This is a genomic window from Paenibacillus sp. NMA1017 (assembly GCF_058895805.1).
Genome location: NZ_JBZXYR010000012.1, coordinates 1 through 115,343 on the forward strand (window position 1 = coordinate 1; position 115,343 = coordinate 115,343).

Below are 115,343 nucleotides of genomic sequence, written 5' to 3' on the forward strand. Positions count from 1 at the left end.
ATAGTTACCTATATTATACAACATTAACGCGCTGTCGTCTTAAACAAAATCAACATAAAAATAGCTGTCGAGACTTTCTCGACAGCCTGAGAGATCATTCGTGATCTCTTTTTTTGGTTCACACATGTAGTTTGGATGCATGGAGCTCGATTAATAAAGCGAGCTGACCCAACGAAAATTTATGATTAACCATATCTACAGTAAAGTCTTCGGCTGCTTTCTGATCCATTTTAAATTGAAAGCCATTGTAGCGCAAAAAAATGAGTAATGCAGTAAAAGCTGTTCGCTTGTTTGCATTATGAAAAGGATGGTTTTGTCCCAGGGATTCGAATAATGCAGCGGCTTTGCTGAATATTGTGGGGTACGCATCTTCACTAAAAGCTGATGATTGAGGACGTAGAACAGCAGACTCAAGTAGACTGGTATCTTTGACGCCGATTTGTTCGCCTTTACTGTATCTTTTAATCATAGCGACATTAATAGCTATAACCTCTTGAATGGTTAAGAAACGAATGCTGCTCATCTATCCTTAAGTCCTTTAAGGGTTTCGTCATATGCATCCATTACTTGAGAAAGATTTTCAAGAAAATCATCACTTAACCCTGAAGGCAGAGTTATTTTGTTCGATTTTTGTATAATGATTTGTCCGCTCTGGTGATCTACTTCAACCTGAACTGTATCTCCTTGGCCCAGTCCGAGCTGCTTAATGGCTTCTGTCATAGTAATCCCTAAGCTATTTCCGAATTTAGTAATTTTACGTTCCATTCCAATCACCTTACCCATCTCTTTATCCTCCTTATTATACTATTCAACTGTTATAACAATTATACATGGTTTCAGGGTATATAAACATATACTTTTTAATTCAACTTATATCTGCTAGAGAAATAGCTTGTCAGACTGTAATTTGGTAATCTGAGGTAAGGTTTTAATTGTTGTAGGCTATTTTATTACTTCAGCATTTTGCATAATTCGATTCCCAACGCTCGTAAGTACAATATATAGACGAAATAAAGCGTTTCGATCTATATATTGCTGATTTGAAAACGCTCTTGAGATTTATGCAAAATGCTCACTTCATTAAAAAGGGGCGAGTGGTATGCTACAACCACCATTAAAGGATGAACTGACTCGAATACTGGAAGGGCATTCACTGGATGAAGAATTAAAAGAAGAGATTCATCAGGAAGCTCAAGCTGCTATACAATTCCATGTGGAGCATGAGGAAAATTACGAACACATTGGAAATAGTCGGATCGCCGGCTACCCGGATCTGCCACCCACGATAGAGTGGCCGTGTGATTCAGACGGAGAATATTATACGTTTATTGCTCAAATCAATTTGGGTGAAATGCCTTTTTCCCCATACGAGGGGTTGCCTCATCAGGGCATACTTTACTTTTTTCTTGGGCTGGATGAGCCCGCCTATGATATTGACCATAAAATCTTTTACTATAACGGTGACAGCAGCACTTTGAAGAAAACCTTGCCACCGACCGGGAAGGTTGAAGTATGTGCTGAGAACAGGGGTTTCACATCTTATGCAATTTCTTTTCAGCCGATTGTTACCCTGCGGTCGGAGGGTGAGCTAGGAGATGTTCTTGTAGATCAGTATGAAGAGCTGTATGAGCTTGTTTGTGAACAAAGTGACACGGTGTGGGGTCAGCATCAATCTTTTGCCGGGAACACCCTGCGGGATGCTTATCTACGCCGAAACGGGCTAGAGGGTCTTCTGTTTAACTGGCATAAGAGTGAGAGTCAGATTCATAAGGAAATCGAGCAAGCTATGCATAGGGGAAGTACGGATTATGCGGAGCATTTACGATCCGAAGTGCTGCCTCAGCTGCAAGAATATCAGACGAATCGGGAAAAGCACGATCAAGCTTCGGAAAATTGGCATGTTCTGCTCTCTGTATCATCCTTGAATGAGGTCGGTATGTGCTGGTGGGACGCGGGGTATTTGGAGTTTTTTATAGATCAAAGAGACTTGAAGAACATTGATTTCTCGAACACATATGTCAATCTTGCTACGAGCTAGCCCGGTGCGGCAGACTCATGCTGATTTAGGGCAAATGATGGCGGTTAGAGCAGGGCGGTTTTTTGATTGATAAAAGCAGTGAATTGAGCATGTGGCACAGTAGGTTTGTTTTGCCCGAGTGTCGGGAATCGAACGATCAATAATAGGTGGTCCTATATAGGGCCGCCTTTTTTCGATGTAAATGAACGATTGTACTCCGTTATTAGTCTTAATAGATGAGAACACAACAAGGGAGGTGCACACGTATATGACTGATCGGGAGCTGTTTGAGCTATATAAGGAGCAGATATATTATTTTTGTTATTATTTGATGCAAAATCAAGCAGATGCAGAAGATGTTTGCCAGGAAGTGTTTGTCAAAGCACTTTTGGCCGACAGGTCCAAAGTACAAGATCTCAAATCATGGATTTTACGAATTGCTTCTAATGAGTGCAGCAATGTGCTTAGAAGGCGGAAAACTGGACTGATGAAGGAAATACGAACTTTTTTATTGTCACGCCCTCATTCATTTAATCCGGTGGAAGAGAGCTTATATCATCAAGAAACTAAGACAGAGCTACAGAAGCTTTATAACAAGCTTCCAGATAAAATTCGAATGGTCGTGGTCCTTCGTTATGTAAACGAATTGACTGTGCCGGAGATCTCTAGAGTTATAAATATACCCGAAGGAACAGCTAAATCTAGATTAAATCGGGGGCTTAAACTGCTAAAAAAAATGGTGATATCCCAAGTAAAGGAGATGAGTAGCAGTGAGTCGGTATTTTGAAAAAGAACAGAACATTCCTCAACCTGAATATGATGCAATGTGGGTAAATATAGAACAGGAAGCAACCAAACGAAAAGCAACTCTGCAACAGTCACAGGAAGCACCTATGCATAGAGCAAAAATTGTTCCAGCAAGTGTCGTATTCTCATGTTTTCTGCTCGTTGCCATCCCTGTATTCGCTAGTGTGACCATCAATTGGGATAGAATAGGCGGACGTAGTGTAACCAATGCGCTAAATAATGGTATTGGACAACGGTATGATCTAAAAGCATCCAATGCAGGCATTACGATGAATTTGAATGGTGTTGTAACGGATGGCGAAAAAATGAAAATGCTTATCTCTCTGGGTCCAGGAACCGATCCAACCAGTTATATTGGGTTTGCTATAGAGAAAACGATGGTAACTAGCAATTCTGATACCAAGGAACAAGCACACGGTTATTTAAATTACGATCCTAAAAGTCAGAAACTCCTTGGCATTTATGAAACTATTGATACTTTAAAGGATCGTAAAAAAGATTACACACTTGAGGCACAGAATCTAATTTTTTATCGTAAGCAGGATATTCCTTTAAAGACGGATCATCAAGCCGGGGATACCCTCGTTACCGGGACCAAGCAGTATCCTAACATTTATATAGAATCCGTTCGACAAACCAACAATAAGACTGTTGTCCGCTTTAGAGTTGCTGCAGCTCCATCCGATTTAGGACGTGGGAACCCGCATTTGGTAATGAAAGTGGGCGACAAAGAGATAGACGCAATCCCAACCATTCTACCTAGCGATAGCCCTGACTTGCATATTGAGCAGGTATTCAACATGACTACACAAGATTGGAAAAAGGCAAACCTTCATTTTTGTTACATTGAGGAAGCAAAAAGAATTGAAGGTACTTGGAAATTCGAATTTGAAGCGGATGGAAAAAAAGCAAGTGAAGCGATTTATTCCAAGAAGCTGCATAGCAGCACTGAATTCCAAGAAAATACGGGTACTACCTTAGACCAACTGGTTGTTACCCCCTTGGATATTGAAATTCTAGTAACAGAGCGTGATTCACTTAAAAAAGGAAATGTTCATTATAAAACAGCTCAGCTGGTTATAGGTGATAAAAAAATTAACGGAGGGTGGAATATTAAAGGAGCTGGTCCTGAAAATTATCAACACTTATATCAATTTGAATCTCCAGAGTGGTATAAGGACTGGTCTGATGTTCCAATGAAACTTATATTGAAAGATGCTGTCATCGAGAAACGTGATACGTCTAAGAATTGGATCACTCTTCATAAACCTAAAGAAGAAAAACAGTTCGCTGAGCTTAATGCGGACGGTTATCAAATTGATTTCACATACTATAGAGAGGGAAAAGATTTGATTGTCGAATCGAAATCCGGTTCCCCTGGCTTCAAAGGCGTCAACCAAACAACGATGCGAATTAACGGAAAAGAAGTAGTGCCTGAGATCATTGCGAAGGGTATGGTATCCACAGGAGTTAATGTTGACCGTTACAAAAACATTGAATTAGATGGAAAATTGGAACTAAATCCTGGCATCTACAAGTACAGCGATCCTGGACGTGATATTGAAGTTATATTGAAATAGATATGGCCATCGCTGCCTATTCTGCAGATACGTAAATACAAAAGCACTTCCGGCTTTCCATCAGGGAAGCAGCGGAAGTGCTTTTGTTATATATACTTGCCTATACGGAGAACATATTTATATCCGCTGCACGGTAAATTCGAATTCCAGCTTTTGATCGGCTGCGATTTGGTATTCTTCATGTACGGGAGCTCCCCAGCTGTCGTCGCCGCCTACACCCATTTGCTTGCCAGCTACGGTGACAACGGTGTAATACACGTTCGGCAGCTCATACAGATGGTAGGCACTTTCCAGCTCAAACGCTGTATACGGTGAAATATTGCATTCCACCGGTGCGGTGACAGGTGCGGTAATGCGAATGCCCCGCTGGGAATCATCAGTAATATCGACACGGCGCACGCCTGTACGGTTGCCGGATTCCTGCGGTACAACATACCCGGACACGTTATCCGCAGCTTCGTTGCGGAATACGCCTAGTCTCGCACCAAAGGCACGGTCGATGTAATTCTCCTCCGGTCCCATCGCATACCAGTCCAGATGGCGATAGTCCGCCGGAACCTTGAACGAAAGGGCAAAGATTGGCAGGTTAGGCAGTCCTGAGACGCCTTCATAAGTCGATTTTACGTTCAGGCTACCGTCGGCGAAGACGGTGTAGACTACCGTTACCTGTACGTCTGCATGGATGCTCAGCGTGTAGCTGAACGTAACGGTTACACGGTCTGTCTGCTCTTCCGTGACCTCGATGCCCACACATTTACGTGTCAGACTTGCAGCGAACCAGCCACCGGCTTCAAAGCCCAGTGCGGTTCCCCGATCATTGTCTGTAGTCGCCCGCCAGAACAATGGGGCAGGAGGGATGGCGATCATCTCACGTCCCGCGTAGCGAAGTGAAGTCAGGCTACCTGCTCCTTTGGAGAACATCATACTGAAATCTGCACCGTGAACGCCAATGTTAACATCGCCATGCACCACTCGTAAGGCGCCGCCCGAAGGGATTTTCAGTGGATTTGGATCCTCCACGATGAAAATATGCTGTCCGAAGGCCACTTCGTGTCCAGCCTCAGCCCAGAGCGTGGCTTCTTTCAAAACCAGAGCGATGTGAATGACGTACTCACCGGGCTTTCCGTCCGTATTAGGGAACGTCAGAGGAATATACGCCTCGGTCTGAGCTGCCACATCTACATGAATGGCATTACGTGCGATTTCTTGGCCTTCATGCAGTAGGCTGTATACTAGCTCATAGTCGCCTGTTCCCTCGAACAGGTTTTCATTGCGCAGGGTTACACCGCTGCGATCCGGGGTGAGCTTCAGATTTTGATACAGGAATTTGACCTCCTGCATCTTGGGTGAAACTTTCCGGTCCGCATAGACAATTCCGTCCGTACAGAAACCATAGTCTGTAGCACGGTCGTCAAAGTCGCCGCCGATCGCGAGGTACTCGCGCCCGTAGCGATCTTTTTTCATAACCGCCTGATCGATATAATCCCAAATAAAACCGCCCTGATACAGCTCGTATTTGTTCTCCAGCTCGGTATACTTGTGCATGCCGCCTACGGAATTGCCCATCGCATGCATGTATTCGCAACTGATATACGGCTTTTGCGGATTGTCGTTCAAGTATTGCTCGATATCTGCGGGTTTGGCGTACATCCGGCTTTCCATATCGCTGGTATCATCGTACGTACGGTTGTGAAACACGCCTTCGTAGTGCACCAAACGGCTCGGGTCGGTGGACCGGAAATAGTTGGCTACATTGCGCAGGACTTCGCCTGCATACGACTCATTGCCGCAGGACCAGATCAGAATGGACGCATGGTTTTTGTCCCGTTCCAGCATCGAAATGGCGCGATCCATGACGATATCCTGCCACTCAGGCAGATTGGCGGGAATATTCCACGATGGCTCGACGGCGCCGAGTTTTTGCCAGGAACCGTGTGTTTCCAAGTTCATTTCATCAATTACATAGACCCCGTACTCATCGCATAGCTCATACCACAGAGTCTGGTTTGGATAATGGGAGGTGCGAACAGCGTTCATATTGTTCTGCTTGAGCGTCCGAATATCCCACAGCATATCTTCACGGGAAATCGCACGTCCGGTGCGAGCGTTAAATTCATGGCGGTTCACACCTTTAAAGACGATACGTTTGCCGTTCAAATGCATGACCTTGTTTATCAGCTCAAATTTACGGAAGCCGATTTTTTGTGGAATGACTTCCACGAGCGATCCACTGGCATCATAAATTTGTATGAACAACGTGTACAAATAAGGTTTCTCCGCGCTCCAGCGCTGCACTTGCTCCAAGGTGGCTGACAGCGAAGCTGAGCCATCAGTAAAGTCAGCTTTCAAAGAAGCTATAACATGACCGCTAGCATCTTTCACATCGACAGTTGCATAGGCCGTTGCCGGCTTTTCCAAGGTCAATTTCAGTTCCAGAAGGCCCTGCGTGTAGGAAGCATCCAGATCCGCCTTGGCATGCAGGTCACGAACGTGAACCGTAGGGATGGTATAGAGGTACACATCTCTGAAAATACCGGAAAAACGCCAAAAGTCCTGATCCTCCAGCCACGCCCCCGTACTTCTTTGATATACCTCTACCGCCAGTTTGTTTTCGCCTGCTTGCAGGAACGGTGTCAGTTCAAAATCAGACGGTGTAAAGCTGTCCTCGCTATAACCGACAAATTGTCCGTTCAGCCATACATAGAAAGCCGACTCGACGCCTTGGAAAGAAATGAATACAGGCTGCGCGTCGGAAGCCATATTTTCCGGCAAAACAAAGCTTTTGATATAGCTTCCGACCGGGTTGTGATCCTCCGGAATATGGGGTGGGCGAACGTCCGAATGTCCGTCCCACGGATACATCGTATTCACGTACTGCATTTGGCCAAAGCCTTGCGTCTGAATGTGACCCGGCACCTGAATATCGCTCCAGCCGCCATACTCAAAGCCAGGGGCATAGAACTCTACCGGACGGCTGGCTGGATTCGTTGCATAGTTAAACTTCCAGCTCCCATTCAGGCTATGACGCCAAGCCATATCAGCTTGCTGCTCCGCTTCCTGAAGCGTAGCGTAATATTTGTGATCGGAATAGGCGGGCAGCCGATGTACAGCAAATTTGGTTACGTCGGTCAGCCAGTCCAGACTAGGGGTATGGATGGTCAAGGCGAACACTCCTTATTTTTAAAATGAAATGAAGAACGTACACAGAAATCTGTTATTTTACCGAACCCACCATGCCCGCTACAAAGTGTTTCTGCATCAGGAAGAATACCAGTGCAGTCGGCAGTGTGGACAGGACAATGGCGATCATGATGACACCGTAATCCGGTGCATAGCTGGAGCCGAGGTTCGAGATCAACAGCGGAATCGTTTGATTCTCCGGCGTTTGCAGCACAATCAGAGGCCAGAGGTAGTTGTTCCAGCTGGACATGAACGTAATAATCGCGGCAGCAGCATAGGTTGTTTTCATCGTAGGCATGTATACCCGGAAGAACAGACCCAGCTCGGATAATCCATCCATACGACCCGCTTCAAGCAGATCCTTGGGAAACATCTTGGTGCTTTGACGGAAAAAGAAGATCAGGAACGCCGTAGTTACGGTCGGAATGACAACGGAAGAGAGCGTATCAATACCGATCCACGGTATGACATTAGAAATGCTGCCGAACATCCGGTAAAGCGGGATCATGATCGCCGCAAACGGAATCATCATAGACATCAGCAGGATATTGAAGACAACGTCTTTCGCTTTACTTCTGTAAATTTCAAAGCCATAACCGGCCAGTGATGCGATTAGCATAGCCAGCAGCGTAGTTGAGATGGAGACTTTTGCAGAGTTACTTAGTGCGGTAACGATGTCTACTTTTTCGAGCAGATTGTGCATGTTATCCATCAGATGGGAGCCAGGCAGAAGCTTGCCTTTGGTCACATCGACTGATAGGTTCGTAGAGCTGGATAGCATCCAGAGGAACGGAAAAATCGAGACGAACGACACAAGGATCAGAAAGGCGTACGTAAATGCTCTTTTTGTTTTCATCATTTTTTCTCACCTGCCACTTTGAACTGGATAATCGACAAGATAATGATCATAATGACGATGGAATAAGATACGGTCGCCGCATAACCAAAGTCGGATGAATACTTGAAGGACAGATTGTAAATATATTGCGAAATTGAAGATGTCGCGTTCCCTGGCCCACCTTTGGTAATATTCATAATTTCATCGAAGAGTTGGAGTGTACCAATCGTTGATGTAATCGAAGTGAACAGGATAATCGGCTTAAGCAGTGGAACTGTAATGCTGAAAAACTGTCGGATCGGGGAAGCTCCGTCAATACGGGCCGCTTCGTAGATGGAACTGTCAATGTTCTGAAGACCGGACAGGTAAAAGATCATATTATAACCAGTCCAGCGCCATGTGATCGCGATAATAATCGTAACCTTGGCCCAGAAAGGATCTGTAATCCATTGGATGGGCGTGCCAATCACGTGCAGATTCAGCAATAAGGAGTTTACCAGACCGTCGGACGAGAACAGGTACTTGAAGACAACCGAGTATGCTACAAGGGATGTGATACACGGCAAGAAGATGGCTGTGCGGAAAAAGCCCTTGAATTTCAGGTTTTTATCATTCAACAATACCGAAATGAACAGAGCCAGAATGACCATCAAAGGTACCTGGAAAATCAAATAGATAAACGTATTCTTCACGGCGGTTATAAACATTTTATCAGTGAACAGTCGCTTGTAGTTATCAATGCCGTTAAAGCTCAGATTAGACCCTGTACCTGTCTTAAAGGACAAGATAAGCGCCTGAATCATCGGATAGAAATAAAAAGCGGCAATCATGATCACTGCGATGGATATGAACAACCATCCTGTCATACCTGCTTTGAGACGTGTTGTAGTTATTTTGGGCGCGGCTGTCTTCATACCATGTCAACTCCCTATGCAGCAATAAAACCTTGAACTCGCAAGCCCAAGGTTTTAAGTGCTTATCGTTTTATTGTTTAGCCTTGGCTAGATGGACTGTCTTATTTAAGCTGTGCTTCCGCCTGTCCTTGAGCATCTTTCAGAACTGCGTCTACATCTTTTCCGTTCAGATAGTTTTGAATTTCAACGGTCATGATATCCTCAATGGCATACGTGTGCAGGCCATAATTGACTTTTGGAACTTGTTTAGTCCATTCTGCAAATTTCTTGTATACTTTGTCGCCTCCGAAGTACGGATCTTCCACGTCATAAGCTTTACCGCTGGAAGCTGCATTCAATGAACCGACAATTCCGATTTTGCTCAGCATATCTTGATACAGTTCTGTATCTGTTCCGAATGTTTCTTTCAGGAAATCAGCAGCGGTATCTTGACCGTCCGAGTTAAGGACATACCAGGAGCTGCCGCCGAGGCTGGAAGCATTCACGGATTCAGGTATATTTTTCAGCTTAGGGAAAGGAACAACAGCCCATTTACCGGATTGCGAAGCTTCTGCTTTGATCGAAGGCGTAATCCAGTTACCTGTAGGTACGGAAGCAACTGCACCGCTGTTGAATGCGGCCAAGAACTGACTCCAGTCGGCATTCATTTTAACAATATTTGCGTCGAACAAGGATTTGTACGTCAAGAGCGCTTCTTTCAGAGCTGGATTGCCAGCCAGGTTTGGTGTTTTACCGTCTTCTTTCAGGTACCATGAACCTGCAGTTTGGATCATACCACGGATCAGACCGAGGTCATTCGGATCTTGAGTCAGCATTTCTTTGCCTGTTTTTTGTTTTACGGCTTTACCAATTTCAATAAATTTGTCCCAATCAATATTAGTCAGGTCCGCTACTTTGTAGCCGGCTTGTTCCAGATAATCCGTTCTTACATACAGTCCCATAACACCGGAGTCGAATGGAACACCGTACTGCTTGCCGTTGTAGCTAGTCGGTCCGATTTTATAATCAGCGAAGTCGGATGCTTTGATCGTGCTGCTCATATCATGGAAAGAATCGGGATAGGCTTGCAGGAAGTTTTGTGCCCGATAATCCTCGATCAGAACCACGTTTGGCAATCCTTTGGTAGAACCGGAGTTAAGACCGGCATTCATTTTTTGTACGATATCGTTTTGAGCATATTCAACAATGTTTACGGTTACATCTGGATGTTTGGCAACATAGCGATCTTTTGCCAGCTTCAGGGCTGCGATATTAAAGTTCGGGTCCCAAGCCCAGACTGTAATTTCTTTTTTGCCTGACTCTGTTGTAGTAGCTGCTTTCTCGGAATTGCTGGAGCATGCGGATAGCAAGATCAAGCTTGCAATCAGCAGAAGGAAAGTCATTTTTTTCATTTTGTTCAACCCCTACTCTTTTTTTATATGTTGCTTGCAAGTTCTAAACCTCTTAAATGAAAGCGGTTACCTTATTTATAAATCTAGTGTACCATCCATACTTTGTCGGTGTTAGGAATATCTTTATACGGATTGGTCTTATTATTATGATTATCAAAAAAAGGTACCGCTTACATTTGTATTTTCTTTTGATTTAGGTATTTTTTTATGATCATGAACTAAAGACAAAGAAGGTGGAACAAGAACGGAGTGGGCGGAATGGTGCTGTACAAGCGTAGCGGTCGCCTTTGTACCCGGATTTCAACCTTTATAACTTGACTAAAGAAATCTGGGTACAACAGCGATGGGAAGCACCATCCGACCGCGTAGTGGCGCTTCGTGTACATCTATTTGGAGTCGTTTGATCTCACGATCAGTGGCAGGGTCATTCTTACTTTGGTGCCCTCTCCTTTTTTACTGGAGATGGTCACGCCGTATTCTTCTCCATATAAAAGGGTAATGCGGTTGTGTACATTCTGGATGCCGATGCCTGTGAACAGTTGGCGCTTGCTCTTGGGATTCGGCAGTCCGTCTTGCGCCGTATGCCCGTCCAAATCCATACCGTCTCCATCATCGACCACCTCACAGATCAGTGTATCCTCCGTTTTGGACACCAATATATAGATGTGCCCTACATTTTTTTCATTAAACGCATGGAAAAAAGAGTTTTCGATAAAAGGCTGAATGATGAGCTTGGGCACATGGTACTCCAGACAATCGGGTGATACAAAATAATTCACTTGTACCCGCTGCCCGTAACGCACATGGTTAATGAACACATAATTTTGCATGTTGGCCATTTCCTGCTCAATGGTGATCGTTTCACTCACATTGCTGATTGTATTTTGCAGTAAGGAAATGAGTGCATTAATCGTCTCGGCGGCTGTTTCCTTGTTTCCTTTGAGCACCAGCATTTTGATCGAAGCCAGTGTATTGTACAGAAAATGCGGATTGATCTGCCGTTGTAGTGCAGCAAGTTCTGCGTTCCGTTGACCCTTTTGCGTCTCTAAAAGCTTATGAATATAGTCATTTAGTTCATCCAGCATGTAGTTGTAAGCATGGCTTAATTGTCTAACCTCATAGCTGCCCGTTACCGGGATATAATTATCAAAATTTTTCTCGCGTATGGTCGACATTTGCTTCACCAGTCGAGTCAGCGAACGAATCAGTCGACGGGATATCAGAAAAACGATCACCAAAGCAATCAGTACGATGGCAATGCAGATCCATACAACGGATTTAACGTCAATAATCTGCCCAATCGCGGCTTGTCTGTCAATCATGTTCACCAGATAAAAATCAAATGAAGGGATATAGTTGGAAAGGAGGATACTCTCCTTATTCATCACATCCGCATTAATGTAGTTCAATCCCTGTTCATTGATTTTTGTGGCATAGCCTAGCAGCTCACTGGAGCGTTGTCCGATCAGATCCTGGCGGTTGCTCGATACAATCATTCCCGACTTGTCCAAAATAAGCACATCATTGCCATTGCTTGTGAAATTGTTGTAGAAACGGCGAAATTCAGGCTCTCGGATAGCGATGTAGATCATGCCGTACAGGGTGCCGCTGGTCCGCTCCATAAATGGTTTGGAGGCGATAATATAGGGTGTTGGCTTCTGCGCGGTGTTATTCATTTGTTGCTGAAATAATTCAGTATCCAATTGATACATAAGCTGTGCCGGTCGTGCTACACTTCGGGCTGTAATCGCACTGCTTTTAAGCTCTTCCGCAGTTACAGGCCAATAGGACGAGTCGGAGTAAAAGCTCCGGCCGTTCAGACCTGTTACAGCGACACCGACATCATAGGCATCGACGTTCGATTTAATTTGCTTCATTTGCTGTGCCATTCCGAAGTAAATCCTCGCCGAGTTAATCGAGTCAGATTGACCGCCAGTCAGATAGTTCTTGACCGTTCCATTTTCCGAAGCATGGGTTACGGCATTCACGATAGAATCATTGAAGGATTCGAAGCTGGATTGAATCTGGCTGAGTACCTTGGCATTTGTAATACTGAATGTCTCAGCAAAAAGTCGTTCAGACATCCGAATCGTCACCAAAGAGGTCAGCAAGGACACCGCAGTGATGCTGACCACCATAACAATAAAGATTTTGAAGAACAGACCTTGATATTTGATCTTATGGATATATCTTTTCATATTCAATCTCTTTTCTGCTGGCAGATGTGGCTTCTCTCTAATAGAGATGCTCCCGGCGGTACTGACTAGGCGAGTAACCCTTCACTTTTTTGAATACTTTGGTAAAATAGCTGGGGTCCGAATAGCCTACCGTGCTGCTAATATCCGAAATGGACATCGTGCCCGACCGTAGTAACTCCGCGGCTTTTTCAACCCGAATTTTGTTCAGATACTCGCTAAAACCTTCTGTATGGTGTGCCGTAAAATAACTGGACAAGTAGGAAGGGTTAAAGTGAAAATATTGCCCAAGTGTCGTCAAATTGAGTGTTTCAGCATGATGCTCCTCAATATACGCCAGCAGTTTTTTCATGCTTGCGCTACTTCCTTGCTGTGTTTTAGCCATGATCTGTCGGTTCGCTTCCTCCAAAAAAGTCTCCAGCAGGCGCACAGCTTCATGTACATGAGGGGCATCATTAATGGTTTTGAAATAGGAATATTTCGCCGCATCCAGCTCCTTCATATCATACCCCTGATTCCCGAGCAAAATCGTAATATTGAACACGATATTTCCGAGAAGCGATTTAAATTCAAAAGCGGTAGAAGTATAGTTACCGGACATGGCGGCTACATAGGATCTCAAATCCTGAAAAGCTGTATCAAAATGCTCACGCTTCATCTCTTCTGTAAACTGTTTTAAGTTGAACGGGCTGTTCACCTGTACAGGCTGAGGGAGTTCATCTTCTATTAGCAGCGCTGTTCCTGGGAAATAAAAGCGGTAACTCAGCAGTTTTGGCAGTTCATCCTGATAGACGTCACTAATCTGATTAAAGTCATCAAATAGATGGCTGACTGCCCAGCCTGTCTGTGGATCGACCCGCTTTGTCTCCTGAGCAACTTCCCTAACCGCAGCCATCCAGGCATCTACTTCCCGTGGTTCAAGATTGGCTAAAAACACAGCTGCATAGACATCAGACGGCAGTTGTCGCAGTACGATGTGCTCACAGGCAGAGGACACTTGATCTGTAAGCTTGGAAAATAGGTCCGAGGCAGAGATAGAGCGTCCTTTATTCTGAGGTGCTGACTGTTCCACGCCTATGAGCGCAAAACGAGTATGAGGAAATGCTTGCTTCAGCAACTCGGCGTCATAGTCCATGCTATACCCGGAGATCAGCTTTTCGATCACATGATCTATCGTAATTTGACTATTCCCAGCATCCGCCTGATATTGAATGGATGGAATTTTGCGAGCGGTTCTCTGGAGGACTTGGAGCAACTCATCCGTGTCCAGCTTGGGCTTTAATATATAGTCAGCAACCCCTTGCTGAAAGGTGGACCGTACGTAATTAAATTCACCGTAACTGCTAAGTACAATGACTTCGATATCTGGATAGTTCTGTCTGACTATGCGCGTCAGCTCCTCGCCATCCATAATCGGCATTACGATATCTGTAATGACAATATGAGGGCGCAAGGCTTCAATCAGCTCCAATGCTTCTTTCCCGTTAGAAGCCTCACCTACAATTCGAAATCCATACTGTTCCCACGATAAATGGTGTTTAATCCCTTGCCGTACCAATATCTCATCATCCACAATCAAAATGTTGCATAGCTCATTCATGGCAGCACTCTCCGTAATTATACCTATTCGAGGATTTTGCAAAAATCCTGATTCAAAAAAGACCTCCATCACGTGGACGTCATATCATCTGAGGCCCATATTTGATAACGCTTCCAACTTAGCTTAAATCTAAAGCATTTAATCTTTACATGCTAACATAAAGCACACGAGGATTCCAAAAAAATTTAGTCCAAATGGCATATAAAACAACAAAAAAGGCAGCCGAGAAAATCTCGACAGCCTAAGAAACGGGGATTACCTTATACAGTACCCCATGTGCGATCTCCTGCTAAATATTTTTCAGTCAAAATAGACAGCAGTTGAATGCCAACCTCATTGTGTCCTCCCTCAGGAAGGATTAGGTCAGCGTATTTCTTGGAAGGCTCAATAAATGCCTCATGCATCGGCTTAACCGTAGTCAAATAGTGATCGTGGATCGAATGGATGGTGCGGCCGCGTTCCTCAATATCACGAAGAACCCGACGAAGAATACGCACATCAGGGTCCGTATCCACAAATACTTTGATGTCAAGCAGGCTGCGGAGCTTTTCGTCTGACAGTACATGCAGGCCCTCCAACATAACGATATGATTCGGCAGAAGCTCTACCGTCTCGTTCGTGGAGCGGGCATGAACCGTAAAGTCATACACGGGCGCTTGTGTCGCTTGTCCCTTTTTCAGACATTGGAGATGCTCAATGAGCAATTCGTTGTCAAAGGCAAACGGATGATCATAATTGACCAAAGCACGTTCATCATAACTCAGATGTGAATGGTCTTTATAATAGTTATCCTGAGATATGAAAGTCACTTTATTAGATCCCAGACGCTCAACGACGGCGCGTGCTACCGTCGATTTACCGGAACCTGTACCGCCGGCAATACCAATAATAAGCATGGCGTTTCACTTACCCTTCCCTAAATGTATCCCGATACAACTCAAGTATTGTAGCACAATGCACACTTTTTTTCATCACTGTTGCACGTTGTATTTCTTCCATTTCCGTATCTTGGCTCTGAATGTTTTAAACGGTGCCACCGAGTTGATGTGAATCCATCTTGCCATGGGCCAGTTCGGATTAGTACCCGTCCAGTTGTGAACGCCTTGAGTGAAGAGCTCTTCATGGCTAAGTGTGTCGATCCAATCCAGCCACTTTTGCTCAGTCAACTTGAACATATCGCGTAATTCACGTAAAGATTGGTGGGAATAGGTCTTGTAAAATGATTGATATAGTTCGCCTAGTCTATTCCATTTATAATTGAGGGCGGGCATGATGACGGTTTTTCCTTCCCGTTCGTCCCTGTCCCATGTCATGACAAGATGAAGCCATCCGAGCTGGTAGGCAATCATTTCTGCGGGTGTTTTATCTACTTCGGGGATACGAATATCCTTTTGGCTCTCGTCGATCTCCTGGAACTCACCGTCAAATCGTAAGTAGGAGGCATGAATGGCTTCCTTTAACTCTGATTTAGAGGCGTAGTCGTAACTGGACATCTAATCGCTCCTTTAAATGATATGGATGATACTCACCCCTTTATATGTACCATTCCCAATATGACAACTGTATGTCTTATTTAAAAATAAAAAAAATCGTTTTTTGTGATTTTATGAAACAGCATTTGGCGTGTTCACGAAACAGGATGCAAAATTAATAGAAAAATTAAGACAAAAGATAAGTATTTAGACATATTTTAATATATATTTAAATGTCTATAATTATTGGAGTATAGCGCTTAAGGGCCCTCATTGGTGTTGGGATATTATCCCTCCATCAGTACGTTATATACCGTTGGGGCAGGTCATGTCCGATGAACGGTGCAACCTTTGCTTTAGTATTCATGAATCTAACCAAGAAGGGGATTGTTATATGAAATCGAGTTTGTTAAAAAAATGTGCAAGTGTAATGTTAAGCAGTACGTTGGTACTGTCTTTATCATTACCGTTGCTAGGTCATGCACATGCAGAGGGGAATTTACAGATAAGTGATGATTTCGAACAAGGAGAAGCTCAAGGCTGGACCGCAGGTTCGGGGAACTGGTCTGTGGTCAAGGAGGGGAATGGCTCTACATACCAACAATCTAGTCGAAGCGAAAGCCATTCCGTTAAAGGTAATGCCTCATGGACGAACTATAGCGTGCAAGCAGATGTATATGTAAATGATTTTAATGGCTCTAATCGAGTCTACGTTGCAGGTAGATACACAGATTCCAACAACTTCTATGCAGCATCGTTGTACAACAAGAAAGACGGAGCTCTTGAGATTCGAAAAAAAGTCAAAGGCTCTATGAAGACGCTGGCTACCAATAAAAAATACAAATTAGACACGAATACATGGTACAGAGTCAAGCTGGAACTATCCGGTTCGGAAATCAAAATGTATGTCAATGATCAACTGGAGCTGTCCGCAACAGACACCAGCCTGACTGCTGGAGCCATTGGTTTGGTAACCTCCAAAGCAGCTGCCCAATTCGATAATGTGATTGTGTCCGGTGTTTCTTCTGAGGTAGATCCAGGCACACCGCCTGTGAACCCAACCCCAGGCACAGAAAAACCGACTCCTGGAGTCGATCCTAATGTAACCTCCAAAAATAACTATAATTTGACTGGTTTTTCGTATGGTAATACAGGTGGTGGCAACATTGCGGATACAGATGCCAACTACAAAAAGGTTTACAACGCTGTAGATCTCAACGAAGCACTGAAGAAAGGTAGCAAAGTCAAAGTGATTGAGATTATGAACGATCTTGATCTCGGTTGGAACGAAATTCCTAGTGCTGCCAAAGTAATGCCTTTTAGTGCCAACAATCCTGTACAGACGCATCCTGTTCTGAAAAAGACAGGGGTGAGCAAAGTCTATATCGAAAATATGAATGGGGTTACGATTTTCTCTGCCAATGGTGCGAAAATCAAACATGCTGGCTTTGTCATCAAAAGAAGCTCCAATTTGATTTTCCGTAACCTCGAATTTGATGAGCTTTGGGAGTGGGATGAAGCAACCAAAGGGAACTATGATAAGAATGACTGGGACTATATTACTGTCGAAGGTGCAAGCTCCAAGGTATGGATCGACCATTGCACATTTAACAAAGCCTATGATGGTCTGGTAGATGTGAAAAAAGGTAGTAACGGAGTTACGATTTCCTGGTCTTTATTCAAAGGAGATGACCGCAGCTCCAACAGCTGGGTAACCCAACAAGTCAACGCGATGGAAGCAGACAAGTCTTCCTATCCTATGTACTCTTATCTAAGAAGCAGTGCAGTTGGCATGAGTAAAGAAGATATCATTGATATTGCAGCAGGACAAAAGAAGGCGCATCTGATCGGTGCAACGGAAATGGCTTCCGATAATGCAGACCTGGAAGTGACGCTGCATCATAATTACTACCAGGATATTCAGGATCGTATGCCTCGTCTGCGTGCTGGTAATGCTCATGCATATAACATCGTTATGGACGATGCCGGATTGGCCAGAGCCAAAAAAAGAATTACTTCTGACATGGCTAAAGCAATTGCCGCAAAAGGATACCATTTTGATGTCGTGGGTAATGGTGCAATTTCAACAGAAAACGGCGCGGTATTGCTAGAAAAATCGTATTTAATTGATGTATTTTCTCCAGTACGTAATAATCAAAAAGACCCTAACAAAGCGGATTACACAGGTAAAATCAAAGCCGAAGATGTTATCTTCTCGGATAACGGCACCGTATTCAGAGGAGGCAGTGACGCTGCGAATAGCCCGTTAGCCCCTTATCCAGCGAAGGCCAAGAGCTTCTCTTGGAATGGATTCACAACGTTGCCATACAGCTATACTGCCGAAGACCCTGCTAACCTGGTTGCTCAATTGCAGGCCAAGGATGGAGCGGGTGCAGGCAAGCTGAACTGGTCGAGTGAAAACTGGCTCAAAACGGTGTACAATACGTCCGTTACGAAAAATGCAATAGTGGAAGAAGATGCCGAATAGGTAGCCATATAAAAAAGCAGCCAGGACAGATATGCTCTGTTTCTGGGTGCTTTTTTGGTTACCTACGTTAAGGCTGCGTTCGGTACGAACTTAACCAATAACGACAAACGAGGATACGCCAGCAGGTACGGATCTAACGCGGAATAATACTCCATCATCTCTAAAAGTACGCAGAATATAAGGCTGGTTCGTAGGTGTGCGAACTCTGCTGAATCGGGCAGTACCAAAGCGGTCGAAGCCAGCAGCTTGCACAAAGCTTCCATCTAGACGCCGAAGTGTTGCAAAAAATCCAGACGTGTTAAAAGGCACACCATCATTGTTAGCCCAAATGACTGTAAATCGGCGTAGAGTTTGTGTAGGGCTCACATTGCGATATCTCGTAACAGGAACCTTTCTGCCCGTAGATTTCAATGTTTGTGGAGGACGAATGGCCACTTCAAATCAACTCCTTTGTTGTGATGAGATAGTAAATGCACACAAAGGAGTTTTGGACTGTGTTATAAACTACGACTTCTTAAAAATAGGTATATATCGGACTCGAAATGGCACTCCATGTATATTATCGTTCGATTTGGGAGCTCATTATGCCCAATCGCGTCGTAGTGTAAAGAGGTCTTTTAACGCGTCTGTAGACAGCTCAGTAATCCAGCCCTCGGTACTGGTTATGATTTGGTCGCTAAGCTGCTGCTTGCTCTCCAGCATTTCATCAATGCGTTCCTCAAGCGTGCCCAGCGAGATAAATTTGTGCACCTGTACATCCTTCGTTTGTCCCATCCGATAGGCTCGGTCTGTGGCCTGATTTTCAACAGCTGGGTTCCACCAGCGATCAAAGTGAAAGACGTGGTTGGCGGCCGTCAGATTCAGACCCACTCCCCCGGCTTTGAGCGACAAAATAAACACGGATGGCTGTTCGGCAGGGGGGAGCGTGTGAGATTGGAATTGATCAATCATGCGGTCACGTGCCGTTTTGGATGTGCTGCCGTTCAGATAGAGCACAGGCTCTTGCAGCTCCTGAGCGAGTACCCGCTGGAGCATCTGCCCCATACCAATATACTGTGTAAAAATAAGGCAGCGCTCGCCCTCATCCCGCAGTTCCTTGACCATAGCCAGAATGCGCTCCAGCTTGGATGAACGGCTAATGACCGTCTCAAGATCGGACGGACTATAACCGGAAGCCGCGGTATCTGGGAGCGCCTCCTTGGTTAAGAGAGCAGGATGATCACAAAGCTGCTTCAACTGGGTAAGGGCGGATAAAATAGCTCCCTTCCGCTCAATCCCTTCCAGCTTCTGCATCCGTTCCATCAACTCTTTGACAATCTGGTCATAGAGCGCGCCCTGCTCAGAGGTCAGATGAATGTAGGTTTTCATCTCATTCTTGTCAGGCAAATCAAGCTGTATAGCAGGGTCCTTCTTCTTGCGCCGCAGCATGAAGGGCTGAACCAGCTTTTGCAAATCTAACGTGCGCTGCTCGTTATGTTCCTTCTCAATAGCATTCATAAAGCGATTGCTAAAGGCGCGTGAGCTGCCCAGATAACCTGGATTGATAAAATCATAAATGGACCATAGCTCGGACAACCGATTTTCAATAGGTGTCCCGGTCAATGCAATCCGATGACGTGCAGGAAAGCTGCGCACGGCTGTGGATTGCTTGGTTTGCGCATTTTTAATGTTCTGCGCTTCATCCAGACAGACTGAGTCCCAAGTTATGCTTTGTAACAGCTCTTGATCCAGGGTTGCCGTAGCGAAGGAGGTCAGGATGACATCGGCCTGCTCGACTTCTTCGCGGAACAAGTCTCCCTGCTCCCGCTTGCTTCCATAGTGCAGCATCACCTTCAATGAAGGGGCGAAGCGGCTGAGTTCCTTCTGCCAGTTGCCCAGCACCGAAGTCGGGCAAATTAGCAGCGAACTGGAGCGGACGCCCGCCTCGGCGGCAATATCCTGTAGGTGCAGTAAATAAGTAATAAACTGCACCGTTTTACCAAGTCCCATGTCATCGGCCAGACAGGCACCCAGTCCAAAACGCCGCAAAAAGGCAAGCCAAGCGTACCCGTCCCGCTGATACGTCCGCAGCTCGGCTTGCAGTCCGTCCGGCACGTCCAGTGCGGGCCATTCCGACTGCCGTCCAAGCTGGCTGATCAGCTTCAGCAGATGGGCATTCAGCTCGACTTCCAGTCGGAAGCGTGCCGCATCCTCCGGCTGCTCGCCCGAGGCGTCGCCTTCAGGCTCGTCGGCGTTGCCGAGCAGGTGAAGTTGCAGGATGTCCTGAAAGGACAATCCCTGAGCGCTGTCGATCCCGGCCATGGCCCGGCGGATCTGCGCCAGCAACGCGGGGTCGAGCGCGATCCATTGCCCGCGGAAGCGCACCAAGCGCTCGTTGCGAGCGACCAGCTCGGCGAATTCTGACTCGCTCAGATCGGCATCGCCAATGGCAACACGCCAATCGAACTGGACAATCGAGTCCAGTCCAAACAGTGAGCTGCCCTTCGTGCGCTCTCCCGCCCCTTCGCCCGGGCGTACCTTGGCCCGCAGCTTTGGCTTCTTGCGGGTAGCTGCCTCCCACCAAGCCGGGAGCAGTACCTGCCAACCGCTTTCCAGCAGACGCTGGCTGTCGGTCGTCAGGAATTGCCACGCTGCTTCGTCGGAGAGCGGGCGGCTCAGTATGTCATCGCGGCTTCCGGCACGCTGCCCTGCGGGCAAAATGGCGGTCAAGCGTTCCAGCCATCCGGCTGAGCGCTCACGCACATGCACCGTCCACGCATCGGGCCATGAACCGGATGCGTACCCATCATCGGCGAGCTGTACAGACACCAGCAACGCCGGGTCCTGCTTGTCCTGCAACACAAGCTTGAGCTGCCAGGACGGTTCATCGTCCTCCAGCTCTGGCTCCAGCAGTTGCAGAAGCGGCCGAAATGGCGCGGTATCGGCTTTCCAGCCGATGGCGATGAGCCAGGCCCGCGCGTCCAGGCCCGCCGCAGCCGGGCGGTTGGGGGCGAAGAGAACCGGATATTCTCTTCGCAAATCGGCGGCTTCCGCTTCGGTGCCGTACCAGCGCTGAAATACGGCAGCCGAGAACGCCGCTATCAGCCCTTCCTGCTCGTCCTTCTCCAAGCCGTCGAGCAAAACAAGCTCTGCCGGTTGGATGTTTTCCAGTGCTTCCGCATCCCACTTCCATTGCAGCTTCCCCGTCTGGAACGCCGTGAAGCTGGGCACATATGCTTTCGCTTCAATACAGTGAGCAAGCAAAGGGATCAGCTGAAGCCACGGGGCATGGGCCTCGTCCCAGATCCATTCGATATGCTTCAGGAGCTCGCGCTCTGCCAGAAAAGGAATCACCTGCTCCGAAGGCAGAAGGATAATATCCGTGTCTTGAACATGTTGAATCTCCAACTCGGTGCCATAAAACGAAGCCTCATGCCAAGCAAACAAACGCTGCTTCAGAATTTGGCCGGAAATGCTATAGTTCATGGAAGAATCGCCATAGATCAGCGCGTCTCCATAGGTAGTTAATTGGATATGCACGGTAATCGTTTCGGTATATTGACTCATGATAACAATTTCCCTTTCCGCAATTCCTCCTGTAGCGCCCGCAGGCGGCTATGACGGCTGGTGAAGGTCGTGAAGAACAGCTCCCAGCGTGATTCTTGCTTCATTTTCTTGTACAGCTTGAACAGTCGCTTTAACAGCTTGACTGCTGCTTTATAGCTGGCCCTGTTTTTTTCCAACACATAACGTTCTACCGCCTGATGGTAAAAGGGGAGTAGTAACTCAGGAGCGTTCTTTTCAATGGGCTGTAACACACTCACTCGAAAACTCAATGGTTCACTGCGTATGCTTAGCTGATAGTCGATCCATGACCGCCATTTTTCGTGAGCAAGCAGCGCCTCTTCATACATTCCCCCGGCAAATGGAAGCATACCCACCAGCGTGTCCCACATGTCCTGCTCCGCTTCTGGAAGGTGCTGCAAAACCAGATCCCAATCATGTATATAATCCTGTAAATGGTCATCCCGATGACTGTGAAGCAGGGGGCCGATATATCGCAGTCCGTCCTTGAGACGTGCCCAAGCCTCGGCTTTACGCAACGCCTGTAAGAACAAAAGTAATTGACTGGAAGAAATTTTTAGTGGAAAAGCTCGTTCCGCCTCCTGAAGCAGTGCCCAAGCCTCATTATCGTGCGATTGAAAAATACGCATCCAACTGCGAGCCAGCATCCACGGAAGCCGTGCTAAAGTTGGGCCGAGATCCTCCTCAGCCGCCTGTAAATGCTGTAATTCCTCCGTATATATGCTGAAGTCCTGCCTTGCAGGATGCACCCAGTACAGCCAAAACTGATAATACGCGTCTGAAAAATAAGTACCGTTACGCGATTCTGTCAGCATTTTTCGGCGTAAATAGGCTAAGGTTTCTGCCATACGGGCTTCTTGCATCGGTTCACCGGTCAGCTCCAGTGGACTCTCAAAATCACGCTCGATCGCTTCTTTAAGCTCATCGGCCGCGATCTGCGTGTAATACCCCATATAGGTATGAGAGGGATAGCCCGACATGGGAGACTGAGGTACCAGCTTTTCCAGCACACGTAGATGAGCATGCAGTCCGTATAGCTGTTGCATGACGGGTGAAAGCGGCGGCTTCACAGCATAGATCGAGGCTAAAGCGCTTTGGACAAATTGAGAATTTTGTGTGTTTACATGGTTAAGGGCGATACACTGATCGAACAGATTATGCCACTCTGAAATGGGCATGTCCGGTATTTGGCTTGCAGTTTGACTGAGAGTATTTCGTGTTGTTTCCTTGTGATCAGGTGAAAAATTCGACCGGGAAGGAAGTGTGGTACGCGTGTCAGCTTTTGCCGTCAATCGAGTGAATCCCGCCGAATGTGCGTTCACTAAAGCATGTACGGAACGTTCATGTTCATTTGCGTAATTCAGTAGTACGGCGATCATATGCTTGCAGTTGGTGTGGACAGGGCATGTACATCTGCTGGCAGCAAAAGCGCTCAAGTGGAGATCCACCTCGTATAGCTCGCTTCCATCCACGACAGCTGCAATATGGTCGGCATCAGGCATTACGAATTCTTTTACCTTTCCTTGCTTAAAATACTGGAAACCTCGTTTGATCGTCACGTCATTAAAATGGTCAGCCACGTTTTGAATAAGCTGTTGCCACTGTATATCATCCATAAGATAGGTTGGTTTCATATGCTTAGTCTCCTAAGAGAGAATATTGATCTGGTATAGCTTAACTCTTCCATTATATCAGTTCACGAATATAAATTGAGTGGAGGGAGCAGTTGGAAAATTCCGAAGTATAACCGCCAAGTACAGTAAAAAGCCCTCTTACGCTGTGGCATAAGAAGGCTTGAGTCATCAGCAAGAATGGGGAGGCATTCTCTATTGTTTCCCATCCGGATTCTCTGTTCGATGGAAGACCATAGAGATAACAAGAAGCACCAAGGGGACTACTGCGCATACAGCAATTCCAAAATAACCTATTATTTTATCGAAGTTACCTATTTCAACAAAATTTTGGGGATACATGCTCAGGCAAAATAATATAATTAACGGGAGATAACAGATATACCCGTTCCACTTTTGGGTGAGCTGGCTGATCCCCGTTACAATATAGAAATAATAGTTTGAGGCGGTCATGAAAATTTTGATCGTCCACAAAATGATAAATAATATTTCAAATCGTTCTAGGAACGCGCCGGGGAATTCAATTTGCTGTGCAAAAGAAACGACTGGCCATTGCAGTCGGGAAACTTCCTCAACTGACATACAGCCGACGACCATCGTTACCATTAAAATATACAAACCCATTGCAATCGAGTAGCCGATCGACCCAGCCTTCCATGCTTTTTGTGGGTGGGTCATCACATTAGTTAGTATAAGGATGGATTCAAAACCCATTGTAGAGAAAGGTATAACTTTAAGTGATTCAAAGATCGGTCGCCATCCTTTATGGAAAACAGGGCGCAAATTATCAAGATTAAAATGGTTGACATTAAGAACGACCAACAATAAAAAGACAATAAAGGTTAAAGGGAAAAAAAGCTCGATCAATCGAACCATTGCATGGAGACCGCCCCAGGTCAAATACCCAATAAGCAGAAGAAACGGTAAGAGAATCATACTTATTGGGGTTCTCTCCAGTGCAAGACCTTTGAGGAATTCCGCCATCATTCTACATACAAAAGAGCAGACCATCGTGCAATGTGCAATAAATGCAATATTAATGAGCAGGCCGATGAATTTACCCGCGATCACAGGATTGAGCTCATAGAACGTCTTCCCTGGAAATCTCCGGCACAGTTTAACATGGATAAAAACGACGCCTACCCCAAGCAGACTTGCCAGCAAAAGTCCCTGCCACACGTCGGGCGTTTGTGTCTTTTCCGCGATGGTTCTTGGCAAACTGACAATTCCCACAGCGTACACGGTCGAAGTGACTGTAAGTAAGGCTTGAATTGTGGAGATTTTTTCCTGTTTCATGGAAGGTATGTTGGACATTACTCTCCCTCTCCTTTTGTATAAGCACCTGTTCGTTCAATCTGTACTTCAGCCTGAACGTCGATTGGTATTTGACTGAATGTATCTTGCCAATTTTCCTTTACCCGATCCCAGTAAGCGGGATAGTTCACTTTTACTTTTGTTCCAAAACCGACTACATCTGCTCTCATCTCTTTTTGAAGTGAGTTTAGCGATTTGGATATGGTCTGTTTGATTTCATCTTGCGCCGCTTCTTTGGCGGTTCGGATGAATGATTCCTTCAGGAAGTCTTCAGAATTAACCGAATTTTCGTTTAATTTGATATCTGCTTTAATACGAACCGTGAATGAGAGATCCTGTCCATTGAGGTGGGGAATAAGTTTACTATGGGCATCCTCAACTTCAAAGACCATGTGTTGTTTCGTCTTTGGGTCCTCAGCTTTAATAATGGAACCCTTCGTTTTTCCCAGCATCCAGTTGATCCCGATAACATTCTCTTCGTCCAGCCAATAAGCAAATTTCTTCGTTTTGCCGCTGACCAGAGCTGCTCCTGAGAAGTGATTGCCGTCATTGCTTTCTAGGCATTGAATGAGGAAGTCAGCTCCTTGTGAGATATGTGTAGACATTTCCCCTAATGTTATTCTATAAGGTATTTTTGAGTTGAAATCACTATTTTTAGCCAATGCTTCAAGGTCAATGGAAGGTATCTCTTTATGTTTGCCAATCTTATTGAGCGCTTCTTTCGCATTGCCTTTTACAATCATAACAAGTGATTTTCGACTCGGTTTATAGGAGCGAGTAAACGTATCTAACAATTGGTCGATTCTTGTTTTTTGTATAGCTTGGTCACTAATCAAAATCAAGCGAATAAAACTATATAAAGGAGCACGGGATACCTGCTTGGCCTGTTCCCTGGAAGCAGACTGGATTGAGTCTTTGTCAAAGGTTGTTACGTTGCTATACATATTTTTTCTGGATTTCTGCGCTATTAAGTGCTGGTAGGTAAGTTCCAGCATATCCTGCTGATCCGTATCAATGGCGACGCCTTGAATAATACTCAAGTTATCGATCTCTCTGCTATCCCAACAACCGGTGAGGAGAGCAGCACATGCAATCCATGCAGCAAAGCATTTTTGCGCCCATAGGGTTCGACGAAACAGAAAGATGTAAGAGAGCATAGGTTTACTTCCTTTTTCTGTTAGATTGTATTTCGTCCTGTGTCTTTAGCATCATAGGGCGCTTTTTGAGATATTTAAAAGGAACCCGAACCAAAGTATCCTGTTGATCTCTTAGCCGAATTGGGGCTAGAGGCGACAAGTAAGGAACTCCAAAGCTTTTGATCTGGACCATGTGTACGCCTAAACAAATAAAGGCTAAAATTACTCCATACAGCCCATAAATCCCTGCGATCATCATAATGGGGAAACGAAGAAGCCGGATTCCAATACTGCCGCTGTACTGCGGGCTTGCAAAGGACGCTATGGCAGTAAGACCAACGACAATAATCAGAAAAGCACTTACGATCGCCGCCTCGACAGCGGCTTGTCCAATAACAAGACCGCCTACAATCCCGATGACTTGTCCTATGCCTTTAGGTAGCCGCAGACTTGCCTCGCGCAGTATTTCCAATGCTAACTCCATAATTAGAGCTTCCACAAAAACTGGAAAAGGAATTCCTTCCCTTGAGGCAACGATAGACATCACCAGCTCAGGCGGGATTAATCCAGGATGGAAAGAAATAAGTGCAACGTACAGCGAAGGCAGGAATGTTGCAATGAACAGAGCCATTAAACGAAGCATACGAAAAAATGTTCCTAAAGGAAAACGCTCGTAATAATCCTCTGGGGATTGAGCCAGCATCCAGAAGGTCATGGGAGCAATCAGGACAAAAGGAGTGCCATCAAGCATAATGACAACTCTTCCGGACATTAAAGCATTTATAGCTTTATCCGAGCGTTCAGAAGCTTGAATCTGTGGGAACGGAGACCATGAATGTTCCTCAATCCATTGCTCAATAATCCCGGTATCGGAAGCATCGTCCACATCAATCGTTTCGACTCTTCGTTTAACTTCCTGAACTAGCCCCGGATTTGCGATATCTGATATGTACAAAATCGCTAACTTCCGTGAAGATCTTCTTCCTATGGTCATTTTATCTATTTTGAAACTTAGATCTTTGATATGCCGCCTTACCATTGCCAGGTTGCTTTCCAAATCTTCAATAAAACCTTCTCTCGGTCCTCTAACCAAAGTTTCGGTGCTTGGTTCATCGACACTTCGCGACGGAAACTGGCCCGTAGAAGCAAAAAAAACATCATCGGTTCCTTCGATCAGCAGACAGGTATTTCCCGATAACACTTCGTGTACACACGTCTCAAGGTCTGTCTCTTCTTCCATATCGATCGTAAATGCTGTCTGCTGTATCAGCTCCTCCTTTATTTTCTCAGGATTAACTTGGGAGTGGCTTTCACGGATTCCAGTTAAAATGAGCGGCTTGACGATTTGTTCGTTAATGATGCTCGTATCCGCAATACCGGAGAGATAGATCATAATTACATGAATCCCCGTTTGGCCCACATTCATTTTCTTGAAGACGACATCAGGAAGATGACCCAGGGTCTTTTGTAGATGGTCCAATTTCGCCTCGAGTGATCTTGCCATGACTCGTCCTCCTTCAAAAGATATGCATGTAATATGTGTAAAATAGTAATAAATATTCATGTAATGGTAATCTATTGTGTCTGACGATGGAGGAGCTGAAGACGCGAGAGACAGAGGTTTTTTTGAGTATATGTAAACAAAAACGAACACCAGTGGTGTCCGTCGTTGGTCATACATATGAGGTGAGGGTACTCTATCCCCGAGATAACGCTATATAAACTTACTTCTCCAAGTGGAAGTCACTTTTTGAACTCGTAGAAATGCGCCTCCAACATGCTCAGAGAAAGCTCGGCAGTCGTGGCTACCACGATATCTGCACCTTGCATTTGTGAAGGTGTTCCTACACCGACCGCAAACATCCCGGCATCCTTGATCGCCTGTATGCCAGCCTGTGCGTCCTCTATACCGATACAGTCAGCAGGCTGAACGCCCAGATTTGCGGCTCCGGTGAGGAAAATTTCCGGGTCAGGTTTGCCATGCCGAATGGCGGTAACATCCACCACACTGTCAAAATAGTATGCTAGCTCCAGTCGCTCCAGGATAAATGCTGCATTTTTGCTTGCAGAGGCCAGCGCGATGCCGATTCGGGCTTCACGAAGTTCTGTCAGAAGCGCTTTAATGCCTGGAAGAATGTCCGAGGGAGTTACAGCTGAGATGAGCCGCTGATACTCCGTATTTTTCCGTGTGGCCAGTTCTTGCTTGCCTTCTTCTGAAAACGTATTGGACAGGTTACCGCGCGCCAGTATTTTGTCGAGCGATTCCGTACGGCTGATTCCTTTTAACTGTTCATTAAATTCCCGATCAAAAGGGATGTTCAACGCTGCCGCCAAGCTGCCCCATGCCTGAAAATGATATTCGGCGGTATCTGTAATGACTCCGTCCAGATCAAAAATGACTGCCTTCATTTGGTTTCCCCCTGTCTGCCCGATTTATGAAACGCTGTTCGTCATTAACGGCTGCCCACTGGTAATGTGCGTTGGCTGTCCATACAGCTCTAGCGTCAGCGGTTCTCCATCCAACAGGGTAATGATCACTTCATTTTCCTGTACGAGAATACTTAGCAAGCGACCGCGATAGTTGATTTTAAACGTATATTTGGTCCAGTCTTGAGGCAAGAAGGGGGAGAAGCTTAATGTTTCATTATAGGTTCTCATCCCGGCAAATCCCTGTACAATCGCCAGCCAGCTTCCCGTCATGGAAGTGATATGAAGGCCGTCTTCGGTATCGTTATTATAGTTATCCAGATCCAGACGGGCCGTCCGCTTATACATCTCGACTGCTTTTTCCTCCATTTTGAGTTCGGCAGCCAGCACGGCGTGAATGGATGGGGACAGACTGGATTCATGAACGGTCATGGGCTCGTAAAATGCAAAATTGCGTGCTTTTTCCTCCAGCGTGAACTGGTCTCCAAAGAAATACAGCCCTTGCAGCACATCTGCCTGCTTAATGAAGCAGGAACGCAGGATTTTATCCCATGACCATTTCTGATTTAATGGAAGGTTGCTGGGATCAAGGGCGGATACAGGCTGCAAATCCTTATCCATAAAGGTATCGTGCTGTACGAAGACTTCCCGCTCCTCATCATAGGGATAATACATGTGAGTGACGATATCCTGCCAATGTGCAAGCTCATCAGCCGTAACTGCCAGGCGCTGCGCTTTCTCAGTCGAAATTTGAGGCAAGACCGATAATGTATATTTCAAAACCCATGCAGCCAGCGTGTTGGTATACCAGTTGTTATTGACGTTATTTTCGTATTCGTTCGGCCCGGTAACCCCGTGGATCATATACTGCTGCTGGCTTTTGGAAAAATGAACCCGGTCGGCCCAGAAGCGGCTAATTTCGACCAGTACATCTACGCCGTAGTCATGCAGATAGGTCAAGTCCCCTGTATAATTGGTGTAATTGTAAATGGCATAGGCAATCGCCCCGTTACGGTGAATTTCCTCGAAGGTAATTTCCCATTCGTTATGGCATTCCACGCCTGTAAAAGTGACCATAGGATACAGTGCCCCTCGAAGCCCTTGCTGGGCTGCGTTATGCTTGGCACCCTCCAGTTGTTGGTGACGGTACAGCAGCAGATTTCGGGTTACATCCGGGTCTGCGAGCGCCAGGTACATAGGTACGGCATATGCTTCTGTATCCCAATAGGTGGCACCGCCATATTTTTCACCTGTAAAGCCCTTGGGACCAATGTTCAGACGGGCATCTTCACCGTAGTAGGTAGAGAATAGCTGGAAAATGTTGAAGCGTATTCCCTGCTGAGCTTCGGTATCTCCCTCAATCTCAATATCTGCTTTGTCCCAGCGTCTGGCCCAAGCGGCGGTATGCTCTTGCTTAAGAGCGCTGTAGCCTTTGTTCACAGCTTCCACAGCGATGCGTTCAGCTTGCGGAATCAGTGCATCCTTTTCCATATCCCGTGAGGTGGTAACCGCCACAATTTTTTGCAGCTGGATACTGTCGCCCGGAGCGACGCTGTATTGATAGTGGCGTGCAGCATACAAAAAGCTCTCTTCCGTCGTCTGCTGATCCTGTCCCTCGGTCACAATACCCATGGTAGCGTTTACGGTAAAGCGCGGAATACCGAAGGGATTATCAATAGTTGTTGTGGACAGGCTGATGAATTGTTCTTGAACCTCTCGGGCCTCCTCCAACCAAAAAACCTCATCATAGTTCGTGTCTTCATTCTTCGTATTGCCGTCCAAATAGGGGACAAGCTCTATGGTTAAAGGTTGCTCGCTTATATTCGTTGCTTGGTAATCAATCAGGCATAGCTCACGAGTGGTGATGCTGAGAAAACGCTCCGTAGTGATACGAACCTGCTCGTTCACGGTACAGGTGCGCCGAAGGATACCCTGTTTCATGTCGAGCTCCTGCACAAAGTCGCTGATGTGTGCCGTAAATAAGTCTACTTCCTCTTGATTTACGATCAGACGGATGCCGATGAAGTTCATGGCATTGATGACCTTGCCAAAATATTCAGGATAGCCGTTTTTCCACCAGCCGACCTTTGTTTTGTCGGGGAACCATACACCGGAGATATAAGTTCCCTGATGATGATCACCCGAATAAGCTTCTTCAAAATTGCCGCGCATGCCCATATAACCGTTGCCTATGGACGTTATGCTTTCCTGTAATCGCATGTGTGTGCTATGTAGAGTGTGTGTTGTCAGCTTCCAGCTATCTACGTCAAATAATCGGTTGTAAACCATGATTGTGTACCCCTCTCGGAAAATGAGATCGTTGTTTTAACGAAACCAGTATATGAGCGAGTTCAGTATATAGTGCAACCGTTTGCCCTGTCAACGCAAAAAAAACTGATTTTATGGATATCCACAAAATCAGTTCTTGTTCATTCCGCTAAGAATCATAGTACTTGGCTGGATTTGCGCTCCACGATTCGGTGGGGCACAATGATGTGTTTGGTCAACTCTTTGGGGTCTTCGATTTTCTCGATCAGACTTTTGGCAGCCTGATAACCTAGAGTGAAGATATCAATATCCACGGAAGTCAGAGGGGGATTCATCAGCTCAGCCAGCATTAGATTATTAAAGCTCACCATGGATAACTGCTCTGGCATGGACACGCCAAGCTGAGAAAGCATTTTCTGTACTGCCATGGCTACAAGGTCGTCGCTAACGATCATCGCGGTAGGCGGCGGGGTGGCCTGCAATAATGTGCGCATGTCCTCCAGATTAAATGGCTCCCTGACCACGTATTCCTTGGGTAGAGGCAAGTCCGCCTCTCGCAGCGCATCCTGGTAGCCTCGGAGTCTTTCAATATTCACGATGTGTTCATGATCACCGCCAACATAAGCAATGCGCTGATGATTCAGCCCAGTTAAATAAGTGACCACATCCTTGGCAGCCTGGTAGTTATCGTTGTCTACATGGGTGGTTTCACTGACAAATTGCTGAGGCTTACCGATTACGGTGTAAGGTATTTTTTCTTTATGAAGATACTCCACAATGCTATCTTTTTGCTTGGAGTACAGAACAATATAGCCGTCAACGCGTCCGGTCCGGGTCATCAGCTTCACGCGGGATAGCAATTCATCGCTCGTTTTTCCTGTGACAATGGACAGTGTATAGTTGTGCTCATTTACCCATTCGCTGATCCCGCGAAGGCTTTCCGGAAAGAACGGATTTTGAAAGATTGCCACATCTGATTCAGGCATAATAATGCCAATTGACTGTGTGACACGGTTAGCCAGACTCTGAGCTGAATAGTTGGGTTCATAGCCAAGCGCCTTCATTTCTTTACGGACACGTGCCTTGGTCGCTTCACTGATTTTGGGGCTGTCTTGAATGACACGGGATACGGTGGAAGTAGCAACATTAGCACGTTTTGCGACATCTTTGATGGTTACTGCCATCGTCTTCGTCTCCTTTTGCTATCTCAAGCAGGAAATATTATGTTCTATCATACGATATTGCTCGAAAATCAACAAATTCGCGGCTTTTTCGAGTATTTCTATCATCATTAACCAAGATATTTACAAGTAGGGTATTGCCAATAGAAAGCGATATCATTATAATAATTGTGCAACCGATTGCATAATGTTTATAGGGTACAAACAACGCTGTACATACTATAAGGGATGGGGATTGAAGGAGCATGAAAAAACTTCTATCATTTGATTTTTGGCAAAAGCTAGGGAAAGCACTGCTAGTGGTTGTTGCTGTTATGCCGGCAGCCGGGATTATGATTTCGCTTGGTAAAGTAGTGGCGATGTTGGCTGGTGATATCCATTTCTGGTTGACCGTCGGCGGGGTTATGGAGAATTTGGGTTGGGGTATTATCAATAATTTACACATACTGTTTGCCGTGGCGATTGGTGGTTCCTGGGCTAAGGAACGGGCGGGAGGGGCTTTTGCGGCCTTAATTGCCTTTATTCTCATTAATATTTCAACAGGAACGATTTTGGGTGTGTCCTCGAAAATGCTAACCCAGGAGGGTGCCACCACCCACACTCTTTTTGGTGCATCCATTCCGGTTAGTGGCTATTTTACCTCTGTCTTAGGGGCACCTGCACTTAATATGGGTGTGTTTGTCGGTATCATTTCCGGCTTTGTCGGGGCCGTGGTATTTAACAAGTACTACAATTACCGCAAGCTGCCAGACGCTTTAGCCTTTTTTAACGGTAAACGTTTTGTTCCTTTTGTCGTGATTTTATGGTCTGTCATCGTTAGCTTGATCATGTCTGCCATCTGGCCATTTGTTCAGGGGGGGATTAATCAGTTCGGCGTTTGGTTGGCGACTTCGGGAGAGTCGGCTCCTTTTGTAGCGCCATTTGTCTATGGTACACTGGAAAGACTGCTGATTCCTTTTGGACTTCACCATATGCTGACCGTTCCTATTAACTATACTCAACTTGGTGGCGTTTACACGACACTTACGGGTTCCGGGGCAGGAAGCGTCGTTGCTGGGCAAGACCCGCTGTGGCTGGCTTGGGCAAGTGACCTGAGTGCGCTTCGAGGTACCGATCCGACAGCCTACAATAGCTTGTTGGAAGGCGTGACGCCTGCCCGCTTCAAGGTAGGACAAATGATCGGTGGAGCAGGGATCCTTATGGGACTAGCGGTGGCTATGTATCGCCGTGTAGACAAAGATAAACGCAGCAAATACAAGTCAATGATTTTTTCGGCAGCCGCAGCTGTCTTTCTAACAGGGGTAACAGAGCCACTCGAATTCATGTTTATGTTCGTGGCGCCTGTGCTGTATGTGGTTTATGCTATTCTTACCGGGATTGCGTTCGGAATGGCCGACATCATACATTTGCGTTTACATTCGTTTGGTATGATTGAACTGCTGACCCGAATGCCGTTGTCTATAAATGCGGGTTTGGTGCAGGATATTATTAACTTCGTGCTGACTTGTGTGGTGTTTGCGGTAGCAACCTACTTTATCGCGTATTTTATGATCGGTAAATTCAAAATGGCTACGCCGGGAAGACTGGGGAACTATACGGATGAGGAGCCTCAAGGGACTTCCGTGGCTGGGAGTACGAAGACAGAGGGTGTGGCAGCTGTTTCCACTCAAAATCAACTGGCTACGGATATCATCAAGACACTTGGGGGTGAGCAGAACATTGTCGAGGTGGACGCTTGCATGACTCGTCTGCGTGTGACGGTGAAGGATACAGATGCCGTTGGGGACGAAAAGACGTGGAAAGCGCTGGGTGCCTTGGGCTTGATAAAAGTAGATAATGGGGTGCAGGCAGTTTACGGACCGAAGGCCGATGTGCTTAAATCAGATATACAAGACATACTCAACAGGTGATTACTTTGAAGTTGTTAACCTTAAATGCACATGCTTGGATGGAAGAAAACCAGTACGATAAGCTAAAGCAACTGGCTGCTTTTATTGATGAACAGCAGTTTGATGTCATTGCTTTGCAGGAAGTGAACCAGTCCATGGAAGAGATTCCTTTGTCGCTGGACGATTTGGGCGCTTACCATAGCGCAGATCCTGAAGTTGTCATTAAGCGTGATAACTATGCTTATGTGCTGAACGGGCTATTGTCCGATGCCTATCACTGGACGTGGGCTCCCGCGCATGTTGGTTTTGCCAAATATGACGAGGGTTTGGCGATTCTGTCCAAAACTCCGATTACAGCTACGGAGAACAAATATGTTTCCTCGCTACAGGATTATGACAACTACCGCTCACGTAAAATTGTCGGCATTCAAACGGTGGTGGACGGAGTGCAGGCCTGGTTTGTAAGTGGACATTTTAACTGGTGGAATGATGAAGAATCCTTCCGTGGACTATGGGATCGTACAACCAAAGTGCTAAATTCTTTTGCTCCGACTCCTGTGTTCATGATGGGTGATTTCAACAACGCGGCTGAAGTGCGCGGAGAAGGATATGACTATGTACTGCAATCCGGCTGGTCGGATACCTATCCGGATGCAGTAGTACGTGATGAAGGCCACACGGTGATTAAAGCTATTGCTGGCTGGGAAAGTAATGCGGAGCCGCTTCGTATTGACTTTATCTTTTCCAATAAGGCTGCACAGGTTCAATCCTCAACCGTTGTACTGGATGGGAAAACAGGACCGGTTGTATCGGATCATTTTGGGGTTGCGGTTGAGTTGGAGCTGTGATGAAAAGAAAGGAGGCCACTTGCTATGCAATTGGCCTTTTTCTTATAAATTTCGACTTTAACCGAATGAAGTATTGGATAACGATAGCCATAAGCACCAATATTATATTGTAATAAAAAGGGGCATTTATGCTAAACCGTTCCATAAGTGCGCCTGCGATGATCGGAGATACAATCGCCCCCAATTCGGACAAAGATACGACGTTGCCGATAAATGAGCTTCTATTTTCCTCAGGAATAACATCCCCTAGTTGCGAGTAAAAGGAATCCAGATAGCTGGCTCCTCCTATACCTCCAATGAACATCGCTAAGTATACGATCCATGGTTCTGTGAACCAAAGAAATAAGATGATTTCCACCATGATCAACAATAGACCCAGGATACAAAGCATCAAGCGATCCTTAAGTAGATCAGATATTTTGCCAATAAAGGGTGCTGATATGAAGGTCGATATGCCGATAATTGTAAAAGCTAAGCTAATTTCTGCGGGGCTCCAATGAAGCTTGTAGGTTGCATATATGGAGAAGTACGTTAAAAATATAGCGAATGCACTCATTTCAAGAAAATGAACGGTAGAATAGACTAGTAACTGTTTCGTTAACATGGTTTTTTCTTTGGGTTTCAGAGGGGGCGAATGCTGTTCTTGTGGCCTTAAAGGAGAACGGAGGAAAGTCATTCTTGAAACGGCAACGAAGGATATACAGGAAAAAAAAGCAACGAAATAGAATGGAACGGATAAAGAAAAATAAGAAACAATAGCTCCACTCATAAGAGGCCCTAAAATCATACCGGCACCTTCACTGCTACTGATGTACCCATTGAGCGTGCCTCGATTCTCTGCGGTGCTCATATGGTTGATCGTGACTCTTACAAAGACGGTTAGCCCTATAGCTACCAAGCCCTGAAGGAGTCTCAGTATGGATAAAATGATGAAGCTTGTTGCAATCGGAAACAGGAGCATACAAGCGATTTCAGCAATGAGTAAGCTCAACCCCAAGCGTTTTGCGCCAATCTTTTCATAAATTCGTCCTGCAATGCCTCCACCAAGAAATCTCCCTACATAAAACAGAGAAAATAAAAGGCTCATGCCGAGTGTAGATATCCCGAATTGCTCTACATAAATAGCAAAGAGTGGAAGGATCATACTCCCACTCATGTTAGCAATAAGGCTGATCACAATCATACAGGCGATATTACGATTTAAATATAAGTGTCTCACCATAACCTCGAAACCTCTCTTTGATCTTGCATCATGGGAACCGTTATTCGGATTGCACCTGATTACGGATGAATGGCTTCAGGTCGAGTTAGCGGGTTCCCATATAGGGTACGCGAGCGAGTTCCTCGCGGTGCCTAAATTATGCACCCTTTAAGCTGGAAAGCCGCCTCCTGGTGGTGGCCAAGCTCCATAGATCCGGCGTAGCAGTACGATTTCACCCAAATGATATGAATTGTGGGAAGCGATATTCCGCAGCAGTCCTGCTTTCGTTTCACCTGGGAAATGAGCTAGTGAATCATCCAGTTGCGCGGTTTCGGCAATCTGCACAGCCTGATCTACGCCCTGTAAAAATTCGTTAATGACAGCCTGCCAAGCCTCATCGCTTTGCGGTCCAGTCTCTTCGGGCCAGCTTTCCATGACATTGCCTGGAAGCTGAGGCTTCCGTCCTTCCAAATGTTCCAGCATAAATTGCTGCCAGTAAATCATATGTTTCAGCAGTTGATAAATGCTGTAGGGCATTTCTGCGTTTTTCTTTCCTGCCAGCTCGGCGTCAATGTCTGGCAAAGCCCGAGCCACGCGAATATGCCCACGTTCCCCGACCAGTGATTTAACCAGTGCTTGACCGAATAATTGGTTGGCATCCGACATATATCATCATCCCTTCTATGTAGAACTTGTTTTTAGCTTATTCTCATTTAGCAATTATACAATTATATTTTCCAAAATGGAAATGGATGCATGGTTTAAAGTAAAGGGTAGAAATGTTTTTAATAAAGTGGTTGATAATTGTTATCAATTAAATTACAATAATATTGTTTCGATAGAAACAATAAACAATGGCTGTATATGTTGTTTAATATATACGGAAATGTTAAGGGGAGCTTTCTGTATGTATATATTGTTTCATGCGAAACAATTAGGTGGTGGAAATAAAGATTTTAGATAGGGGTGTAAACATGGATTACGAGGTGATTGTAGTAGGCGGCGGACCTGTTGGAATGTGGTTAGCTGCTGAGTTGGCATTAGCAAGCGTAAGCGTATGTGTAATTGAACGTTTAGAGGAGCCTAGTGGCCAGTCGCGTGCGCTTACGCTACATCCACGGACGCTTGAGATGTTTGATATGCGCGGATTGAAGGAGCGGTTTATGAAGCGCGGCAGACCTATACGTACGGGTCACTTTTCAATGCTGGATACCCGCTTGGATTTTTCTGTGCTTGATAGTTCTTCTAATTATACGTTGTTTATTCCACAGGTGATTACAGAGCAAGTGATCGAGGAGCATGCGCTTAAGTTGGGAGTTGTCGTCCATCGTGGCATGGAAGTGGTATCTGTGCGAGAGCAGGAGCAGGGCGTAGAGGTGGTGAGTGTATGCACATCTGGACCACAAGCCAATGTATCGGTGATGACTGCTGCTTATGTCGTAGGAGCGGATGGTGCTGGGAGTATCGTGCGTAAACAAGCCGGGATTGCTTTTCCGGGCACGGATACGACTCTGACCGCTGTATTGGCGGATGTAGAGTTAGCCAATCCGCCTGAAAGTGGCGTACATTCCGAATATAGTGAACGAGGTGGGGTGATGATTGCCCCCGTGTATCCAGATATTTATCGGGTTATTTTGACTACACCGCGAATGATGGAGATTCCGAAGGACGTACCTGTGACACTGGAAGAAGTGCAGACAGAACTGCACTATCTTCTCGGTACAGATCTTGGAGCATCCAATCCTCGTTGGCTATCTCGATTTGGGAATGCAACGCGGCAGGCGCAGACCTATCGTAAAGGGAGAATCCTGCTAGCGGGTGATGCTGCGCATATCCACTTCCCAGCAGGTGGACAGGGAATGAATGTTGGCTTGCAAGAGGCGGCAAATCTGGGATGGAAGCTGGCCGGAGTGATTCGTGGCTGGGCTCCAGACACGCTGCTGAGTAGCTATCATGACGAACGTTATCCGGTTAATACGCAGTTCTTACGGAATACCGAGGTTCAGACCCGCTTATTGGGCTTTACGCCTGCTGTATTGGCACACCGCCAATTACATGAGGAATGGTTCCGCCATCCGGAAATTAATCAATCTATGGCAGAGCAGATTAGTGCACTGGACGTATGTTATCCAGCGGCTGGCAATATACCGCAGCATCCACTGAATGGGAAACGGTTTGCTGATTTTGAGTTGCATTTGCCTGACGGAATGACATCGTATGCTTACGATCTTCTTCATGAAGGCCGCTTTGTACTTCTCCATCTTGCACAGGATAATGAGGTATTGAATGAGTTTCGCCATAGCTCACTTTCACATATTTCATATGTGGAGGCCGTAGCTGAAGAATTGCCCGTGGGATGGAGAGATGTGCATACGGTTCTCATCCGTCCGGATGGGTATATTGCTTGGGCCATTTCTATGAAACAAACGGATATATTGAGTGTGATTAAGGATGGCATTGCCACATTGGTATAAAGGGGAAAGGGTATGTTCATAACATGACCATATTGTTTCTTGTGAAACAAATGTGGGCTATAATGAAAGGAGGAGTATGCCAAAGGAGTGACTACTTGTTCGTATGGAAAAGGCGACATCGGTTCAGCATGTCTATGATTTGCTTATTAAGATGAATCATCAGTGGGAGCAGCATCAGCAGAGAGAGAGCATGACCTTTCTCGAAGAAATCCGCGAGCATTTTGATGGAATGACTTCGCTCAATATGACGGATGTGCACGTCATTGACTGTATTGGGAAGCATGAGCCGATTAATGTTACGACATTAGCGGATCGAATTGAGCTGAGCAAGGGTACCGTTTCGAAAGTCAGCACCAAGCTGCTCAAGGAAGGCTGGATTCGCAGAACCCAGCTTAACGACAACAAGAAAGAAATTTATTTTCGGTTAACCCCGTTGGGGAAAAAACTCTTTCTTGTACATGAGCGGCTGCATGTTAAGGTACAGCAGCAGTTATTTCAATTTTTAAATCGTTACAGCTCGGAAGAACTGAATGTCTTGAAACGTCTGCTGTCCGATGGTGTAGATCTCTTGGAAGCTATGGAGTGGCAGGATAAGAGTCTGGACTAATGGGATATCTAATCAACAACGATGGGCACCTGTTTTATCTCCAAGTAATAGATACATGGGGATATGCAGGTGCTTTTTCTTTTAATGTCAGCATTTTTGCATAATTCGATTCCCAACGCTCGAAGGTACAATATATAGACGGACTAACCCGTTCCGATCTATATATTGCTGATTTGTGAATACTCTTGGGATTTATGCAAAATGCTTAATGTAATAACCGTTTTGCTTCCATATAAAGCACCTGTACGAACTTTTTCGTATTAATGCGGGCTTGGGACAGTGAAGGCTCCACATTGTTTTGCAGCTCCAGCATTTTTTTGCGAATTTCTGTAAAGTCAAAAAATTTGGATGCATAATTTTCAAATTTAGGATGGGTATAGTCAGTCAACCCGAGCGATACTATATGGCTTAGCGTCTGGAAAATAGCGCGGCGGACACGCTGCTCCGATGCTTTGATTTCCTTACTCAGCTCTACTGCTGAGGCTGAAGCCCCTAAGCGTTTGGACGCTACATTAGCAAATATATCCTTCAACGGCGGGAATAGATAGGGAGATAGATTGCCTGTTTCCTCTTCATACTGGTCCAGAAATTCCAACATGTCCAGTAAATCCATACTCCCGGCTTCGCCGATCATTCCCATTTCGGAAAGCAGAAACTGCCCGGAAGTTACGATGTTTCGGGTCGGTTCAATCGTTGCCGTTGGATTATTCGATGTGAACATCGACAACCCTTGGAGCGTCCGCTGGATATCCGTAATCGACTGCTGCATGCGCAGACGCTCAGCCACCTTATGAATAACTGCAATAATCTCCAGTCGATTCAAAGGCTTGGCCACATAATATTCAATGCCGAGCGAGTACGCCTCGCCGATCATGTTTTTGGATTCGATGCGAGAAATCATAATGATTTTGCCGCTGAATTGATCGCCAAGTGCACGCACGGTCTGAATGCCGTCACGAAGCGGCATTAGCAAGTCAATTAGCAATACATCAATCCGGTTCAACTCCAGAAGGCCGCTATTCACGTAGGTACCATCCTCTGCTTCCCCAATGACTTCCCCTAGACCTTCGTCTTCAATAATGTCTGCCAGCATAGAACGAATTCCCTGATCGTCATCCACAATATAAAAACGCATCCGGGCTATCTTCCTTTCTCCGTCAGTTTCCGTAAAGGCAATGTAATTCTAAAAGTAGTCTGTAATCTATCTGTATTCTCTTCTCCATCCTGTTGCAGTTCAATCGTTCCTTCAAGGCTCTCCGCGACCTCACGCACATAAAACAATCCCATACCGGTCGACGGCTGTCCTTCCTCATCATACTTGGTCGTATACCCTGGTGTGAAGACCATTTCCCGTTTCCGCTGAGGAATACCCGGACCGTTGTCGGTAACACTAAAGGAAGCTATATCCTCTTTTCCCGGAAGACAGCGAATAGAAACGTCAATCCTTCCGTCGTCCCTCATTGCTTCAACCGCATTGGCTGTCAGGTTATTAATAAGTGTCAAAACGGTATAAACATGTAGCTTGGGCAACAAAGGATCGACATCTAGGGTAAAACGAATAGACTTGTCCAGTGATTGGGCGTACTTGCTGTTCGTTCGGATGATTAGCTCCCCAAGTTCTTGAGAAGCCATGTAATGCACTCCGCTTTCGGCATCAATCAGCTTGGACAAACCAGCAAAAATCCGCTGGCTGTCTTTTTTAATCTCGTGAACCTGTCCGGAAATACGAAGTGCCTGTCTGGCGTAATGATCTCGGTCCCTCAAAGATTCATCCTGTTGCAGCTCACGGTACAGCTCGTAGCTTTCACGAGTGATTTGTTCTGCATGTGATAGCGTTTTGCCTAACTGGACCGACTCCTCATACAAGTCCGATACAAGGAGTAAAATTCGCTCCGTCTGCTGCCTTTGTGCCTCTTCATGCTGGATCGATTGATTTAACCGAATCATATTATAAAACCCAAGCACGAAGAAGCTGCGGATCATAGCCATGAAAGCTACTTTGCTGATCTTAATGATGTCCCAGAAGTCTCCATCAATGCTCCACCGGACGCTAAGTTCCGACACACTTGCGGCAACCTCAATCCCTACAGAGAGGATGCCCACACGGAGTGCGCGGTAAGGCTCAGCATTAATGTTAAGGAGCTGGAAGAGCAGACCGTAGACCATGTAATAAAAAAAGGTAGGGCCATGCAGGATCAGCAACTCTTCAAAGGAAGAGCCGGGCTGAGTGTAATGATTGAGTAAGATGCGAAAGGCGACTACCGCTATCCCTGTAAGCACTCCCGATAATGCAGGCGGAATATGACGAATAGATAACAGAAAGAAAAAAAATACAGGCGTACCAAAGCTGAGACGGAATGTATTAGCGAACGGGTGAATATTCAGCTCACCTGCGAGCGGTACAAATACAAGCATGAGCAGGAAAAGGAGCGTATTCAACTTCATCCATATTCACCTCCTGGGTATTCAGTCAGAAAGGCAATGTGAGCTAAATTCACAGGCTCGCCGTTAAAGTTTGTGAATTTATAGAAAAAAATAAATGCAGCTGTAGATAATTGTCGGTTTTTATAGATCAGATTGTAGTATAAATAACATCATTTGAATATTAAGAACAGCATACTGCAAAAATATACAAATCAGCCAGGGGGGGACACGAAGTGAAAAAGATTAATTTGACGATGCAAATCTTTATCGGTCTGGCTTTAGGTATTATTATTGGTGCCTTATTTTACGGCAATTCAGGGGTGGAAGTCTACTTAAAGCCAATCGGCGATATTTTCATCCGCTTGATCAAGATGATTGTCGTGCCTATTGTGATCTCAACGCTCATTATCGGCGTTGCCGGCGTGGGCGATATGAAAAAACTAGGTAAACTAGGCGGGAAGTCTATTCTGTACTTTGAGATTGTAACGACAATCGCCATCCTTTTCGGACTACTTGTTGCCAATCTGGTTCGACCTGGTGACGGCGTGGACATGTCCCACCTGGCGAAGAGTGATATCCATTCCTATGTGGAGACTGCAGAGAAGTCAGGCCATAGCTTTATAGATACGATTGTGCATATTGTTCCTACCAATGTTATTCAAGCTCTGGGCGAGGGAGATATGCTGGCTATTATATTCTTCTCCGTACTGTTTGGACTAGGGGTAGCGGCGATTGGTGACAAAGGCAAGCCTGTGCTGAATTTCTTTGAAGGCGTAGCCGATGCCATGTTCTGGGTAACCAATCAGGTCATGCGCCTGGCTCCGTTCGGAGTATTTGCCCTGATTGGAACGACAGTGGCCAAGTTTGGGTTGGCCTCGTTATGGCCGTTATTGAAGCTTGTTTTGTCAGTGTACGGCTCTATGGTGCTGTTCATTGTGATTGTTTTTGGAATTATCGCCAAGCTTTGCGGTACCCGTCTCTGGACTATGGTTAAAATTTTGAAAAGTGAGCTGTTGCTTGCATATTCGACAGCCAGTTCGGAAAGTGTTCTGCCTAAGATCATGGAGAAGATGGAGAAGTTCGGATGTCCTAAAGGAATTACGTCCTTTGTCATTCCGATTGGGTATTCTTTTAATCTGGACGGTTCCACTCTGTATCAGGCACTGGCTGCAATTTTCATTGCCCAAATGTATGGCATTGACCTGCCAATCACGACACAAATCACGCTGGTGCTAGTTTTGATTATTTCCTCCAAAGGTATTGCAGGGGTGCCGGGTGCTTCCTTTGTCGTATTGCTCGCTACACTTGGAGCAGTGAACCTCCCGCTGGAGGGTTTAGCTTTTATCGCTGGTATTGATCGCATTCTGGATATGGCGCGTACGGTAGTTAATGTATTAGGTAACTCGCTTGCCGCCGTGGTCATGTCCAAATGGGAAGGCCAATATGATAAAGAAAAAGGCGAGGAATACGTTGCTTCAATTAAATAAGATATAACGAACTAAATAGTTGACAGAAAGAGCACTTTTGCGCAGTAATGCAAAGGTGTTCTTTCTGTTTCCAGACTTGTTAGAATCCTTCCTTTTTCGACATTTTTCGATGTTTATTGTATGAATATATAGGTATATGGACATAAAAATGATTCTTATTACCTACATAATTATAGATTTATTTATAATGATTCTTAATAAAATTCCGATATTAAACTATATCATTTTATATATTGGGCTTAGAAGGGAAGATCATATATGTTTTTTAAGAAAAATGAGACCCACTCACTTGCTCCTTTAGTAGAAGAAAGCCGCAAACTCTCACAAAGAATACAGCAAAAGGATTATTCTGCTTCAATACAGATTTCCTCAGCATCTTCCGAGGTTCAAGAAATCGCAAACAATGTAAATCAAACGATCGAGTCCATGAAAAATGAGGCTCGGCACGTCGACATCCGTTTGAAGCTTGTCACCAAGGCGATAGAGATTGGCTTATGGGACATGGAGGTGATTGCGGGTGATCCCGTCAATCCAAGTAATACGTTCACATGGTCAGAAGAATTCCGTTCTATGCTGGGGTATCAGAACGAAAAGGAATTCCCCAATGTATTGGACAGTTGGTCATCCCGACTGCATCCCGAAGATCATGACTCAGCGTTGGCGGATTTGTCCAATCATTTACTGGACTATACGGGAAAAACGCCTTATGACGTACAATATCGTTTGAAGCTGAAGCATGGGGAATACCGCTGGTTCCGGGCTACCGGAACAACGATCCGCGACCAGCAGGGAGTGCCGCTTCGGATTGCAGGCGCTCTGTTGGATGTGCATGATCAGAAGATTAAGTCCGAGGAGCTTCAGGCATTGGTTACAAGATACGATCTCATTAATCGTGTTTTGGTGGAGGCTCCATATGACGTCATTCTGGCTGATGGAGACATTGAAAACCCAGATAATATATTTTGGTGGTCCCAGCAATTCCGCCACACTTTGGGTTTCACGAATGAGCAGGACTTCCCAAGTGTACTGAGCAGTTGGAGCTCGCGTATACATCCTGACGATGCCGAGCATGCGTTTAAGGCTGTAGTTGATCATTTAAATGATTATTCAGATCGTACGCCATATGATATGGAGTGTCGCTTGCAAAGTAAAAATGGTGAATATCGCTGGTATCAAAATAGTGGAAGAAGCATACGCGATAGTAAGGGAGTACCTATTCGTATTGCCGGGACAATCCGTGATATAACTGTGGAAAAGGAGAAGCAGGCTGTTGCGGATGAACTCACGCTCAAAATCCAGCATCTCTCCGATTCCATTACGGAAATGGTGAACGGTGTTAACTCGGTTAGTAACCAGGCGCAGGAGCTGGCTACGGCTCAGGAGCAATCGACAGAGGCAGCGAATCAAGCCAAAGTCAGTGCAGAAGAGACACAAAACATTTCCAACTTCATTAAAGAGATTGCGAATCAAACGAATCTGCTGGGTCTGAATGCTGCCATTGAGGCATCGCGTGCGGGCGAGCAGGGGCGGGGTTTTGCGGTAGTCGCAGATGAAGTGAGAAAACTCGCTATTCACAGTGCTGATGCGACCGGAAATATTGAGACCAGTCTGGACGAAATGAAGACACTCATCGAGCGTATTCTGCACAATATCGGTAATATGTCTACGCTGACACAGACACAAGCCGCGCTAACGCAGCAAGTGAATGCATCTACGGACGAGATCAACAGCATGTCCAAAGCTTTGTTGGATTTTGCGAGAACAATGTAAGGCTTCATGTAGAAATGAGGCCGGGCCTTAGGTTCGGTCTCTTTACTGTTTTTGGAAGATGAACTATACTTTTCGAGGATAGATATAAAAATCACCTCATAGTAACTTTATGTGGAAAAGAGGAATATACTTGAGCTTACTTAGTTCAATATTGGTCGGAATTGTAGCTCTGGAGCATGTGTACATTCTAATATTGGAAATGTTTCTGTGGACGACTCCGCGGGCGATGCGTACGTTCGGTACTTCGAAGGAGCTGGCGGAAGCAAGCAAATCCTTGGCTGCAAATCAGGGGCTGTACAACGGATTTTTGGCAGCCGGATTAGTGTGGGGTTTGTTCTATCCGGATAATGTGATCGGGCGACAAATCCAACTATTCTTTGTCATTTGTGTGGTAGTGGCTGCGGTGTATGGTGCATTAACTGCCAATAAGTCTATTTTATTAAAGCAAGGCCTGCCTGCCATTCTGGCACTGATCAGTTTGTGGGTACTCTGAGGACACCCTTACCGGGTGTCTTTTTTCTAGATTCGATCACATAATGTCTGGAATGCTAATGACAAGGGGAATAAACAGTTTTTGACCGATTGTAAATCCGACTATTCCGATTTATAATAAATTCATTACATACTAAGAGGACACGGGGGCTAGAGCGATGCGTCGTAATTTGACTGGTGTATTGGTATTCATTGTATTGATGTTGGTTGTAAGTGCATGCTCCGGCGGGAATTCTGGATCTACGTCTGAGACGAATGGGAATACGCCCGGCACAGCTACCACAACAGCTGATAACGGACAGCCTAAAGATGGTGGCAGCCTGATCATTGGCGTACAAGCTGATCCGGTGGTGCTGAATCCGAACTATGCGGGTGATCGGGTAAGTCTGACGATAGACCAGGCGATATTCGCACCATTGTTTCAGGTGAACAATGGCAAAAAGACATTTTATTTGGCGGACAGTCTGACCCCTTCAGCAGACAAGCTGACGTATACACTAAAACTGAAGAAAAATCTGACTTGGCATGATGGCGAGAAGCTGACAGCTGACGATGTTGTTTTTACCATTAACAAAATTTTAGACGAGAAGCAGCACAGCTTTTTGAGAAGTAATTTTATGGTTAATGGCAAACCGGTTCAGGCGAGCAAGGTTGATGATACCACGGTGGATTTCAAGCTTCCTCAGCCAGCTCCTGCTTTTGAGGCGGCACTGGTACAGGTATCCCCGATTCCGAAGCACATTTTCGAGAATGAAGCGGATATTGAGAAAAGCACGAAAAACAACTCTCCAATTGGATCAGGTCCTTTCAAGTTTAAAGAATACAAAACCGGTGAGTACGTTACACTCGAACGGTTCGATAACTATGTTGGCGGAAAGCCGCATCTGGATTCAGTAACATACCGGATTGTTAAAGATTCAAATGCTGCGAATTTGGCCCTTCAAAATGGTGAGATCAATGTAAACTATCTCGATCCACAAAATGTGGAGACCATTAAAGCAACAGATAAGTTTGACATTTTCCCTTACAGCGAAGGTCGCTTGGCTTACCTGATGTTTAATGAAAACAGTGATACGAAGCAGTTGAACAAAAAAGAAGTACGTCAGGCGCTTTCTTATGCACTGAATCAGGATGAATTGATTCAGGTATCCTATGGCTCCAAGGATTATGCAGACACTGCGAAATCTGCTTTGACACAGGACGTACTGTATCACACGAACGACGTTGCATTTTTTAATAATGATGTGAACAAGGCAAAAGAGCTGCTGAAATCAGCTGGCGCTGAAGGACTGAAGCTGCGCATCATCATTCCGGGCGGCAACAAGGTACAGGAAGCGCAAGCACTCTATATCCAGCAGAAGTTCAAGGACATAGGCGTTCAGCTGGACGTGAACAGCATGGATTCCTCGGCATGGTCGCAAAAGTTTGTCGATACGAATGCCAAGGACTTCGATTTGGCGATCAGCGGCTATATCATGGGGTATGACCCTGACGCGTATCGTATTTTGTATAGCACCGGATCGTCCTCCAACTATTCGCATTATTCAAATAAAGAAGTGGATAAGCTGCTGGAAGAGGGCGCGGGTGAGTCGGATACGACTAAACGTGGAGAAATTTATAAAAAGGTACAGGAACTGCTGGCTGAGGATGCTGTCATCTACCCGATTGCTTACACCAAGACTATTGTAGCTTTCGACAAGCAGTATGGCGGTATTGATCAAGCTGTGTTGAAGCCGGTCGTGATTTTCGAGGATTTGTCCAAAATTTATCACAAATAAGACAGGGTTTTCAAAAATAAGCTGGGCTAACCAGCTTATTTTTTTCGAAAACAGCAAGGGGAAGGGAAATGTATGAGACAACTCATCGCCAGAAGGTTGCTGCAAGTTATACCGATGCTATTTTTTGTGTCCATCGTCTGCTTCGGCTTGATCAAGCTGGCTCCAGGTGATCCGGTTCTCTCTTTTGTTACACCGAATATGCATCTGGAAGACATTGAACGAATGAGGCATAGCTTGGGGCTGGACCAGCCCGCTTATGTGCAGTACATATTATGGCTTAAAAAGAGCCTAACAGGTGATCTCGGCTACTCGCTAATTAATCACCAGCCTGTGCTGGATCAGATTCTCGATCGTCTCCCGGCTACAGCCGGGTTAATGGGCGCATCCATCATACTAGCTGTGCTGATTGCCATTCCACTCGGTTTGACGGCTGCGGCGAATCGGAATCGCTGGATCGACAAGCTCATTAATCTGATGTCGTACATCGGGATTTCTGTTCCGCTGTTTTGGCTCGGTATTTTACTTATTTATTTGTTTGCGATTTATCTGCATTGGCTTCCGAGTACAGGGATGCGTACCATCGGTACGGACTCGGTGCTGGATGTGATCAAGCATGGAATTTTACCATGTTTTGTACTGGCCTTCGGTTTTCTGTCTGTGTATGTGAGGTACATCCGTTCCAGCACAATTACGCAGCTCAAGGAAGAGTACGTGCAGATTCAATACGCGTTCGGGTCTGGAAAAAGACTGGTTTTGTTTCGACATGTGCTCAAGCATGTGCTGCTGCCCATCATTACGCTGCTCGGAATGTCGGTTGCGGACCTGGTGGCTGGAGCCATTGTGACGGAGACGGTATTTTCCTGGCCGGGCATTGGCTCGCTGGGCATGACGGCGGTAAAAGGAATGGATTATCCCGTCATCATGGGGATTACTTTATTTTCCGCTTTGCTGCTGATCCTGGGTAATCTGCTTGCGGATATCTTGTACAGCATTGCGGACCCGAGAATTAAATCAACGAGGTGAATTCATGAATCGGAGCAAATGGCGCAACATCGGGATCGAGCTGATGACGAGCAAAATGGGCGCCGTCGCCCTCATACTATTGATCGTATTCTCGCTGGGGGCGATTTTCGCATTTTTATCGCCGCAGGACCCGAATAAGTTGAACGTGCTGGAGCGTCTCCAACCACCGGGAGTAGCGCACTGGTTTGGGACGGATGATTATGGGCGGGACTATTTTACAAGAGCACTGTACGGTGGACGTGTATCATTGCTGGTAGGCTTCGCGTCCATGATTATTGCGACCAGTATCGGTGCAGTGGTAGGTATTGTGAGCGGATATTTTGGAGGATGGATCGATAATCTGCTTATGCGGGTTTTGGAGCTGATCATGTCGATTCCGTCTTTCTTGGTTATTTTGCTGCTGAGTGTGTTTTTGAAGCCGGGTGTCGGCAATATCATTGTCATTATCGCTCTGCTCATGTGGATGAACATTGCCCGGGTGGTCCGTGCAGAGACAATGACGTTGCGCGAACGGGAGTATGTACTATACGCCAAAGCTTCGGGACAAAGCACGTTTGGTATTATTATGAAGCATATTGTACCGAATCTGATTCCGGTAATTATCGTAGGGGCGACGAACAATATCGCTTCAGCGATTATGATGGAATCGTCACTGAGCTTCCTCGGCTTTGGTGTTCAGCTGCCGAACGCTACGTGGGGCAGTATGCTGAATAATGCCCAAGGATATATAGCACAGGCCCCATATATGGCATTATTCCCGGGTCTGCTTATTTTACTAACCGTGTTGAGCTTTAATGTTTTGGGGGATGTGCTGCGTGTAGGCTTTGAACCCAAATTAGTAAAACGATGATTTATAGTTTCATAGATTCATAGTACAGGCCCATTACAAATGGCTCCAGGAGCGACAGGAAGGAGCGAAAACACAATGACAGAACATCTACTGTCCGTCGAACAGCTGGAGGTCTCGTTTTTCACTCGTGAAGGGGAAAATCAGGCAGTTCGAGGGGTTAGTTTTCATATTGATGCTGGAGAAACGGTAGGAATCGTAGGAGAATCCGGGAGCGGTAAAAGTGTTACGGCGAAAGCGATCATGTCGATGATTGCCCCACCGGGCAAGCGGCTGAACGGCGATATCCGTTATCGGGGGCAAAGTCTGACCGCTCTGACGGAAAAGCAATGGCGCAAAATACGCGGAAACCAGATTGCGATGGTCTTTCAGGACCCGATGACCTCACTTAATCCGGTCAAAAAGGTCGGCTATCACCTGGTCGAGGTGATTCGCAGACATCGAGGACTGAGCAAGGAAGCGGCTACGCAAGCAGCTGTGGAGCTGCTGCGACAAGTAGGCATTACCGAGCCGGAGCGCCGAATGAACCAATACCCGCATCAATTCAGCGGCGGGATGCGCCAGCGGGTGATGATTGCTATGGCGCTCTCGTGCAGCCCGGAGCTGCTGATTGCAGATGAGCCGACTACAGCGCTGGACGTGACGATTCAGGCGCAAATCTTGGAACTGCTCAAGTCTTTGAAGCAGCAATCCGACATGTCGATTGCTCTAATCACCCATGATCTGGGCGTCGTCGCCCAAGTGTGCAGCCGTGTCATCGTCATGTACGGCGGCATGGTGATGGAGGAGGGACGCGTGGACGATATCTTCTATCGTCCGGGGCACCCATATACGCAGGGCCTGCTGCGTTCTGTGCCCCAGCGCACGAACGGCTTCCGTGAGCGGCTGGTGCCGATTGAGGGCACGCCGCCGGACCTGCTGAACCCGCCATCGGGCTGTCCGTTCATGGAACGGTGCCCGCATGCGTTTGCCCGCTGTGTGGAGCGGCCGCCGATGGTGGAGTTGCGCCCGGATCAGCGAGCGGCCTGCTGGTTGAACGAGCCGGAAGCAGGGCCTGCTGGAGTCTACGAGACGCCCGAAGCGGGCCATGCGGAAGGGGGGAATAACGGTGAGTGAAGCACATAATGGATTGGGCGAGCATCAGCCCTTGGTAGAGGTACATCAGCTTAAGAAGCATTTTGTGACCGCAAAAGATTTGTTAGGGCGTAGCTCTGAGGTGCTCAAGGCGGTGGATGGTGTGAGCTTTCAAATCAAGCGTGGCGAGACGTTTGGACTGGTCGGTGAGTCGGGTAGTGGGAAATCAACGGTTGGACGCTGTCTGACGCGGTTATACGATTATACTGAAGGTACGGTACGCTTTGACGGTCAGGATATTTCCAAGCTGAATGACAAACAGCTCAAGCCGCTGCGTAGGCGCATTCAGAGCATTTTTCAGGACCCATATTCCTCTCTTAATCCGGGTATGAACGTGCTTGACCTGATCGGTGAGCCGATGGATATTCACAGATTGCATCAGGGGAGTGAGCGAAAGGATGCTGTAGTGGCTTTGCTTGAAAAAGTAGGGCTGAAGCGGGAGCATCTGTATCGCTACTCGCACGAGTTCAGCGGCGGGCAGCGCCAGCGGATTTCCATCGCTCGTGCTTTATCCGTGAATCCCGAGTTTATCGTCTGTGACGAGCCGATTTCGGCACTCGATGTGTCCATCCAGGCGCAGGTCATTAACACGCTGGAGGATCTCCAGCAGGAGTTCGGACTGACGTATCTGTTCATCGCCCATGACTTGTCGATGGTTCGGCATATTTCAGACCGAATCGGTGTGATGTACCATGGGCGACTGGTAGAAGTAGCCGATGCAGATGAGTTGTATGAGCAGCCCGCTCACCCCTACACGCAGGCGCTGCTATCCTCCATCCCTGTGCCTGATCCGAGAGCGGTCGGAGAGCGGAATGGTCTGGGAAAAGGATTGGCTCAACCAGATGGTTCATTGGTATGGGACAAGGATAACAGCAGTGCAACCGAGCTGAGAGAAATCAGTCCCGGCCATTATGTAGCGTACCCGGTTAACCGTTAGGGTTAAGATCGGTTGTACGAGGTGCATTCCCCAAAGGAGGCAAAAAACGATGACTGAATCGACGAAAAGAGTACGTATTTCCCAATGGGACGCGCTCTTGCTGGAATCATTACGCTCTTTAGGCTGGTCCCAAGAGGAATTAATCCGTCGGGTGCAGCAAAATGAGCTGCCAACGGACGGACCATCCGATTTTGATTATGCGGAGCTCGCCACCGGGCTGGCGACCAAAGAGCCGGAGGTGTTTGTCAGCGCGGTAACGGACGGATACCAGATCAAGTACAATACGATCCGGGGCATTCGTTCGTGGATTGCCGTTGCGTTCGGGCGGGAGCCTGAGCTTTCACTGGAGGAAGGCGGCGAAGCCGTTACATCCGAACTGACGAAGGCTGAGTATGATCGGCTGGGGCGGGTGCTGTCGTTAGGATGGTTCATCCAGGAAGTACGTCCCACGGCTGGCGAGACTTCAGGATTATACCGCATTGTGCCTGCTTCACAGACGAATTAAATCCTGGGGATGAAGTAATATACTTTACCAGAAATTGAAACGAGCTGACCGTGAAGGCCAGCTCGTTTTTTAATGCAATCCTTCTTCATCTTTTTTATTCAGCATAACCAGACTATTGTGAATGATCCGTGTCATGCAGTAAAAGAAGGCCATTCTGGTGGTTTGCATAATGGCTCCCAACAACATGGACATCGATTCCATATCGGAAAAGTGTCGGATAAGAATCCGGTTAATAATTCCTTCGCCAAACCAGACAAAATATAGCGGAACAATCATCTTTTGAATATAACGAGCTTTACGCTCCAATTCGGGGTGGAGCGCAAAGTACCTATAAATATGGGTGAATGTATTGGAGAATCCCCACAAGTTAATAAAAGGAATCATGCGAGCAATGGCTCCCACGGTACGAATCGGATAATCGGAATGCTTTTGTCGGATGGCTTTATGTACTTGAACTAGCCAGATCAGATAGGTTACAAAACACATGTAGTACAGAACAAAGCTAAAAACTGTAAATTTTTGTTCTAGCTCGTATAGATGATCGTAATAAAAATCATTTGCGTAAATATACACTAACGTAAAAATAAGGATGAGAAATTCGCCCATAGTGCCCACTGCTAGCAAGGCTTGATGTACGCTGCCAGCTGTCTTGGATGGGAATGCTTTGGAATCTGAATCATTCAAGATGTACTTCCTCCCAGTCTAGTTGCTTCAAATACACGATAGCATCCTCCAGTGTTTCTACGGGGATAATGCGCAGCTTGAGTCCATGCTCCTTTTGGACTCGGGCAGCTTCTGCTTCGTTGCCTTCCTCCCCATACCATTCATAATCTGCCGGTACGAAAAATAGATCAACCTTTGCCGCCTCGGCTCCCAGCAGCTTTTGCTCCAGCCCACCGACCGATCCGACATCTCCGTATTCTTCCATCGTGCCAGAGCCTGCAATTTTGTGACGTCCGCCATCTGAAAAGTCGATGTTATTGGCTTCCTCATACAGTCCGATGCCTGTCATCAGACCCAAGGAATTTCCCGCAAGATCCTGCAAATGAGTCAATAGCTCCGCATAGCGAGCATCCTCCAATTTGCTAAGATTCGAGAAAGTTGTTGAATCACCACCTGTTTCGCTGTCTACACTTAATTCCGTCGCTGCATGTACAGCTTGCATAGCAGAATATTTTAGCGTGTCCGTCTCTGAAAGGTCCTTCAAATAAGAGTCCACTTCATCAGGGGCAATGGGTTCAAATTTAATCACACCCCCGGATACATTTTCACTGGAATATACATTCCAACGCTCCAGGAGATTGTTAGCAATACCCGTTTGAACAGACGCAAAAAACACGCTTCCCTGAACGCCAAGATCTTTGACCGGATGCATTTCTCCTTGCAAAATATACTGTGCAGGCATAGGCCGTGTTCCAATAAAGGCGGCGATAGCCGGGATCAGCAGCAGCGCGAAGATGAGTATACGTTCTTTGTTAATGCCAAATATCTTTTTGAGGAGATATGGATTACGGCTTGGCACCTCATTCACAACCTTTCCATCTTTCTCATACGGATATCATCGGTTGAAATGATTAGAAAGGTTACATTTTTCACCATAAATGACCGATAAGAGTATAGTGATATTCGTATTTTATGGTAAAAGAGGAAAGGAGACCTTTTAAATCTAATGAGTGAACAAGAAATACATGTGGGTGAACGTGGAGGTGGAACGATTGCCGCTGAACCGCACGCACCACGTCCATTAAGAATTGTTTTGACCTTGGTTGCAGGATTTGCTTTATTGATCCTTGGTTTGTTTCTGTCGCTAATCACAGGTATATTTCCTATCAGCTGTGCAGAGGTATGGGAAGTGTTGTTTTCTTCAAATCCCAATCCCATACATGTGGACGTTGTATATCACACTCGTATGCCATTTGCATTGGATATGTTGTTGCTTGGTGGATGTCTGGCTGTTTCAGGCACTCTTTTACAATTACGAACGGCTAATCGATTTGCATCACCAACCTTAACCGGACTTATGCCTGGGGCAATGGTAGGTCTATGTGTTGTTCTTTTGCTTGGGATGGACATAGATTCCTCTGTTAGTATGGCTCTTTGTATTGCAGGAGCGGTGTTAGGGGGATTCATTGTATTTACATTGAATAAAATCCGTTTCATTCGAGGACGGTCTGCGGGAGTTCATTTATTTATGATTGGTTTCATTATTGATGTTTTCCTTCGTTCAACATCCGGATTCATTATGTTACTTGGAGAATATGGAGAATATCAGCAAGAGTGGGCAATCTCTCAAGGAGGTTGGGGAATAAGAGAAGGATCGTTCACGTTTTGGCTTGCATTGCTGACAATCCTCGTTGTGGTATCTGTCTTTGCATTCCCCAAACAGCTTAGTCCGTTATACATTCCCTTCGCGATTGTGTTGACCGGCGTTACTGTGTGGGCATGTGGTACCATCGGATATATAGGACTTATTGTGCCTTATTTCATGCGTTGTATGATAGGAAACCGTCCAAGGCTTCTCCTTTTGGGCTCTGTCTTTTGGGGGGGAGGTCTGTTGATGCTGGCCAAAGTCATTTCCGCTAAAATCAACGAGCCGGTTGGGTATCCCGTAACCCCAGTGCTGGCCTGCATCGGCATACCCTTTTTGATCTTTATGGTGTGGAGAGAATGGAAAAGAAGCTCTCTGCTTGAAAGCAGTAGATTCTGAACAACATTTGCCAGATCATCAGACGCTCATTTTTTATGCTATATTTTATACATAAGGAAAATTACAGAGTTGAGGTGCAGCATGACATCAATGACTATTGTCGAATCATCCGTCAAACCAGGATTAATGGCTTTTCAGGCAAGCACTGAAGATCAGGCTGAGGTTCAGGAGTTAATTTTAGAGACGGCCAGATGGCTGCACAGCAAAGGCTCCACACAATGGGGACGCTTACTAAAAGGAAAAGATGATCACAACCTAGGCGGCGCTATTGCACGCGGAGAAGTGATTATTTTCCGAGCATCAGAGGATCATGGCTTGGCTGGCGCAGTGATCTTGCAGCAGCAGCCCAGTGCATGGGACCGTAAGTTGTGGGAATTAGACGAAACGGATTCTGAAGGAGGAACCTCCGTATATCTGCATCGTTTGGTTGTGAATCGCGATAACACTGGGAAGGGACTGGGCAGTGAGCTCATGCAGTGGATTGAGCAAGGCATCCGCTTCGCAGGCAAGGATCGAATCCGTCTAGATTGTATTGCGGGCAACGACAAGCTTAGCGAGTTTTACAAACAATGCGGCTATACTTATATAGGCGAAACGAACGGCTATAATACTTTTGAAAAGATGCTAATAAAGTCATAGAAAACTGAATCATACTGAAGGAATACGAAAGAAGGAAGCAGGTGGGATCTGCATTCTTCTTTTTTTGCTGTTTAGCCCTTTACTTTCTCTTGGTCGCTGCCATATCAGAGCCCTCCAAAAGAAAAAATTTATATAAAAATGAAAATGGGAATATCGTGTCTCCCCCTTCTACATATGATGATAGGGAAAGTTTTGTAAGCGTTTCAAAATAGGAAGGCATACAACCAAGTGAAGCTACAGGAGGCGGTTAAAGTGGACGATTACATGAGCTGGATAAAGATTGGATTTTTCCTCATCGTTCTGTTTTTACTTGCAGCGGCATGCAGTACCTCTCCCAAAATAGAGAACACAGACGGACAAAAAGTGCGGCTTACGATGCAGGCTTGGGGTAATCCTGCGGAGGTAAAGGTGTATCAGCGGGCACTGGATGCATTTGAAAAGGAAAACCCGAATATCGAGGTTAAGCTGGTGCCTGTACCGGGAGACCAATATGAGCAAAAGCTGTTGACACAGCTTCAGGGAAGTCGCGGACCGGATGTGTTTTATTCGTATGAACCGACGATTGCGCGTTTGATCGGGGCGAAGCAGGTACAGCCTTTGGGTGAGTTTTTAAAAAGTGATGCGAGTGATGTGAAGGCTGAGGATTTTCCAGAAAGATTGTGGAGACCGGCAAAGCGTGATGGGGAAATCTATGGGGTCACTCTCGACTCAAACCCGATGGTCATGTATTACAACAAAAAGGTATTTAAGGAAGCAGGCGTGAAGACGCCGCAAGAATACTATGACGAAGGCAAGTGGAACTGGGATGCCTTTGAGGAGGTTACATCCAAGCTGAAGGCAGCCGGAAAGCAGGGTTATATTGCGGAAAACTGGTGGGCTCACTGGTATTCATGGGTGTGGTCGAATGGCGGTCAGATTTTTGATGAACAAGGCAAATATGTGCTGGACCACAATGAAAAGGGCAAGGAAGCCTTCGGTTTTATGTACGATATGGTGAAAAAGGGAAATGCCGTATATCTCGGTTCACTTCCCAAAGGGCAAGGGGCTGACGTGATGTTCATGTCCAATCAAGTCGGTATGCTGGCGGCGGGAAGATGGCTGGAGCCCTTGTTTAGTCAAAATAAAAGCCTCGACTTTGATTATATCTACTGGCCATCCAATACCGGCAAAAATGAGCCTGTTGCCATTTCGGTTGCCTATGTAGCTGTGAATAAAAATAGTCCGCATGTGCAAGAGGCCATGAAGCTGGCAGCATTCTACGTCTCTGTGAAAGGGCAGGAGGCGCGGCTGGTTGAAGGTGGGAATGCTATGGGCACGCTTGCTGCCGCAGATGAGAGCATTATGAAAAAGGCGACCATTGAGCATTCAAGCTATTTGACCGAGGGACGTAACATAGGGCATGCTCATGGATCTGCATTGGCCTATGATGCTCAGGTGCCGGGGTTAAACTCGGATATCACGGAGAACATCGACCTGATGTTCTTGGGCAAGCAGGATGCTGGGGCAACCATTGAAAAGTTGAATGAGATCATATCCAAGGCGGTCAAGTAGGCACAGGATGACCCGTGACCGGGGAGGAAGGTGACCATGTGCAGAAAAAGCATCAAGCGCTGTGGGGCTGCCTTTTTATTGGCCCCCAGCTTCTTGGTCTGTTATGCTTTTGCTAAAATCTGAAGATGAATTGCCCGTCCCCGTCATAGAATCACATATCAAGCAATTCGCCAGAATACCGCAGGCTGTAGCCACCGACCGTATTGACGAGAAGCGACTTTCGCTATTTTTGGATAGAGTAGTGAAGCAAAAACCAGATACATAGGTCATATGTGATTGCAAAATCTAAAATCTACAGAGTAAAAATAACTTATCCATATTCCGTCGATATTTTTAATGGTCATGAGATTACCAATCTTCCCGTGAGCAGAAATTATATTAATAACCTGCTTGAGGTATACTCAGATGATGTATTGCAGTGAATATTATGAATCATCAGAGAGGCATGCCCAAATGAATGGAGGGTGCCGCGAAACAGCTAATTTACAGCTGATTTGCGACACCCTCTTTTAGTTGTCCGGACGGAAATGTACTCGTATTTCATGCTGTTTACGTCATCAACATACTATCTACGTCAGTCCATTGAAGTTTCTTCTGTACTATTCGATAATCTAGACACAACAGAAGAAACGATTGACTCATATTCAAAACTACGAAAGGAGAATGCGAGTGAAATAGACTTTTACGTTATGACGCCTTGGCAATCACTCAGGGCGAGGTGCGGCTGGCCCAAGCCCAATTGAGCAGAGCCAATTCAGCGCTACCTCATGCAGCACGTTGATGTTGTCTACCTGACAGTGTTCTAATCCGCCAAGTCGTCTATCCTCTATCGGGAAGAACGTCTTGTTTTTCGAACCCGCTTGCTCATAATTTTTCAAGGCTTGTGTCAGAGGATTTGGCTGAACCAATATCTCTTCCGCTCCGTGCATTACAAGAAGTGGACATTCTATCTGGTGGAGCACGCCCTCAAGATCATAGGCAAAACGCGGATTACCCGCAAAGTCCTCCAAGCTTTTTGCCCCCAGAATTCTCATGCCATGTGCGGCCAGACTCGGCGGCATCCATTTAAGCATTGCATCCCAATCAAAGGCGTGCGTACCGCCGTCGGAGATGACGGCAGCAATCCTGTGATCGAACGAAGCGAATCGCAAAGAGTCGTAAGCCGCAAAACTCTCACCGTGCACGATAATCTTATCGGGATCGACTTCCGGCCGCGTTAGAAGAAAGTCGATTGCTCGGGAATGAAAAGCCTCACTGTCCGCTCGTCTTCCTTTTCCCTTTTCGTACAGCGAGAGGCCTGTGCCAGGCTGGTCATAGACCAGAAAGTTATATCCACACGAAATAAAAGCGGGGCCTAGCCAGAAATAGTTTTCAATTGACCACTCGTCGCCACCGTTGAGAGCAAAAAGGGTCGGCTTCGGACCTTTTATCCAGGAAGGGGAGAAGAAGTAACCATCCAGCTTGACATCTTCGTAATCGACTTGGATCTTCTCCGGTTGGACATCGAAGTACTTTCCGGCAGCTTCGAAGAGTTCATTTACTTTCTTAAATACACGGATTTTCTCGGTGTCATCATCCATCACCGAATATTCCGCAATTCTGTAGTAATTGCAGGCACGAATGTAGCAGTTTCGTGCTGTATACCAGTTTCCAGCCGTTTCGGCCTCCTTGCCGTGTCTTTCCAATGCCTGAGCCGTTATGAGCCATTCCCTGTGCCACGTGTCCTTGTCATCGGGGTCGATTTTTTTGCAGGCCTCGTAGATCTCGGTGACGTCCGTAGCACCGAGGCTTGCCATACCTAAAGCTTTGGTGACTTGGTATGACATCATGTAGTGATTGGGCCAACGGCTGAACTCAATTGACATTGTAGCATCCTCCTTTTCCAGTTCTAGTTATTGTAGTTTTTTTGCTACAAGTAATTTTTACAACACAAAGATAAAGCTTCTTTAAAAGAAAAATAAATGTTTGTAAAGAGAATATAAAAAATTATAAAACACTGAAAAAATAAAAATGGCTGCTGCCTGGGTGTTCACAGCTGGCAGCAGCCTTTAACTCCTGTAGTAAAAGAAAATGTGCAAAAATAAAATCAGTGTTGTGCGGCCAAGGGAAGGCTGAATCTTATCCCCAAACCGCCATATTCGGAAGGGTAGGCGCCAATTTCGCCCCTATGATGTTCAATAATGGATTTACAGCTTGCAAGCCCCAGCCCCAGTCCGCCCTTTTGGATTTGCCGCGATTTATCCACAGTGAAAAATTTGAGGAACAGAGAAGATATATCCTTATCCGGCACTCCAATTCCATTATCCTCGATTTGAAAAAAGGCATACTGTCCTAGCGGGTATCCAGTCATATACACTTTCAGCTTATTTTTCCCTCCATATCTTACAGCATTGCTAAAGAGGTTGCCGAAAACCCGACGTATCATCGGTTCATTGACCATCAGCAATATATTTTCCGTGAATGAATGGCGGCAAGTAAGCTCGTTGTCAAGTCCCGCCAACTCATACTCATATTCAAGGGCAATGTTTTCAAATAATTTTGATGCTTTTACAGGTTTAGCTACCATAGATTCCAACTCCAGTTTTTCTTTGGTGAAGCTGGAGAAATCATTGATGAGTTCGACCATATATCCTGACTTCTTTTGAATCAAATCATAATATTCCTGCTTTTCAGTTTCTGGTAAATCCTTGTGCGTAGCCAGCAGTTCAGTAAAACCATTAATAGATGTCAAGGGTGTTTTCAAGTCGTGGGCAATTGCCGCGATCATATCGATCTGCTCTTTGTGCGCGAGTTGAAGCCGATGCTCCATCTTATTGAAGTGTTTATAAAGTTCTCCGATCTCGTCATTACTTCTCAGAGCTAGCGGAGGCAGTGGATGTACAATATTTACTTCTTCAAGCCTGGTATTCAGAAGCTGAATGGGTTTCTCTATGCAAAAATGAATATAGATAATCAGAATAATAAAAATGAAACAGGCAATTGCAAATATGGGCAGGAGCAATGCTATATATCGCGAGTCCAGCAATGAACTGCGTATAGGGGAATATACTGCAAAGACAAGCTTCAGGTACATTCCAATCGAAAACATGAATATTATAAACATCAGCAGGAACAAAAGAGGAAGCTTTATTTTCAGTTTCATACTATTGCTCTCTTTCCGTGTATTTATATCCTATGCCCCATATTGTTTTAATAAAGTCATATTCAGGACCAAGTTTCTTACGGATATTTTTTATATGAACCGTTACGGTATTTATTTCTCCGTATTCGTCTCCCCAGACGTTTTCATATATCTGCTCACGAGTCAATACATTATTGGGGTGGCGCATGAGGATAGACAGAATCTGAAATTCCTTCGTTGATAAGTCGAGCTTCCTGCTATTCAGGAATGCTTCAAACGTCTTATCGTTCAAAATGAGCGGAGAATCCGCCTTTTCGTTACTGGGACTAAGTTCATCCCACTCTTTAAAAAGCCTGTCCACTTTTCTGAAGTGAGCCTTTATCCTGGAGACAAGCTCCTGAATACTGAAAGGTTTGGTCATGTAATCGTCTGCTCCTATTTCGAGCCCGACGATTTTATCAATGTCCTTATCACGCGCACTTAAAAACAGAATTGGAACATTATAAGAATTTCGGATACTTCTGCAGACATCAAGTCCATCCATATCAGGCATCACTATATCAAGAACGACGAAATCAATGTGATTTTCTTCCAATGCAGATAAGGCTTCTTTCCCGGAATATGCCGAAAGTATTGCAAATTGCTCGTACCTTAAACTCTTTGTGATGAGTTTTACGATTTCTTCATCGTCGTCTACAACTAATATCGTTTTTAGCATATTTATACCTCCCAGCCGCTTTAAATGGACTGAATTTATAAAACAAGAGCCGCATGGACTTCTCGCATTGAAAAAAGTCGCGCTCAAAGCGTCTCTCCAGTCCGGATAAGCTGGAAAAAGAGCTTGAGCAACGACCTGGGCAATGCTGGCTTTAACAAACAATGGGAAGATCATAAACATGGTATACCTCAAATGGTATTCCGCTCCAAATCCCTTACTGATTAAAATCAGTAAGGAATCATGGCTCTATAGTAACAGCTATTATCGTAATGTAAAGGGAGATGTAACGCACATTTTGGATTACACCGACCCTTCGGGTCTTAAAACTCCGAGAACCTTTGAAACAGGGGATGCCGATTTGGACACATTCCAGGTTTGTGAGTTTTTAAGTCCATTCAATTATTATTATACTTCAGATGGTGGCCGCACCTACTCGCTTACAAGCTACAAAAAATTTCTAATTAAATATCTACATCATTCTCTACTCCTTTTTGTATTTTTTTCGGTACTGTAGCGGGGTGTGCCCGGTAAGATGCTTGAATACACGACCAAAGTGAGCGATGCTGTCAAAACCCGTTTTCTCAGCAATGGAAGTCACTTTCCAGTTTGTTTCTCTCAAATACGCACGAGCCTGCTGGACCCGCACATCCTGAAGATATTCTACTAAGGTAAAACCTGTTGTCTGCTTAAAAATACGGCACAAATACGTGCTGCTAATATAAAAATGCTCAGCCAGCTGATCTAGCGACAGGCTCTCGGCATAATGAGCATGCAGGTATGCAATGACCGAGTACACGCGCTGCTGCTTTTCGCTACGTTCCGGTGCAATGGTATCGGCAGTGGCCGATTGTATGCGCCGGATGCGGATAAGGAGCTGGAGTAGCAAGCTTTGGAGATATAGTTGGCGGTAGGCATGTTCTTGGTGGTATTCATCCAGCATTTGCTGGAATAGATGCTCCAGCTCGCATTGTTCTTCCGCGGAGGGGCGAAGCAGAAAGCTTTTTTCTGGCAGAAGAAGCTGGTTCTGATCGCTGGAGGGAGGGACAGTCATTGACGAGGCTGCAAATTCTTCATCAAAGTTAATCAAAATCCGTTCATGGCTACCGCTACCCTTGTTACTCGTACGGTGAAAATCATGCTTGCTGATCCAAATCAGATCGCCCTTCTGAAGCGCGTATACCCGCTGATTAATGTAATAGTAGCGTTCTCCTGCCAGCAAATAATAGATTTCGTGCGCTTGGTGGACATGGTCGGCGGACATGCTGAATGGCACCGTCCGTAGCGTTTGCTCGATGGCAAAACGGGGTGTAGCAATCATATCGATAGTCTCCTTTTATGAAAAAATACATAAGGATAATATATGTATACTTTATGGGAAAAACCATAATAAAAGCGAAGATTTCGCTCTTTCTTATACTATAAAATAAAAGCAATTCATGTAAAGGGTGTGAACCAATTGGCTAAAATCAAATATGCACTTGTGGGTACCGGAGGAAGAGCCGAATTTTTTTACGGTGAAGTTGTTACCGTTTTCAAAGATACCTCGGAGCTGATCGCGTTCTGTGACGTCAATCAGACGAGAATGGATTATGCCAATCAGCTGTTACAGGAGAAATACGAGCATGAGCCGATTGCGACCTATAAAGCACACGAGTTTGATCGGATGATCGCGGAGACGAAGCCGGATATCGTCATTGTCACGACCATTGACCGGGTGCATCATCGGTATATTATCCGGGCGATGGAGCTGGGCTGTGATGTCATTTCCGAGAAGCCGATGACGGTGGATGAGGACAAATGCCAAGACATTTTGGATGCCATAGACCGCACGGGACGGAAGCTGCGTGTCACCTTTAACTACCGCTATGCGCCGCATAATACGAAAATCCGTGAGCTGATCATGGACGGAACGCTCGGAGAGGTGCTGTCAGTCAATTTCGAATGGCTGCTGAATACACAGCATGGCGCGGATTATTTCCGTCGGTGGCACCGGGATAAGCGCAATAGCGGCGGTCTGCTGGTGCACAAATCGACGCATCATTTTGATCTGATGAACTTCTGGCTTGGCTCGAAACCGGAGACGGTGTATGCGATGGGGGATCTGAAATTTTACGGCCGAGAAAATGCGGAGCAGCGTGGCGTGACGGAGTTTTATCAACGGGCTTACGGCAGCAAGGCAGCGGAAAATGACCCCTTTGCGCTACATCTGGACCGTAACGAACATCTAAAAAGCATGTATCTGGATGCTGAGCATGAGGACGGCTATGTGCGGGATCAAAGCGTATTTGGCGACAATATCAGCATTGAAGATACGCTGAGTGTCATGGTGAAGTATCAGAACAAGACGGTGATGAACTATTCGCTGAATGCCTACATGCCTTGGGAGGGCTTTATCATCGTATTTAACGGCACGAAAGGACGGATGGAGGTTCGGGTATCCGAGCAATCCTATGTTAATTCCGGTGGGAGCAAGGCAGATGAGGGTGCGTTAAAAGAGAAGACCATCACCATCTATCCCCACTTTGCAGCACCTTATGAGGTCGAGGTAGAAGAAGGCGTAGGTGGTCATGGCGGAGGAGATCCAGTTATGCTGCGTGATATTTTTGATAAGCCGGCAGAGGATCGGTTTCATCGTGCGGCCTCACATATCGATGGTGCATGGTCCATTTTAACAGGCATCGCTGCCAACCGCTCTATGCGTACAGGTCAGCCAGTGAAGGTGGAGGAACTGGTGCGCTTGTAAAGGGCAGTAAATTTAATACCCAAAAGCCCCCTCTAACTAGATGAATAGAGGGGGCTTTTGGGTTGTATTTATACATAAATGCACCTTATATCTAACGGCGCTTTATTTTATTATTTATCGGCAGTCAGCTCCCGGGTTCCCAGTTGTTGTACAGGACGATGGTTATCGGGGAAAATGGCAGCAAACTGGTTGATTTGGTCTGCGGACATTTCAATAGGCTGCTCCAGCACTGTCCAATTTACATGTTCTGTGCATGGCGGGGTAGTCAGCGATCCGTTGTAGCGAACGGAGTGCAGGTCTTTTGGCAGCAGCGCAGCGAGATTTATTTCTTCATCCAGAGCTGCTTCTTGGGAAATATCCTTCGGCAGTTTGGACCAAATGCGGTTGAAAGCCTTGTTTTCTTTGCCACTTTGGATAAGGACCCCTAAGACAGCTGTGCTTCCGTTGTCGCTTTGATGGACAAAATGAAGCTCCATTTCAGCATTTTTACCATCAATTTGGTGTTCGCTCGGGTGATGAAAATGAAACTGTTTTAAAGTGAATTTAGTACCGTCCAGCATGATGCTATTGCTGGCATCGGCAACATTGATTTGCACAGTGTGTCCATTATTCAAAATGGATGCTTTCGTATGGGTGTAATGAACTTGCAGCGGTTGCTGTGTTTGCGATGCTTCCAGATGGGTATGCTCTATATTAACAGGAGATTGTTCGTGGCCGTTACCACAAGCAACAAAATCTTTTTCCAGCTCTCCCCAATGTTCCGGTCCCTGATCTCCTTCATAGGACCAGTGCGGGCCTTTCTGAACGACTGCATGAGCGTTGTTAGCTGATGAGGATGAAGTGCTGGTGGTACTAGAAATGGCGGGCTGTGAATTGCATCCTGTTACCGACACAACCAAAATAATGGCAAATATGCTGAACAGGCAACCTTTCCAGTGTTTTTTCATGGTTCTGTATCCTTCTTCCAAATAGAGTATGTGAAACTTTTTACATTGTAAATTATTGTACAAAGTTCCTACAAGGGTCCAAGGACTTAGAAAGGAGCGTTTTCGATTAAATAGTTTAAGTTAGATTTATATTTGTCCTTTTTGGGCAGAAATTACTATAATAATGAAGTGTGCATTACAAAATAATTCCATATCTAATTAAAGGAGAGATCTACATGAAAGCAGCAATTGTTACAAAAGACAAGAAAGTCAGTATAGAAGAGAGACCTTTGCGTTCCTTGAAGCATGGAGAAGCGTTAGTCCAAGTTGAATACTGCGGAGTTTGCCACACAGATTTACATGTAAAAAATGCAGATTTCGGTGATGTCACAGGCAGAGTTCTGGGGCATGAAGGTATTGGAAAAGTCATTGAATTAGGTGAAGGAGTAACCAGTCTTAAGATTGGCGATCGCGTAAGTATTGCCTGGATGTTCGAAAGCTGTGGTCATTGCGAATATTGCCTAACCGGGCGGGAAACGCTGTGCCGTGAAGTTAAAAATGCCGGATACACGGTAGACGGTGCAATGGCAGAGCAATGTATTGTCACTGCTGACTACGCGGTCAAAGTACCAGATAGTCTTGACCCAGCGGCTGCAAGTAGTGTAACTTGCGCAGGGGTTACAACATATAAAGCAGTTAAAGTAAGTGAAATCAAACCAGGACAATGGATCGGTATCTTCGGCATTGGCGGCTTGGGTAATTTGGCTGTGCAATATGCCAAAAATGTATTCAATGCTAAAGTTGTAGCCTTTGACATTAGTGATGAAAAACTAGAACTGGCCAAACAAATTGGTGCTGACTATATCGTTAACAGCATGAAGGAAGATCCGGTCGCTCGAGCCAAGGAGTTAACAAACGGTGCTGGTCTGGATGCAACCGTGGTTACTGCTGTTGCCAAAACACCTTTCAACCAGGCCATCGACGTTGTAAAGGCTGGCGCGCGTGTCGTAGCTGTAGGTCTTCCAACCGATAAGATGGATCTGGACATTCCACGTCTGGTTCTGGACGGCATCCAAGTTATTGGCTCCTTGGTCGGCACTCGTGAAGACCTTAAAGAAGCGTTCCAGTTCGCTGCAGAAGGTAAAGTCGTCCCTCTTGTACAAAAACGTCCGATCGAAGACATTAATGAGATCTTCGAGGAGATGGAGCAGGGCAAAATCCAAGGACGCATGGTCATTGATTTCACAAATTAAAATGTGTCAAATTCGTAACCCTTGGAATTCGGAGAGAGAAAGCGCCTGCTGATGTATTGCAGGCGCTCTTTTTGGTTTTACAGCTTATTCAGAATGTTATCTTCCAAAACCGCAGATTTATCCCCGTATTCTTTAATAATATGTCTTTCTCCCCAAGCACAAAGAGAGTCTAAAATGCCTTTCAGACTACATCCATATTCACTAAGCTCGTACTCCACTTTGGGTGGAACCTGATTATAGCTAATCCGATTGACAATGCCGTCTTCCTCTAATTCACGAAGCTGCTGAGTCAGCATTTTTTGTGTTATGGAAGGCATTATCCGTTTTAATTCGCTTGTCCGCATTTTTCCATGTGTCAAATGACACAGAATCACGCATTTCCATTTCCCCCCGATCACCTCTAACGTCGCCTCAACAGAGATATTGTATTTTTTCTTCCCCAATGCCGATCCCCCCATGTGTATCACTTCTGTTATACATACCTTAACAGCCTGTTTTGATCAAAAAGAACTTTATTTAGGGTACTTTTTAGTACCTATATCACTAAAAAGTACGTACTGTTCATATTTGCTTGAATAACTCATAATAACATCTGCTGGTCGAAGATTTCTATAGATAGGAGTGAAAAAATATGTCACCAGAATCAAAACGAAGCATATGGCCATTACTGGCTCTAGCCGTAAGCGCCTTTGCGATTGGGACAACTGAGTTCATCAGCGTGGGGCTGCTTCCCCTGATTGCTGAAGACTTGCACATATCTGTGACGATGTCTGCACTAACTGTAACGCTGTATGCATTAGGGGTTACCATCGGGGCACCTGTCTTGACCTCATTAACATCAAGTGTTCCCCGTAAAACGTTGCTGCTGTGGATCATGATTATATTTATTGCAGGTAACAGCCTCGCTGCGGTCTCTAGCGGAATAGCCTTGCTGCTGATTGCACGTGTGATCTCGGCGTTCGCCCATGGGGTATTCATGTCCATCGGTTCCACTATCGCGGCTGATCTTGTGCCAGATGATCGGCGAGCCAGTGCGATTTCCATTATGTTCTCTGGGTTGACCGTAGCCACAGTAACAGGTGTACCTTTGGGTACCTACATTGGGCAGCAATGGGGTTGGCGGGTTGCATTTATGGCGATTGTGGTCGTCGGTGTAGTGGCACTCATCGCCAATCTGATTCTGCTTCCATCTACGCTGCGCAAAGGGAACAAGACTCCATTCCGCGAGCAGGTCAAACTGGTTACCAATGGTCGCTTGCTACTCGCATTTATCATTACAGCTTTGGGGTATGGAGGCACATTTGTGGTGTTTACTTATTTATCTCCATTACTTCACGACATAACCGGATTTCAGCAAAGTACGGTGACGTTTATACTTTTGCTGTATGGAATTGCGATTGCTATCGGGAATGTTATTGGTGGAAAAGCAGCAAACCGCAAGCCGCTTTCAGCTTTGTTTTACATGTTTCTGATTCAAGCAGTGATCCTTTTTCTCCTGTTGTTCACGGCACCTTTTAAAACGGCAGGACTGATTACAATCTTCTTTATGGGGTTGCTTGCGTTTATGAACGTGCCCGGCCTACAGGTATATGTAGTCATGTTAGCCGAACGGTTTGCACCCAAAGCCGTCGATGTTGCCTCTGCTGTTAATATTGCAGCTTTCAATGCAGGGATAGCAATCGGAGCTTATGTAGGCGGGATTGTAACGGATTCACTCGGTCTCATTCATACGACGTGGATCGGGAGCATTATGGTTTTCGTTGCGGTTCTGCTCACAGGCTGGAGTCGTATGCTCGAAAAAAGGGATATAACCACCATTACAGGTTAAAGCTTTTAAAAAATAGAGAGGAAGATACAAAATGACACAAAACTTACAAAGCACAACATTGTTAAACAACGGAGTTCACATGCCTTGGTTTGGTATCGGGGTATTTAAAGTGGAAGAAGGTTTGGAGCTGGTTGATGCTATAAAGGCTGCTGTAAAGCATGGCTACCGCAGTATAGATACAGCTGCAATCTATGCGAACGAAAGCAGTGTAGGGCAGGCTATTCAGGAAGCCCTTCAGGAAAATAATCTGTCCAGAGAAGATCTGTTCGTCACGTCCAAAGTGTGGAATGCAGATTTAGGCTATGAAGAGACACGAGCAGCTTATGAAGCCAGTCTGGATAAGCTGGGTCTGGAATACCTGGATCTATATCTGATTCATTGGCCAGTTCAGGGAAAGTATAAAGAAGCTTGGAGAGCGTTGGAATCCTTGTATAAAGAAGGACGGATTAAGGCAATTGGAGTCAGCAACTTCCAGATTCATCATTTGGAAGATCTCATGAAGGATGCTGAAATCAAGCCAATGATCAATCAGGTGGAGTTCCATCCACAATTAACCCAAGCCGAGCTATTGCAATTCTGTCAAAAGAACGACATTCAAATGGAAGCCTGGTCCCCGTTAATGCAAGGCCAATTGCTCGACCATCCGGTACTGCAAGACATAGCGACCAAGTATGGAAAATCGGTGGCGCAAGTGATTTTACGCTGGGATGTGCAGCAGGGAGTTGTCACCATTCCCAAGTCTACCAAGGCGCATCGGATCGTCGAAAATGCCGACATTTTTGACTTCGAACTGACGCGCGAGGATATGGAACGAATTCAGGCGTTAAATGCCGATCTTCGGGTAGGTCCAGATCCGGATAACTTTGATTTTTAAAATTACGTTCATCATGAGACGCCGTTTCCTTCTTCACTGAAGGGACGGCGTTTTGTTTGTGCATGATGGGTCTGGAGCTACAGCCATCCAATCCCTCCATATGGTATTATAGGGTTATATGAAAAGAGACGTTGTGGAAGCTTGTGAATACGAAAAATCTCCGGGGGACTTCATGAATAAGACGATTGCAGATATAGCCCAAATGGCTGGCGTATCCAAGAGCACGGTATCCCGTTTTTTGAACGGCGGGTCTGTCAGCGTGGATACGAAACGTAAAATTGAAAAAGTGGTTAAAGCCACGGGCTATGTGCCCAATGCCTTTGCCCAGAGTCTTAAGGCGAAGCGGACCAACATCATCGGCACCGTTGTGCCGCGTCTGGACTCTTTTGCGACATCCCATACGCTGATGGGTATTGATGAGGAGCTGCGCTCTCAGCATTATCAGATGTTGATCTCTAATACGAGCCAGGATGTACAGCGTGAAATCGAAGCCATTTATGAGCTGGGCCGACAAAAGATTTCGGGTATCATTTTGCTGGCTGCTCAAATTACAGACGACCATCTGACCGCGATTCGTGACATTGGTATTCCGGTGTTGCTGGTGGGCCAGCAGCACGAGCAACTTCATAGCCTTATCCATGATGACTATCGTGCAGGATATGATATCGGCACGTACGTTTTGTCACAGGGACACCGCGAGATTGCCTACGTTGGTGTTACTGAAAAGGATGTTGCCGTCGGTGTGCAGCGCAAGGAGGGCTTTAGGCAGGCTGTTCGCGATGCATTGCCTGCTGAGTCTCGTACGGATGATGCAATGCGAGCGGCAGGGTATGATATCAGATACTATGAGACCGGATTTAAAATGTCGGATGCACGGATTGCTGCATCCGCCATTTTGGACAATTTTAAGCCGTCGTTAATGGTGTGTGCTACGGATAATATCGCGCTGGGTGTAATCAATGCGGCTTATTCCAGAGGGATTGTCATTCCGTCAGATTTGTCGGTAACTGGCTTTGGGGGATACGATATTACGGAGGTCATTCACCCTGCGCTGACAACCGTTCAATATCCGTATATGAAGGCTGGACGTGTAGCAGCGCAAAATATTATGCGGCTGGTAGAACATAAATCGGTAGAAAAAGTGACGGTCATGAATTATTCCCTTATCGAAAGAGAAAGCGTTGACAAACGCTGAACAAGTGGATTATAATTTCTTCGAAACCGGTTCCATAGCATTCGGGCACAAATGGAATCGGTTGCAAATCCATGGATGAGTATTTTTTTTAATCGTATGGGAACCGGTTCCAATATATTTTTTTTCATTGATTTGGAACCGGTTCCTGAAGCGAAAGTTTTAATAAAAATGAGGTACACCTATGAAAATGACAAGAGAACAAAAGTATCGAATGATCGAGCAGGCAGAGCCCGGTGAAATAGCCAGCTTGGAGAAGAAAGTGGAGCAATGCCACTGGCGGCAGGCGTTTCATATCCAGCCACCGACAGGTTTGCTCAATGACCCCAATGGCTTTTCATATTACCAAGGTGAATACCACTTGTTTTATCAGTGGTTTCCGCTCGGAACGGATCATGGGATGAAATACTGGTATCACCTGAAATCCAAAGATTTGGCCACATGGAATAGTGCGGGCATTGGTATCGCACCTGGGGATTATTTTGATTCGCATGGGGCTTACTCGGGCAGCGCGCTGGAGCATGAGGGCAAATTATATATGCTGTATACGGGAAATGCACGAGATGAAGACTGGATCAGACATCCTTATCAATGCATGGCTGTTATGGACGAGAATGGTCACATTACTAAATGGGAACACCCCGTTATTTCCAATGTGCCAGAAGGGTATACAGACCATTTTCGTGATCCCAAGCTATGGAAAGACGGCGATAGCTTTTACTGTGTGATTGGTGCCCAGAGAACGAATTTAACAGGCTGCGCCGTCCTCTACCGATCAACCGACCTGCATTCATGGGAGTTTGAGGGAGAATTACGCACAGGGCTGGAGTCGTTTGGTTATATGTGGGAATGTCCGGATTATTTTGAACTGAACGAAGCGGGTGTCTTGATCTTTTCTCCTCAGGGCTTGGAGCCTTCAGGGGATGAAAATCACAATATTTATCAATCGGGCTACGTAATCGGCAAGCCGCTGGATACCGGTACAAGAAGACTGGAGCACGGCCCATTCCACGAGCTTGATAGAGGGTTTGACTTCTATGCGCCACAGACGATGATTGACCCCCAGGGGCGGCGTATTATGGTGGCATGGATGGGCCTGCCGGATATCGACTATCCTACAGATCCGAACGGATGGGCTCATTGTCTGACATTACCAAGGGAGCTTACGCTTCATGAGGGCAAACTCTTGCAGCGGCCGATCCCTGAGCTGACTACGCTGCGTAGAAATCGTGAGGATCGGGTAGCTGACACGTTATTCTCAGAGAGCAAAACCTATGAAGGATTTACAGGTACGGCCTATGAGCTGATCTGTGAGGTAGATCTTTTGAGCGCAAAGGTGTTTGGTATTGAATTCCGTGCGAGTGAGACTGAGAAGACGGTGATTAAATATAATGCCGTCAGTCGCAAACTTGTATTGGACCGTTCGCAATCGGGTGAGCCTGTAGCCACTTCGTATGGTGAGGTACGGCAGTGTCCATGGGATAAAGATCATATCAAACTACATTTGTTTGTAGATGCGTCTTCAGTTGAGATTTTCGTCAATGATGGGGAAGAGGTGTTCACCAGTCGTATTTTTCCGCATCCAGAGAGTGACGAAATACGCTTTTTTGCCGACAAGGGAGAGGCTCTCTTCCAGGCGGTAAAATGGGATTTTACATGAGTAGGCTAAAACATCAAGTGGTTCGTTAATCATCAAACATAACGGAATGAACGAGAGGATGAACATCATGGCGGAAAACAGAGAAATAGCTAAAGAAGTGATCCAGGCAATCGGTGGGCAAGAAAATATTGCATCTTTTGCTCATTGTGCGACGCGCTTGCGGATTATGGTGCATGACAAGGAGAAGATTGATCAGAAAAAAGTTGAGGAGATCGACAAGGTCAAGGGTGCTTTCTTCAATTCCGGGCAATATCAGATTATTTTTGGTACAGGTACGGTAAATCGAATTTTTGAAGAGGTCGAAAAGCTTGGCGTGACCGGTTCATCTAAAGAAGAGGTGAAGAGTCAGGCGAAAAAGGAAGGCAACGTCTTCCAACGCTCCATTCGTACCTTTGGCGATGTGTTTGTACCAATTATTCCTGTACTGGTTGCTACGGGGCTGTTCATGGGGCTACGTGGCTTGCTCACTCAGCCGCAAATTCTCGCTCTACTCGGCATGACGCCACAGGACATTTCACCCAATTTTCTATTATACACACAAGTATTAACGGATACAGCCTTTGCTTTTCTGCCAGCGTTAGTCGCATGGTCAGCCTTTAGAGTATTCGGCGGCAGTCCAGTGCTGGGTATCGTTCTCGGTCTGATGCTGGTAAACCCGGCCTTGCCCAACGCTTATAGTGTTGCGGACGGCTCAGCTCACCCGTTGACGATGTTCGGATTCATTCCTGTGGTGGGCTATCAAGGCTCGGTATTGCCAGCTTTCTTCGTGGGCTTGATTGGAGCCAAGCTGGAGCGGGCGCTGCGCAAACGGGTGCCTGAAGCGCTAGATCTGATTCTTACACCGTTTTTAACACTGTTGATCATGATCACCTTGGGATTGTTTGCTATCGGTCCGATTTTCCATTCACTCGAAGAATGGGTGCTACACGGAACAACGTTTGTGCTGGATTTGCCTTTCGGTATTGCAGGGATTGTCATCGGTTTCTTGCATCAGATTATCGTTGTTACAGGTGTGCATCATATATTTAATTTCTTGGAGATTCAACTGCTTGAAAAGAACGGCGTAAACGCCTTTAACGCCATCATTACCTGCGCTATGGCTGCTCAAGGTGCTGCCTGTCTGGCGGTTGGACTGAAAACGAAGAATAGCAAGCTGAAAGCGTTAGCACTTCCTTCCTCGTTGTCTGCTTTTCTGGGGATCACGGAGCCGGCTATTTTCGGGGTCAACCTGAGATACATGAAGCCTTTTGTCATGGGCCTCATCGGTGGTGCGGTTGGCGGTTTTATCGCTTCAGTCTTCCATTTGGCAGCTACAGGTATGGCGGTTACGGTCATTCCAGGTACGTTGCTCTACATGAATCATCAGCTTCCGCTTTACATTTTGGCGAACTTGGCTGCTATGGTTGTAGCTTTTGTCCTGACTTGGATGTTTGGCTATAACGATAAAATGTTGGAAGAGGTCAAAACAGCGGGTTCTTCAACTTAATATGATTTCGGAATAAGCACGGATACGCATATGAATGAACTATAACGGTCGCCCTACTTTGGAGCGCTCTTGGCCCTTGTTGAAAAGGGATGCTAGAGAAGCTTCCAGGTGGGGAGACCGTTTTTATTAACTAAGGATTTTGCAAAATCCCGAACTATAAAATTCCGCTCCAGATCATCAAACTAAACGATGGAGGAACGTTCATCCAGAAATTCGGACGGCGAGCAGCCTGTCAAACGTTTGAAGATTCGATGGAAATAGGACACATCACTATATCCCACATACTCCGAAATTTCACGAATCGTTAGCCGGGACTCGGTCAGCATGTAGATGGCGGTTTTAATACGTTGCGTATGTACATGCTCGCTGATCGTTTGGCGTGTTACCTCACGCAGCAGCGTCGCGGCATAATTGGGGGTTTTACGGATGGCGTCGCCAAGCTCCTCCTTGGTTACCTTTTCCCGATAGTGGTTCTGGATATACTGTTTCATATGTTCCACATGTCGCTCTCGATCGCAAGAAATGGCGCCTTTGTCCCATTCCTGATTCATATAGATCATGGCCTCGGTCAGCAGACAGTCAGCCATCATGGTGTAGTAGCTTGGGTGTTCAGTCCATTGATAGTACATCGATTTGATCCGTTCGTGCAGCATGTCGTAGCATCCAGGTTTGATCAACAACGGCTTGTTTGTATTCAGTATGGGAAGTGTGCTGTTCGTACATGTTTTGCGGCAATGTATCACATACTTGGTATGAAAAAGCGTAGGAATGCTCTTGCCATAGTAATCCAGATGACCGGGTAAAAGCAGTGTTTCACCCTTACCGAGAATGAATTTACAATCGTTCACCCAATATACACATTTGCCAAAGGTGACCAAAATGAACAGTAAGTCATCGTTGTCGCTATTTGCACTAGCCTTTTCATACCAGTCCACACCGTTGTCCTGCCGTATATCCATCAATGTAATCACGAAACTCACTCCCCGATGTCTTCAACATTCATTATACTGTAGTACATTCATCATACTATAGTTCATAGTCTTGGTGCACGGGGACAGGTAGAATAGAGCTATATAAGTTTAATGTAGATAGAGAAGCAAAATGGAATAGAAACCATACAGTAAAGACATTCAGGAGGATGACATTACTATGCTTAAAACGAAAATTATTTGTACTATGGGACCTGCCTGTGACTCCATTCATTTGTTAAAAGAAATGATCCAGGCTGGTATGACTGTAGCCCGCTTGAATATGGCTCACGGTGAGCTGGAAGATCACGTTAAACGTATTGAAAATGTGCGTCAGGCTGCGAAGGAAATGAATACCTTTATACCTGTCATGATGGATATTAAAGGACCGGAAATACGGATTGGCAAGCTGAGAGAGGCATCTTGTCTGCTGAAACCAGGTAGCCAGCTCATTCTGACCACAGAAGAGATTCTAGGGGACGAGCATCGTATTTCAGTGAATTACCCGGATATGCCAAAGGACATCAAACCAGGCGACCGCATTCTCATTGACGACGGTTTAGTTGATCTGACTGTAACCTCCATCGAAGGTACAGAAATGATTTGTAATATTGTAAGCGGCGGTATTTTGAAGCCGAGAAAAGGTGTAAACCTGCCAGGGATTCATACAACCCTTCCAGGCGTGACGGAGCGAGATGTGAGGCACATCCAATTTGGGGTAGAGCAGCGCGTTGAGCTTATTGCGGCTTCTTTTGTGCGTAAAGGCGACGATATCCGTGAAATCCGTGAAATTTTGAAGGGACATCATGCTGAGCATGTACAAATTTATTCCAAAATTGAAAATGCTGAAGGCATGGAAAACTTGGATGATATTATCGAAGCTTCCGATGGCATTATGGTAGCCCGTGGCGATCTGGGCGTCGAAGTGCCGATTCAAGATGTGCCTGTGATGCAAAAAGAAATGATCGACAAGTGTAATCTGGTCGGCAAGCCTGTTATTGTAGCTACCCACATGCTGGAATCCATGCAGGTGAACCCGCGTCCGACGAGAGCCGAAGTTAGTGACGTGTTTAATGCCGTTATGCAAGGAGCAGACGTTGTTATGCTGTCGGGCGAATCTGCTGCAGGTAAATATCCTGTCGAGTCCGTACGGACCATGGCCGCTGTAGCTGCCAGAGCGGAATCGCAATTCGATTATCAGGAGCAGTTCGATAAGCGCAGAGCGCGTCAAAGCACCAACATTACCGAAGTGATTAGTCAGGGTGCGGTAAGTTCGTCCCTGGAGCTGGATGCCAAAGCGATTATTACGTCGACTGCCAGCGGATTCACGGCACGTATGGTATCCAAATATCGTCCGAAGGCACCTATTATTGCGGTTACTCCGAATAATACGGTATTCGCTAAAATATGTCTGTTGTCCGGTGTATTTCCGGTCAAAGGGGATAAAGTAGCAACAACGGATGAAATGTTCGAATCCTCCATTCGTAACGCCCTGAATGCAGGATATATCCATAAAGGGGACACTGTAGTCCTGTCGGCAGGTGTTCCAGTCGCTGAGGCGGGCACTACGAACTTGATCCGAGTATATCAAGTGTAAGTTAAAACAAAATATAGACAGCAAAAAGGCGCTCATCCCATCGGGGAGCGCCTTTTTGACGTGAATTCGGAAGCACCTCTGAGGGTGTCATGGACTACGGCGTATAGCGGGCCACGTGTATCACTGACTTACAGCCCGAACACACTTTTAGCAACGACCTGTGTCAATTCTGCCTTATGGGCTTGGTATTGCTCAGGCGTAATGCTCTTATTGGCCAGTCGTTGATCCAACTGCTCTGTTAACTGAGCTACCTGTAAATCAACGACAGCCTGTGCGTCCTGTTTATTGGATTGTGCAATATCTGCCAAGGTTTGACCGTTATATAACGCATCATACAATTGCTCATCCGAGGATATGCCCAATGTATCCAGCAGCTCATCATCCTTGGATGCTTCATTATCCTGTACCTGAGGGGCTCTCTCTGGAGCCAGTGTAGCAGCATTAGCCCGACTTCCCCAAGTAGAAGACTGCCCAATAGACAACGCTAGCAACAGTGTACAGATGACCAACATTCGTTTTCGGTTCATAAGTGTAAAATCTCCTTTGTGTTTCATTCAATTTCTGACAGAGTGGAGCCTTATATGGATATCCAACGGGAGTAATGTTTATGCCTTTAGCCGATCCGGCTTATGTAGTTACCAGATTCTAATATACATCATACACACCCAATCTTAGCGCCAGCTTAATACTCGTTTAAAATAAACTAAAAGAGGAGAATGTAAACAGGTAACGCCAAAAAAAATTCACGGGTGACGAATAATGGATGTGATCTACTCTTTGGATTCTGCCCTTTTCTTTGACCACATTGTTCGTATTCCATGAATACAGAGCAACAGTAAGGGGAACAACAACCCGATGGATAGTGCATAAGGAACCCACGTCTTTGTATCATAGGTTTGTTGGTAAGGGACATTGGGATACACGATGATGGACAGGATGACTAAAATCATCCCGAGAGGAAGCACCAATTGCCGGTCTTTTTTCAAACGGAAGATTTGGGCTATTGCTGTCACCGTGGTGTGCATATACAGCGTAATTCTAAAAAAGAGCGAAATAAACCACATAGTAGCCATGATTGCTTCGATGCGCTGTAGAAAATTGCCAATGCTAATTTTTTTGGCTAACGCATAGCTAGGATATAGATTTCTTGCCGTTAAGTCAGGACCTAATACCAAAATTGCCAATGCAACCACTACGACCAACATCAATCCGCCAATCACGCTGCCTATGAAAAAAGCTTTACGGGTTTGATCGGAACGATTTATAGAAGCCGGGAAGATCATGAGCAAAATAATATGAGGTATAAACACAGTGCTACAAAAGGACAGGGCAGCAGGCCAAATAGGTCCAACTCCCGCCTCCAATACAGGTTGAGCATTTTCCAGCTTAATATCGGACACCACTAAACCTACAAAAGAAATATAAAGCAGAGTAAATAACGGAAATAGCAGTTCAGCCGAACGGACCAGCACTTCGAGACCTAGTCGAGCAGCCAAAACTACAATAAGCGCAAAGAGAATATTTACCGCTAGAATCGGTGTTTCTGGTATCATTTGAGTAGTCATAAAATTCCCTATATAAAATAAAACGGGTGCAGGGGCATTGATGAATAGTGTGATGAAAAACAGAAGACCGGCGGCTTTGCCTAACCATTTTCCGAACAGGGTTTCCATAATCCCAATCAGGGTCATCTCTGGATACAGAGCTGCAATCTTGCTGTACAAATACAGGATTAGGAGCCCTGCCCCAACTCCAACGAGCGCGGCAATCCACGCATCTTGTTTGGCTACCGATGCCATGCCTGAAGGGACGATGAGGATTGCACTCCCGATCGTAAATAAAGTTGTTAATATCATAATTTGGCGTGCTGAAATTTTAATCTGTCCGGGCACCAATGTTCACCTCGTCTTATCTGATTAGACCCATATAGGTCAGGAAATCGCTAAATGGCCTATATACGGCTGTTATCCAATCCAGAGGAGTGGGAATAAGCCAGTGTAATGCCTTGGCGCAGCTGATTCCAACCGCAACAAAGAGAAGGATGGAAAATAACCAAAGTTCTTTTTTTAAGCCCTTTTTCCACATGTAGGGGACCTCGACCAAGCTGATTGCAGCAGCGATCAGTAATATACCCAAAACGTTCACCATATGAGACAGCATCTTGGAAAACACCTTCTTTTGTAGGGTAAGGGATTTTACTCCTTAATATCATTCAAAAATGAGCTGCCAATCGTACCTAAGCGCCGAATCTTGAAATCCACCTTGATATGTACAGGTAATTCTGTAAAGTATTCATAATCCCAATTTTTTTTAATGGATTTCCAGGTTCTCGGGTCAGCACGGTGAATGGCTTCACCGAATCCGAAAATATCAGCTTTGTATGATTTTTGAGCTTTTCTGACAGCCAAGTTCATAATCTCTTCTATCTTTTCTTCCTCTTTGTTCTCAAGGTCATAAATCGTCCCCACCTGGGTCAGATCCAGGTCATAACATTCAACTTCTCCCACGTTGGCCTCAACCTGCATTTTAATATTGATTTGAGGCTCCCCCCTATAAACGTTCCCTTTTATAGCAGTTTGGGTTCGAATGATTTCCGAGACAACTTTGCCACCTCCGGGGCAAGCCACAAAGCCGACAGAGCTCTTCACTTTGCCGAGGATGAAGTTGTAGCCTCTACTTTCAGTTTCATTTAACCAACCGATTAATCGGTCTTTTCTAAATACAGCAAGTCCGGAATACTGTAATCGGGCGGGTGGGGCGATCTCTTGCACATTGCCGCTGGTTTCTCCCATTTCTTTATTGCCAACGATCCGGAGTCCTGTCAAGACAGGCTGCATTCCTTCACTGGTGAGTGCTGATACCAATTCATCTAAAGTTACTGTCGTAGTGGGCGACCAGTTTTTCTGTGATGTTTCCAGAGAGGAGAAAAGGTCATTTGCGGGAATCGGATCTAAAGGTGTCATAATTTTCAATGTATCCTCCGCACTAGTACCCTTGGACACTACAATATAAAAATCGGTTCGGAACTGATGATATCGGGAGAGTAAATCTAAAGCTTTCGCCATTCCTTCGGTGGCCATCGACTCACCGATTACACATATACGCAGATGAGAAAAATACATTCTCCGGGGGCTAATCGTTGTTATTTTTCGGATCGCTTCAAATATGGTATCCGCTTCTTCTGTATACAAGGTGGCTGGAGCACCGCCGCCTGCTCCTTTTTTGGCCGATGCTTTTCCAGGGTCCACCACTTGGAGAGAGACCCGGTATTGATCTCCTTGTTTATCAATCCCCATACCAACGGCGATGGCAAGCTCATTCAACTCCCTGCGATTCCAACAGCCCGTCAGAAGTAAAACGAGTGCAAGAATCAGGAACAGAATCGCTTTCTTCCGCTTCATGATTATCCACTCCTTTCCGACTGTTTCTCTTTTCTTCTATTCCCGTGATTTTCGAGGCGGAGTGCTGTTTCGACGTTTGACATTCTTCTGATCGACTAACCGGGGACGTGAAATCATCATCCAGTGAGGGAGTCGAAATATCGTATCTTTGGTGTCCGTCGGTATTAGAGGTGCAAAAGGAGTCATATAGGGAACGCCAAACGAACGAAGGCTGCACATATGCAGGATCAGGGCAATGCCTCCAACGATAATCCCGAACAGCCCAAAGGAAGCGGCAAGTCCCATCAAGGGGAACCGCAGCATACGAAAAGCGATGGACATATTATAGGCAGGAAGTACAAAGCTGGAAATCGCGGTAATTGATACGACAATAACCATCGCAGCCGATATGATGCCCGCCTCGACGGCGGCTTGTCCGATGACGAGTGTGCCCACGATAGAGACGGCTGCCCCGATGTACTTCGGCATACGAACGCCAGCTTCTCGCAATATTTCAAAAGTCAGTTCCATCATGAGTGCTTCAATAAAGGCGGGGAAGGGAACGGCCTCCCGCTGTGCTGCCAGACCGATCAGTAGTGAGGTCGGGAGCATTTCCTGATGAAACGTAGTGATGGCAACATATAAGGACGGACCGAGCAGGGAGATAAAAACTCCGGTGTAACGAAGGACCCGAATGAAGCTGCTAATGTCTGCACGCTGATAATAATCCTCCGCCGCGTGCAGGAAGGAAACAAACAGCGCAGGCACGACAAGCACAAACGGGGTTCCATCCACCAGGATCGCGATTTTCCCTTCCAACAGCTCGGCGGCGATGACGTCTGGACGTTCAGAGTTGTATACTGTCGGAAAAGGGGTAAAAGTTTCGTCTTGGATTAATTCCTCGATATACCCGCTTTCGAGAATGCCGTCCACATCAATGCGATTTAATCGTTCATGCACTTCCTCGACCAATTTAGGGTTCGCAATCCCCTTGATATACATAACAGCGACGTCGGTCTGGGTCACACGACCGATTTGTTGGGTCTCCAGCCATAAATTCGGATCTTTAATCTTACGCCGAATTAAGGCCGTGTTTGTGCGCAGTGTCTCAGAAAATCCTTCCTGCGGCCCACGGACGACATTTTCCGAGGCAGGCTCCGTGACCCCGCGATCCTTCCATCCACGTGCGCTGGCGGCTATACCCAGCGTCTCTCCGTCAATCAAAATGATGGCATCCCCGGACAAGAGCGCTTGATATAAGTTTTCAAAATCGGTAATCTCCCTAATGCCTCCGATGGTTAGAGCGTAATCTTTTAATATTTGCATGACACTAGAGGAGTTCTGGATTCTGCACTCCACTTTCCTGGACAAGCTGCTATCCAGCATCATCGACTCCATGATGAAGTCGGAGACTATGTTTTTGTCCACTAAACCGTCGGTATAGAGGATCGCAATGATCTGGTCACCATCCTTGCCGATACGAATTTCTCTTATGACGATGTCGGTGCTGTTGCCGAGTGCTTGTCTGATCTGCTGAAGATTGGTTCCGATATTTGCACTGAGCTGTTCTCCGGTAGGTTCAGGTTTACTCTCGCTGTGCTGGATGGGCATCTTTTTAAATTTGTTAAGGGGGGTTCTTTTCCGAAAACGCATGAACGTTCTCCCTCTCCTTGAGGATACTTTTTATTCCAGTATGGACGCAGGGGTCTCCAGATAAACTTATTGCTGGAATTTCGACGGGGAGTAGCGGATATGAAAAAACCTCCTTCACAAAAGTGAAGGAGGTTTTTAGACAACTACAACCATTACAGTTTAGGGTTTTTCCCATATTTATTGTCGTTAGGCTGACTGTCTTGGCATGTGAATACAATCAAAATAATTGACCCTACCAGAGGAATCAGAGCGATTAGAATCCACCATCCGCTTCTGCCTGTATCATGCAGTCTACGGGCCAGGACGGCCAAGGATGGCAGCAGGACAGCCAAAGAATAAATGTAAGTCAATATCGGAGTTAGGCCGAAGAGACTATCGATCAGACTGATTACAAAGCTAACGATTACACTAAATAGGATAAACATCCAATACTCTGTACGTCTTGCTCTACCTTGAAATCCTACATAGTTTTTTAATGCATTTAAATACCATTGCATATATTTTCACCTCCCCATAAAATTTAAAGGTTTGTTTTACAGTAATCGTAAAATCATTCTTTTTAGGTATATCGGCAGATAACACATAAAATTTAACTTGTAAAATTATAACTTTAAACTAGGAATTTAAGCAACACATTTATTAATGTTAATAATTCGATGAATAATTTATAAAAATATAAAATTGAATATTGAATTTTCCATATCTATTGAATAATATAGAGGTACGGTCAACCGTCAGGTTTGAATCGGCCTTCTTAACAGAAGGTGATTTTATTTTTCAAATCAATTGAAAGCGCTTTAGTTATGAATGGGAGGGATGAGCAACATTAAACTCGAGGCTGAAGAAGTTAATACAAACATAATCCTGACTGCTTTCTCAATATTGTTTTATGTTATCAGGATGTTCAAAACGAGAGGAGATTGATTTATGAAGCAAACATTCGTTCGTAAAGTAACGGCAGCTTCACTCGCAGGTGCGCTGTTGTTGCCTGCTTCTTTGGTAGGCGCCGAGCAAACACTTAATTCAGATACAGATGGAATTCAAAACGCAGGGCAAATTTCCCTACAAACTCAAGACCTAGAAAACTTTTCAATTCAAAGTAAAAAGGCTGTCTCTTTCAAGGAGACTTCGGTACATGATCCATCCATCTTGAAAGTGAAAGACACATTTTACATTTTTGGCTCACATCTGGCGGCTGCCAAGTCCAAAGACCTCATGAATTGGGATACGATTGCTACAGGAGTGGCGAATGGTAATGCATTGATTCCTAACGTCAAAGAAGAATTAAAGGAAGCACTGGATTGGGCGCAGACGGACACGCTGTGGGCAGCTGATGTCATTCAACTGGCAGATGGCAAGTTCTATATGTATTATAACGCTTGCAAGGGTGACTCACCGCGTTCCGCAATGGGCCTAGCAGTTGCGGATAAAATTGAAGGGCCTTATAAGAATAAAGGAATTTTTCTAAAATCGGGCATGTGGGACCAACCGAGTGAGGATGGAACGATCTATGACGCAACCAAGCATCCGAATGCCGTGGACCCGGACACCTTTTATGATAAGAACGGCAAGCTGTGGATGGTATATGGCTCCTACTCAGGAGGCATCTTCATTATGCAGATGGATGAAAAAACAGGGAAGCCGCTCCCTGGTCAAGGCTACGGGAAAAAGCTGACAGGCGGTAACCATGCTCGTATGGAAGGGCCGTACATACAATACAGTCCGCAAACGGACTACTATTACTTGTTCCTGTCCTATGGTGGATTGTCAGCGGACGGCGGATACAACCTGCGGGTGGCTCGGTCCAAAACACCAGATGGTCCTTTCTATGATGCTGAAGGCAATGATATGATCAAGGTCAAGGCGAATCCGGACAAACCACTTTTTGATGACGCTTCCATTGAACCATACGGTGTCAAACTGATAGGTAATTACCTGATTCCAAGAGAAATTGGTGATCCGGGTACTGGACTGGGTGCAGGCTATGTGTCGCCCGGACACAACTCGGCTTATTATGATCCTAAGACGAAAAAGCATTTTGTCATTTTCCATTCCCGTTTCCCGGGGAGAGGCGAACAGTTTGAAGTACGGGTACATGAAATGTTCATGAACGCTGACGGTTGGCCTGTGGTTGCTCCTTACCGTTATTCGGGAGATGAGGATTCACTGAAAAAGCTGTCAGAAAAGGATGCCCTCGGTCAATATTCGTATGTAAATCACGGGAAGGAAATTTCGGCAAATATTAAGCAAGCCGTTAATGTCAGTCTGGATAGCGGGGGCAAACTGTCTGGTGGAGTGAACGGTACTTGGAAGTTGGGGGCAGACAATCAGCTGGAAATTACAGCAGAGGGCACGAAGTACAAAGGTGTATTCCTGCGGCACCGTGATCCAGACACAGGTGCCAAGACACTTGCTTTTACCGCGTTGTCCTCCAAGGGTGTTGCGGTATGGGGTTCGCTAAAGCCTGATCTGAAGGCCAGCAAGATTGTAGCTGCTGTGCAGAAGGATCTGAGCCTGGGCGATACGAGCAATGTTCTTTATAATCTGACGCTACCTACTCAAGCAGCACAAGATACCACTATTTCATGGGAGTCCACCCACCCGGAGAATATTTCTGTGACAGGTGAAGTATACCGTCCAGAAGCCGGTTCTCAGCCTGTAACAGTTACATTGACGGCAACTATCAAAAAGGACAAAGCCACCGCTAAGAAAAGCTTTACAGCTATTGTTCCCGGGCAGGCCCAAGGTCCTCAGCTCGCACGCTATTCGTGGAGTGAGGATCAAGGAACTACGGTTGTCGACAGCACATACAATCAATTTGATGGTAAGACCTATGGTGGTGCTGCGTGGGATAAAGACGGGAAGCTTGGCGGTGCGCTTGTCCTAAACGGTAAGGATGGTTACGCGCAACTACCAAATACAGTAACAGATGCGAAGGATTTTACCTTTTCCGCTTGGGTGAACTGGAAGGGCGGTGCAGCTTGGCAACGGATTTTTGACTTCGGCAACGGCCAAGCCCGGCATATGTTTCTTACCCCTTCCCAAGGTAGCGGTGTACTCCAGTTTACAATCCATGAGGGTACGGATCAAAGCTTGCTTTCCAAATCATCATTACCGCTAAACCAGTGGACGCATGTAGCGGTTACACTCGAAGGGAATACAGGGAAATTGTATGTAAATGGTGAGGAAGTAGCTGTTAATGACGGTATTACCTTTAATCCCAATGAGTTGCTGACGAGCGAGGCTTATCTCGGCAAAAGCCGCTTTGCCGCCGATGCTTACTTCAATGGCAGCCTGGATGAAGTTCAATTGTATAACAAAGCGCTGACAGCAGAGGAAATTAAAGCACTGGCAGAATTGTAGTTCAAAATAAGCAAATAAACGCAGGAGATGGGCTTTTATTAAGAAGTTCGTCTCCTGCGCAATGTTTTGTATATTTATTTCTTGATTGCTGGTATAATAGGAAGCAACTGCGGATATAATGTTTTAAGTAGGCGTTAATGACTCACTTCCGCCGAATGAACACAGCTTTGAAGCAGCAATAGAGAACATGAGCACTCTGCATAAATTAAATTCACCAGTGCTTGCGTTTTCAATACACTTATGGTAATATGAGTATATTGAGATTGTGACCTGAGATTCGCATATTGTAGAGGGCTATTGTTTTAGGTTGAAATAACCTTGTGCAATATGTGAATTTTTATTTGTAAAAAATAAAGGTCATATAAATACATTTTGGAGGTAATTCCATGCAAACAGGTACAGTTAAATGGTTTAACGCAGAAAAAGGTTTCGGTTTCATCGAGGTTGAAGGTGGAAGCGACGTATTCGTACATTTCTCCGCAATCCAAGGCGAAGGTTTCAAATCTTTGGACGAAGGCCAACGCGTAGAATTCAACGTAGTTGAAGGAAACCGTGGACCACAAGCTGAGAACGTTGTAAAACTGTAATTTTAAATTACAGCCTACTTCAGATGCCCCGAACATAGCGTTTGGGGCATTTGTTTTTATCTGTTCATAAGACCGTTTTTGAACTGATTACATCTTATCGCTTTATAAATCATGAAGAAAGAGGGATGTTTATGTACAATTCACGGAAAAAGCCAATGGATGAGATTCCTGAGGAAATTACTACTGTCTGGAATTGCGCCAGCGATACATGTAACGGCTGGATGCGGGATAACTTCGCTTTTTCTGTCGAGCCGACATGCCCCATTTGCGGTTCTGCCATGGTGAAGGGCGAGAAAAAGCTGGCTGTGTTAAATAATACGAGCTTCAACCATACCAAACAATCCTAAGCGGATAAATGTTTGTAGTGAAAGATGCCCCATAGCCATTAACGGCGCTGAGGCGTCTTTTTTGTTTTTTATAAATATAAATTATACATAAGGATGAACAGGTTTTCAATTATGTGTGGAGGGTGGGGCTAGTATGCTCAGTAAGATAGAGTTAAATTCGGGTAGCGCTTCGTAAAACACACCGTGGCCGCTTCGTTCGAAAGGAATAAGTCTTGATCCGGCGATTCCTTTTTGAGTTTGGACAGCCAGGGGGAAAGGACAGACCCGATCCAGCTTGCCGTGTAGAATCCAGGTGGGCACGTGTATACATGGCAAATCAGGGCGCAAATCAGAGTCACGTAGTGAGTACAAAGTACAAGCCATGCTATGAACTGTTGCCGCAAAGCCCTGGTCACGTAACCAGTCGCGTAAACTCTGGCTGACGGGATTAGCAAACAACATTTCGCCAAAAGAAGTTACCAGTTGTGGACGATCTGTATAGGCTTGTTTGATGAGTTTATCTACCTCTGTGACAGGAGTACCATAAGGAAAGTCGCTGGTTGGGGTGAATCGAGGCGTAGCTGCTCCGATCAAGATCAACTGATTGACGCCAAATCCCCGGTGCCTGCTCATGTAGCGTGTAACCACAGCTCCCCCCATGGAAAAACCGATCAGCCGTACCTGGTTTAACTGAAGTGCCTGCATCACAGCCAGCAGATCGTCTGCCAATCGATCATAATTGTATCCATGCCATGGTCGATCAGATTTGCCGAACCCCCTAAGGTCAACCTGAATACAGCGATACCCGTAAGCAGGCAACAAGGCGGACTGGTATTCGTACATTCGGTGATCCAGCGGCCAGCCGTGCACCATCAGAACAGGGATGCCTTCTCCAATATCCTCGACATACAGCTTCACGCCGCGCTCCACCTCAATATAATATCCCATCGTGTTCACCCCTTTAGAAATCACGAAATTTCGTTCTCTCTCACATATATGTAGCCAGGGCTTAGCTCATTCGAGAAAGGGATGAGACTGTCACGATATAAGCATATAGTATGGTAAAAAATGTATGTCATCCTGTATAGGGATAGGATATAATTATGGAATGAAACAGCATCGGGAGAGTGGAACAATGACACCATCAAAAACATTAAAATGGATTACAGGCGGATTGGAGCTGTTTTTAGCTATTCCCGTTTTGGGCGGGCTGCTCGTCGTAAATTCCGCGTATACTATATTGTTCTTTATGCTGATTTTCCACATTGTTACGTTGGTACTATCGGTGACGAATAGAGAGTCTTATTATGGATCTATTTTAGGGATCGTGACCTCTGTTATTGGATGGATTCCGATTGTGGGCTGGTTGATGCATTTGCTCTCAGGCATATTTTTGATGATTACCGCAGCTCAGCAGCCGCGTGATCAGTATCGCAATCGCAATCCTTATGATGATTATCGCTACTAGGGTAAGTGACTGATACGAAGATGAAAGATCCTGTTGAACAGGGTCTTTTTTTATTTATGAAATCTCCCCATGATAATGGTGTTGTAGTATTTGCCATCTGAAAGAATCTTATCGTTTTTTAATAACCCCTCGATTTCAAATCCATGTTTTTTATAGAGCTCAACGGCTTTATCATTCGTTTCCAAAACTTGTAGAGTCATTTTCTTGATGCCATTGGAGTCAGCCCAGGAAATAGACTCTTTTAAAAGATTTGTCCCGATCCCGTAACCCCAAAAGTCCTTTAGTACACATACGCCAAATTCAACTTTATGAGAGAATCTGCTCAGAACATGGCCCTCACATCTTGAAAATCCGACGATTTTATCATGAACTACTACAACTAAAAATAGGTTTCTGTTATCCTCTGTATCTGATTCAATGAGCTGTTCAAAACCGGATGTACTTATAAACGCTTCTCCCTTCTCTCTGTCTAAATTTTCAGTCTCCCCATCAATCAGCAAACGGATTTCAGACAAATTCTTCGCGTCTTGAATCATGGCAGATCTGATCGTATAACGCATTCCTTGCACCTCAAATTCCTGTTGATTTATTTTCATTACATTCTCCTTTTTATGAATTAGAGTGAAAAATGACCTCTGAATCATGTTAGTCTACCACATATTTTCTTGTTTACATGACAAATAAGCCTGTCTCCTTCTGTTGTATCGCAGCAGGGGACAGGCTTATTTCTTTATCCGTACAGGGAAGCCGGACGGAGAATTATCATACAGGAGTGGATGTGCCAAAACGGGAGCTGTAGCTATTTCTGCTTAGCGGAGGCTTTAGCTGCATTGGTTTTAGCAGGAGCCTTGGCTGCATCTCCTTGAGCAGGAGCTTTACCTGCATCCGCTTTACCGCCATCTACTGGTGGTTTGGATGTTTCACGCCATTCACCATATCTGTCATCATTTTCTTTAGATTAGAGACACGTTGGTTATATTCAGTTGCCGTTATCTTGCCGTTTTGTTTTTCCGTAGCCAGTTTCGCTTTCATATCCGAAACCATCACATCAATAACGGAATTTACACTTACGCCTTGTGCTTTGGCGATTGTAGCAAGGGATTTACTTGCTTTCAACTGTGTATCCAACTGACTGGAGGACAATTTCAATAATTTCAGGAGAGCTTTGTTCTCAGCATAGTTTCCTCCTGCGATTTTAGGGCCGTTAGCATCGCCGGGGTTACCCTTAGGTGCCTGTGCTTTGTCTGCAATGGGTGCTTTCTCAGGTGTAGTTGAAGCAGCATGGGCTGCGCTTGTGGAGTACAGTGCCCCGCCTCCTAAAAATGCCAAGGCCATCGTTCCAGCCCAAATTGCTTTCTTGGTGCTCTTCATCTTCATTTTCCACCTTTCGGTTATGGTTTGTTTGGTACGTGATACATCATAAGGGATCAACTTGAATGCTATCTGAGCGCAAGCTGAGCATTTACTGAATGAAATTTGGAGAACGAGACTAACATTTTAGTAAAATGGTACTTGTATTACGTGTATTAAGTGATATAATACACTACAGGCACGATAGATGCAGCCGATTAGGGGGAAACACCCATGGAAGAACAACGGGTTGGCTCGTTCCGATTTTTAATTGACTTTAGCCAGCCATTATATGAACAAATATTAAATCAAGTACGAAGCTCCATTGCTAAAGGGGAGATCGAAATGGGAAGCAAAATGCCATCTGTTCGTGATCTGGCACAGGAATTACGCATGAATCCGAATACCGTAATGCGGGCATATCAAGAGCTGGAGCGGGACGGATTGACTGAGAAGCGGCGCGGGTTAGGGACTTATGTTACTTCGTCCAGTGAACGGATTGCCAGCTTTCGGGAACAATTGGCTATAACGTATATAGATCAGTTTCTCGGACAGATGAGTAGCCTGGGGTTATCGTGGGAAGATGTACAGCAGTATATACGAAGCAAACAGGACGGAAATGACAAGGAAGGAGGCGATAAGGCATGACGGAGTCTGTTGTGGTTGCGAATCATCTGGTGAAGCAATACGGCAGTAAAAAAGCACTGGATCAATTAGATGTCGTCATTCCGGCAGGACGTATTGTAGGCGTGCTTGGACCCAATGGCTGTGGGAAGTCCAGCTTCTTTCGAGCGATCACTGGATTGATTCAGCCAGATGGGGGCGAGCTTCAGGTGTTGGGTCGACAGCCTGGTTGGGAAACCAACCGGGATATATCCTATCTTCCTGACCGGGCACGCTGGTACCCCAATCATACAGTTCAGCAGACGCTGGAATGGGGGAAGTCTTTTTTGCCTGGCTTCAAAATAAAAGATGCCTATAAACTTGCTGATCATATGGACGTGGAGCTGGAGTTGAAAATGGCCGGGTTGAGTCGCGGACAGGAGGCACGTGTGCTACTGATTTTATGTCTGGCGCGTGAGGTTCCGCTTATGATCCTGGATGAACCTTTTGCGGGCATTGATATTCTCTCTAGAGAAGCGATCGTAGCTGGGATTATTGATTATTTGGAGGGCCGGCAGCAATCCATACTCATTAGCACACATGATATTCAGGAAGTGGAAGGCTTGTTTGACTACACAGTCATGATGGACCGCGGACAGGTCATATGGTCTGGTGATTCGGATGATTTGCGTGCAGAGCATGGCTCGCTGAATCAGGTGTTCCGCAATTTGTACAAAAAGGAGTGGAAGGCGTGAATTCATCAGGGCTGTTCAAAGATTTAATACGCCATGAATTTCGAAATAAAGGAAGTTGGAGAAAACAAAGCCGCAATCGACTACCCAGATCGTGGAGACTTGTATATTTCTCACTATTTCCAATTGCGGCGTTCGCTATTTCCTTGTACTTCGCGCTTCACAACCAACTTGAATTGACAAGGCTGTGGTATGTCACCCTGGGCTTGCCGTACATGATCATTTTCATGGGTGTGGGAAGCTTGAGAAGAGAATGGGAAAATGACACCTACGGATGGTGGCTGACCCTTCCCTATCCACGCATGTGGCTGATTAGCGCCAAATGGATTGCTGCCATTTTACAAGCCATAGTTGTGATATTGTTGCTGTTTGTGGTGGGTTCTCTGTACGCGTTGTTCATCTCATCAACCATACAGCCTTATACGTTTGCGGATGCAGCGTCTTTTATTATAGCCGGATTGAACTGGTTTGTGATGATTATCGCTTTCACGCCGTTGGTCATTGCGCTGGGTCTATTGACGGCCAGTACCAAATACAGCACCTTGCGGCCGCTTAACCCGATACTGTGGATTCTTTTGATGGGTGGAGGAAGTGTCTTTTATTGGTCAGGCGATCAGCGGATTTATGAGCAGTTTGATCGTGTTCAGAACGGGCAGTGGTTTCCGTTTACCTGGCATTTCCCAGTTGCGGTGTTGATCAGTTGGGTTGCTGCATATGTATTAATCCGCTTGAACGCTTATTTGCTGGATAAAAAACTGTCGATTTAGGCTAGCGTATCTACATGATCTATGAGGAAGGAGTTTCACCATGACGACGATATTTATATATGTATTGGTGGCTGTTCTGGTGGGGCTGATGATCTGGCTAAGAACCAAGAGACGAAGGGGGCCGGTAAAAGGAAACGGAATCCGGATTCTGCTCCCCTTGTTTATCGCTTTCCCGCTTATGATGATGTCTGTGTACCAATTAATGCATATTCCCGGCCAAACGTACGCGCCTCCCGCCTTTTGGGAACTGTTGGTTGCCGGGCTATTAGGGGCTCTGTTTGGCTATATTATTTTGCTGCATACGGCGTATGAAAGACGGGAGGATGGTCTTATTTATCCCAAGTCGAACCAATATTTTAAGTATATTATTATCGCCATTATCTTGATTCGCGTTGTTTTGACCCAGTATCTCAGTAGCTTGGGTGCGACGGAAATTAGCATGCTGGCGATTACGATGGCGCTGGTGTATATCTCAATTTGGCGAATTGGGAGCTTTATCAAGTTTCGGAGAACGTTATCCGTATAACAATAGCAATAGGGTTAACAGCGGCTTACTATTCAAAAAGCGTTCATTCGCTTGCTGGTAGGAGCCGCTTTTTTTGAGTTTCGGCATTAGCAAGTTATCACACATTGTTATTGCTCCCCATATCCTTTATTCTAAGGTTTGTGGCTTGCATTGTAGCCGTACAAGTATAAATTTTTGAAAGGAGGGTTATTGAGGTTTCAAAAGATTTAAATGGGGTTTAAAGTTAGATAGGCGGGGAAAAGTTGCTTATTGCGATTAGGTGTAACTTTATTAGTTACATAAAAAGGAATTGTATTCATATTTTATTTTACAGGTTGAGAGGGGCTTACATTCATGAAAAAACATACGGTTACTGCTGCACTCGCTGGTTTGCTTGTTCTGTCTTCTGCTGTACCGGCTTTAGCGGCCGAGGTAAAACCTACTACGGGTATTCAGGTTTGGGTAGATGGCAAGAAGGAGGCTTACAAAATTGCACCTATCGTGAGAAATAAGCAGGTCTTAATTCCCCTGAGACAATTGGCCTCCAGTTTGGGAATTCCGTTGGATGCCAAGCATATTACATTCAATACGGCGCGACAAAGCACGACCATCCGATATGATCAGGCGACGGTTGTACTGGTGTCTGGCAGTCCGGAAGCGCAAATCAACGGGATTAAAGTGCCACTGTCCACTTCGACCATCTTGACCAAGCAAGGGGTAACTTATGTGCCGGTTGATGTCGTCAAAGAAGCGTGGGGCAAGCAAGTGATTTGGGACCCGGCCAGCCAAACGGTGCAAATCGGGGTGAGTAATAAGGATAAGGTCATTGAAATCGTGAAAAGCTTTGAAACCGGAGACACGAAAGCGGCTGAGACTTGGATCAGCAAGGATCAGTACATTCAGCACAATCTGAGCTTTGCTAGCGGAAGAGATGCGTTGCTGCAAGGGATTAGCCAGGCTAAGGGAGCCAATGTACAGGTTGAAATCCAACGTGTAATTCAGGATGGCAATGTTGTAGCGGTTCATTATAAAGAGTCCATTGCAGGGAAAACGAGCATTGTTTTTGATATTTTCCGCTTCGATAGCAATGGTAAAATTGTTGAGCATTGGGACAACATGCAGGACTCGGCTCCAGCCAATCCAAGTGGACACACCATGATTGATGGAACAACACAAATTACGGATCTCAACCAAACCGAGACCAACAAAGCGCTAATCCGCAAGTTTGTGGATGATGTCCTGGTTGGCAAAAATCGTGCTGCATTGGAAAGCTACTATAACGGTGACCATTACATTCAACATAATCCTCTTTTTGGTGACGGTGTATCCAATTTGAAACAAGCATTTTCCGCAGCGGGAAGCCAAGGAGCTTCTTTTGGATATGATCAGGTTCACATGGTCATTGGAGAAGGCAACTTTGTGCTGGTTGTGAGTGAATTGACATCGTCTAAGGGAACTTCAGCCGCTGTCTATGATCTGTTCCGGGTAGAGAACGGCAAGGTAGCGGAACATTGGGACGTAGTTCAGGAGGTTCCAGCTAAAACAGAGTGGAAAAATACAAACGGCAAGTTTTAAGAAAGTGCATTTGTGGTATGGCGTGATTGGCATGCTTTCCTAATCGTCCTGTTCCTGTTAAAATGATGCAAACTTATAACAGGAGGTTGGACGATGGAAGGCTTGAAGAAACGTGTGGGCTGCCTGCACGCGCATCACTCGAATATAGCCTATATGGATCGGGCTTTTGCTTCTTATGAGGTGGAGCTGGTACATTTTGTGGACCCAGGGCTTATACGCCGGATCTCGTCAGATCCGCATTTTTCTGCGGACGATGCGAGTCGCAAGGTAGAAGAGCAACTGAGGTGGATTGCTCAAAGCGACATAGACGTTATTTTGATAACGTGCACGAATTATATCGTTTTGGCGGAAAAGGCTCAATTGACCCTGTCTACACCAGTAATTGCGCTGGATGAGCCCTTTTTTCATGAGATATGCGATGATTTGCTGCCACGGACCTTGGTATTCACGAATCCGGCTACTGTAGAGGGAACGATGAAGCGTCTTTATCATACGGCTGCTCTGTTAGGCAAACCGGATATCTCTTCTTGGATAGAGGTTAAAGTGGTGGAGGACGCTTTTGAACTGATTATGCAGGGACGTGAAGACGAGTATAAGGAATTACTGGTTCGTTCGCTGTATGAGCTAAGGGAGGCTGATCCAAGCAGAGGACTGGCTGTAGCACAGTTGTCTATGGTTGATGCTGCGTTACAGGTGGAGCTGGAGACGGGGCAAACGATTGGTAATCCCTTACGGTCGTTGTCGAATTCAATTGAGGATTTGTTAAGTTAAATAAATATAACCAAAAGAACTTCCACCCCGTGTTCTGGGCCTGTGGAAGTTCTTTTTTTTGGAGGAGGCTGGCGAGCAGGTTACTTCTGCGTTGTTCATCACAGATTCTGTTGATCTTGGATGATGAATGCTGCGCCTGCCGATTCTCTTTGGACAAGCGTAACGTATAAACGTTCATGCTCCACGTCTTCCCCAGCAATGATTTTGAGAACTTGTTCGGCAGCTACAGCGCCCCATTTACGCTTGGAGTAGTCAATCGTTGTCAGACGGGGCTGAATATATTGCGCCAGCTCGATATTATCAAAGCCGACGATATGAATATCCTTGCCAATCGTCAGCTCTGACTGAGCCATTCGATTGTAAAAGCCCACTGCCATTTCATCATTGAGACAAAATACGGCTACAGGTTCCGAACCCGGACCAACTTGTCGCTGCAAAATGATTTCAGCCGCCTGTTCGCCGCCCGATTTCTCAAAATCGCCGTCAATTTCGATCATTTCAGCGACGCCGCTACGCTCAATGGTCTGCTTAACCGCCTGCATCCGTTGCCATGAATCGTAAGAACCTTCTGGTCCGGTAACCACATATAGCTTACGGTGTCCCAATTCCAATAAATGTTCTATGGCGAGAGCGGCGCCCGCTTTGTTATCCAGCAGCACTTGGTTAATATTGGGATGATTCAGTTCACGGTCCAACACGACAATTTTATGTCCTCGCTCGGCGTAGTTCAGTAGCTCCTGACTATCAAACGTCTGATCCAGCACAATGGCGCCGTCGATCATGCGTTCCGGCAGCATTCGGTGAGACTGCTTACCGCTGCATACGATGAGATCATAGCCCTTGCGGTTCAAAATTTCCTTGATGCCGTACAGTAAATCTCCATAAACGTCTCCGCGAAAATCAGTTAGGAAAACGCCAATAATTTTGGTCTGCCTTTTCTTGAGATTACGTGCGGCGGCATTGGGCACATAGTTAAGCTCTTTGGCAATGGCTAAAATACGTGCGCAAGTTTCTTCTGTTACCTTATCGCTACCATTCAAGGCATATGAAACGGTAGATATGGAAACGCCCGCCTGTTTGGCGATATCTTTAATGCTGACCACATCGTCACCTCCTTGTCGTCCGTCTTATCATTGCTATTGTATATTCATTATTAACCACATATCTATTCCAAATGTCTTAGTCCTACACCTAAGCAGCAAAGGGCGATCCCGCAAGATCGCCATCCCTTTGTCGCCTATACCAGATTTAGCATTACAAACTCTTTATAAAATAATTTCCAGACGGTGTACACCGTCATGTTCTGCCAAGGCTTGCTCGAAAATCTCGCGTTTGATGCGCAAGGCACCGGAGCGGTAGCGGTTATCGTCGGCTGGCTCGCTTTCCAGTGGTGTTCCATTCAATACTGCACGGCCTTGCTCACCGCCAGTATGCTCTTGCGACATACGGTAGACAAAGGTAATCGGTTTTCCTGCAAAGGAAAACTTAAATTCCAATCCGTCGAGATCGTCTGGCAGCACAGGGTCCAGGATCAGATCTTCGCCAGACTGACGAACACCAAGGACATTCGATATGAGCTGATTCATATAGATTCCCGGACCGCTGGAATAGATTCTCCAACCGCCTTTGACGGGTACGGCTCCTTCACGCAGTTCACCAAATCGTTCCTGTGCTTCATAGCGAGTATTAAATTTACCATCCGAGCTGCTGAAATAGGCGTTGCTTTGGCGCCATTCGGCATTCGGTACGGACGCACGGATGCCGACCGGATTGATGAGCTTCAGGCTGTGCCAAGCGTCATCCTTGCGTCCCAACTTGGCCATCGCTTCCGCAAAGCGGATATGGGCATGCACATATTGCAGCCCGACCTCACGTCCGAAGTTGGCCGCTTGCTCTGCGCGCTTGAAGTGCGAGCTCACACCGCCATCATACTGTGCAGGGCGGTTCATCAGACGCACGCCATCCGGGCAGAGGAACTGCTCACGGATGAGCTGCTCATGAGCCAATGCTTGCTCAGGCGTGAGCAGCTGGCTAATCATGCTGCGTGTCATCGGCAGCAAGCGGTAGTGAATTCCCGTCTCGGTGTCGGACGGATGGAGCATCAGCTTGGGTTGACCGGGCTCTTCCATATACACGAAGCCCGGAATAATTCCGCTCTCCAGCATGTAGCGGTTGAAGTCTTTACGGATGCCATTAGCCATTTGATGTAGATCTTGTGCAATCTTGTCGGCTTCGCTTACTACACCCGCGGGGGCCTGCTCCAAAGCAGCGGCAAAGTTACTGATAACTTGGTAGGTGAGTGCAACCGTCCAGCTGCTCGCCATGTATTGCTTCAGCTGTGCATTGGCTGGCTGGAGGGTATCATCCCAATCGCCGTCGCCATAGGCCGACAAATACGTATCATGCAGGAAATTCTCTCGAATATATTCGATTTCCTTCAGGGCATGTTCCATGAGAGTCGCGGTCTGCTTGGTATAATCGAAAGTATGTCGATGGGTGTAAGGTACATTTTCTTCCAGAATACTGTAATCACGGGTAGCGGTCAAATAATCGCCCAGTACCTTGAGAGGCCAGACGATAATATCCCCATGGCTTTCTTCTTGCTGCACGTGAGTATAGTTGTCAAACATAAACCATTGCGGCCAGTTTCCGCTGTCCTCGTACTGATGGCTGAAAACAGTCAGCAGAATGGAACGAACCTCATCGAACTTTTGCACAGCTGAGAAATATTCCACAGGCCCCTGACACACATCGCGTGTTCCCCAGGCTGCACCGCCGTATTGCTCCAGACCGTGAGGCACGGAATAGTGAACGAGCATATTGTGGGTGTACCACCAGGCGACTGCGTTCACACGGAATAGCTCGCTCGTTTCGTGTTGACCCAGCGACAGATGGAAACCGTTCATAAGCTCGGCAAAATATGCCCGATAGTGCTCGCGCTCATCTTCAAAGGAAGCGTGACGCTCTTTGTGCGCTGATTCTTGCCCGGCTGAAATCCCATTCAGCCAACCCTGCACGGTGCAGGTCCATTCGCTGCTGTCACCCAGCTCCAGCACGACTAGGGACGCATCAGGGGAAGCATTACCCTGTAGCAGTGCGTGAGCGTCGCTCACATGCTGCAATGGAGCGCCCTCTATGTGCAAGCGGTACAACAGGTCTGGATAGGCCTCGGCGCTCAGAGAAGCGGAGTCTGCCCGGAAGAGTAGGGCGTCACCTTCACGTTCCATATGAAACGGAAGCTCATATTCGTTCACATGCATAGACATTTGCTGAGTGATGAGGAACGGATAGGTTTTGCCGCTTGCCGCACGCATATGAAGCCGTACTTCTGGGCTATCGGCATTCGTATAGTTTGTAATAATGAATGTATCGTCAGCCGTTTTGTAATACCAGCGCACATAATTAAAGCCAATCTCGAACAGGGAAGGCATCGTGAGCAGGCGGTATTTCCCTTGGATTCCGACATAAATACGCTGACCGGATGTCTTGGGGATATTGAGCGCATTACGCGCGTTGGTAATCATTTTATTGAAATTCGTATTGCCGATCACGAGCTGAGAATTGAACACCCCGTACATATAGGAGGTGGTTGTAATGGTTTCTTCCTTACCTCCTGAGTAGTGCCCGCCCATCAAAATGTGCCCATGAGGACGCTCTACACGAAGCTCTTTGGATTTGAGTACGACATGCTCATAGCTGTCCGTGAAAAAGGAAAGTAGTTCATCGCCATCCCGTTCTTCTTCCTGCCGTTTGGGGAAAAGTTGATTCACTTCGGCATCGGTGAAGTCCAGCGTACGCAGCGGCTCACCAATGGTTTGAGCTGGGGCCACACGCCCTGCCTGAAGATCACTTGCCGCGTGTGTCGGTATGCTGGTCTCAGAAGCGTCTGCTAGAACGGCAGCTACTTCGTCGCGTGCTTTTGTCACCAGCTCTTGATACTCCAGCTTTGTCACTGCGGCTGGATGATTGGGCTGGAACAGTCCGTAAAACGTAAAGCGAGCTTCCCCGGCGAGTGTCACCCGCTCAGATTGCAACGCGGTATAGGCGAATTCGTATTGGTACACTTCATTGGCGAGCGAGTCGCGACGGAGTGCTCCCGGCTCATTCATTTCTTTGTACGAAAGTCCAAAGAACTGAAATCCGTCTGTCGAGTAACCAACAGTGCGGGTTAACGAGCCTTGTTGAATGTAGGGGAATGCCTGACTTTGAGGCTGGTTTTGACGTGAGCAAACGGTATAGCCTCTTTGTTCATCGTGGTAGACAGTGTGGTCAATATATTGAGACAAATAAGCCTCATTACTGCGCACAGCAGCGGTATCGGCAATGCCGATATCCTGACCGTACACGACATCTGCTTCCACGTCATCGCCCTGTAGGGTTACATCCCAGAACCATACTCCCAGGCGGCTTAGCGTGAAGGTCACCTGATAGCCTACACCAGCGGTGAAACCTTCCCAAATAATCTGCTGATCCGTTTGTCGGATGACTCCCGGTGAGCGAACTCCAAGCAGGGGAGTGATACTTACACCAGACGGACGGTACAATCTCAAGTACAGATTGTTCAAGGAACCGTCGACTGAATTGGTCAACAGTTGGTTGATCATCGTTGAGCCGTGGGCGATCTTATACACATCACCGCTGCTCAAGAAGGTAAAAGACAGGTCGCCGGCCCGCAGCAAAATATTTTGATCCAGACTTGTATTCATCAAAGGGAACGCCTCACTTTCCTGTTTATTTCATTAACCGAAAACGGCTTTCGCTAGTATCTCGGCTGTTAGGTCCTGTAAAGACGGCAAATTCACCGCTGTCACTGTCGAAGCTCAAATCTGCATGATGATAGCGCAGCTGAGGCTCGGTCAATGCAAATTCCACTTCCCGGCTTTCGCCTGGGGCAAGAAGGACTTTGCAGAAATCTTTCAGTTCTTTCATTGGGCGAACCGTATCACCGCTGATATCACGAACATAGAACTGGACGGTTTCCTCGACCGGACGTGTTCCTGTGTTCGTTACCTGCACTTTCACGGTCAGTTCCTGACCAGGTATAAGGGTATCGCCGGAAAGCTGTACGCTGTCATAAGCGACATTGGTGTAACTCAGTCCATAGCCGAACGGGAATAAAGGTTCGTTCGGTACGTCTAGATATTGAGACACATAGCGTTCTTTTGTATTCGGATCTAGTTGCGGGCGTCCCGTATTAAAATGATTGTAGTACACGGGCACCTGTCCGACCGATTGCGGGAATGACATGGTCAGGCGACCCGTAGGTTCGGCATCACCGTACAATAAATCGGCAATCGCCGCGCCGCCTTCGCCACCAGGGAACCAGGCTTCCAGTACGGCGTCTGCTTCTTCAATAACACCATGCAGATCCAACGGACGACCATTAAATAATACGGCTACCATAGGCTTGTTCAGCGTCTTCAGGCGCTTTACCAATTCCAACTGGGCTTGTGGCAGGCGAATATTGGAACGGCTGCCTGCTTCACCACTCATATCCGAGCGCTCTCCAAGCGCCAACACGATAACCTCTGCTTGGCTGGCAGCTTGCAGAGCTTCTGCATATTGTTCCTCAGTGATATCGTCGATAGAGCAACCTGTTGCAACCGTGAGCAGCGAGGAGGATATTTTCGATTGGAACCCGTCAACAACGCGAATAGCTTCCTCTTGCGAACCGCTCCACGACCAAGAGCCCAGGATATCACCGCTCTCTGCAAAAGGCCCGATCAACGCAATATGCTGATTGCGATTCAATGGAAGAATGGAATCATTTTTGAGCAACACGCAAGATTTAATAGCTAATTCTCTGGCAACCGTACGGTGAGCTTCGCAGAACACAACTTCACGTTCACGCTCAGGGTCTGCGCCGCGTAGCGGATTTTGGAACAAGCCCAGCTTTTGCTTAAGCTTCAATATACGCATCACTGCTTCATCAATGAGCGCTTCATCCAACTGTCCGCTGCGAACCAGCTCAGGCAGATGCCCGTTATAGCAAGAGGTCATCATTTCAATATCTACGCCAGCCAGCAGTGCTTTCTTCGCTGCCTCGCGCTCATCCTCGGCGATGCCGTGAGGGATAAGCTCCTTGATGGCGGCCCAATCCGAGATGAGTACACCATCAAAGCCCCATTCATCACGAAGAATTTCACGCATCAGGCGCTTATTGCCCGTTGCGGCTACGCCTTCGACGGTATTGAAGGATGTCATCACCATTTCACAGCCTTCATCCAAAGCAGCTTTGTAGGAGGGGAGATAATACTCTCGCAGCTGCCATGCGGATACATCTACAGTATTGTAATCCCGTCCGCCTTCGCCAGCTCCATATGCGGCAAAATGCTTCACGCATGCGGCTACCCGGTCGGTATCGTTCGTCAGGTCTTTACCCTGAAACCCGCGCACAAACGCACGGGCAAATTCGCTGTTGAGGTAAGGGTCTTCCCCTGTAGATTCCATCACACGGCCCCAGCGCGGGTCACGCACCAGATCGACCATAGGGGCGAATGTGACGTGAACACCGGATACAGCTGCTTCTCGAGCAGCAATAGTAGCGCTCTCTTCTGCCAGTCGCATATCCCATGAGCAACCAATAGCTAGCGGTATAGGGAAAATCGTTTTGAAGCCGTGTACAATATCTGCCATAATTAAAAGCGGAATACCCAGACGGTTTTTACTCAAATGAGCCTGCTGAACACGAATCGCTTCCTTAGCCCCTGCGAGGCCAAGCACGGAACCGACGTTGTGGACATTTTTTTCTGTAATGCCGAGAGAAGCCATAGGGCCGGTAATTTGGCTATCTGTTCCCGCTTCTTCAAAGAAGGCACCCACAAGCTGTAGCAGCTGGTCGACTTTTTCTTCAAGCGTCATGTTTTCTAAATAGGAATTCAGGTGTTGTTCCATCATAATCCTCCATAAGCTGTATTGTTGGTAGACAGCTCTCTTTCTACAGATTCATGAGATTTTTTGGATAAAGATGATTCAAAAAAGTGCTGAACAGGCTAATAGCTAGTATAGAAGCATAATATTCTGTCGTATTATTAATCGAAACGTTTCTATTGTTGAACTCAGTTGGATTATATACGCTTTCAAATACAGAGTCAAATCCAATTCAGGGGGTTTTTATAGGCTAAATAACGTAATAAAGATGATATATACGAAAAAAAGTCGGGAATTTGTGCAAACAAAAAATAATATCCCTATTGAATACGGTTTCAATTTGTTCTATAATGACTATCGAAACGTTTCTATTGATGGGTATGGTCCTTGTGCTTTGAACATAAGTGTTATAGCGGTATGCTTTAATCGCTAGGTATTTACATGCATCAGGATTTTACAAAATTCGATTCCAATCAATTATTGAATTTTTGCAAAGTCCTCGTATTTGAATCCGTTATCATATTGCATGATCGGTAAACCGGTCATCTCGGGAGGAATTCGTATGATGAAAAGAACGTTGGGGATCATTTTGGCAAGTACCTTATTACTAGGAGGCGCGCTGGCAGGCTGCTCGTCCAAGGATGATTCGTCTGGCAAAGATGCAAACGGCAAGACGACCATCACCATGTGGGGTATGGGAGCGGAAGGAAAGTTGCTGCCTGAAATTGTGAAAGATTTTGAGAAAGAAAACCCAAATATTCACGTTGATGTACAGGCGTTGCCTTGGGATAACGCTCACGATAAATTGCTAACGGCTGTTGCCTCGAAGTCTGGTCCGGATGTGGTCCAATTGGGCACGTCATGGGTACCAGAGCTTGCGTCTGCGGGTGCATTGACAGACATCACACCTTATATCAGCAAATATCCTGAGCTGGAATCGAAGAATTTCTTCGAGGGTGCTGTAGGTACGACAAAATTTGAAGGAAAACCGGTCGGTGTACCTTGGTACACTGAAACGAGAGTTTTGTTCTATCGTTCTGACCTGCTGAAACAAGTCGGATATAATGAAGCACCTAAAACGTGGGAAGAGCTTTCCGATGCTGCCCAAAAGCTGGCGGCTCGGGGCAAAGGCAAATATGGCATCTCCTTTAGTGCAAAGGAGCAGTCTATGGGCTTTATGTTTGCTCTCCAGAACGGTTCCAAACTGGTTGACGAGCAGGGCAATCCGCTGTTCAACCAACCGCCGTTTGTAGATGCTGTGAAGTATGTAAATACCTTTTTCCAAAATGGCTCTAACGCAGTGGATATTGGAATTGACTCCGTTCAAGGTTTGCAAGGTGAAGGTATTGTTCCAATGTTTATCAGCGGTCCTTTTATGATTAAAGAAATCAAGAGCAAGGCACCAGAGCTGGAAGGTAAGTGGAATATAGCGGAGCTTCCTGGCAAAGTAAACAACCTGTCCGTTTTGGGTGGAGCGAACCTTTCAATTATGCAATTCAGCAAGCACCCAGAGGAGTCGGCCAAATTCATGGCTTACATGAGCAAACCAGAAACGCAACTGAAATGGATGGAACTGTCCAGTAACTTGCCTGCGACTACTAAATCGTGGGAAGATGCCAAACTGAAGAGTGATCCGATGCTTCGGACGATTCGCAAACAGCTGGATCATTCCGCAGCATTGCCGCAACTGGCCGCATGGGAAGAGGTTTCTCAACAATTCATCAAGAGCTTCGAGCGTATTTACCGCGGTCATGCCGATGTACAGAAGGAAATGGATGACTTTAACCAGCAGGCTGCAAGTATTATGAAAAAGTAATGATCCATATCCGCCATTGTCAAAGGGAGTGAAGGCATGAAAGGAAGCTCGCAGAAGCTTGCGCCATACTTGTTTATCGGTCCCTCCATCATCCTGTTGACGCTGTTTTCGCTGTTGCCGATTCTACTGGCGCTCGTAATCAGCTTCACGGATATGGATCTGTCAGGACTCGTTAATTATGATAGTATTCGCTTTATAGGTCTGGAAAATTATACAAACGTACTATTGGACCCTTCCTTTATAAAGTCCCTTGGTAATACCCTGTTCTTCGTCATCATCGGTGTTCCATTGGTGCTGATATTTTCGCTTAGCATCGCGATTTTGATTAACATGGGTAAGTCACGTGCCTTCAAAGTATTCCGCGTCGTATTCTATCTACCGTCCGTAACGAATGTGGTTGCGGTCGCGGTCGTTTGGAGCTACCTGTATAATCCGACGCTTGGATTATTCAACTATGTACTTGGTTTGATGAATTTAGGTCCCGTCCCATGGTTGACCGATCCAACAGTAGCGAAAGTTTCGTTGATTGTGTTGGCAGTTTGGCGGGGCATCGGCTTAAACATGATTATCTTTATTGCGGCTATTAAAGGGATTCCGGGTTCTTATTATGAAGCGGCTCAGCTTGACGGTGCCAATACATGGCAGCAAATTCGTTATATTACGCTTCCGCAGCTTCGTTACGCTATTTTCTTCGTGTCCATCACGACGATGATTGGCTGGCTGCAATTTTTCGAGGAACCGTTTGTCATGACCAAAGGGAAACCGCTCGATGGCACACTGACGGCATCCCTGTTCATTTACAATAACGGCTTCCAATTTAGTAAATTCGGATATGCCGCGGCGGGATCGTTCATTCTGTTCTTCGCGATCATCGCGGTGACGCTGATTCAGTTCCGTTTGCAAAATAAAGCGGAGTCCTGATAGAGAGAGGTGATGAGCGTGAAAACAGCTGTTCAGCAAGCCCGCGCCAACTCGCGCAGTGGTGAAAAAACATTTCAATGGTTCGTGGCGATTCTCCTGACCGTGGGAGGTCTGTTGATGGTGCTGCCTTTTGCGTGGATGATTTTATCCTCCTTTAAGACAGAGGGTGAGGTAACCAAAATTCCTCCGACCATCTGGCCGCAGCATTTTACACTGGATAATTTTAAATTACTATTCGATAGCATGGCTTTTGGAACCTATCTGACGAATACGCTGATCATTGTGTTAGCTTCCTTCTTCGGATTATTCCTGAATGCCATGGCGGGTTATGGCTTTGCCAAATTCCAATTTAAAGGAAAAGGGTTTCTATTCTACCTGGTACTGGCAACGATGATGATTCCAGGTCAAGTGACGATGATTCCCGTCTATTTGATCCTGAACCAGATGGGATTGACCAATTCCATGCTGGGGATTGTCCTGCCTGGATTGGTAGGCGCGTTCGCGATCTTCCTGTTCCGGCAGTTTATGTCCGATATCCCGGAAGAACTGCTTGAGGCGACACGTCTTGATGGAGCAGGGGAGTTCCGCACTTTTCTACAAATTGTATTACCTATCTCGACACCAATTATCGCGGTACAGGCCATCCTGACCTTCATCGGCGGATGGAACAGCTTTCTGTGGCCGCTCATTATTGCGAATGATGAGAAGCTGTACACCTTGTCCGTCGGACTGTCACTGCTCAAGGGGCAGAACGAAAGTCAATTTGCCCTTCAAATGGCTGGCTCAACCTTCATGGTCGTTCCGATCATGATTATCTTCATTGTTTTCCAAAAGTATATTATTGAGAACTATACGATTTCGGGGATTAAGTAATAGTGTAGTGTGAATACAAGTCATAGTCACAAGAACGAACAGCGGAGCTTCTCTTTGGGAGAAGAGCTCCGCTGTTTTTGCTTTCATGGATAAATTTATATATGAGTTAGACAATATTGATGGGACAATGTACGAAGTTTTCTTTTTAGTCTGTAGATTCGAGTCGTTGTAGCCGTAACCGAAATATTATATTTGGTAGCAAGTAAGGGCACAGCCAGTTGTCGACAAAAGTAGTCCTGATAGAGCGTATATTCATTTTTTGAAAGCTGCATCAGTATGTTAACAATAACCGTATCCACATCTCCCAGCCTTCGATTCTCCCACTCTTCATCTACCGAATTTGAGAAACCACATATCTTCTCACAATCAAACGTAGTTTCATGCTTTTTTTGTGTATAGTAGCACCTAAATGATTTATATATGAGATTCTTAGCCGTAAGGTACAGCCAACCCTTTACATTGGGGTGATGTTTGAGCTTGACCAATTGCTGTCTTGCCGCTACAAAAGTATCTTGTGTACATTCTTCTGCCATAAATTTAAAGCAAGACTGATTCTTGATTAAATGCATACAGAAATGATATACCTCGCTCAGATAAAGTTCACAAATTTTTCTGTAAAAGCATCTGGAACTACCTCTGCACTGATCCTCTTTGCAACAGTCGATAACCATCGTGGTCGGCATTTGTTCAAGCCCCCTTTGGACGGATAAAAAAATAAATGTTTTTGTATGTTCCAATCATATACATTAATTCCAATTTTCAAGAATGACATTAATCATATTTAATCTCGTAAATGTGGAATTACTAGAACAATTAAAAGATATTTTAAGGTGATTTTGATTCTGATACGGAATTAGTTAATAGGGGGAGAGGGTGCATCAGGTGAAAGGGGGAAAAGGATGAAAGAATCCATAGTATATAAACGTCTGGTGGCAACATTTAGACCTCATCTGAAGACGGTCACGATCATTTTGATATGTCTCATCCTATCAGCGGGCTTGAATATATTATTGCCTTTAACAAGCAAGATTATTGTGGACCAAGGTCTTCTGAAAGGGAATATGCAGACTGTAATCCTGTACACTTCTGCTGCGTTTTTAATCGTTTGCTTGGACAAGCTGCTGCATGTGTGTAAAGAAACCTTTCGGGCAGGCTTAAGTGCACAGGTTACCTTTTCTTTATTTGAAAAGGCGTATCTGCATCTGACAAGAGTCCGAATGAGCTATTTTAACCGAACCAATGAAGCGGAGCTGCTGAACCAAATTGGCACGGATGTAGGCAATGTATCAAGGATCACAGATAGTGGAGTGTTTTTTGTTATTATGCAGGCATTCAGCATGATTGGTGGTTTATGTGGTTTGCTGCTCATTAACTGGAAAATGACTGTAATCGTGCTGCTCTTTTTACCCATCAAATATGTTGTGGTGAAGTATTTTGTGAAGCGTAGAAAAAAACTGGTAGGGGATTTAATTGAAGGCAGTAGTGATTTTGCCCAGTGGTTTGGGGAATCTGTCGGGGGCATGAAGGAGCAGCGAATGTTTGGTCTTATTCCACATAAGCATCAGCAGTTCTCAACCAAGCAGCGTCGAATTGTAGATTCAGAACGGAAATTGTCACTTCTGGACGCCTGGAATATCGCTTCGGAATCTATATTAATTCAGCTTCTAATGATGCTCGTGTACGTTGTGGGTGCTAATCTTATCTTTCGTTTACAGCTCACTGTAGGGGGGATTTTTGCCTTTGTTTCTTACAGTGCTTATGTTACCACTCCTGTTTTCGCTATTTTAAACATTGGCTACATGCTGGCTGAAGTCGTTCCCTCCGCCATTCGATTTTATCAGTTCTTGGACTGGGCAGAGGAAGAGACATCTAATTCAGTCACCCCAGCGTCTATACTAACTGAGCCGCCATTCGAAGATCACATTGCATTTCATCATGTTTCTTTTTCTTATACCAAGGATGAACCCGTCCTATCCGACGTGAACTTTAGGATTGCCCGAGGGGAAAAGGTAGCTATCATTGGAGCAAATGGGGCAGGGAAGTCTACGCTGCTGGATTTGATGATGAGATTCAGCCAGCCTGATCAGGGGATAATCACCTATGACGGCATTGACATCCAAAGCTATGAAATAGATGAGTATCGAAGTCAAATAGCTTTGGTCAGTCAGCAGGTGTACTTATTTGATACTACTATTTTTGGCAACATCCGCATAGGCACAGAAGTCACTAATGATGCAATAGAGGGCATTATCGCTGAGGTTGGCCTGGAAGAATTGGTTCAGAACTCGGCAGATGACTTCCCCATAGGCTCGAACGGCTCCAGATTGTCGGGTGGGCAAAGACAGAAAATTGCTATGGCCCGGGCATTGATCAGGGAAGCGTCATTGTTTATTCTCGACGAGGTGACCTCCAATCTGGACACAGCAGCTAGGCTAAATGTTCAGCAATTGTTGAAGACCCGGTTGCGTGATAAGACCGTAATCATCGTTACACATCGCAGCGAGATATTAGCGCATGTCGATAGAGTTATTTTGTTGGAGAACGGCGAACCAGCCCAAATAGGATCACACTCCCATTTTATGGCCTGTCATGCGGAATACAGAGGATGGGTATTAGAGAAAGAAGAGGTACCCATAAAATGATGAAAAAAACAAACGCTTTCATAATGTGATTTAACACCATGTACGGAATTAGTATAGGTGAACACCTTTTTAAATCATATCATGAATGGGAGGAGTAGTTTAACATGCGTAAGCTTGTGAAAAGAAGCGCGAATGTAGGCGACACGATTGAGGCATTTGGCTGTGGTTGTTCCTGTTACTGTCCTTGCTCCTGTTATTGCGCAGGCAGTCTGACTCGAAGCTCCAATACATCGCGAGAAAGTGACGGTTCTTATCGCAGAGATAATGGAACTGGAATTGGTAATTATTAAGCTTGTACCTGTATGGAGGAGCCTGGACATTCCAGGCTTCTATCCACATCAAAACAGAGTAGGTGTGAATCATGAACGTGTGCCAACCCTTTATATACACATTTCAAACGAGACTCCACCATTATGTATATGATGTAAATACTAATTTAATTTTGCGGATTAAAGAGGAGGCTTATCATTTTCTGAATTCGCATTCCAGCTTCGATCTGGATCAGATGGAGGCTACACCGGAATTGCAGCAGTATATCCGTGACTTGTTGGATAACGGATTTTTATCTTCACAGCGTCCGCAGATTATGAATCATCCCAAGACAAAGCACCTGGAGCATATGCTTCAGCATCAGCTGAAAACCCTCACCTTACAGGTAACTCAAAATTGTAATCTTAGATGCTCTTACTGCGTTTATTCAGGAGGATATGACAATCGAGGTCATACAAGTCTGATGATGGATTTTGAGACAGCGCGCAAGTGTATTGATTTTGTCATTGATCGTTCAGTAGACAGTGACCGTTTGGATTTTGGCTTTTATGGGGGAGAGCCACTCATTAATTTTCCGTTGGTCAAGAAGTGTGTGGAATATATCAAGGAGCAGGTAGCGTATAGAGATGTAGGCTTTCATTTGACGACCAATGGTACGCTGCTTAATGACGATATTCTGGACTTTCTGGATGAACATCGTTTTGTGCTTACGATCAGTCTGGACGGAGACCAAGAGAATCATGACAGAAACAGACGATTTGCTGTTAACGGACGGGGCTCCTTCGATACGATCATTGCCAATGTGGATAAAATTAAGAGAAATTACCCGGACCTCTTTGAATGGATTAATTTTAATGTGGTGCTGGATACCCGTAATGATTTTGGTTGTATTAATGACTTTTATACGAATTATGAAACCTTCGAAAGTCTGTACAGTGTAAGGTCGTCCTACATTAACGATGCTTATGTGAAGGATGAAATTTTGTACAGGAATGAATTTATTGAGCAGAGGGGCTATGAGGTAGTTAAAATGATGCTTTCCAAATTTGGGAGAGTAGATGAAAGCCATGTCTCGAAGCTGATTAAGGACTATTATATCCAGATATATTTCCGAATGTTTCATTATAGAAAGCCTTCTGCGGGGATGCCGATAGAAGCGCATCATGGCGGACCCTGTGTGCCTGGTGTACAGCGTTTGTTTGCGGATGTGCATGGAAATCTGTATCCATGTGAACGGGTCAGTGAGCAGTCGGAGGTGGTGCAGATTGGAACGGTGGACATGGGCTTTGAAGTGGATAAAATCAGCCGAATTTTGAATGTAGGGACAATCACGGAGGATGCATGTAAGAACTGTTGGAATTTCCGTTTTTGTACGTTGTGTGTTGCTGTAGCAGATGATTTGCATACCTTGTCCAAAGAAAAGAAGCTGAGTCATTGTTCGGTAGTCAAAAATGATATTCGGCACACCTTACTTGATTATTGCATGATGAATGAGCTGGGCTATGATTTCTCCGAGGATACGATTCTCGATTTTGAAAAAGCATGAGGGGTGTCTCCATGACCAATAAATTAATCATTTTTCCGTTTGATTATGAAACGATAGCCTTGGTTAGGAACTTGAATCTATTAGGAAGTTATGAGGAAGTTGTACTTATTTCTTTTCAAGGGTCGGGTATGATCGGAAAAGATGCCTGTGTAACGGACAAGGGGGAAGTGACAGGCTTCATCGTGAAGCCAGAGTCTTGTTTGGAGCAAGAAATAGAGCGTTGTGATGCTATATTACTGGTGAAATCCAATTTCAAGCTGGATGTAGCTGAGGTGTATCTTCCCGTGATCAAGAAGGCTGGACAACTTGGCAAAAAAGTCATGTGTAATTTCACTTTGCCAGACTCATGTATGGAATTCATTGAACCTTGTGAGGAGCATGATGACAAGCTGATTTTAAAAAATGCATTTGATGTACGCACGAAAGATATTTCACCGCCTGACCCGGGCTCTGTTATTCATGATTTTTTCACACCGGTTCTATTTGTATTAGGGCTGAACGAGCGAACGCATAAGCTTAATTTACAGTTTAACCTTCGGCAGAAGCTTGAAGCACAAGGATATCGCGTGTCGCAAATCACATCTAATGGATGCGGAGAGCTGATGGGTGCACATTCTTTTCCACAGTTTATGTTTGAGAGCGGTATGACGGAAACCCAGAAGATTATCATGTTTAATCGGTATTTGAAAAAAATAGAGCAGAGCGAAAAGCCTGATCTAATACTCGTGGGCATTCCGGGTGGGATTGTTCCCTTTAACAATACGTTCACGAATTATTTTGGAGTAACCTCTTTTTTGGCATCCCGTGCTGTCAGACCGGATGGCCTGATCTGTTGTCTTCACTATGATGAATACAATTTGAAATATTTGGAGCATGTGAAACAGTACATGGAAAACCGTTTTTCCTCTTCATTATTGGGATACGCCATATGTAACAATGTATTCGACAGTTACTCTTCTTCCACGGTCAATATGCAATATGCATCTGTTGATCATCGTTTCGTGGAAGAGAAAAAACAGGAGTTTTCCAATTATTCCGTGCCTGTACTCCATCTGTCCAACGATGAAGATATGAATAGGCTGACGGAGGATATTTTACATTATTTTTCGGTTGATCATCATGTAGTTCAGTTGTAATGGAGGGAAGAATATGAACTTTACTCAGGATGTAACGGGAACAGGAATGACACTGGAAAATATATTTTGGAAGCTTTTTAAAATAAAAGCGGGCGAGATCAATAAAGAGGCTACATTACTGGGTCCTGATATGGGGTTGTTTCCCAGAGATCTGGTATATCTATTATTTGAAGTGGAAAAAAGCTTTGCTATCCTAATTCCGGAAGAGCGTATAGTGGGAGGGGGGTTGCTTACATATAACAGCTTGTATGAGACGATAAAGGACTGCTTAACAGTGGAAAAGGAATGAAGGATTTGTGAAAATGATGATAAAACATACAAAAACATACAAAAAAATCCGATATACCTCTAGAATCACTTATTTCAGGATTTTGCAAAATTCGATTTCAGTCGCTTACTCGATTTTTGAAAAAATCCTCATTTAGAAGAGAATTGGAGGTTTTAGGATGAATGTATCATTTACATCATCTCACCAATCGCCGTTCCGCACCGCAGATAACAACCGACTTGAACTACGGCATCCCCTTTCCGCTCAGGCTGAAAAGAAGGGTATAGGCAAGCCACAAAACAAGGTTATTCAACAATTGACAGAACAAAAGCAAAATTTGATGGAGAGGCGTTCGGACTATTTAAGTAATGCGCTCAAGCGTGGTCTCGGTCCAGAAGCTGTAAAAGCTGAAATGGAAGAGATAGATAAGCAGATTCAGCAAATTGACGAGAACATTCAAAAGCAGTCACTGGAAGAGCAAAAAAAGGCTTTAGGCATGGATGAGGAGAGTAAAAAAGAAGCTCAAAAAGGCAAAAAGGAAGAATATACGCCTAAGACTGCTGAGGAGCAGCAGCAAAGATTGATCACCTATACAATGCATAGTGTTGTATCTGCAAACAATGAGCTGAAGAGTGCCAAAGTAGCCAAAACGGCACAAATCACATTGGGAAGCGAGGCTAAGGGGTGGGAAAACGCCAACCCTGCAAAATCAGCGGCTTTGCGTGAAAAGGTAGAGGGACTTAATGGAAAGATCATGGAAATCGCTGCGAATATTAATGAGCGTATCAGTGAAGCAGTGAATAACGAACCGATGATTACAGATCGGGTTGAACCTAAGGGTGAGCAGGAGGCAAATCCAGAGGCAGGCAGGGTGTGGACTGAACAAGAGCTCAATGCCTATCTGGACTCGGCTAAAGACGGGGCGAAGACTGCAGGCACGAAGGTAAATATTGCAGTCTGATCCAGCTATTATGTACATGGTTTGCTAAATTAGGAGGGTGCTTTCAGGCGAACGCTATCGTTCGCAGAGGCACCCTCCGCTTACTCTAATGGAACGGAACAGAGTGGTGAGATTCATTCCACAATCCGAAGAGACAGGGGGAGAAAAAATGAATGGCAAGATTCATGTAGCCATTATTGACGACGGAGTTAATAATGGCTTTTTAAACACCCAATTATTATATAACGTCGAAATAGTTCATGGAGACGTAGAAGATGGACATACCTTAAATCACGGTACGCTATGTGCAGCTATTGTACAAACGTATTTTCCAGATGCGATCATTAGCAGTGTAAAAATAATGAGCCATAGAAAAGGAAATGCAACTCAGCTTTGTGCTGCGCTGGATTGGTGTGTAAAACATGGTGTACATGTAGCCAATATCAGCCTGGGGAGTATAAATTATCGAGATCGAAGCATGCTGCGGACAGCTGTAAATGATGCAGCTATGGCGGGATTAATTATAGTATGTGCTGCACAAAACGGAGGACTTCTTACTTATCCGGCCTCCTTTGCCAATGTGATTGGTGTACGCTGCGATCATAGCGGTATACTCACAGCAGGACAATATACATATGATGCTGAGAAAGCATTCTCAAGCGGTATCGATTTTACCGCTTATGCCAAGCATGAACTAGTAGGTGCAGCTGGAGAGGCTGTACAATGTCCCAACAGCAATAGCTATGCCACTCCATTGATTACAGCACGCATATGTAAAGTTTTGCAGCAGTCCAAATCTGTTCCTTCCATAGAACAGCTAAAACATATGTTACATAAGTATAGCTATCTTCCGATACAGGATACTAAATTACCCGTAATGCGTTACGGACATCCAGATTGGATCCGGCGCGCCTATGTGTTTATAGAGGATTGTGCAATTAGTTCGAAAGCACCCTATTATTTTCAGACCCAATGTGAAGCTCAACTCCCTGGCGACAAAGTTGCCGCGATCTTCGAACAAGCCATCCTGCAGGAGCGAGAACAACAGGACACAGCGCTCGAAGGTGGACAACGGGTATACGACCTTACAGATACGATTGTCTTGCTAGGGGAAATGGAGCCAGTGAGTTTGCAGGAAGTGGAGCAATTGGCTTCACGTTATGGAAAACATGTCGTCTATATCTCTAAAAATCAACGACACACCCCATCACTGAATTTTTCATCTTGCTATTTGCGCTGGTGGCAGCAAGAGGAGGGGCTTTTTATGACGCAGGAGGAGACTATCCCAATAGAGGATTCACGCATACCGCATATTTGTATTTATTATGACAAGGGCATTGACATTATTTATTTTTTGCATGAGTTGAGAGGGGCCTTTGCCCGGGATGAATACCAAAGCTGGATCGCGGTGGACCAGTCCGCGGCAGTGTTGCATGATATGGAGTATACGCTCCCTTCGGATGCAAGCAATGGACTACAGGAACTGTTATATAATGCGGGTACAATGGCATATAACGCTTATACGGATATTGCTATTTTGTGTGTAGAGGCTGCGAATACTAAGGATTACACTAAAGAACGAGTTTTATTAGGCGTAGATATTGAGCTTTCTTTGCTGGTGAAAGCGGAAACTGAAGGTATTTACATATCTATACGGACAGAGCAGGGATATTTGAAAGAAGGGGTCCTCTCAAACTTAAACGCGGGCGATATAGGTGGTATTTATACATATTTAGAACAACTGTTGGTAGACTGATATTCACTATTTAAAACAGACTGCAAGATACGGCAGTAGCACTCTTTTGAACGCACCTGTAATCCGTTATTACTATTTATTAAAGTGGTTATTCACTCAATAAGTTTGTTTATAAAACAAATATTTAGAAATACGTAACCAATTGCTTATCGTTTATCACAAATGTTAATAAATATATTAAGTATTTAATGATAATATTGACTATAATAAATAGGGTGTGTTATATTAAAACCGTAAATAAAACGGCTTCTTAATCTTGGTGGTGGAACGGATTTTATTTTCGCATTCAGAGAGGATGGTTTAGGTGGCAGCAGCTGTAAAAGCAAAGATGATTGTAGACAAATCTTTTCGTATTGCTGAAGTCGATAAACGCATTTATGGCTCTTTTGTAGAGCACCTCGGGCGTGCCGTATATGGCGGTATTTACGAGCCTACTCATTCAACTAGTGATGAAAGCGGTTTCCGGAATGATGTTAAAGAGTTGGTAAAACAGCTTGATGTTCCAATTATACGCTATCCGGGAGGCAACTTTGTATCCGGTTACAATTGGGAGGACGGTGTCGGTCCTGTCGCGTCCAGACCTAGACAGTTGGAGCTGGCGTGGAGAACGGTCGAGCCGAATGAAGTGGGTACGAATGAATTTTTCAAGTGGGCCAAGGATGTAGGTTCCGAAGTCATGATGGCGGTTAATCTGGGTACACGCGGTATTGATGCTGCGCGTAATCTGGTGGAATATTGCAACCACACAGGCGGCTCCTATTGGAGTGATCTACGTCGTAGTCACGGGGTTGAGCAACCACATAAGATTAAAACTTGGTGTCTTGGTAACGAGATGGATGGCCCATGGCAGATTGGTCACAAGACAGCAGAAGAATATGGTCGTCTGGCTGTTGAATCTGCAAAAGCTATGAAGCTGATTGATCCTGACATTGAGCTTGTATCCTGTGGCAGCTCCAGTTCTACGATGCCAACGTTCCCCGAATGGGAAGCAACCACACTGGATCATACCTATGAGGTAGCGGACTATATTTCCTTGCACCAATACTACGGCAATCATGACAATGATACAGCTAATTATCTGGCACGCTCTATGGATATGGATCATTTTATCCATACGGTCATTTCGACTTGTGACTATATCAAAGCAAAGAAACGCAGCAAGAAAAAAATGATGCTCAGCTTTGATGAATGGAACGTATGGTACCACTCCAATGATGCGGACAAAAAAATTGATCCGTGGTCTGTGGCTCCACCGCAACTTGAGGATATCTATAACTTTGAGGACGCATTGTTGGTAGGCAGCATGTTGATTACGTTCCTGCGCCACGCGGATCGTGTGAAAATGGCTTGTCTCGCCCAACTAGTCAACGTTATTGCGCCAATCATGACCGAGAATAACGGAAAGGCGTGGAAACAAACGATCTTCTATCCGTATCTGCATGCCTCCCGTTATGGTCGTGGGATATCGTTGATGCCTGTCGTGGATTCAGAAAAATACGATTCCAAGGACTTCACAGACATTCCTTATCTGGACAGCGCTGTAGTTTATGATGAAGAGGGAGACGCACTGACTGTCTTTGCAGTGAACCGTCATTTGTCTGAATCGCTGGAGCTGACAGTAGATGTACGTAGTTTTGAAGGCTACCGCATTGTCGAACATACTGTATTGGAACATGATGATCTCAAAGCAACCAACAGTCCAGCCGGTGAAAAAGTTACGCCTCACAACGGTGGCAACGCCAAGCTTGAAGACGGAATTATAAAAGCTCATTTGGGCAAAGCATCGTGGAACGTTATCCGTCTTGCCAAGTCTCATTAATTCTCTTCTGTAAAAGGGGTACAGCTTCGACTGTACCTAAATAAGCTCGCATTCTCTCTTGTAAGAGTATTACAAGAGCGGCAATGCGAGCTTTTCGCGTAAAATGAGCCATTTGTCCCTCCATAGATATAGGGTTCTAAGAGAAGGGTGGATTTTAAATAAATATTATGTTTATTACTAAATTTAACTAGACAAAGATGATCCTTATTCACTAAGTGCTCATACTCCCTACATTTTTATGAAGTTAATTAGACCCAGTGCCAGACTTCCCAGGTGAAAAAAGACCCTATTATATCGTTGTCAACGTACTGATATCTGAAATGCAGGGTGTGCAATCCGACTTAAATCCACGTTATACTTTAAGAGACAGTCTATTTAAAACCAGATGATGGTTGTAGCATTTCGAGAAAGGAATGATCTGTATGAGTCAGACAGACCAATATCGTTTTCAAGTGAACTTGGGCGGTATGATTGATATTTTAGCCAATCATTTATATAGCAGTCCGCGAGTGTTTATACGTGAGGTTTTGCAAAATGCAACAGATGCGATCACGGCTCGCAAGGAGCTGCGGAAGGCTGCTGCTGAAAGTAATGTATTACAAGAAGACAAGACCCTTGAAGATACAGCTTCTGAGAGTAACGACTATGAAGGTAAAGTCATCGTAGAGTTATCTGGTTCCGGGGAGAATCAGGTATTGATGATTCAGGATAACGGCATTGGATTGTCAGAAGAAGACATTCACCGTTTTTTGTCGATCATCGGTCAGTCTTCCAAGAAGGGAGCCGATTTGCTAGCTTCTGAGACTTCGTTTATCGGACGCTTTGGGATTGGATTGCTATCCTGCTTTATGGTGAGCGATGAAATTGTAGTGCTGACCCGCTCGGTGAAGGAAGGCATCTCCATGGAATGGAGAGGGAAGCCGGATGGGACGTATACGATTCGTCGATTGGATACCGAACTGCCTGTAGGAACACAAATTTATTTGCGTTGCAAGCCGGGAAGCGAGTTTTATTATGAGCCAGCGCACGTAGAGGAGTCTTTATTCTATTATGGGGCGTTGCTGCCGTATCCGGTTATGCTGTCTGTAGATGGGGAGACCAAGCGCGTCAATCTTCCATCGACGAGCTGGATGCAGGACCCAGAACAATTACGGAGTCGCCGTAGTGAGGTACTGGATTTAGGCTATCGCTTGATGGGCGAGCGCTTCAGTGATTTTATACCGTTGCGGACGGCATCGGGCAGAACAGGCGGGATTGCATTCATTTTGCCTCGCAGTGTTAATCTGAACAGCAAGCGGCTGCATCGGGTGTACCTGAAGCATATGCTGGTGTCGGACAAGGCGGAAAATGTTTTGCCGGAATGGGCATTCTTTATTAAAAGTCTGATTTGGACAGATGAATTGCAACCAACGGCATCACGTGAGTATTTTTATGAGAATGAGCAACTTGACGATGTTCGTTCTGAACTGGGGACCTGTATTCGGGAAGAACTGCTACGCATGGCGCAGTATGAGCCAGACCGCTTGCAGCACTGGATTCGTTTGCATGAGCTGTCCATGAAGGCGCTCGCCGTGGAGGATGATGAATTTTTGCGGATAATGTACCGTTGGTTTTCCTTCGAAAGTACATTTGGGCGGCGTGAGCTGAAAGAACTAATCCAAGAGGCGGACGGACTTCCACTGCATTACACATCGACAGTAGATGAGTATCGTCAGATTACGCATGTGGCGGCGGCGCAATCCATGTTGGTGATCAATGGCGGCTATATTTATGATTCAGACATTTTGGAAAGGCTGCATTGGATTGACCCTAACCTGCAAACAGAGCGTCTTAGCCCTGAGGAAGTATCTCTTTCATTTACCGGGCTAACACAGGAAGAGCGCGAGAATTATTACGGTGTGCTACGTGTCATGGATGCTGCTTTGCAGCCGATGCGTTGCCGCGCTGAGTTGAAGCGTTTTGAGCCTGCGAGTTTGCCAGTGTTGTATACCATTTCTCAGGATGCACTGACCTTGCGCTCCATGGAAAACACGGTTGAGGAGACAACCTCACTTTTTTCCAATGTGCTTGATAGTCTGAAAGCAGGTGTCCAGCAGAATTCGGGTTATTCCACCTTATACTTTAATCTGAACAACCCGGTGGTGGCGCGGATTCTTGAAGCTACCGATACGCAGATGGTCACGGCTGCTACAGAAATGATGTATGTGAATGCGCTTATGATGGGGCACTACCCGATGAACCGCAGTGAGTTGGGACTGATGAATCGGAGTGTACTGCATTTTATCAATTGGGGATTAGGGAACAAACAAAATTCGTAATTGCGTAATTATAGGGGGAGCCAAATGGAAGATACGATATATGATTTGATGGAGCAGGCGCAGGATCTGCCCGGAGGGGCGGCAAAGCTGGCGCTTCTGGAAGAAGCAGTCCGCTTGGCAGATACTTCCGGATTGAAGGAACTCGCTTATGAAATCCGGGGAGAGATTGTAGACTGCGCTATTTTTAACGGATATCCATTGAAGTCGCTGATTGCTTTTTCGTGGCAGTTGGGCCAATTTGATCAAAATCCAGAGGAATACGACGCAGATGAGCTGTTGTGGAATTACAAATGGATACTCGGTAAGGTGTGCAGCTTTTCCAATATATCGAAGACTCAAATAGAAGATCTGGCGGAGGATATGCGCAGACGTTATGCCGAATATGG

General features: G+C 45.7%; 95 protein-coding genes and 1 pseudogene (1 of these 96 running past the window's edge). 52 read left to right on the top strand and 44 right to left on the bottom strand.

What is annotated here, in order from left to right:
* Positions 1-118: 118 nt before the first annotated feature.
* Complete coding sequence (locus tag AC5ELV_RS22040; protein WP_493431883.1) at positions 119-523, bottom strand: type II toxin-antitoxin system death-on-curing family toxin; 405 nt, start codon at positions 521-523, stop codon at positions 119-121.
* A complete protein-coding gene (locus tag AC5ELV_RS22045) occupies positions 520-783 on the bottom strand; it encodes an AbrB/MazE/SpoVT family DNA-binding domain-containing protein (RefSeq protein ID WP_025718789.1) in 264 nt (87 codons plus the stop codon). Before AC5ELV_RS22045 ends, AC5ELV_RS22040 begins: the two co-directional genes overlap by 4 nt.
* A gap of 316 nt (positions 784-1,099) precedes the next feature.
* Here AC5ELV_RS22045 and AC5ELV_RS22050 point away from each other — a divergent pair, with 316 nt between their 5' ends.
* The 3 genes from AC5ELV_RS22050 to AC5ELV_RS22060 all read left to right on the top strand — a co-directional run bounded on the left by AC5ELV_RS22050 (position 1,100) and on the right by AC5ELV_RS22060 (position 4,404).
* Positions 1,100-2,038: a YwqG family protein gene (locus tag AC5ELV_RS22050; RefSeq protein WP_493431884.1), complete on the top strand. Its 939-nt coding sequence runs from the start codon at positions 1,100-1,102 to the stop codon at positions 2,036-2,038.
* A 247-nt stretch (positions 2,039-2,285) separates the two neighbouring features.
* Entirely contained in the window at positions 2,286-2,804 is a 519-nt protein-coding gene (locus tag AC5ELV_RS22055; protein WP_025718786.1) for an RNA polymerase sigma factor, read from the top strand.
* A complete protein-coding gene (locus tag AC5ELV_RS22060) occupies positions 2,788-4,404 on the top strand; it encodes a DUF4179 domain-containing protein (protein WP_493431885.1) in 1,617 nt (538 codons plus the stop codon). Before AC5ELV_RS22055 ends, AC5ELV_RS22060 begins: the two co-directional genes overlap by 17 nt.
* A gap of 117 nt (positions 4,405-4,521) precedes the next feature.
* Here AC5ELV_RS22060 and lacZ read toward each other — a convergent pair whose 3' ends face one another.
* The 8 genes from lacZ to AC5ELV_RS22100 all read right to left on the bottom strand — a co-directional run bounded on the left by lacZ (position 4,522) and on the right by AC5ELV_RS22100 (position 16,015).
* Complete coding sequence (lacZ, locus tag AC5ELV_RS22065) at positions 4,522-7,566, bottom strand: beta-galactosidase, LacZ type (RefSeq protein WP_493431886.1); 3,045 nt, start codon at positions 7,564-7,566, stop codon at positions 4,522-4,524.
* Positions 7,567-7,618: 52 nt separating this feature from the next.
* Positions 7,619-8,443: a carbohydrate ABC transporter permease gene (locus AC5ELV_RS22070; protein WP_023986538.1), complete on the bottom strand. Its 825-nt coding sequence runs from the start codon at positions 8,441-8,443 to the stop codon at positions 7,619-7,621.
* Positions 8,440-9,336 (bottom strand): carbohydrate ABC transporter permease, encoded by an 897-nt coding sequence (locus AC5ELV_RS22075; RefSeq protein ID WP_013308301.1) that lies wholly within the window; start codon positions 9,334-9,336, stop codon positions 8,440-8,442. The genes AC5ELV_RS22070 and AC5ELV_RS22075 overlap by 4 nt, the downstream gene beginning before the upstream one ends.
* Positions 9,337-9,437: 101 nt before the next feature.
* Positions 9,438-10,727: an ABC transporter substrate-binding protein gene (locus AC5ELV_RS22080; protein WP_493431887.1), complete on the bottom strand. Its 1,290-nt coding sequence runs from the start codon at positions 10,725-10,727 to the stop codon at positions 9,438-9,440.
* 386 nt (positions 10,728-11,113) lie between these two features.
* Positions 11,114-12,925: a cache domain-containing sensor histidine kinase gene (locus AC5ELV_RS22085; protein WP_493431888.1), complete on the bottom strand. Its 1,812-nt coding sequence runs from the start codon at positions 12,923-12,925 to the stop codon at positions 11,114-11,116.
* A 37-nt stretch (positions 12,926-12,962) separates the two neighbouring features.
* Positions 12,963-14,522, bottom strand: a complete 1,560-nt coding sequence (locus AC5ELV_RS22090) for a response regulator transcription factor (protein ID WP_493431889.1) — start codon at positions 14,520-14,522, stop codon at positions 12,963-12,965.
* A gap of 260 nt (positions 14,523-14,782) precedes the next feature.
* The gene (gene udk, locus AC5ELV_RS22095; protein ID WP_493431890.1) at positions 14,783-15,418 is read right to left on the bottom strand and encodes a uridine kinase; all 636 of its coding nucleotides are present in this window, start codon (positions 15,416-15,418) and stop codon (positions 14,783-14,785) included.
* A 75-nt stretch (positions 15,419-15,493) separates the two neighbouring features.
* Complete coding sequence (locus AC5ELV_RS22100) at positions 15,494-16,015, bottom strand: ClbS/DfsB family four-helix bundle protein (RefSeq protein ID WP_493431891.1); 522 nt, start codon at positions 16,013-16,015, stop codon at positions 15,494-15,496.
* Between the two features lie 373 nt (positions 16,016-16,388).
* On the opposite strand from AC5ELV_RS22100, the gene AC5ELV_RS22105 reads away from it, so the two are divergent.
* The gene (locus AC5ELV_RS22105) at positions 16,389-18,482 is read left to right on the top strand and encodes a pectate lyase family protein (protein WP_493431892.1); all 2,094 of its coding nucleotides are present in this window, start codon (positions 16,389-16,391) and stop codon (positions 18,480-18,482) included.
* 90 nt (positions 18,483-18,572) lie between these two features.
* Here AC5ELV_RS22105 and AC5ELV_RS22110 read toward each other — a convergent pair whose 3' ends face one another.
* The 9 genes from AC5ELV_RS22110 to AC5ELV_RS22150 all read right to left on the bottom strand — a co-directional run bounded on the left by AC5ELV_RS22110 (position 18,573) and on the right by AC5ELV_RS22150 (position 32,006).
* Entirely contained in the window at positions 18,573-18,917 is a 345-nt protein-coding gene (locus AC5ELV_RS22110; protein WP_013308308.1) for a hypothetical protein, read from the bottom strand.
* 147 nt (positions 18,918-19,064) lie between these two features.
* Complete coding sequence (locus AC5ELV_RS22115; protein WP_493431893.1) at positions 19,065-22,028, bottom strand: DEAD/DEAH box helicase; 2,964 nt, start codon at positions 22,026-22,028, stop codon at positions 19,065-19,067.
* Positions 22,025-23,680, bottom strand: a complete 1,656-nt coding sequence (locus AC5ELV_RS22120; protein ID WP_493431894.1) for an SWIM zinc finger family protein — start codon at positions 23,678-23,680, stop codon at positions 22,025-22,027. Before AC5ELV_RS22120 ends, AC5ELV_RS22115 begins: the two co-directional genes overlap by 4 nt.
* Positions 23,681-23,872: 192 nt before the next feature.
* Positions 23,873-24,991: a GerAB/ArcD/ProY family transporter gene (locus AC5ELV_RS22125; protein WP_341071511.1), complete on the bottom strand. Its 1,119-nt coding sequence runs from the start codon at positions 24,989-24,991 to the stop codon at positions 23,873-23,875.
* Positions 24,991-26,148, bottom strand: a complete 1,158-nt coding sequence (locus AC5ELV_RS22130) for a Ger(x)C family spore germination protein (protein ID WP_493431895.1) — start codon at positions 26,146-26,148, stop codon at positions 24,991-24,993. Before AC5ELV_RS22130 ends, AC5ELV_RS22125 begins: the two co-directional genes overlap by 1 nt.
* 4 nt (positions 26,149-26,152) lie before the next feature.
* Complete coding sequence (locus tag AC5ELV_RS22135; protein WP_493431896.1) at positions 26,153-27,631, bottom strand: spore germination protein; 1,479 nt, start codon at positions 27,629-27,631, stop codon at positions 26,153-26,155.
* Positions 27,632-27,870: 239 nt separating this feature from the next.
* Entirely contained in the window at positions 27,871-28,536 is a 666-nt protein-coding gene (gene pgmB, locus AC5ELV_RS22140; RefSeq protein WP_493431897.1) for a beta-phosphoglucomutase, read from the bottom strand.
* A 24-nt stretch (positions 28,537-28,560) separates the two neighbouring features.
* Positions 28,561-30,843 (bottom strand): glycoside hydrolase family 65 protein, encoded by a 2,283-nt coding sequence (locus AC5ELV_RS22145; RefSeq protein ID WP_493431898.1) that lies wholly within the window; start codon positions 30,841-30,843, stop codon positions 28,561-28,563.
* Between the two features lie 155 nt (positions 30,844-30,998).
* A complete protein-coding gene (locus AC5ELV_RS22150) occupies positions 30,999-32,006 on the bottom strand; it encodes a LacI family DNA-binding transcriptional regulator (protein ID WP_493431899.1) in 1,008 nt (335 codons plus the stop codon).
* 242 nt (positions 32,007-32,248) lie between these two features.
* Between AC5ELV_RS22150 and AC5ELV_RS22155 the strand changes: the two genes are divergently transcribed.
* On the top strand, positions 32,249-33,913 hold the full coding sequence (locus AC5ELV_RS22155) for a PTS transporter subunit IIBC (protein WP_493431900.1): 1,665 nt from the start codon (positions 32,249-32,251) through the stop codon (positions 33,911-33,913).
* A gap of 5 nt (positions 33,914-33,918) precedes the next feature.
* Entirely contained in the window at positions 33,919-34,740 is an 822-nt protein-coding gene (locus AC5ELV_RS22160; protein WP_493431901.1) for an endonuclease/exonuclease/phosphatase family protein, read from the top strand.
* 22 nt (positions 34,741-34,762) lie between these two features.
* Here the strand turns inward: AC5ELV_RS22160 and AC5ELV_RS22165 are convergent, their stop codons facing one another.
* On the bottom strand, positions 34,763-35,962 hold the full coding sequence (locus AC5ELV_RS22165; protein ID WP_493431902.1) for an MFS transporter: 1,200 nt from the start codon (positions 35,960-35,962) through the stop codon (positions 34,763-34,765).
* Between the two features lie 147 nt (positions 35,963-36,109).
* Complete coding sequence (locus AC5ELV_RS22170; protein ID WP_493431903.1) at positions 36,110-36,607, bottom strand: DinB family protein; 498 nt, start codon at positions 36,605-36,607, stop codon at positions 36,110-36,112.
* A 308-nt stretch (positions 36,608-36,915) separates the two neighbouring features.
* On the opposite strand from AC5ELV_RS22170, the gene AC5ELV_RS22175 reads away from it, so the two are divergent.
* Together AC5ELV_RS22175 and AC5ELV_RS22180 are read left to right on the top strand one after the other, a co-directional pair.
* Entirely contained in the window at positions 36,916-38,415 is a 1,500-nt protein-coding gene (locus tag AC5ELV_RS22175) for a monooxygenase (RefSeq protein ID WP_493431904.1), read from the top strand.
* A 103-nt stretch (positions 38,416-38,518) separates the two neighbouring features.
* On the top strand, positions 38,519-39,022 hold the full coding sequence (locus AC5ELV_RS22180) for a MarR family transcriptional regulator (RefSeq protein ID WP_493431905.1): 504 nt from the start codon (positions 38,519-38,521) through the stop codon (positions 39,020-39,022).
* Between the two features lie 205 nt (positions 39,023-39,227).
* Here the strand turns inward: AC5ELV_RS22180 and AC5ELV_RS22185 are convergent, their stop codons facing one another.
* Positions 39,228-40,157 (bottom strand): response regulator, encoded by a 930-nt coding sequence (locus AC5ELV_RS22185; RefSeq protein ID WP_023986559.1) that lies wholly within the window; start codon positions 40,155-40,157, stop codon positions 39,228-39,230.
* 5 nt (positions 40,158-40,162) lie between these two features.
* The gene (locus tag AC5ELV_RS22190) at positions 40,163-41,467 is read right to left on the bottom strand and encodes a sensor histidine kinase (protein ID WP_493431906.1); all 1,305 of its coding nucleotides are present in this window, start codon (positions 41,465-41,467) and stop codon (positions 40,163-40,165) included.
* Positions 41,468-41,679: 212 nt separating this feature from the next.
* Here AC5ELV_RS22190 and AC5ELV_RS22195 point away from each other — a divergent pair, with 212 nt between their 5' ends.
* From AC5ELV_RS22195 to AC5ELV_RS22235, 9 genes are all read left to right on the top strand, one after another.
* The gene (locus AC5ELV_RS22195; RefSeq protein WP_493431907.1) at positions 41,680-42,933 is read left to right on the top strand and encodes a cation:dicarboxylate symporter family transporter; all 1,254 of its coding nucleotides are present in this window, start codon (positions 41,680-41,682) and stop codon (positions 42,931-42,933) included.
* 258 nt (positions 42,934-43,191) lie between these two features.
* A complete protein-coding gene (locus tag AC5ELV_RS22200; RefSeq protein ID WP_493431908.1) occupies positions 43,192-44,703 on the top strand; it encodes a methyl-accepting chemotaxis protein in 1,512 nt (503 codons plus the stop codon).
* A gap of 130 nt (positions 44,704-44,833) precedes the next feature.
* A complete protein-coding gene (locus AC5ELV_RS22205) occupies positions 44,834-45,196 on the top strand; it encodes a DUF1304 domain-containing protein (RefSeq protein WP_493431909.1) in 363 nt (120 codons plus the stop codon).
* Between the two features lie 157 nt (positions 45,197-45,353).
* On the top strand, positions 45,354-46,973 hold the full coding sequence (locus tag AC5ELV_RS22210; RefSeq protein WP_493431910.1) for an ABC transporter substrate-binding protein: 1,620 nt from the start codon (positions 45,354-45,356) through the stop codon (positions 46,971-46,973).
* Positions 46,974-47,045: 72 nt separating this feature from the next.
* On the top strand, positions 47,046-47,996 hold the full coding sequence (locus tag AC5ELV_RS22215; protein ID WP_023986565.1) for an ABC transporter permease: 951 nt from the start codon (positions 47,046-47,048) through the stop codon (positions 47,994-47,996).
* 4 nt (positions 47,997-48,000) lie between these two features.
* Positions 48,001-48,846, top strand: coding sequence for an ABC transporter permease (locus AC5ELV_RS22220; RefSeq protein ID WP_493431911.1), 846 nt, complete (start codon positions 48,001-48,003; stop codon positions 48,844-48,846).
* A gap of 75 nt (positions 48,847-48,921) precedes the next feature.
* Positions 48,922-49,959 carry an ABC transporter ATP-binding protein gene (locus AC5ELV_RS22225; protein ID WP_493431912.1) on the top strand — a complete coding sequence of 346 codons (1,038 nt, stop codon included), beginning with the start codon at positions 48,922-48,924 and terminating at the stop codon, positions 49,957-49,959.
* On the top strand, positions 49,931-50,914 hold the full coding sequence (locus AC5ELV_RS22230; RefSeq protein WP_493431913.1) for an ABC transporter ATP-binding protein: 984 nt from the start codon (positions 49,931-49,933) through the stop codon (positions 50,912-50,914). The genes AC5ELV_RS22225 and AC5ELV_RS22230 overlap by 29 nt, the downstream gene beginning before the upstream one ends.
* Positions 50,915-50,963: 49 nt before the next feature.
* Positions 50,964-51,419: a hypothetical protein gene (locus AC5ELV_RS22235; RefSeq protein WP_493431914.1), complete on the top strand. Its 456-nt coding sequence runs from the start codon at positions 50,964-50,966 to the stop codon at positions 51,417-51,419.
* A gap of 69 nt (positions 51,420-51,488) precedes the next feature.
* Here AC5ELV_RS22235 and AC5ELV_RS22240 read toward each other — a convergent pair whose 3' ends face one another.
* Positions 51,489-52,103, bottom strand: a complete 615-nt coding sequence (locus tag AC5ELV_RS22240) for a hypothetical protein (protein ID WP_493431915.1) — start codon at positions 52,101-52,103, stop codon at positions 51,489-51,491.
* On the bottom strand, positions 52,096-52,950 hold the full coding sequence (locus AC5ELV_RS22245; RefSeq protein ID WP_493431916.1) for a hypothetical protein: 855 nt from the start codon (positions 52,948-52,950) through the stop codon (positions 52,096-52,098). The genes AC5ELV_RS22240 and AC5ELV_RS22245 overlap by 8 nt, the downstream gene beginning before the upstream one ends.
* 138 nt (positions 52,951-53,088) lie before the next feature.
* Here AC5ELV_RS22245 and AC5ELV_RS22250 point away from each other — a divergent pair, with 138 nt between their 5' ends.
* From AC5ELV_RS22250 to AC5ELV_RS22265, 4 genes are all read left to right on the top strand, one after another.
* Positions 53,089-54,126, top strand: coding sequence for an iron ABC transporter permease (locus tag AC5ELV_RS22250; RefSeq protein ID WP_493431917.1), 1,038 nt, complete (start codon positions 53,089-53,091; stop codon positions 54,124-54,126).
* Positions 54,127-54,207: 81 nt separating this feature from the next.
* Positions 54,208-54,765 carry a GNAT family N-acetyltransferase gene (locus AC5ELV_RS22255; protein WP_493431918.1) on the top strand — a complete coding sequence of 186 codons (558 nt, stop codon included), beginning with the start codon at positions 54,208-54,210 and terminating at the stop codon, positions 54,763-54,765.
* A 252-nt stretch (positions 54,766-55,017) separates the two neighbouring features.
* Positions 55,018-56,316 carry an ABC transporter substrate-binding protein gene (locus tag AC5ELV_RS22260; RefSeq protein ID WP_493431970.1) on the top strand — a complete coding sequence of 433 codons (1,299 nt, stop codon included), beginning with the start codon at positions 55,018-55,020 and terminating at the stop codon, positions 56,314-56,316.
* A gap of 257 nt (positions 56,317-56,573) precedes the next feature.
* Entirely contained in the window at positions 56,574-56,738 is a 165-nt protein-coding gene (locus AC5ELV_RS22265; protein WP_373459301.1) for a hypothetical protein, read from the top strand.
* 282 nt (positions 56,739-57,020) lie between these two features.
* Here the strand turns inward: AC5ELV_RS22265 and AC5ELV_RS22270 are convergent, their stop codons facing one another.
* From AC5ELV_RS22270 to AC5ELV_RS22285, 4 genes are all read right to left on the bottom strand, one after another.
* Positions 57,021-58,181 (bottom strand): alpha/beta hydrolase family protein, encoded by a 1,161-nt coding sequence (locus tag AC5ELV_RS22270; RefSeq protein WP_493431919.1) that lies wholly within the window; start codon positions 58,179-58,181, stop codon positions 57,021-57,023.
* A gap of 221 nt (positions 58,182-58,402) precedes the next feature.
* Positions 58,403-59,458: a HAMP domain-containing sensor histidine kinase gene (locus AC5ELV_RS22275; protein ID WP_014279300.1), complete on the bottom strand. Its 1,056-nt coding sequence runs from the start codon at positions 59,456-59,458 to the stop codon at positions 58,403-58,405.
* A gap of 1 nt (position 59,459) precedes the next feature.
* Positions 59,460-60,155, bottom strand: a complete 696-nt coding sequence (locus tag AC5ELV_RS22280; RefSeq protein ID WP_307353776.1) for a response regulator transcription factor — start codon at positions 60,153-60,155, stop codon at positions 59,460-59,462.
* A gap of 481 nt (positions 60,156-60,636) precedes the next feature.
* Positions 60,637-61,473, bottom strand: coding sequence for a helix-turn-helix transcriptional regulator (locus tag AC5ELV_RS22285; protein ID WP_493431920.1), 837 nt, complete (start codon positions 61,471-61,473; stop codon positions 60,637-60,639).
* A 138-nt stretch (positions 61,474-61,611) separates the two neighbouring features.
* Here AC5ELV_RS22285 and AC5ELV_RS22290 point away from each other — a divergent pair, with 138 nt between their 5' ends.
* Complete coding sequence (locus tag AC5ELV_RS22290; RefSeq protein ID WP_493431921.1) at positions 61,612-62,898, top strand: Gfo/Idh/MocA family protein; 1,287 nt, start codon at positions 61,612-61,614, stop codon at positions 62,896-62,898.
* A 110-nt stretch (positions 62,899-63,008) separates the two neighbouring features.
* Here the strand turns inward: AC5ELV_RS22290 and AC5ELV_RS22295 are convergent, their stop codons facing one another.
* Positions 63,009-63,845 carry a carbonic anhydrase gene (locus AC5ELV_RS22295; protein ID WP_493431922.1) on the bottom strand — a complete coding sequence of 279 codons (837 nt, stop codon included), beginning with the start codon at positions 63,843-63,845 and terminating at the stop codon, positions 63,009-63,011.
* 215 nt (positions 63,846-64,060) lie between these two features.
* Between AC5ELV_RS22295 and adhP the strand changes: the two genes are divergently transcribed.
* Positions 64,061-65,077 (top strand): alcohol dehydrogenase AdhP, encoded by a 1,017-nt coding sequence (adhP, locus tag AC5ELV_RS22300; RefSeq protein ID WP_493431923.1) that lies wholly within the window; start codon positions 64,061-64,063, stop codon positions 65,075-65,077.
* A 77-nt stretch (positions 65,078-65,154) separates the two neighbouring features.
* Here the strand turns inward: adhP and AC5ELV_RS22305 are convergent, their stop codons facing one another.
* Positions 65,155-65,520, bottom strand: a complete 366-nt coding sequence (locus tag AC5ELV_RS22305) for a winged helix-turn-helix transcriptional regulator (RefSeq protein ID WP_493431924.1) — start codon at positions 65,518-65,520, stop codon at positions 65,155-65,157.
* 188 nt (positions 65,521-65,708) lie between these two features.
* Here AC5ELV_RS22305 and AC5ELV_RS22310 point away from each other — a divergent pair, with 188 nt between their 5' ends.
* From AC5ELV_RS22310 to AC5ELV_RS22330, 5 genes are all read left to right on the top strand, one after another.
* Positions 65,709-66,905 carry an MFS transporter gene (locus AC5ELV_RS22310; RefSeq protein ID WP_493431925.1) on the top strand — a complete coding sequence of 399 codons (1,197 nt, stop codon included), beginning with the start codon at positions 65,709-65,711 and terminating at the stop codon, positions 66,903-66,905.
* Positions 66,906-66,936: 31 nt separating this feature from the next.
* On the top strand, positions 66,937-67,779 hold the full coding sequence (locus AC5ELV_RS22315; RefSeq protein ID WP_493431926.1) for an aldo/keto reductase: 843 nt from the start codon (positions 66,937-66,939) through the stop codon (positions 67,777-67,779).
* A 172-nt stretch (positions 67,780-67,951) separates the two neighbouring features.
* The gene (locus tag AC5ELV_RS22320; RefSeq protein WP_493431927.1) at positions 67,952-68,974 is read left to right on the top strand and encodes a LacI family DNA-binding transcriptional regulator; all 1,023 of its coding nucleotides are present in this window, start codon (positions 67,952-67,954) and stop codon (positions 68,972-68,974) included.
* 181 nt (positions 68,975-69,155) lie between these two features.
* Positions 69,156-70,631 carry a glycoside hydrolase family 32 protein gene (locus AC5ELV_RS22325; RefSeq protein ID WP_493431928.1) on the top strand — a complete coding sequence of 492 codons (1,476 nt, stop codon included), beginning with the start codon at positions 69,156-69,158 and terminating at the stop codon, positions 70,629-70,631.
* A 67-nt stretch (positions 70,632-70,698) separates the two neighbouring features.
* Positions 70,699-72,117: a sucrose-specific PTS transporter subunit IIBC gene (locus tag AC5ELV_RS22330; RefSeq protein ID WP_081326318.1), complete on the top strand. Its 1,419-nt coding sequence runs from the start codon at positions 70,699-70,701 to the stop codon at positions 72,115-72,117.
* A 182-nt stretch (positions 72,118-72,299) separates the two neighbouring features.
* Here AC5ELV_RS22330 and AC5ELV_RS22335 read toward each other — a convergent pair whose 3' ends face one another.
* Positions 72,300-73,088, bottom strand: a complete 789-nt coding sequence (locus tag AC5ELV_RS22335) for a helix-turn-helix domain-containing protein (RefSeq protein WP_493431929.1) — start codon at positions 73,086-73,088, stop codon at positions 72,300-72,302.
* A 178-nt stretch (positions 73,089-73,266) separates the two neighbouring features.
* Between AC5ELV_RS22335 and pyk the strand changes: the two genes are divergently transcribed.
* Complete coding sequence (gene pyk, locus AC5ELV_RS22340; protein ID WP_053324432.1) at positions 73,267-74,682, top strand: pyruvate kinase; 1,416 nt, start codon at positions 73,267-73,269, stop codon at positions 74,680-74,682.
* Positions 74,683-74,810: 128 nt separating this feature from the next.
* Here the strand turns inward: pyk and AC5ELV_RS22345 are convergent, their stop codons facing one another.
* The 5 genes from AC5ELV_RS22345 to AC5ELV_RS22365 form a co-directional block, all read right to left on the bottom strand.
* Complete coding sequence (locus AC5ELV_RS22345; protein ID WP_493431930.1) at positions 74,811-75,209, bottom strand: hypothetical protein; 399 nt, start codon at positions 75,207-75,209, stop codon at positions 74,811-74,813.
* Positions 75,210-75,452: 243 nt separating this feature from the next.
* Complete coding sequence (locus AC5ELV_RS22350) at positions 75,453-76,574, bottom strand: GerAB/ArcD/ProY family transporter (protein ID WP_493431931.1); 1,122 nt, start codon at positions 76,572-76,574, stop codon at positions 75,453-75,455.
* 303 nt (positions 76,575-76,877) lie between these two features.
* On the bottom strand, positions 76,878-78,083 hold the full coding sequence (locus tag AC5ELV_RS22355) for a Ger(x)C family spore germination protein (RefSeq protein WP_493431932.1): 1,206 nt from the start codon (positions 78,081-78,083) through the stop codon (positions 76,878-76,880).
* A 36-nt stretch (positions 78,084-78,119) separates the two neighbouring features.
* Entirely contained in the window at positions 78,120-79,715 is a 1,596-nt protein-coding gene (locus tag AC5ELV_RS22360; protein ID WP_493431933.1) for a spore germination protein, read from the bottom strand.
* 152 nt (positions 79,716-79,867) lie between these two features.
* Positions 79,868-80,212, bottom strand: coding sequence for a DUF805 domain-containing protein (locus AC5ELV_RS22365; protein ID WP_307353802.1), 345 nt, complete (start codon positions 80,210-80,212; stop codon positions 79,868-79,870).
* 430 nt (positions 80,213-80,642) lie between these two features.
* On the opposite strand from AC5ELV_RS22365, the gene abnB reads away from it, so the two are divergent.
* From abnB to AC5ELV_RS22380, 3 genes are all read left to right on the top strand, one after another.
* The gene (abnB, locus tag AC5ELV_RS22370; RefSeq protein ID WP_493431934.1) at positions 80,643-83,078 is read left to right on the top strand and encodes an arabinan endo-1,5-alpha-L-arabinosidase AbnB; all 2,436 of its coding nucleotides are present in this window, start codon (positions 80,643-80,645) and stop codon (positions 83,076-83,078) included.
* 386 nt (positions 83,079-83,464) lie between these two features.
* Positions 83,465-83,665: a cold-shock protein gene (locus tag AC5ELV_RS22375; RefSeq protein ID WP_007428290.1), complete on the top strand. Its 201-nt coding sequence runs from the start codon at positions 83,465-83,467 to the stop codon at positions 83,663-83,665.
* 131 nt (positions 83,666-83,796) lie between these two features.
* On the top strand, positions 83,797-84,012 hold the full coding sequence (locus AC5ELV_RS22380) for a cold-shock protein (RefSeq protein WP_013308357.1): 216 nt from the start codon (positions 83,797-83,799) through the stop codon (positions 84,010-84,012).
* Positions 84,013-84,117: 105 nt separating this feature from the next.
* Here AC5ELV_RS22380 and AC5ELV_RS22385 read toward each other — a convergent pair whose 3' ends face one another.
* Positions 84,118-84,939, bottom strand: a complete 822-nt coding sequence (locus tag AC5ELV_RS22385; protein ID WP_103048453.1) for an alpha/beta fold hydrolase — start codon at positions 84,937-84,939, stop codon at positions 84,118-84,120.
* A gap of 187 nt (positions 84,940-85,126) precedes the next feature.
* Between AC5ELV_RS22385 and AC5ELV_RS22390 the strand changes: the two genes are divergently transcribed.
* Positions 85,127-85,459, top strand: coding sequence for a hypothetical protein (locus AC5ELV_RS22390; RefSeq protein WP_029516858.1), 333 nt, complete (start codon positions 85,127-85,129; stop codon positions 85,457-85,459).
* Between the two features lie 50 nt (positions 85,460-85,509).
* On the opposite strand, the gene AC5ELV_RS22395 is transcribed toward AC5ELV_RS22390, so the two are convergent.
* On the bottom strand, positions 85,510-86,055 hold the full coding sequence (locus AC5ELV_RS22395; protein WP_493431935.1) for a GNAT family N-acetyltransferase: 546 nt from the start codon (positions 86,053-86,055) through the stop codon (positions 85,510-85,512).
* A gap of 203 nt (positions 86,056-86,258) precedes the next feature.
* Positions 86,259-86,830, bottom strand: a pseudogene (locus tag AC5ELV_RS22400) (hypothetical protein).
* 213 nt (positions 86,831-87,043) lie between these two features.
* On the opposite strand from AC5ELV_RS22400, the gene AC5ELV_RS22405 reads away from it, so the two are divergent.
* The 6 genes from AC5ELV_RS22405 (at position 87,044) to AC5ELV_RS22430 (ending at position 91,782) form a co-directional block, all read left to right on the top strand.
* Positions 87,044-87,457, top strand: coding sequence for a GntR family transcriptional regulator (locus tag AC5ELV_RS22405; RefSeq protein WP_235306978.1), 414 nt, complete (start codon positions 87,044-87,046; stop codon positions 87,455-87,457).
* Entirely contained in the window at positions 87,454-88,167 is a 714-nt protein-coding gene (locus tag AC5ELV_RS22410) for an ABC transporter ATP-binding protein (protein ID WP_493431936.1), read from the top strand. Before AC5ELV_RS22405 ends, AC5ELV_RS22410 begins: the two co-directional genes overlap by 4 nt.
* Entirely contained in the window at positions 88,164-88,931 is a 768-nt protein-coding gene (locus AC5ELV_RS22415) for an ABC transporter permease subunit (RefSeq protein ID WP_493431937.1), read from the top strand. Before AC5ELV_RS22410 ends, AC5ELV_RS22415 begins: the two co-directional genes overlap by 4 nt.
* A 40-nt stretch (positions 88,932-88,971) precedes the next feature.
* Positions 88,972-89,457, top strand: coding sequence for a CcdC protein domain-containing protein (locus AC5ELV_RS22420; RefSeq protein WP_493431938.1), 486 nt, complete (start codon positions 88,972-88,974; stop codon positions 89,455-89,457).
* 333 nt (positions 89,458-89,790) lie between these two features.
* On the top strand, positions 89,791-91,011 hold the full coding sequence (locus AC5ELV_RS22425; RefSeq protein ID WP_493431939.1) for a stalk domain-containing protein: 1,221 nt from the start codon (positions 89,791-89,793) through the stop codon (positions 91,009-91,011).
* 93 nt (positions 91,012-91,104) lie between these two features.
* Positions 91,105-91,782: a hypothetical protein gene (locus AC5ELV_RS22430; protein WP_493431940.1), complete on the top strand. Its 678-nt coding sequence runs from the start codon at positions 91,105-91,107 to the stop codon at positions 91,780-91,782.
* A 98-nt stretch (positions 91,783-91,880) separates the two neighbouring features.
* On the opposite strand, the gene AC5ELV_RS22435 is transcribed toward AC5ELV_RS22430, so the two are convergent.
* The 3 genes from AC5ELV_RS22435 to AC5ELV_RS22445 all read right to left on the bottom strand — a co-directional run bounded on the left by AC5ELV_RS22435 (position 91,881) and on the right by AC5ELV_RS22445 (position 98,676).
* Positions 91,881-92,885 carry a LacI family DNA-binding transcriptional regulator gene (locus tag AC5ELV_RS22435; protein WP_493431941.1) on the bottom strand — a complete coding sequence of 335 codons (1,005 nt, stop codon included), beginning with the start codon at positions 92,883-92,885 and terminating at the stop codon, positions 91,881-91,883.
* Positions 92,886-93,047: 162 nt separating this feature from the next.
* Positions 93,048-96,488, bottom strand: a complete 3,441-nt coding sequence (locus tag AC5ELV_RS22440) for a GH36-type glycosyl hydrolase domain-containing protein (protein WP_493431971.1) — start codon at positions 96,486-96,488, stop codon at positions 93,048-93,050.
* 25 nt (positions 96,489-96,513) lie between these two features.
* Positions 96,514-98,676 (bottom strand): glycoside hydrolase family 3 N-terminal domain-containing protein, encoded by a 2,163-nt coding sequence (locus tag AC5ELV_RS22445; protein WP_493431972.1) that lies wholly within the window; start codon positions 98,674-98,676, stop codon positions 96,514-96,516.
* Between the two features lie 538 nt (positions 98,677-99,214).
* On the opposite strand from AC5ELV_RS22445, the gene AC5ELV_RS22450 reads away from it, so the two are divergent.
* From AC5ELV_RS22450 to AC5ELV_RS22460, 3 genes are read left to right on the top strand one after another with little or no spacing between them, the layout of a single operon-like run.
* Positions 99,215-100,468, top strand: coding sequence for an extracellular solute-binding protein (locus AC5ELV_RS22450; protein WP_493431942.1), 1,254 nt, complete (start codon positions 99,215-99,217; stop codon positions 100,466-100,468).
* Between the two features lie 36 nt (positions 100,469-100,504).
* The gene (locus AC5ELV_RS22455; protein ID WP_013308374.1) at positions 100,505-101,389 is read left to right on the top strand and encodes a carbohydrate ABC transporter permease; all 885 of its coding nucleotides are present in this window, start codon (positions 100,505-100,507) and stop codon (positions 101,387-101,389) included.
* An 18-nt stretch (positions 101,390-101,407) separates the two neighbouring features.
* Positions 101,408-102,262 (top strand): carbohydrate ABC transporter permease, encoded by an 855-nt coding sequence (locus tag AC5ELV_RS22460; protein ID WP_190298452.1) that lies wholly within the window; start codon positions 101,408-101,410, stop codon positions 102,260-102,262.
* 95 nt (positions 102,263-102,357) lie between these two features.
* Here AC5ELV_RS22460 and AC5ELV_RS22465 read toward each other — a convergent pair whose 3' ends face one another.
* A complete protein-coding gene (locus AC5ELV_RS22465; protein WP_493431943.1) occupies positions 102,358-102,945 on the bottom strand; it encodes an RNA polymerase sigma factor in 588 nt (195 codons plus the stop codon).
* Positions 102,946-103,161: 216 nt separating this feature from the next.
* On the opposite strand from AC5ELV_RS22465, the gene AC5ELV_RS22470 reads away from it, so the two are divergent.
* The 10 genes from AC5ELV_RS22470 to AC5ELV_RS22515 form a co-directional block, all read left to right on the top strand.
* Positions 103,162-104,904, top strand: a complete 1,743-nt coding sequence (locus AC5ELV_RS22470) for an ABC transporter ATP-binding protein (RefSeq protein WP_493431944.1) — start codon at positions 103,162-103,164, stop codon at positions 104,902-104,904.
* A gap of 104 nt (positions 104,905-105,008) precedes the next feature.
* On the top strand, positions 105,009-105,194 hold the full coding sequence (locus tag AC5ELV_RS22475; RefSeq protein WP_080710748.1) for a CLI_3235 family bacteriocin precursor: 186 nt from the start codon (positions 105,009-105,011) through the stop codon (positions 105,192-105,194).
* 71 nt (positions 105,195-105,265) lie between these two features.
* Positions 105,266-106,720 (top strand): Cys-rich peptide radical SAM maturase CcpM, encoded by a 1,455-nt coding sequence (gene ccpM, locus AC5ELV_RS22480; protein ID WP_493431945.1) that lies wholly within the window; start codon positions 105,266-105,268, stop codon positions 106,718-106,720.
* Positions 106,721-106,731: 11 nt separating this feature from the next.
* Positions 106,732-107,856, top strand: coding sequence for a TIGR04066 family peptide maturation system protein (locus AC5ELV_RS22485; protein WP_493431946.1), 1,125 nt, complete (start codon positions 106,732-106,734; stop codon positions 107,854-107,856).
* Positions 107,857-107,869: 13 nt separating this feature from the next.
* The gene (locus AC5ELV_RS22490) at positions 107,870-108,145 is read left to right on the top strand and encodes a peptide maturation system acyl carrier-related protein (protein WP_250242178.1); all 276 of its coding nucleotides are present in this window, start codon (positions 107,870-107,872) and stop codon (positions 108,143-108,145) included.
* A gap of 157 nt (positions 108,146-108,302) precedes the next feature.
* Entirely contained in the window at positions 108,303-109,085 is a 783-nt protein-coding gene (locus AC5ELV_RS22495; protein WP_493431947.1) for a muscle M-line assembly protein unc-89 Uncoordinated protein 89, read from the top strand.
* A 148-nt stretch (positions 109,086-109,233) separates the two neighbouring features.
* Positions 109,234-110,820, top strand: a complete 1,587-nt coding sequence (locus tag AC5ELV_RS22500) for a S8 family serine peptidase (RefSeq protein ID WP_493431948.1) — start codon at positions 109,234-109,236, stop codon at positions 110,818-110,820.
* A 304-nt stretch (positions 110,821-111,124) separates the two neighbouring features.
* Positions 111,125-112,639 carry an arabinosylfuranosidase ArfA gene (arfA, locus tag AC5ELV_RS22505; protein WP_493431949.1) on the top strand — a complete coding sequence of 505 codons (1,515 nt, stop codon included), beginning with the start codon at positions 111,125-111,127 and terminating at the stop codon, positions 112,637-112,639.
* A 422-nt stretch (positions 112,640-113,061) separates the two neighbouring features.
* Positions 113,062-114,957, top strand: a complete 1,896-nt coding sequence (locus tag AC5ELV_RS22510; RefSeq protein ID WP_493431950.1) for an HSP90 family protein — start codon at positions 113,062-113,064, stop codon at positions 114,955-114,957.
* Between the two features lie 24 nt (positions 114,958-114,981).
* On the top strand, positions 114,982-115,343 hold the start of the coding sequence (locus AC5ELV_RS22515) for a hypothetical protein (protein ID WP_493431951.1). 700 nt of this gene lie beyond the right edge of the window; only the first 362 of its 1,062 coding nucleotides appear in the window; the start codon lies at positions 114,982-114,984; its stop codon lies off the right edge, out of view.

Coding starts and splice junctions, on each gene's coding strand:
- AC5ELV_RS22040 (WP_493431883.1), bottom strand. CDS start 523: ATGAGCAGCATTCGTTTCTTAACCATTCAAGAGGTTATAGCTATTAAT.
- AC5ELV_RS22045 (WP_025718789.1), bottom strand. CDS start 783: ATGGGTAAGGTGATTGGAATGGAACGTAAAATTACTAAATTCGGAAAT.
- AC5ELV_RS22050 (WP_493431884.1), top strand. CDS start 1,100: ATGCTACAACCACCATTAAAGGATGAACTGACTCGAATACTGGAAGGG.
- AC5ELV_RS22055 (WP_025718786.1), top strand. CDS start 2,286: ATGACTGATCGGGAGCTGTTTGAGCTATATAAGGAGCAGATATATTAT.
- AC5ELV_RS22070 (WP_023986538.1), bottom strand. CDS start 8,443: ATGATGAAAACAAAAAGAGCATTTACGTACGCCTTTCTGATCCTTGTG.
- AC5ELV_RS22075 (WP_013308301.1), bottom strand. CDS start 9,336: ATGAAGACAGCCGCGCCCAAAATAACTACAACACGTCTCAAAGCAGGT.
- AC5ELV_RS22080 (WP_493431887.1), bottom strand. CDS start 10,727: ATGAAAAAAATGACTTTCCTTCTGCTGATTGCAAGCTTGATCTTGCTA.
- AC5ELV_RS22085 (WP_493431888.1), bottom strand. CDS start 12,925: ATGAAAAGATATATCCATAAGATCAAATATCAAGGTCTGTTCTTCAAA.
- AC5ELV_RS22090 (WP_493431889.1), bottom strand. CDS start 14,522: ATGAATGAGCTATGCAACATTTTGATTGTGGATGATGAGATATTGGTA.
- udk (WP_493431890.1), bottom strand. CDS start 15,418: ATGCTTATTATTGGTATTGCCGGCGGTACAGGTTCCGGTAAATCGACG.
- AC5ELV_RS22100 (WP_493431891.1), bottom strand. CDS start 16,015: ATGTCCAGTTACGACTACGCCTCTAAATCAGAGTTAAAGGAAGCCATT.
- AC5ELV_RS22105 (WP_493431892.1), top strand. CDS start 16,389: ATGAAATCGAGTTTGTTAAAAAAATGTGCAAGTGTAATGTTAAGCAGT.
- AC5ELV_RS22115 (WP_493431893.1), bottom strand. CDS start 22,028: ATGAGTCAATATACCGAAACGATTACCGTGCATATCCAATTAACTACC.
- AC5ELV_RS22120 (WP_493431894.1), bottom strand. CDS start 23,680: ATGAAACCAACCTATCTTATGGATGATATACAGTGGCAACAGCTTATT.
- AC5ELV_RS22125 (WP_341071511.1), bottom strand. CDS start 24,991: ATGTCCAACATACCTTCCATGAAACAGGAAAAAATCTCCACAATTCAA.
- AC5ELV_RS22130 (WP_493431895.1), bottom strand. CDS start 26,148: ATGCTCTCTTACATCTTTCTGTTTCGTCGAACCCTATGGGCGCAAAAA.
- AC5ELV_RS22135 (WP_493431896.1), bottom strand. CDS start 27,631: ATGGCAAGATCACTCGAGGCGAAATTGGACCATCTACAAAAGACCCTG.
- pgmB (WP_493431897.1), bottom strand. CDS start 28,536: ATGAAGGCAGTCATTTTTGATCTGGACGGAGTCATTACAGATACCGCC.
- AC5ELV_RS22145 (WP_493431898.1), bottom strand. CDS start 30,843: ATGGTTTACAACCGATTATTTGACGTAGATAGCTGGAAGCTGACAACA.
- AC5ELV_RS22150 (WP_493431899.1), bottom strand. CDS start 32,006: ATGGCAGTAACCATCAAAGATGTCGCAAAACGTGCTAATGTTGCTACT.
- AC5ELV_RS22155 (WP_493431900.1), top strand. CDS start 32,249: ATGAAAAAACTTCTATCATTTGATTTTTGGCAAAAGCTAGGGAAAGCA.
- AC5ELV_RS22165 (WP_493431902.1), bottom strand. CDS start 35,962: ATGGTGAGACACTTATATTTAAATCGTAATATCGCCTGTATGATTGTG.
- AC5ELV_RS22170 (WP_493431903.1), bottom strand. CDS start 36,607: ATGTCGGATGCCAACCAATTATTCGGTCAAGCACTGGTTAAATCACTG.
- AC5ELV_RS22175 (WP_493431904.1), top strand. CDS start 36,916: ATGGATTACGAGGTGATTGTAGTAGGCGGCGGACCTGTTGGAATGTGG.
- AC5ELV_RS22180 (WP_493431905.1), top strand. CDS start 38,519: ATGGAAAAGGCGACATCGGTTCAGCATGTCTATGATTTGCTTATTAAG.
- AC5ELV_RS22185 (WP_023986559.1), bottom strand. CDS start 40,157: ATGCGTTTTTATATTGTGGATGACGATCAGGGAATTCGTTCTATGCTG.
- AC5ELV_RS22190 (WP_493431906.1), bottom strand. CDS start 41,467: ATGAAGTTGAATACGCTCCTTTTCCTGCTCATGCTTGTATTTGTACCG.
- AC5ELV_RS22200 (WP_493431908.1), top strand. CDS start 43,192: ATGTTTTTTAAGAAAAATGAGACCCACTCACTTGCTCCTTTAGTAGAA.
- AC5ELV_RS22210 (WP_493431910.1), top strand. CDS start 45,354: ATGCGTCGTAATTTGACTGGTGTATTGGTATTCATTGTATTGATGTTG.
- AC5ELV_RS22215 (WP_023986565.1), top strand. CDS start 47,046: ATGAGACAACTCATCGCCAGAAGGTTGCTGCAAGTTATACCGATGCTA.
- AC5ELV_RS22220 (WP_493431911.1), top strand. CDS start 48,001: ATGAATCGGAGCAAATGGCGCAACATCGGGATCGAGCTGATGACGAGC.
- AC5ELV_RS22225 (WP_493431912.1), top strand. CDS start 48,922: ATGACAGAACATCTACTGTCCGTCGAACAGCTGGAGGTCTCGTTTTTC.
- AC5ELV_RS22230 (WP_493431913.1), top strand. CDS start 49,931: ATGCGGAAGGGGGGAATAACGGTGAGTGAAGCACATAATGGATTGGGC.
- AC5ELV_RS22235 (WP_493431914.1), top strand. CDS start 50,964: ATGACTGAATCGACGAAAAGAGTACGTATTTCCCAATGGGACGCGCTC.
- AC5ELV_RS22250 (WP_493431917.1), top strand. CDS start 53,089: ATGAGTGAACAAGAAATACATGTGGGTGAACGTGGAGGTGGAACGATT.
- AC5ELV_RS22255 (WP_493431918.1), top strand. CDS start 54,208: ATGACATCAATGACTATTGTCGAATCATCCGTCAAACCAGGATTAATG.
- AC5ELV_RS22270 (WP_493431919.1), bottom strand. CDS start 58,181: ATGTCAATTGAGTTCAGCCGTTGGCCCAATCACTACATGATGTCATAC.
- AC5ELV_RS22275 (WP_014279300.1), bottom strand. CDS start 59,458: ATGAAACTGAAAATAAAGCTTCCTCTTTTGTTCCTGCTGATGTTTATA.
- AC5ELV_RS22280 (WP_307353776.1), bottom strand. CDS start 60,155: ATGCTAAAAACGATATTAGTTGTAGACGACGATGAAGAAATCGTAAAA.
- AC5ELV_RS22285 (WP_493431920.1), bottom strand. CDS start 61,473: ATGATTGCTACACCCCGTTTTGCCATCGAGCAAACGCTACGGACGGTG.
- AC5ELV_RS22295 (WP_493431922.1), bottom strand. CDS start 63,845: ATGAAAAAACACTGGAAAGGTTGCCTGTTCAGCATATTTGCCATTATT.
- adhP (WP_493431923.1), top strand. CDS start 64,061: ATGAAAGCAGCAATTGTTACAAAAGACAAGAAAGTCAGTATAGAAGAG.
- AC5ELV_RS22310 (WP_493431925.1), top strand. CDS start 65,709: ATGTCACCAGAATCAAAACGAAGCATATGGCCATTACTGGCTCTAGCC.
- AC5ELV_RS22315 (WP_493431926.1), top strand. CDS start 66,937: ATGACACAAAACTTACAAAGCACAACATTGTTAAACAACGGAGTTCAC.
- AC5ELV_RS22320 (WP_493431927.1), top strand. CDS start 67,952: ATGAATAAGACGATTGCAGATATAGCCCAAATGGCTGGCGTATCCAAG.
- AC5ELV_RS22325 (WP_493431928.1), top strand. CDS start 69,156: ATGAAAATGACAAGAGAACAAAAGTATCGAATGATCGAGCAGGCAGAG.
- AC5ELV_RS22330 (WP_081326318.1), top strand. CDS start 70,699: ATGGCGGAAAACAGAGAAATAGCTAAAGAAGTGATCCAGGCAATCGGT.
- pyk (WP_053324432.1), top strand. CDS start 73,267: ATGCTTAAAACGAAAATTATTTGTACTATGGGACCTGCCTGTGACTCC.
- AC5ELV_RS22345 (WP_493431930.1), bottom strand. CDS start 75,209: ATGAACCGAAAACGAATGTTGGTCATCTGTACACTGTTGCTAGCGTTG.
- AC5ELV_RS22355 (WP_493431932.1), bottom strand. CDS start 78,083: ATGAAGCGGAAGAAAGCGATTCTGTTCCTGATTCTTGCACTCGTTTTA.
- AC5ELV_RS22360 (WP_493431933.1), bottom strand. CDS start 79,715: ATGCGTTTTCGGAAAAGAACCCCCCTTAACAAATTTAAAAAGATGCCC.
- AC5ELV_RS22365 (WP_307353802.1), bottom strand. CDS start 80,212: ATGCAATGGTATTTAAATGCATTAAAAAACTATGTAGGATTTCAAGGT.
- abnB (WP_493431934.1), top strand. CDS start 80,643: ATGAAGCAAACATTCGTTCGTAAAGTAACGGCAGCTTCACTCGCAGGT.
- AC5ELV_RS22375 (WP_007428290.1), top strand. CDS start 83,465: ATGCAAACAGGTACAGTTAAATGGTTTAACGCAGAAAAAGGTTTCGGT.
- AC5ELV_RS22380 (WP_013308357.1), top strand. CDS start 83,797: ATGTACAATTCACGGAAAAAGCCAATGGATGAGATTCCTGAGGAAATT.
- AC5ELV_RS22385 (WP_103048453.1), bottom strand. CDS start 84,939: ATGGGATATTATATTGAGGTGGAGCGCGGCGTGAAGCTGTATGTCGAG.
- AC5ELV_RS22390 (WP_029516858.1), top strand. CDS start 85,127: ATGACACCATCAAAAACATTAAAATGGATTACAGGCGGATTGGAGCTG.
- AC5ELV_RS22395 (WP_493431935.1), bottom strand. CDS start 86,055: ATGAAAATAAATCAACAGGAATTTGAGGTGCAAGGAATGCGTTATACG.
- AC5ELV_RS22405 (WP_235306978.1), top strand. CDS start 87,044: ATGGAAGAACAACGGGTTGGCTCGTTCCGATTTTTAATTGACTTTAGC.
- AC5ELV_RS22410 (WP_493431936.1), top strand. CDS start 87,454: ATGACGGAGTCTGTTGTGGTTGCGAATCATCTGGTGAAGCAATACGGC.
- AC5ELV_RS22420 (WP_493431938.1), top strand. CDS start 88,972: ATGACGACGATATTTATATATGTATTGGTGGCTGTTCTGGTGGGGCTG.
- AC5ELV_RS22425 (WP_493431939.1), top strand. CDS start 89,791: ATGAAAAAACATACGGTTACTGCTGCACTCGCTGGTTTGCTTGTTCTG.
- AC5ELV_RS22430 (WP_493431940.1), top strand. CDS start 91,105: ATGGAAGGCTTGAAGAAACGTGTGGGCTGCCTGCACGCGCATCACTCG.
- AC5ELV_RS22440 (WP_493431971.1), bottom strand. CDS start 96,488: ATGAATACAAGTCTGGATCAAAATATTTTGCTGCGGGCCGGCGACCTG.
- AC5ELV_RS22445 (WP_493431972.1), bottom strand. CDS start 98,676: ATGGAACAACACCTGAATTCCTATTTAGAAAACATGACGCTTGAAGAA.
- AC5ELV_RS22450 (WP_493431942.1), top strand. CDS start 99,215: ATGATGAAAAGAACGTTGGGGATCATTTTGGCAAGTACCTTATTACTA.
- AC5ELV_RS22455 (WP_013308374.1), top strand. CDS start 100,505: ATGAAAGGAAGCTCGCAGAAGCTTGCGCCATACTTGTTTATCGGTCCC.
- AC5ELV_RS22465 (WP_493431943.1), bottom strand. CDS start 102,945: ATGCCGACCACGATGGTTATCGACTGTTGCAAAGAGGATCAGTGCAGA.
- AC5ELV_RS22470 (WP_493431944.1), top strand. CDS start 103,162: ATGAAAGAATCCATAGTATATAAACGTCTGGTGGCAACATTTAGACCT.
- AC5ELV_RS22475 (WP_080710748.1), top strand. CDS start 105,009: ATGCGTAAGCTTGTGAAAAGAAGCGCGAATGTAGGCGACACGATTGAG.
- ccpM (WP_493431945.1), top strand. CDS start 105,266: ATGAACGTGTGCCAACCCTTTATATACACATTTCAAACGAGACTCCAC.
- AC5ELV_RS22485 (WP_493431946.1), top strand. CDS start 106,732: ATGACCAATAAATTAATCATTTTTCCGTTTGATTATGAAACGATAGCC.
- AC5ELV_RS22490 (WP_250242178.1), top strand. CDS start 107,870: ATGAACTTTACTCAGGATGTAACGGGAACAGGAATGACACTGGAAAAT.
- AC5ELV_RS22495 (WP_493431947.1), top strand. CDS start 108,303: ATGAATGTATCATTTACATCATCTCACCAATCGCCGTTCCGCACCGCA.
- AC5ELV_RS22500 (WP_493431948.1), top strand. CDS start 109,234: ATGAATGGCAAGATTCATGTAGCCATTATTGACGACGGAGTTAATAAT.
- AC5ELV_RS22510 (WP_493431950.1), top strand. CDS start 113,062: ATGAGTCAGACAGACCAATATCGTTTTCAAGTGAACTTGGGCGGTATG.